Origin of the sequence: Actinomyces mediterranea, assembly GCF_900155595.1 — a bacterium.
GTDB classification, from domain to species: Bacteria; Actinomycetota; Actinomycetes; order Actinomycetales; family Actinomycetaceae; genus Pauljensenia; species Pauljensenia mediterranea.
In genome coordinates, this window is the sequence record NZ_FTPB01000004.1 from 287,202 (window position 1) to 402,544 (window position 115,343).

The 115,343-nt window shown below is 64.5% G+C and carries 97 protein-coding genes, 7 tRNA genes, 1 other RNA gene and 1 pseudogene (2 of these 106 cut by a window edge); 83 read left to right on the top strand and 23 right to left on the bottom strand.

Annotated elements, in window-relative coordinates; all coding sequences use genetic code 11:
• From BQ7471_RS05315 to BQ7471_RS05355, 9 genes and pseudogenes are all read left to right on the top strand, one after another.
• A protein-coding gene (locus BQ7471_RS05315) for a substrate-binding domain-containing protein (protein ID WP_076464776.1) crosses the window boundary here: on the top strand, positions 1-793 show its 3' portion. Its footprint begins 314 nt before the window's first position; 793 of the gene's 1,107 nt are visible here — the last part of the coding sequence; its start codon lies off the left edge, out of view; it ends in the stop codon at positions 791-793.
• Positions 762-1,109: a hypothetical protein gene (locus tag BQ7471_RS05320; protein WP_129583365.1), complete on the top strand. Its 348-nt coding sequence runs from the start codon at positions 762-764 to the stop codon at positions 1,107-1,109. The genes BQ7471_RS05315 and BQ7471_RS05320 overlap by 32 nt, the downstream gene beginning before the upstream one ends.
• Positions 1,110-1,344: 235 nt before the next feature.
• Positions 1,345-1,848 carry a DUF3145 domain-containing protein gene (locus BQ7471_RS05325; RefSeq protein ID WP_076464779.1) on the top strand — a complete coding sequence of 168 codons (504 nt, stop codon included), beginning with the start codon at positions 1,345-1,347 and terminating at the stop codon, positions 1,846-1,848.
• A gap of 4 nt (positions 1,849-1,852) precedes the next feature.
• Positions 1,853-2,209, top strand: a complete 357-nt coding sequence (locus BQ7471_RS05330) for a phosphopantetheine-binding protein (protein ID WP_076464780.1) — start codon at positions 1,853-1,855, stop codon at positions 2,207-2,209.
• Between the two features lie 80 nt (positions 2,210-2,289).
• Entirely contained in the window at positions 2,290-3,003 is a 714-nt protein-coding gene (locus tag BQ7471_RS05335; RefSeq protein WP_076464782.1) for a succinate dehydrogenase cytochrome b subunit, read from the top strand.
• Positions 3,000-4,988: a fumarate reductase/succinate dehydrogenase flavoprotein subunit gene (locus BQ7471_RS05340; RefSeq protein ID WP_076464783.1), complete on the top strand. Its 1,989-nt coding sequence runs from the start codon at positions 3,000-3,002 to the stop codon at positions 4,986-4,988. Before BQ7471_RS05335 ends, BQ7471_RS05340 begins: the two co-directional genes overlap by 4 nt.
• Positions 4,985-5,731 carry a succinate dehydrogenase/fumarate reductase iron-sulfur subunit gene (locus BQ7471_RS05345; protein WP_076464785.1) on the top strand — a complete coding sequence of 249 codons (747 nt, stop codon included), beginning with the start codon at positions 4,985-4,987 and terminating at the stop codon, positions 5,729-5,731. The genes BQ7471_RS05340 and BQ7471_RS05345 overlap by 4 nt, the downstream gene beginning before the upstream one ends.
• Positions 5,732-5,935: 204 nt before the next feature.
• Positions 5,936-6,178 (top strand): annotated as a pseudogene (locus BQ7471_RS05350) (lyase family protein); the annotation flags it as partial.
• Between the two features lie 65 nt (positions 6,179-6,243).
• Positions 6,244-6,870, top strand: a complete 627-nt coding sequence (locus BQ7471_RS05355) for a thymidine kinase (protein WP_076464786.1) — start codon at positions 6,244-6,246, stop codon at positions 6,868-6,870.
• A gap of 97 nt (positions 6,871-6,967) precedes the next feature.
• Here the strand turns inward: BQ7471_RS05355 and aceE are convergent, their stop codons facing one another.
• Positions 6,968-9,700 carry a pyruvate dehydrogenase (acetyl-transferring), homodimeric type gene (gene aceE / locus BQ7471_RS05360; RefSeq protein WP_407922692.1) on the bottom strand — a complete coding sequence of 911 codons (2,733 nt, stop codon included), beginning with the start codon at positions 9,698-9,700 and terminating at the stop codon, positions 6,968-6,970.
• A gap of 294 nt (positions 9,701-9,994) precedes the next feature.
• Here aceE and BQ7471_RS05365 point away from each other — a divergent pair, with 294 nt between their 5' ends.
• Both BQ7471_RS05365 and BQ7471_RS05370 read left to right on the top strand, forming a co-directional pair.
• Positions 9,995-10,393, top strand: coding sequence for a DUF3052 family protein (locus BQ7471_RS05365; RefSeq protein ID WP_076464788.1), 399 nt, complete (start codon positions 9,995-9,997; stop codon positions 10,391-10,393).
• 66 nt (positions 10,394-10,459) lie between these two features.
• Positions 10,460-10,533, top strand: a tRNA-Val gene (locus BQ7471_RS05370).
• A 73-nt stretch (positions 10,534-10,606) separates the two neighbouring features.
• Here BQ7471_RS05370 and ahpF read toward each other — a convergent pair.
• From ahpF to BQ7471_RS11490, 4 genes are all read right to left on the bottom strand, one after another.
• Entirely contained in the window at positions 10,607-12,166 is a 1,560-nt protein-coding gene (gene ahpF, locus BQ7471_RS05375) for an alkyl hydroperoxide reductase subunit F (protein WP_076464789.1), read from the bottom strand.
• Positions 12,167-12,175: 9 nt separating this feature from the next.
• Complete coding sequence (gene ahpC / locus BQ7471_RS05380) at positions 12,176-12,739, bottom strand: alkyl hydroperoxide reductase subunit C (protein WP_076464791.1); 564 nt, start codon at positions 12,737-12,739, stop codon at positions 12,176-12,178.
• 153 nt (positions 12,740-12,892) lie between these two features.
• Positions 12,893-14,248, bottom strand: a complete 1,356-nt coding sequence (locus tag BQ7471_RS05385; RefSeq protein ID WP_076464792.1) for an NAD(P)/FAD-dependent oxidoreductase — start codon at positions 14,246-14,248, stop codon at positions 12,893-12,895.
• A gap of 233 nt (positions 14,249-14,481) precedes the next feature.
• Positions 14,482-14,715 (bottom strand): hypothetical protein, encoded by a 234-nt coding sequence (locus BQ7471_RS11490; RefSeq protein ID WP_205408259.1) that lies wholly within the window; start codon positions 14,713-14,715, stop codon positions 14,482-14,484.
• A 172-nt stretch (positions 14,716-14,887) separates the two neighbouring features.
• Between BQ7471_RS11490 and BQ7471_RS05400 the strand changes: the two genes are divergently transcribed.
• Entirely contained in the window at positions 14,888-15,622 is a 735-nt protein-coding gene (locus tag BQ7471_RS05400; RefSeq protein ID WP_076464796.1) for a zinc ribbon domain-containing protein, read from the top strand.
• 183 nt (positions 15,623-15,805) lie between these two features.
• Positions 15,806-16,158, top strand: an RNA gene (gene rnpB / locus BQ7471_RS05405) — RNase P RNA component class A.
• Positions 16,159-16,185: 27 nt separating this feature from the next.
• Here rnpB and BQ7471_RS05410 read toward each other — a convergent pair.
• Positions 16,186-18,186, bottom strand: coding sequence for an alpha/beta hydrolase family protein (locus BQ7471_RS05410; protein ID WP_076466183.1), 2,001 nt, complete (start codon positions 18,184-18,186; stop codon positions 16,186-16,188).
• 119 nt (positions 18,187-18,305) lie between these two features.
• Between BQ7471_RS05410 and dxs the strand changes: the two genes are divergently transcribed.
• On the top strand, positions 18,306-20,183 hold the full coding sequence (dxs, locus tag BQ7471_RS05415) for a 1-deoxy-D-xylulose-5-phosphate synthase (RefSeq protein ID WP_076464797.1): 1,878 nt from the start codon (positions 18,306-18,308) through the stop codon (positions 20,181-20,183).
• 45 nt (positions 20,184-20,228) lie between these two features.
• Here dxs and BQ7471_RS05420 read toward each other — a convergent pair whose 3' ends face one another.
• Both BQ7471_RS05420 and BQ7471_RS05425 read right to left on the bottom strand, forming a co-directional pair.
• Complete coding sequence (locus BQ7471_RS05420) at positions 20,229-21,473, bottom strand: HRDC domain-containing protein (RefSeq protein WP_076464799.1); 1,245 nt, start codon at positions 21,471-21,473, stop codon at positions 20,229-20,231.
• Positions 21,474-21,476: 3 nt separating this feature from the next.
• Entirely contained in the window at positions 21,477-22,028 is a 552-nt protein-coding gene (locus BQ7471_RS05425) for a DUF3000 domain-containing protein (RefSeq protein WP_076464800.1), read from the bottom strand.
• A 277-nt stretch (positions 22,029-22,305) separates the two neighbouring features.
• Here BQ7471_RS05425 and BQ7471_RS05430 point away from each other — a divergent pair.
• The 12 genes from BQ7471_RS05430 (at position 22,306) to BQ7471_RS05485 (ending at position 30,382) form a co-directional block, all read left to right on the top strand.
• Positions 22,306-22,378 (top strand) — tRNA-Gly (locus BQ7471_RS05430).
• A gap of 1 nt (position 22,379) precedes the next feature.
• A tRNA-Val gene (locus BQ7471_RS05435) sits at positions 22,380-22,451 on the top strand.
• A gap of 58 nt (positions 22,452-22,509) precedes the next feature.
• Positions 22,510-22,582: transfer RNA gene (locus BQ7471_RS05440), tRNA-Gly, on the top strand.
• A 43-nt stretch (positions 22,583-22,625) separates the two neighbouring features.
• Positions 22,626-22,696 (top strand) — tRNA-Cys (locus tag BQ7471_RS05445).
• A 1-nt stretch (position 22,697) separates the two neighbouring features.
• Positions 22,698-22,772: transfer RNA gene (locus BQ7471_RS05450), tRNA-Val, on the top strand.
• Between the two features lie 137 nt (positions 22,773-22,909).
• On the top strand, positions 22,910-24,157 hold the full coding sequence (locus tag BQ7471_RS05455) for a carboxylate--amine ligase (RefSeq protein ID WP_076464802.1): 1,248 nt from the start codon (positions 22,910-22,912) through the stop codon (positions 24,155-24,157).
• A gap of 14 nt (positions 24,158-24,171) precedes the next feature.
• On the top strand, positions 24,172-25,215 hold the full coding sequence (locus BQ7471_RS05460) for a lipid II:glycine glycyltransferase FemX (protein ID WP_076464803.1): 1,044 nt from the start codon (positions 24,172-24,174) through the stop codon (positions 25,213-25,215).
• A 72-nt stretch (positions 25,216-25,287) separates the two neighbouring features.
• Positions 25,288-27,285 (top strand): threonine--tRNA ligase, encoded by a 1,998-nt coding sequence (gene thrS / locus BQ7471_RS05465; RefSeq protein ID WP_076464805.1) that lies wholly within the window; start codon positions 25,288-25,290, stop codon positions 27,283-27,285.
• Positions 27,286-27,290: 5 nt separating this feature from the next.
• On the top strand, positions 27,291-27,884 hold the full coding sequence (locus tag BQ7471_RS05470) for an HIT family protein (RefSeq protein ID WP_076464806.1): 594 nt from the start codon (positions 27,291-27,293) through the stop codon (positions 27,882-27,884).
• A complete protein-coding gene (gene pgsA / locus BQ7471_RS05475) occupies positions 27,885-28,508 on the top strand; it encodes a phosphatidylinositol phosphate synthase (RefSeq protein WP_076464808.1) in 624 nt (207 codons plus the stop codon). It begins immediately after the preceding gene.
• Between the two features lie 51 nt (positions 28,509-28,559).
• Positions 28,560-29,831: a PrsW family intramembrane metalloprotease gene (locus BQ7471_RS05480; protein ID WP_076464809.1), complete on the top strand. Its 1,272-nt coding sequence runs from the start codon at positions 28,560-28,562 to the stop codon at positions 29,829-29,831.
• The gene (locus tag BQ7471_RS05485) at positions 29,828-30,382 is read left to right on the top strand and encodes an NUDIX hydrolase (RefSeq protein WP_076464811.1); all 555 of its coding nucleotides are present in this window, start codon (positions 29,828-29,830) and stop codon (positions 30,380-30,382) included. The genes BQ7471_RS05480 and BQ7471_RS05485 overlap by 4 nt, the downstream gene beginning before the upstream one ends.
• Here the strand turns inward: BQ7471_RS05485 and serB are convergent.
• Both serB and glgC read right to left on the bottom strand, forming a co-directional pair.
• Entirely contained in the window at positions 30,342-31,019 is a 678-nt protein-coding gene (gene serB / locus BQ7471_RS05490; protein ID WP_076466184.1) for a phosphoserine phosphatase SerB, read from the bottom strand. The genes BQ7471_RS05485 and serB overlap by 41 nt on opposite strands.
• Positions 31,020-31,048: 29 nt before the next feature.
• Positions 31,049-32,287, bottom strand: coding sequence for a glucose-1-phosphate adenylyltransferase (gene glgC / locus BQ7471_RS05495; protein WP_076464812.1), 1,239 nt, complete (start codon positions 32,285-32,287; stop codon positions 31,049-31,051).
• Positions 32,288-32,460: 173 nt separating this feature from the next.
• On the opposite strand from glgC, the gene glgA reads away from it, so the two are divergent.
• The 7 genes from glgA (at position 32,461) to BQ7471_RS05530 (ending at position 40,984) form a co-directional block, all read left to right on the top strand.
• A complete protein-coding gene (gene glgA, locus BQ7471_RS05500) occupies positions 32,461-33,684 on the top strand; it encodes a glycogen synthase (protein WP_076466186.1) in 1,224 nt (407 codons plus the stop codon).
• Positions 33,685-33,729: 45 nt separating this feature from the next.
• A complete protein-coding gene (locus BQ7471_RS05505; RefSeq protein ID WP_076464814.1) occupies positions 33,730-34,521 on the top strand; it encodes an ABC transporter ATP-binding protein in 792 nt (263 codons plus the stop codon).
• A 22-nt stretch (positions 34,522-34,543) separates the two neighbouring features.
• A complete protein-coding gene (locus tag BQ7471_RS05510; RefSeq protein ID WP_076466187.1) occupies positions 34,544-34,972 on the top strand; it encodes an NfeD family protein in 429 nt (142 codons plus the stop codon).
• Between the two features lie 34 nt (positions 34,973-35,006).
• Entirely contained in the window at positions 35,007-35,900 is an 894-nt protein-coding gene (locus BQ7471_RS05515; RefSeq protein ID WP_076464815.1) for an SPFH domain-containing protein, read from the top strand.
• 84 nt (positions 35,901-35,984) lie between these two features.
• Positions 35,985-37,319: a glutamine synthetase family protein gene (locus BQ7471_RS05520; RefSeq protein ID WP_076464817.1), complete on the top strand. Its 1,335-nt coding sequence runs from the start codon at positions 35,985-35,987 to the stop codon at positions 37,317-37,319.
• Positions 37,319-40,261 (top strand): bifunctional [glutamine synthetase] adenylyltransferase/[glutamine synthetase]-adenylyl-L-tyrosine phosphorylase, encoded by a 2,943-nt coding sequence (locus tag BQ7471_RS05525; protein ID WP_235821244.1) that lies wholly within the window; start codon positions 37,319-37,321, stop codon positions 40,259-40,261. The genes BQ7471_RS05520 and BQ7471_RS05525 overlap by 1 nt, the downstream gene beginning before the upstream one ends.
• 12 nt (positions 40,262-40,273) lie before the next feature.
• Positions 40,274-40,984 carry a histidine phosphatase family protein gene (locus BQ7471_RS05530; protein ID WP_076464818.1) on the top strand — a complete coding sequence of 237 codons (711 nt, stop codon included), beginning with the start codon at positions 40,274-40,276 and terminating at the stop codon, positions 40,982-40,984.
• Here the strand turns inward: BQ7471_RS05530 and BQ7471_RS05535 are convergent.
• The gene (locus BQ7471_RS05535; protein WP_076464820.1) at positions 40,968-41,180 is read right to left on the bottom strand and encodes a hypothetical protein; all 213 of its coding nucleotides are present in this window, start codon (positions 41,178-41,180) and stop codon (positions 40,968-40,970) included. The two genes, BQ7471_RS05530 and BQ7471_RS05535, sit on opposite strands and share 17 nt — an antisense overlap.
• A 34-nt stretch (positions 41,181-41,214) precedes the next feature.
• On the opposite strand from BQ7471_RS05535, the gene BQ7471_RS05540 reads away from it, so the two are divergent.
• From BQ7471_RS05540 to BQ7471_RS05615, 16 genes are all read left to right on the top strand, one after another.
• Entirely contained in the window at positions 41,215-41,709 is a 495-nt protein-coding gene (locus BQ7471_RS05540) for a SixA phosphatase family protein (RefSeq protein ID WP_076464821.1), read from the top strand.
• A 92-nt stretch (positions 41,710-41,801) separates the two neighbouring features.
• On the top strand, positions 41,802-42,563 hold the full coding sequence (locus BQ7471_RS05545; RefSeq protein ID WP_076464823.1) for a YebC/PmpR family DNA-binding transcriptional regulator: 762 nt from the start codon (positions 41,802-41,804) through the stop codon (positions 42,561-42,563).
• A gap of 57 nt (positions 42,564-42,620) precedes the next feature.
• Positions 42,621-43,250, top strand: coding sequence for a crossover junction endodeoxyribonuclease RuvC (gene ruvC, locus BQ7471_RS05550; RefSeq protein WP_076464824.1), 630 nt, complete (start codon positions 42,621-42,623; stop codon positions 43,248-43,250).
• A 42-nt stretch (positions 43,251-43,292) separates the two neighbouring features.
• The gene (gene ruvA / locus BQ7471_RS05555; RefSeq protein WP_076464826.1) at positions 43,293-43,883 is read left to right on the top strand and encodes a Holliday junction branch migration protein RuvA; all 591 of its coding nucleotides are present in this window, start codon (positions 43,293-43,295) and stop codon (positions 43,881-43,883) included.
• Positions 43,876-44,913 (top strand): Holliday junction branch migration DNA helicase RuvB, encoded by a 1,038-nt coding sequence (gene ruvB, locus BQ7471_RS05560; protein ID WP_076464827.1) that lies wholly within the window; start codon positions 43,876-43,878, stop codon positions 44,911-44,913. The genes ruvA and ruvB overlap by 8 nt, the downstream gene beginning before the upstream one ends.
• A gap of 122 nt (positions 44,914-45,035) precedes the next feature.
• On the top strand, positions 45,036-45,404 hold the full coding sequence (locus tag BQ7471_RS05565; RefSeq protein WP_076466190.1) for a preprotein translocase subunit YajC: 369 nt from the start codon (positions 45,036-45,038) through the stop codon (positions 45,402-45,404).
• Between the two features lie 29 nt (positions 45,405-45,433).
• Entirely contained in the window at positions 45,434-47,311 is a 1,878-nt protein-coding gene (gene secD / locus BQ7471_RS05570) for a protein translocase subunit SecD (protein WP_076464829.1), read from the top strand.
• Entirely contained in the window at positions 47,308-48,387 is a 1,080-nt protein-coding gene (gene secF, locus BQ7471_RS05575; protein ID WP_076464830.1) for a protein translocase subunit SecF, read from the top strand. Before secD ends, secF begins: the two co-directional genes overlap by 4 nt.
• The gene (locus BQ7471_RS05580) at positions 48,384-48,929 is read left to right on the top strand and encodes an adenine phosphoribosyltransferase (RefSeq protein WP_076464832.1); all 546 of its coding nucleotides are present in this window, start codon (positions 48,384-48,386) and stop codon (positions 48,927-48,929) included. The genes secF and BQ7471_RS05580 overlap by 4 nt, the downstream gene beginning before the upstream one ends.
• A gap of 47 nt (positions 48,930-48,976) precedes the next feature.
• Positions 48,977-51,283, top strand: a complete 2,307-nt coding sequence (locus BQ7471_RS05585) for a RelA/SpoT family protein (protein WP_205408260.1) — start codon at positions 48,977-48,979, stop codon at positions 51,281-51,283.
• A gap of 164 nt (positions 51,284-51,447) precedes the next feature.
• Positions 51,448-52,794 carry a DUF349 domain-containing protein gene (locus BQ7471_RS05590; RefSeq protein ID WP_076464834.1) on the top strand — a complete coding sequence of 449 codons (1,347 nt, stop codon included), beginning with the start codon at positions 51,448-51,450 and terminating at the stop codon, positions 52,792-52,794.
• 1 nt (position 52,795) lies between these two features.
• Positions 52,796-53,512: an MBL fold metallo-hydrolase gene (locus BQ7471_RS05595; protein WP_076464835.1), complete on the top strand. Its 717-nt coding sequence runs from the start codon at positions 52,796-52,798 to the stop codon at positions 53,510-53,512.
• 68 nt (positions 53,513-53,580) lie between these two features.
• A complete protein-coding gene (gene hisS, locus BQ7471_RS05600; protein WP_076464837.1) occupies positions 53,581-54,930 on the top strand; it encodes a histidine--tRNA ligase in 1,350 nt (449 codons plus the stop codon).
• Position 54,931: 1 nt separating this feature from the next.
• Complete coding sequence (locus BQ7471_RS05605) at positions 54,932-56,602, top strand: dynamin family protein (protein ID WP_076464838.1); 1,671 nt, start codon at positions 54,932-54,934, stop codon at positions 56,600-56,602.
• Complete coding sequence (locus BQ7471_RS05610; RefSeq protein ID WP_159438521.1) at positions 56,599-58,182, top strand: GTPase; 1,584 nt, start codon at positions 56,599-56,601, stop codon at positions 58,180-58,182. Before BQ7471_RS05605 ends, BQ7471_RS05610 begins: the two co-directional genes overlap by 4 nt.
• A 231-nt stretch (positions 58,183-58,413) precedes the next feature.
• Positions 58,414-60,606: a DEAD/DEAH box helicase gene (locus BQ7471_RS05615; RefSeq protein WP_407922682.1), complete on the top strand. Its 2,193-nt coding sequence runs from the start codon at positions 58,414-58,416 to the stop codon at positions 60,604-60,606.
• Here the strand turns inward: BQ7471_RS05615 and BQ7471_RS11345 are convergent.
• Positions 60,597-60,743 (bottom strand): hypothetical protein, encoded by a 147-nt coding sequence (locus BQ7471_RS11345; protein WP_159438522.1) that lies wholly within the window; start codon positions 60,741-60,743, stop codon positions 60,597-60,599. The genes BQ7471_RS05615 and BQ7471_RS11345 overlap by 10 nt on opposite strands.
• A complete protein-coding gene (locus BQ7471_RS05620; RefSeq protein ID WP_076464841.1) occupies positions 60,727-62,094 on the bottom strand; it encodes an MFS transporter in 1,368 nt (455 codons plus the stop codon). The genes BQ7471_RS11345 and BQ7471_RS05620 overlap by 17 nt, the downstream gene beginning before the upstream one ends.
• Positions 62,095-62,195: 101 nt before the next feature.
• On the opposite strand from BQ7471_RS05620, the gene aspS reads away from it, so the two are divergent.
• From aspS to BQ7471_RS05645, 5 genes are all read left to right on the top strand, one after another.
• Positions 62,196-64,004, top strand: coding sequence for an aspartate--tRNA ligase (gene aspS, locus BQ7471_RS05625; protein WP_205408261.1), 1,809 nt, complete (start codon positions 62,196-62,198; stop codon positions 64,002-64,004).
• Positions 64,005-64,157: 153 nt separating this feature from the next.
• Complete coding sequence (locus tag BQ7471_RS05630; RefSeq protein WP_076464843.1) at positions 64,158-64,583, top strand: PadR family transcriptional regulator; 426 nt, start codon at positions 64,158-64,160, stop codon at positions 64,581-64,583.
• Positions 64,580-66,067 carry a hypothetical protein gene (locus BQ7471_RS05635; protein WP_076464844.1) on the top strand — a complete coding sequence of 496 codons (1,488 nt, stop codon included), beginning with the start codon at positions 64,580-64,582 and terminating at the stop codon, positions 66,065-66,067. The genes BQ7471_RS05630 and BQ7471_RS05635 overlap by 4 nt, the downstream gene beginning before the upstream one ends.
• 19 nt (positions 66,068-66,086) lie before the next feature.
• On the top strand, positions 66,087-66,704 hold the full coding sequence (locus tag BQ7471_RS05640) for an L-threonylcarbamoyladenylate synthase (protein ID WP_076464846.1): 618 nt from the start codon (positions 66,087-66,089) through the stop codon (positions 66,702-66,704).
• Between the two features lie 100 nt (positions 66,705-66,804).
• Entirely contained in the window at positions 66,805-67,536 is a 732-nt protein-coding gene (locus BQ7471_RS05645) for a hypothetical protein (protein ID WP_076464848.1), read from the top strand.
• 136 nt (positions 67,537-67,672) lie between these two features.
• On the opposite strand, the gene BQ7471_RS05650 is transcribed toward BQ7471_RS05645, so the two are convergent.
• Entirely contained in the window at positions 67,673-67,954 is a 282-nt protein-coding gene (locus BQ7471_RS05650) for a hypothetical protein (protein ID WP_076464849.1), read from the bottom strand.
• 38 nt (positions 67,955-67,992) lie between these two features.
• On the opposite strand from BQ7471_RS05650, the gene BQ7471_RS05655 reads away from it, so the two are divergent.
• From BQ7471_RS05655 to BQ7471_RS05710, 12 genes are all read left to right on the top strand, one after another.
• On the top strand, positions 67,993-69,336 hold the full coding sequence (locus tag BQ7471_RS05655; RefSeq protein WP_076464851.1) for a replication-associated recombination protein A: 1,344 nt from the start codon (positions 67,993-67,995) through the stop codon (positions 69,334-69,336).
• Positions 69,337-69,458: 122 nt separating this feature from the next.
• A complete protein-coding gene (rpsD, locus tag BQ7471_RS05660) occupies positions 69,459-70,082 on the top strand; it encodes a 30S ribosomal protein S4 (RefSeq protein WP_076464852.1) in 624 nt (207 codons plus the stop codon).
• A gap of 115 nt (positions 70,083-70,197) precedes the next feature.
• The gene (alaS, locus tag BQ7471_RS05665) at positions 70,198-72,900 is read left to right on the top strand and encodes an alanine--tRNA ligase (RefSeq protein WP_076464854.1); all 2,703 of its coding nucleotides are present in this window, start codon (positions 70,198-70,200) and stop codon (positions 72,898-72,900) included.
• The gene (ruvX, locus tag BQ7471_RS05670; RefSeq protein ID WP_083663279.1) at positions 72,897-73,379 is read left to right on the top strand and encodes a Holliday junction resolvase RuvX; all 483 of its coding nucleotides are present in this window, start codon (positions 72,897-72,899) and stop codon (positions 73,377-73,379) included. Before alaS ends, ruvX begins: the two co-directional genes overlap by 4 nt.
• 206 nt (positions 73,380-73,585) lie before the next feature.
• Complete coding sequence (gene mltG / locus BQ7471_RS05675; RefSeq protein WP_328586646.1) at positions 73,586-74,716, top strand: endolytic transglycosylase MltG; 1,131 nt, start codon at positions 73,586-73,588, stop codon at positions 74,714-74,716.
• 3 nt (positions 74,717-74,719) lie between these two features.
• Positions 74,720-75,544, top strand: a complete 825-nt coding sequence (locus BQ7471_RS05680; protein WP_076464856.1) for a shikimate dehydrogenase — start codon at positions 74,720-74,722, stop codon at positions 75,542-75,544.
• Positions 75,541-76,251, top strand: coding sequence for a prepilin peptidase (locus tag BQ7471_RS05685; protein WP_076464857.1), 711 nt, complete (start codon positions 75,541-75,543; stop codon positions 76,249-76,251). The genes BQ7471_RS05680 and BQ7471_RS05685 overlap by 4 nt, the downstream gene beginning before the upstream one ends.
• A 43-nt stretch (positions 76,252-76,294) precedes the next feature.
• The gene (hisI, locus tag BQ7471_RS05690; RefSeq protein WP_205408263.1) at positions 76,295-76,669 is read left to right on the top strand and encodes a phosphoribosyl-AMP cyclohydrolase; all 375 of its coding nucleotides are present in this window, start codon (positions 76,295-76,297) and stop codon (positions 76,667-76,669) included.
• Positions 76,670-76,781: 112 nt separating this feature from the next.
• A complete protein-coding gene (gene trpC / locus BQ7471_RS05695; protein ID WP_076464860.1) occupies positions 76,782-77,627 on the top strand; it encodes an indole-3-glycerol phosphate synthase TrpC in 846 nt (281 codons plus the stop codon).
• Positions 77,628-77,769: 142 nt separating this feature from the next.
• A complete protein-coding gene (gene lgt, locus BQ7471_RS05700) occupies positions 77,770-78,747 on the top strand; it encodes a prolipoprotein diacylglyceryl transferase (RefSeq protein WP_083663280.1) in 978 nt (325 codons plus the stop codon).
• Between the two features lie 30 nt (positions 78,748-78,777).
• Entirely contained in the window at positions 78,778-80,223 is a 1,446-nt protein-coding gene (pyk, locus tag BQ7471_RS05705; protein WP_076464863.1) for a pyruvate kinase, read from the top strand.
• A gap of 249 nt (positions 80,224-80,472) precedes the next feature.
• Positions 80,473-80,688: a hypothetical protein gene (locus tag BQ7471_RS05710; RefSeq protein WP_076464865.1), complete on the top strand. Its 216-nt coding sequence runs from the start codon at positions 80,473-80,475 to the stop codon at positions 80,686-80,688.
• A 63-nt stretch (positions 80,689-80,751) separates the two neighbouring features.
• Here BQ7471_RS05710 and BQ7471_RS05715 read toward each other — a convergent pair whose 3' ends face one another.
• Positions 80,752-81,345 carry an ANTAR domain-containing response regulator gene (locus tag BQ7471_RS05715; protein ID WP_076464866.1) on the bottom strand — a complete coding sequence of 198 codons (594 nt, stop codon included), beginning with the start codon at positions 81,343-81,345 and terminating at the stop codon, positions 80,752-80,754.
• A gap of 65 nt (positions 81,346-81,410) precedes the next feature.
• On the opposite strand from BQ7471_RS05715, the gene BQ7471_RS05720 reads away from it, so the two are divergent.
• Positions 81,411-81,484 (top strand) — tRNA-Leu (locus BQ7471_RS05720).
• Positions 81,485-81,540: 56 nt separating this feature from the next.
• Here BQ7471_RS05720 and BQ7471_RS05725 read toward each other — a convergent pair.
• Complete coding sequence (locus BQ7471_RS05725) at positions 81,541-82,035, bottom strand: PaaI family thioesterase (protein ID WP_328586647.1); 495 nt, start codon at positions 82,033-82,035, stop codon at positions 81,541-81,543.
• On the opposite strand from BQ7471_RS05725, the gene polA reads away from it, so the two are divergent.
• The 3 genes from polA to coaE all read left to right on the top strand — a co-directional run bounded on the left by polA (position 82,034) and on the right by coaE (position 87,173).
• Positions 82,034-84,745, top strand: a complete 2,712-nt coding sequence (polA, locus tag BQ7471_RS05730) for a DNA polymerase I (protein ID WP_205408264.1) — start codon at positions 82,034-82,036, stop codon at positions 84,743-84,745. The genes BQ7471_RS05725 and polA overlap by 2 nt on opposite strands.
• Before the next feature lie 182 nt (positions 84,746-84,927).
• Complete coding sequence (rpsA, locus tag BQ7471_RS05735) at positions 84,928-86,367, top strand: 30S ribosomal protein S1 (RefSeq protein ID WP_076464871.1); 1,440 nt, start codon at positions 84,928-84,930, stop codon at positions 86,365-86,367.
• A 92-nt stretch (positions 86,368-86,459) separates the two neighbouring features.
• Positions 86,460-87,173 (top strand): dephospho-CoA kinase, encoded by a 714-nt coding sequence (gene coaE / locus BQ7471_RS05740; protein ID WP_235821245.1) that lies wholly within the window; start codon positions 86,460-86,462, stop codon positions 87,171-87,173.
• Positions 87,174-87,385: 212 nt separating this feature from the next.
• Here the strand turns inward: coaE and BQ7471_RS11110 are convergent, their stop codons facing one another.
• Positions 87,386-88,270, bottom strand: coding sequence for an endonuclease domain-containing protein (locus BQ7471_RS11110; protein ID WP_129583367.1), 885 nt, complete (start codon positions 88,268-88,270; stop codon positions 87,386-87,388).
• Between the two features lie 343 nt (positions 88,271-88,613).
• Here BQ7471_RS11110 and uvrB point away from each other — a divergent pair, with 343 nt between their 5' ends.
• The 3 genes from uvrB to BQ7471_RS05765 all read left to right on the top strand — a co-directional run bounded on the left by uvrB (position 88,614) and on the right by BQ7471_RS05765 (position 94,332).
• Positions 88,614-90,689: an excinuclease ABC subunit UvrB gene (uvrB, locus tag BQ7471_RS05755; protein ID WP_076464877.1), complete on the top strand. Its 2,076-nt coding sequence runs from the start codon at positions 88,614-88,616 to the stop codon at positions 90,687-90,689.
• A gap of 208 nt (positions 90,690-90,897) precedes the next feature.
• Positions 90,898-91,914, top strand: a complete 1,017-nt coding sequence (locus BQ7471_RS05760; RefSeq protein WP_076464878.1) for a TerC family protein — start codon at positions 90,898-90,900, stop codon at positions 91,912-91,914.
• A 48-nt stretch (positions 91,915-91,962) separates the two neighbouring features.
• Positions 91,963-94,332 (top strand): HAD-IC family P-type ATPase, encoded by a 2,370-nt coding sequence (locus tag BQ7471_RS05765; RefSeq protein ID WP_076466199.1) that lies wholly within the window; start codon positions 91,963-91,965, stop codon positions 94,330-94,332.
• A 23-nt stretch (positions 94,333-94,355) separates the two neighbouring features.
• On the opposite strand, the gene BQ7471_RS05770 is transcribed toward BQ7471_RS05765, so the two are convergent.
• Entirely contained in the window at positions 94,356-94,631 is a 276-nt protein-coding gene (locus BQ7471_RS05770; RefSeq protein WP_076464880.1) for a YciI family protein, read from the bottom strand.
• Between the two features lie 144 nt (positions 94,632-94,775).
• Between BQ7471_RS05770 and uvrA the strand changes: the two genes are divergently transcribed.
• Positions 94,776-97,637, top strand: coding sequence for an excinuclease ABC subunit UvrA (uvrA, locus tag BQ7471_RS05775; RefSeq protein ID WP_076464881.1), 2,862 nt, complete (start codon positions 94,776-94,778; stop codon positions 97,635-97,637).
• Between the two features lie 69 nt (positions 97,638-97,706).
• On the opposite strand, the gene BQ7471_RS05780 is transcribed toward uvrA, so the two are convergent.
• From BQ7471_RS05780 to glnA, 4 genes are all read right to left on the bottom strand, one after another.
• A complete protein-coding gene (locus BQ7471_RS05780; protein ID WP_076464883.1) occupies positions 97,707-98,414 on the bottom strand; it encodes an SDR family oxidoreductase in 708 nt (235 codons plus the stop codon).
• On the bottom strand, positions 98,411-100,333 hold the full coding sequence (locus tag BQ7471_RS05785; protein WP_076464885.1) for an AMP-dependent synthetase/ligase: 1,923 nt from the start codon (positions 100,331-100,333) through the stop codon (positions 98,411-98,413). The genes BQ7471_RS05780 and BQ7471_RS05785 overlap by 4 nt, the downstream gene beginning before the upstream one ends.
• Positions 100,330-102,150: an AMP-dependent synthetase/ligase gene (locus tag BQ7471_RS05790; protein ID WP_076464886.1), complete on the bottom strand. Its 1,821-nt coding sequence runs from the start codon at positions 102,148-102,150 to the stop codon at positions 100,330-100,332. The genes BQ7471_RS05785 and BQ7471_RS05790 overlap by 4 nt, the downstream gene beginning before the upstream one ends.
• Before the next feature lie 151 nt (positions 102,151-102,301).
• Positions 102,302-103,726 (bottom strand): type I glutamate--ammonia ligase, encoded by a 1,425-nt coding sequence (gene glnA, locus BQ7471_RS05795; RefSeq protein ID WP_076464888.1) that lies wholly within the window; start codon positions 103,724-103,726, stop codon positions 102,302-102,304.
• A 237-nt stretch (positions 103,727-103,963) separates the two neighbouring features.
• Here glnA and uvrC point away from each other — a divergent pair, with 237 nt between their 5' ends.
• The 9 genes from uvrC (at position 103,964) to secG (ending at position 113,943) form a co-directional block, all read left to right on the top strand.
• Positions 103,964-106,018, top strand: coding sequence for an excinuclease ABC subunit UvrC (gene uvrC, locus BQ7471_RS05800; RefSeq protein WP_076464889.1), 2,055 nt, complete (start codon positions 103,964-103,966; stop codon positions 106,016-106,018).
• A 39-nt stretch (positions 106,019-106,057) separates the two neighbouring features.
• Positions 106,058-107,284 (top strand): formate-dependent phosphoribosylglycinamide formyltransferase, encoded by a 1,227-nt coding sequence (gene purT, locus BQ7471_RS05805; protein WP_076464890.1) that lies wholly within the window; start codon positions 106,058-106,060, stop codon positions 107,282-107,284.
• 30 nt (positions 107,285-107,314) lie between these two features.
• On the top strand, positions 107,315-108,265 hold the full coding sequence (rapZ, locus tag BQ7471_RS05810; protein WP_076464892.1) for an RNase adapter RapZ: 951 nt from the start codon (positions 107,315-107,317) through the stop codon (positions 108,263-108,265).
• Positions 108,265-109,266 carry a gluconeogenesis factor YvcK family protein gene (locus BQ7471_RS05815; protein ID WP_076464893.1) on the top strand — a complete coding sequence of 334 codons (1,002 nt, stop codon included), beginning with the start codon at positions 108,265-108,267 and terminating at the stop codon, positions 109,264-109,266. Before rapZ ends, BQ7471_RS05815 begins: the two co-directional genes overlap by 1 nt.
• Before the next feature lie 24 nt (positions 109,267-109,290).
• Positions 109,291-110,274 (top strand): DNA-binding protein WhiA, encoded by a 984-nt coding sequence (gene whiA / locus BQ7471_RS05820; RefSeq protein ID WP_076464895.1) that lies wholly within the window; start codon positions 109,291-109,293, stop codon positions 110,272-110,274.
• A gap of 191 nt (positions 110,275-110,465) precedes the next feature.
• Positions 110,466-111,473 (top strand): type I glyceraldehyde-3-phosphate dehydrogenase, encoded by a 1,008-nt coding sequence (gene gap / locus BQ7471_RS05825; protein ID WP_076464896.1) that lies wholly within the window; start codon positions 110,466-110,468, stop codon positions 111,471-111,473.
• A gap of 123 nt (positions 111,474-111,596) precedes the next feature.
• Positions 111,597-112,787: a phosphoglycerate kinase gene (locus BQ7471_RS05830; RefSeq protein ID WP_076464898.1), complete on the top strand. Its 1,191-nt coding sequence runs from the start codon at positions 111,597-111,599 to the stop codon at positions 112,785-112,787.
• A 2-nt stretch (positions 112,788-112,789) separates the two neighbouring features.
• Positions 112,790-113,566 carry a triose-phosphate isomerase gene (gene tpiA / locus BQ7471_RS05835; protein WP_076464899.1) on the top strand — a complete coding sequence of 259 codons (777 nt, stop codon included), beginning with the start codon at positions 112,790-112,792 and terminating at the stop codon, positions 113,564-113,566.
• Positions 113,567-113,697: 131 nt separating this feature from the next.
• Positions 113,698-113,943 carry a preprotein translocase subunit SecG gene (gene secG / locus BQ7471_RS05840; RefSeq protein ID WP_076464901.1) on the top strand — a complete coding sequence of 82 codons (246 nt, stop codon included), beginning with the start codon at positions 113,698-113,700 and terminating at the stop codon, positions 113,941-113,943.
• A gap of 125 nt (positions 113,944-114,068) precedes the next feature.
• Here secG and tkt read toward each other — a convergent pair whose 3' ends face one another.
• On the bottom strand, positions 114,069-115,343 hold the 3' portion of the coding sequence (gene tkt / locus BQ7471_RS05845) for a transketolase (protein ID WP_076464902.1). The gene runs 810 nt beyond the window's last position; only the last 1,275 of its 2,085 coding nucleotides appear in the window; its start codon lies off the right edge, out of view; it ends in the stop codon at positions 114,069-114,071.

Consider the following 115,343-nt stretch of genomic DNA (forward strand, 5'->3'; position numbering starts at 1 on the left):
CGACGCGGTCCAAGATGCCCTCGCCAAGGCGAAGAAGTCGGGCATCCCTATCATCGGCTTCGACTCGGGCGTCCCCGGAGACGCATCCGGCGCTGTCGTCGCAACGGCGACGACCGACAACCACGCGGCCGGGGCGAATGTCGCCAAGAACCTCATCGCCAACGATGATGTGAAGAAGGCCCTCGCTGCGGGAACCGCCGAGAAGCCCGCCGTTATCGGCGTCCTCGCCCAGGACTCGACCTCGGGCTCCATCGTGCAGCGCGTCGACGGATTCGTCGAGGAGGCCGTCGCACAGGTTGAGGCCATTGATGGCATGGCTGGAACAGTCGATGTCTCCGGTCAACAGAATTGGACGAACCCCTCCGCCAATCCGGCGAAGGTGAAGATCGTCGTGACCGTGCCCCCGACCACGTCGCAGGCCGACATCCAGAGCGCGGCGAATTCGATCTTCGCCACCGATGGCCTCGTCGCTCTCTTCGCCGCGAACCAGGACGCGGTTAATGGCGTCATCTCCGCGACCAATGATGCGACAGACCTTGACCGCATCAGCGGCAAGTACAAGAACATCTTCGTCGTCGGCTTCGATGCCGGCTCATCCCAGAAGGCAGCCGTGAAGTCCGGTGCGTTCCTCGGTTCCGTGTCCCAGGATCCGTACCAGATGGGCTACCAGGCGGTCGTCCTCGCTGTCGCCGCTTCCAAGGGCGAGCCCGTCGCCGATGTCGACACCGGTTCGGTGTGGTACGACTCGTCGAATATCGACGATGAAGACGTCGCTGTGCTCCTCTACGACTGAGTCGATCATGGATGCTTCCACCCGGCAGGTGCGCATGGACCATGTGGCTCTTGTCGTAGAGTCGCTCGACAGGGTCGGCATGGGCGATCACCGGATTCAATACCTCGGTTCCGGCACCGCCTCAGACTCGAACTCATCGAGTATCTGCCGAGGCGGGAGCCTCGGCAGATGGTCGACGCATCGGGATGGCCACACCGTCTGGGACGTGGCGGACCTCTCGCCGGTCGCCGCCAGAGTCGAATCCCTCGAGGGCCCGATCATGGCGGGAACCGACGCGGGCGCTGAGGCTCGGATTCCATTCGGCCCCCATCCGTGACCCAGATGGAATCCAAGTCGAACTCATCCAACGAGTCTGAAAGGCAAATGCGCATTGCGGGGCGTCCGGCTGGTCCGAGCGCCCCGCACCCGTGTATCGCCTGCGACTCGCATCGCACCCCGCGTGGAAAAACACATCGAAATGAGGCACACTAGGAGTGTGACACCGTGATTCACTGTGCCGTGGTTGAGAGGACGTAGGGGAAGACGCTCCTCACCAGCAACCGGAGGTCACATTGAGAGGGACATACACCCGCGGTGTACTTTTCGTGCACTCGACAACACCCGCACTGTGCCCGCATATTGAATGGGCGGTCGGCACCGCCCTCGGGCAAGAGGTCCACCTGCAGTGGACCAGCCAGGATGCGGCGCCCGGGACCGTGCGCTGCGAATTCTCGTGGGTCGGCCCGACCGACTCGGGCGCGCGCCTCGCCTCCGCATTGCGCGGCTGGGAGCACCTGCGTTACGAGGTCACGGAAGAGGCGACCGCCTCCACTGACGGCGGGCGCTGGTCGCACACCCCCTCCCTCGGAATCTTCCACTCGCAGATGGACACCATTGGCAATGTCGTCGTTCCCGAAGACAGGATCCGAGGCGCCCTTGAACGCTCCGCGACGCTCGAAGAACTGCGAGACGCCCTCGACCTCGCGCTCGGACAGGCGTGGGACGACGAACTCGAGCCCTTCCGCCACGCGGGTGCGGGAGCTCCCGTGCGCTGGCTCAACAACCGCGTGGGCTGAACTCATGGGAACCATCGCCGAACTCCTCGGGTATTCGCTCAGCGAATCCGATGCCTCCCCCGAACCCTCGAGCGAGCCCGGCGGCGCAGCAGGGTCCGAAGGGGAGGCGCCTTCGGATCCGCAGAGCAGGGATGGTCGGGAGACGGCGATGAGCGCCGTCTTGGAGGAAACTGATCTCGATCCCGACCGGGCGCGGGCGGAGCTCCTGCTCACCGATGACTTGGATCTCGACACGCTGAGCCTGTATGCGATCGTCGCGAGGATCGAACACGATCTGTCGATCTCCATCCCGGATGAGACGATCGGTGCGTGGCGCTCACTCGGAGATCTCCTCGACGGAGTCGACGCAGCAGCGCGATAACGGTTCCACAGTCCGATCTGTCCGCTCGAATGTGACGCAGAGCATTCCCTCACCCCATAGCCTGGAGGGGGAGGTGAAGCATGGCGGATAATGTTCTCGCTCAGGTTCCACGGCACCGAGTCCTGGTCCCCACGTGGGTGGCGAAAGCCATCATGGCGGCAACGGGACTCATCATGATGCTCTTCGCGCTCGTCCACATGATCGGCAATCTCAAGATCTTCACCGATCCCGAGGCGATGGATGCCTACGCCGCGTGGCTCCGACAGATCCTCGTTCCCCTCGTTCCCTACGAGGGCGTCCTGTGGATCATCCGCATCATCCTGTTGCTCACCGTCATGCTCCACGTGGCCTGCGCCCTGATCCTGTGGCGGAGGAACCGCGCAACGCGCACCCCCGGAATGCGCCGCAGTGGGAGGCGGATGTGGACGGCGACCCTCATGATGCCGACTGGAATCGTCATCGTCATCTGGCTCATCATCCACCTCCTCGACCTCACCATCGGCGCGCTCGTCGCATCATCGACATTCGCCCATCCCGATCCCGCGTTCCACGCGGTCGCCAATGTCCTCGCTTCGCTGTCGCGCCCGTCGATGGCCACTGCCTATCTCTTCGCGCTGACGGCGCTCGGCGTCCATCTCGCTCACGGGATCCCCGTCGCCATTAAAGATCTCGGCGCCTCATCACCGGCATCCGCGACTTGGGCGAGGCTCATCGGGTTTATCATCGCCGTCGTCATCGTCGCAGGAGATGGCGCCGTTGTCATCTATTCGCTCATCACCGGGGGTGCACCATGATCGGAGAAGCTCATCCGGTGGGAGCCGGACAGTCGAATGGACGGATCTGCGAGGGCGAGGCGCTCCTTGCCGGGCAGCCCGAGGTTGGGGCGCCGGACATGTGGAACCACTATATTGCCAATGCGCGGCTCGTGTCGCCCGCGAACCGGCGCAAACTGAAGGTTCTCATCGTCGGCTGCGGACTGGCGGGAGCGGGCGCAGCGGTATCGCTGGCGGAACTCGGTTACGACGTCGAGGTCCTCAGTTACCACGACACCCCCCGGCGCGCCCACTCCGTCGCAGCCCAAGGAGGTATCAATGCCGCCAGGGCCAAGGGCGTCGACTCGGACGCGCTCGCCCGATTCGTACGCGACACCGTCAAGGGCGGCGATTTCAGGGCCAGGGAATCCGAGGCGTGGAGACTCGGTCAGGAATCGGCCCGCGTCATCGACCATATGAATGCCCTCGGCGTCCCCTTCGCCCGTGAATACGGGGGAGCCCTGTCAACCCGCTCATTCGGTGGCGTCCAGGTGTCGCGCACCTACTACTCGCGCGGACAAACCGGCCAACAACTCCAAGTCGCCGCCTCGTCTGCGCTCATGCGCTACGTTGCCCAGGGGCGCATCCGATTGACGATCCGCCACGATATGCTCGACCTTGTCGTCACCGACGGACGGGCCTCGGCAGTCATCGCGCGCAACCAGGTCACCGGGGCATTGAGCGTCCACCGCGCTCACGCGATCGTCCTGGCCACCGGCGGCTACGGGAACATCTTCTTCCACTCGACGCTTGCGAAGAACTCCAACGCCTCTGCCATATGGCGCGCACACCGCCGCGGCGCCGCCTTCGCCTCGCCGTCGCTCATCCAATTCCATCCAACCGCTCTGCCGGTCTCGTCTTCCTGGCAGTCGAAGACGACCCTCATGTCGGAGTCCCTGCGTAATGATGGAAGAATCTGGGTTCCCCTCACGCCCGGCGATCCTCGCCCCGCCAATGACATCCCGGAGGAGGATCGCGACTACTACCTCGAGCGCCGCTACCCGGCATTTGGGAATCTCACCCCCCGCGATATCGCCTCGCGCGCCGCATTCGACCAGATCACCCGTGGCAACGGCGTGGGGCCCGGTTCCAATTCGGTGTATCTGGACTTCCGCGATGCCCTCGCCAGACTCGGACGGCCCGCCATTGCCGAACGTTATGGGAACCTATTCGAGATGTACCGGGATGCGACGGGGGAGGACCCCTACGCCGAGCCGATGAGGATCGCACCGGGAGCCCATTTCACCATGGGCGGTCTGTGGGTCGACTATGGACTCCAATCGACCATCCCGGGGCTCTTCGTCGCCGGCGAGGCGAATGCCGCCTATCACGGGGCCAATCGCCTCGGTGCGAACTCCCTGCTCGCCGCATGCGTCGACGGCAATTTCACGATCCCCGTCACCGTGTCCGACTACCTTGCCACCCGGCTCGGCTCCGCCCTCGTCGACGACTCCGATGCGACGGTGCAGGGCGGCATGACGGATGTGCGCGAGCGGATCGACGGATTGATCAGCGGTGTCGGCTCACTGCCCGCCCGCTCCGTCCACCGCGAACTCGGCCGCATCATGTACGCCGGATGCGGTGTCGTCAGGAACTCCGATTCCCTCATTCGCGCGATGACGGACATCGCCACGCTGAGGCGCACATTCCACGACGAGGTCGGTGTCACCGGCGGGGTCGGCGAATTCAACCCCGACCTCGTGGAGGCGCTGAGAATCGCAGACTACCTCGAGCTCGCCGAACTCATGTGCAACGACGCCCTCAACCGGCGTGAATCCTGCGGCGCGCACTTCAGGAGCGAATACGCCACTGACGAGGGCGAAGCCCAGCGCCGCGACGACGAATGGCAGTGTGTGTCGGCGTGGACCACCACCGGCTGGGACGATGAGACAGGCCCGTCGTTCACACATCACAGAGAAGACCTCGAGTATCGAAGCGTCGATGTCGCGACGAGGAGCTACCGATGAATCTCACCGTGAAAGTCTGGCGGCAGGAGAACGCGCAGGCTCAAGGCCGATTCGAATCCTACGAGCTGGCGGGCTGCGATCCGCGGATGAGTGTCCTGGAGCTCCTCGACCACCTCAATGGCGTCCTCGTCGCCGGTGCCCGCCCGCCAGTCGCCTTCGAATCGGATTGCAGGGAGGGGATCTGCGGCGCCTGCGGCCTCATGGTCGACGGTCGCCCCCACGGGTGGCGCGACAATCTCCCGGCGTGTCACCAGCGGATCGGGGAGCGCGATGGTGCGACCATCACGCTCGAACCCCTCAGATCCGGCCTCTATCCCATTGTCAAGGACCTCGTCGTTGACCGCTCTGTGCTCGACGAGATCACCTTGGCGGGCGGTTTCGCCTCCATTGCGACGGGGCGCGCCCCCGACGCCGATGCCCTTCCCGTCGCCCATGATGATGCGGAACTTGCCCTCGACTGGGCGTCCTGCATCGGCTGCGGCGCATGTGTCGCAGCCTGTCCCAATGGGTCGGCCGCTCTCTACGCGGGTGCCCGGATCGCCCACCTCGCCGCGCTGCCCACGACATCTTTGGAGAGGGGCAGGCGCGCGCGCTCCATCGCCGCAGTCCTCGATGAATTCTTCGGATCATGCACCGGGTACGGCGCCTGTGTCGACGTGTGCCCCGCGGGCCTCGATATCGGTCTCACCGGCTATGTGGCGCGCGAACGCTGGGGCGCGCTCATGCATCCCCGGCGCCGCTGAGGCGACCGACTCGCACGCGGATTACGGGGACGGCATGCGAGTCCAGTGATCCTTGCATTGCGGGCGTATCCACCTCGACACAGGAGGAAGCGTCATGACGACGGCCTACCGAATCGAAGAAGACCTCCGGGCCCCAGGTCCGTTCCGCTCGAGGCCCAGTGGGGGAGCCACGCGTTGCGCGCTTCGGAGAACTATCGGATCTTCTGCAATGACCTGCGCCTCCTCGCATCGGGGCCGAGGGCGGGGCCGGGCGAGATTCGCCTGCCCGAACGCGCGGCGGGCTCATTGAACATGCCGACGAAGGTGAATCCCGTGATCCCCGAGGTCGTCAACCGGGTGTGTTTCAAAGTGATCGACAATGACGTCGCACTGACATTCGCCGCAAAGGCGGGTCAATTGCAGTTCAATGTCATGGAGCCGGTCATTGGTCAGACCATGTTCGAGTCGTGCGCGCATCGGATCTTCCCGATTGCATCCACCGATACAATGAGTGCGCATGAGAGGAGCCGTAAGTGGCGAAACTGTACTTCCGCTACGGGGCGATGAACTCCGGGAAATCCACTGCACTGCTGCAGGCGGCCTATAACTACGAGGAGCGCGGCCAAAGGGTTCTCGTCGCCAAGCCCATGATCGACGCCAAGGGGGACTCGCTCGTCGTGTCGCGCTTGGGAGTATCGCGGGAGGCGGATGTCAGGATCGGGCCCGACACGGACGTCTATGCGCTCATGGAATCCCTTGTCGATAGCGCGGACGCTGCGGCGCCGATCGCATGTCTGCTCGTCGATGAGGCCCAGTTCCTCAGCGAGGCTCAAATCGACGACCTCCTCCACGTGACGGTGGCATTGTCGATCCCGGTCATCGCCTATGGCATCCGAACCGACTTCCAGACCCTGTCATTCCCGGGCTCTCGCCGTCTGCTGGAAATCGCGCATTCTCTGGAGGAACTCAAGACGATTTGCAGATGCGGGCGCAAGGCGATGTTCAACGGGCGCAAAACGGGCGGAAAATTCGTCTTCGACGGGGAGCAGGTCGCCATCGACGGGATCGAGGTCACCTACGAATCCATGTGTCCTGCATGCTATCTCGCAGCCGGGGGCAGCCTGCCGTACCGCGGGGCGCGAGACACCCGAGTCGTCTGATTCGCGTTGGCGCTCCACCAGTCGCAGTGAGCGCTGAGACGCGAGAACCGTCCTCCTCGGCGCGGTCGACACGGGCGGTTGCCCGGCAGGGCAGGCATCAGTGCTGCGCGTGTTGCTCGGCTGCGCCGATCGTGGCGTTGAACAGGTCGTACTTCGCGATCGCCTGGGCGACGGCGCTGCGGTCCACCTGACCATGGTCGGCGAGTGCCGCGAGCGTCTTGACGACGAGCGACTCGGCGTCGATGTGGAAGTAGCGGCGAGCCGCACGGCGGGTGTCGGAGATGCCGAAACCATCGGCGCCGAGGACGCGGTAGTCCCCGGGCACCCACTGGCGCACGAGATCCTGGGTGAGGGTGTCGAAGTCCGAGGTCGCGATGAAGGGGCCCTGAGAACCGGCGAGCTTGCTCGTCAAGTACGCGGTGCGCGACTCCTCGTCAGGGTGGAGGAGGTTGTGCTCGTCGGCTTCGAGGCCGTCGCGGCGCAGCTCGTTCCACGAGGTGACCGACCAGACGGCGGCGTCGACTCCCCAATCCTCAGCGAGGAGGCGCTTGGCCTCCATAGCCCACGGAACCCCCACGCCAGACGCCATGAGCTGGGCCCTTGGCCCCTCGCCCCGGTGATCGGCGACCTTGTAAATGCCCTTGAGCAGTCCTTCGACGTCGAGGTTCTCCGGTTCGGCGGGCTGGTGGATCGGCTCGTTGTACACGGTGAGGTAGTACATGACATTCGGGTCGCGGCCGTCGCCCTCTCCGTACATGCGCGTGAGGCCGTCCTCCATGATGTAGCGGATCTCGTAGGCGTATGCGGGATCGTAGATGACGAAGGCGCGGTTGGTGGAGGCGAGAACGGGGGAGTTGCCGTCCATGTGCTGGAGCCCCTCACCCGCGAGGGTTGTGCGGCCCGCAGTCGCACCGATGACGAATCCGCGCGCGAGTTGATCACCGGCCGCCCAGAACTGATCGCCCGTGCGTTGGAATCCGAACATCGAGTAGAAGATGTAGATCGGAACCATCGGAAGATCATGTGTCGAATAGGCGGTGCCGACGACCTGGAAGGCTGCGGCCGACCCCGCCTCGGTGATGCCGGTATGCAGGACCTGGCCCTGCTCAGACTCCTTGTAGGACAGCATCATGTCCGCATCCACAGCCGTATAGTTCTGGCCGTGGGTGTTGAAGATCTTTGAGGAGGGGAAGATCGCATCTAGGCCGAATGTGCGCGCCTCATCCGGAATGATCGGCACGAAGTAGCGTCCCACCTGCTTATCCTTGAACAGGTCCTTGAGAAGGCGCACGAGAGCCATGGTCGTCGCCACTTCGAGCGGTCCCGACCCCTTCGACAGACCCTCGAAGGGCTTCGAGGGCAGGGGCGGCAGGGTCGGGTTGCGATCCGCGCGCCGCTCGGGCACCCAGCCTCCGAGCTTCTCGCGGCGCTCCTTCATGTACAGCAGCGCGGGATCGTCGTCCGCGGGCTTGTAGTAGGGCGGCATATATGGGTCGCGCTCGAGTTCCTCATCCGTGATGGGGATCTGAAGACGATCGCGCAACTGCTTGGCGTCCTCGAGGGTGAGCTTCTTCATCTGGTGGGTCGCATTGCGTCCGGCGAAGTGCGATCCCAGGATGTACCCCTTGATGGTGTGGGCGAGGATGACGGTCGGCTGGCCCGTGTGCTCCATCGCGGCCTTGTAGGCGGCGTAGACTTTGCGGTAGTCGTGCCCGCCGCGCTGAAGCGCCCAGATCTGCTCATCGGTCCAATTCTCGACCATCGCCTTCGTACGCGGATCGCGGCCGAAGAAGTGCTCGCGCACATAGGCGCCGTCATTGGCTTTGAAGGTCTGGTAGTCGCCATCGAGGGTGTCATTCATCAGGTGAACGAGGGCGTTATCCTTGTCGGATGCGAGGAGCTGATCCCAGCCCCTGCCCCAGATGACTTTGATGACGTTCCAGCCCGCGCCCTTGAAGAAGGCCTCGAGCTCCTGGATGATCTTGCCATTGCCCCGCACGGGGCCGTCGAGGCGCTGCAGATTGCAGTTGATGACGAAGGTTAGATTGTCGAGCCCCTGCTGTGCGGCGAGCTGGAGCATGCCGCGCGATTCGGGCTCGTCCATCTCACCATCGCCGATGAACGCCCAGGTGTGCTGCTCAGAGGTGTCCTTGATGCCGCGCAGGTGGAGGTAGCGGTCGAACCAGGCCTGGTAGATAGCCTCTGCCGGACCGAGCCCCAAAGACACCGTCGGGTACTCCCAGAAGTCGGGGAGCTGACGCGGGTGGGGGTAGGAGGGTAGTCCGTATTCAGTGGAGGCCTGCTGGCGGAACCCGTCCATCTGCTCTTCGCTCAGGCGCCCCTCGAGGAAGGCACGGGCGTAGGGGCCGGGGGAGGCATGTCCCTGGAAGAAAACGTGGTCGCCGCCGCCGGGGTGGTCCTTACCTCGGAAGAAGTGGTTGAGGCCGACCTCGTAGAGGGTGGCGACGGAGGCGTAGGAGGAGATATGGCCGCCGACTTTGACCTCGGAGCGCTGCGCCCTGGTGACCTGGACGGCGGCGTTCCAGCGGATCCAGCGGCGGTACTGCCGCTCCATCGCCTCGTCGCCGGGGAAGTAGGGCTCCTTGTCGACGGGGATGGTGTTGATGTACGGAGTCGTGTATTCCTGGGGGAGTTGGACGCCCTCGTGGCGGGCTTTATCGAGCATATGGAGGAGAATGTAGCGGGCGCGCGGTCCGCCCTTCTCATTGATGAGACCGGACAGGGACTCGACCCATTCGGCGGTCTCCTCGGGATCGTTGTCGGGGACCTGGCTGAGCAGGCCGTTGACGACGGGATGGCTGTCGTTCATGTGACTCACGGATACCCTCTTGTTCTTGATGGAGCTGCGCTGGCACAGCATCGTGCGGATGAAGACTATTCTTCCCCGTTTTTGTCGACCACGCGACTGGATGTAGGACTTCTGGCCCATGAGAAGCGCCTCATTTGTCTGTCAGGTCGCAGTGGACATGATGTCGGCACGTGTTCTCACGAGAGTGCACATAGTGCGGACCGATGGTGACGAGAGCGTCGAGTGCCCTACGATGAACGCTGTGTTGATTCAAATAGTGCACCGTGCACTGACCACGGAAGGCGGTTGTGCGTCGTGGCGGTGAGCCTCGGATTCAAGCCGGGACAGATTGTCCAAGAGTTCTATGTCGACGACGATGCCGATCGGGATCTTCGCCGCACAGTAGAAGAGGAGACGGGAGAGGCGATCGTTGACGTCGACTACGGCGATGTCGTTGACGGTGCCATCGTGTGGTGGCGCAGTGATGATGCCGACGACGGGGATCTCGCGGATCTCCTCGTTGACGCCCTGTCGAATCTCGATGATGGTGGCCTCATCTGGGTCCTCATCCCTAAACCGAATCGTCCGGGCGCAGTGGATGTCGCCGATGTCGAGGATGCGGCGCGCGTCGCAGGCCTGCATTCGACCTCTGCCGCTTCAGTCGGCGCCGAATGGGCGGGCATTCGCTTGACTGCGAGGCCGAGGGGCCGCTGAGCGTCCTGCGGATGTGCGCGAACACATCACGGTCACTTATGCTGTCCCACGTGCCGCCGCCGCTTGGGGCCCGTAGCTCAGCTGGTTAGAGCACTGCGTTTACACCGCAGGTGTCATCGGTTCGAATCCGGTCGGGCCCACAGATTGGTTCCGGGGGCTGAGCGCATGATCGCTCAGCCCCCGGAACCATGTGTGTATCAGATGCTGGAAGCCTTACTGCTCCGAGTCGGAGCCGTGGACCATGAGGTAGTCGAATGCTGATAGTGCAGCCGTCGCACCCGAGCCCATAGCGATGAGGATCTGCTTATAGGGTGTCGAAGCGCAGTCGCCGGCGGCGAAGAGCCCATCGATCGAGGTAGCCCCCTCGCTATCGGTGACGATTTCGCCGCTCGGATTGCAGATGCCGTGCTCGGCCAGCCAGTGCGTATTCGGCACGAGGCCGATCTGAACGAAGACCCCGGACAGGGGGAGCACCGAGCGGACGCCCGTGTTCCGATCCTCGATGGCGAGTCCATTGACGCGTTTGCCGTCCCCTTCGACCGCGACGACTCGAGTCGAAGTCATGATGGAGACATTCGCCAGCCGCTTGGCAGATTCGACAAGAATTTCGTCGGCTTTGAGGGAGTCGAGGAACTCTACGACGGTGACGCGAGAGGCGACGGCGGCAAGGTCGATCGCCGCCTCGATGCCCGAGTTCCCACCGCCGACGACTGCGACATCGCGACCCGCGAAGAGCGGGCCGTCGCAGTGCGGGCAGAAGGTCACGCCCTTATTGAGGTACTCCTGCTCTCCGGGCACATTCATCCGTCGATACTGCGCGCCGGAAGCGATGATGACGCTGCGCGATTGCAGGCTCCCGCCGTCCACCTGCACGGTGAACAGGCCTCGGGGACTTGTCGGTGGCGCGAGGGAGAGGGCTGTGCGCCCGGTTATGAGATCGACCTCGTGGCGGCGCACGTGATCCTCGAGCTTCGCGGCGAGCTCGGATCCGCCGACGGCGGGTAGGGAGGTGACGTTCTCAATGCTCGCCGAATCGAGGACTTGTCCGCCGACGCGATCGGCGACGATCCCCGTGCGCAGCGCCTTGCGCGCGGAATAGATCGCCGAGGTGGCCCCGGCGGGTCCCGCACCGATGATGAGGACATCGAAGGGGGCTGTGTCCTCCAGGGGCGCAGTGGTGTCCCCATTATGCGACGCGAGGAGGGAGAGGATATCGACGATGTCCATCCTGCCGTGTCCGAATTCTTCACCGTCCTTGTAGACCGCGGGGACTGCGAGGATCTGACGGTCGAGGATCTCGGATTCGAAGGCCCCGCCTTCGACGGCCGTGTGGCGGATGAGCGGGTTGATGATGCTCATCGTATTGAGGGCCTGGACGACCGTCGGGCAGTTCTGGCAGGTCATGGACATGTAGGTGACGAAGTCGCCGCCATCGAGCGCCTTGATGGCGGCAATGGTGGCAGCATCGACCTTGGGTTCGTGCCCCCCGACTTGGACGAGTGCGAGGACGAGGGAGGAGAACTCGTGGCCCATCGGCAGCCCCGCGAAGCGAACGCTGATATCGGTGCCGGGTCTACGGATCGCGAATGACGGCGTCCTCTCGTCCACTTCTTCGACGACGGTGATGCGATCGGACTGCGCGGCGATCTCATCGAGGAGTTCGCCCACGCGGTGCGACAGGGGAGCGTCGTCGAGTGATGCGGCGAGTTCGATCGGCTCACGGACGAGGACGAGATAGTGGGCGAGTTGCTCCGTTGCTGCAGTATCGAGCATGGGAAGTCCTCAAATCTTCCCGACGAGGTCGAATGACGGGGTCAGGGTGTCCTCGCCCTCCTCCCACTTCGCGGGGCACACTTCGCCGGGGTGGGAACGCACGTACTGCGCGGCCTTCACCTTGCGGATGAGTTCGACGGCGTTCCTGCCGATCCCCTCGGGGGTCGTTTCGATGTACTGGATGATCCCGTCGGGATCAATGAGGAAGGTGGAGCGGTCGGCGAGCCCGGAGGCGGGGCGCATGGTGTCGAAGTTCGAGGTGATGACTCCATTGACGTCGCCGAGCATAGGGTAGGTGATGGTCCCTACTTCGGGGGAGGCGTCGTGCCATGCCTTGTGGACGAAATGGGAGTCGCGGGACACGGAGTAGACCTCGACGCCGAGGGAACGCAATTCGGGGTAGATCTTCTCAAGGTCGGCGAGTTCTGTCGGGCAGACGAAGGAGAAGTCTGCGGGGTAGAAGAAGACGATGCTCCAGCGCCCCAGGAGGTCGTGCTCGCTGACCTCGACGAATGCGCCGTTGTGGAAGGCGGTCGTTGTGAAGGGGAGGATCTGGGTACTGATGAGTGACATATCAACAACCTTTCAATCTCTGAAGTAGCGAGGTGGTTCGTACGCTATAACAGAGACGGATGTGCTGCAATATTTGAGCGATCAGGCTGATCGGCCGGGAAGGCGCCGACAGTATTCGACGCGATCTGCGCGGATCGGCACCGCTCGGACAAGTCAGTCGTTCTGTGCGGTGGTGGGATCTTCACCGGCGACGAGACGGCCCGACGAACCGGAGCCGAGGGTCTCAAGGGCGAGGCGCCCCACGAGCTGCTGATTCGTCGATGTCCGCTGCGATCGGGCCCCGGAGATGAAACTGAAGAACCAGTGGACGAGAGTACCAATCTGGCTCTTGAAACCGACGATGTACAACAAATGGAGGAAGCACCACGCCGCCCAGGCCGCAAAACCGGTGAATCGGAGCCGCCCCATTGCAACAACCGCTTTGAATCGGGCGATCGTCGCCATGGACCCTTTGTCGACGTAGGAGAACGAGGGGTTCTTCGGCGTGCGCCCCGCGAGTCGGTCCTTGATCACCCGGGCGGCGAAGCGCGCCGACTGGATGGCCCCCTGGGCGACTCCGGGAACGCCGGGCACGCTCATCATGTCACCGAGGACGAAGATCTCGGGATGACCCGGCACGGTGAGATCGTCATCGACGATGACACGGCCCGCGCGATCGAGTTCGGCTCCCGCTGTGTCGCGCAGTACCGTACCGAGTTCACTCGCCTGGACACCCGCGGCCCAGACTTTGCACGTCGACACGATCGTCTCGGTAGAGCCGTCTGCATAGGTGAGCGTGACCGTATCGTGGTCGAGATCGGTGACGACGGCATTCATCCTCATCTCGACGCCGAGACCTTCGAGTTCTGTGCGAGTCTTGCGCCCCAACTCTTCGCCGAATGTGGGAAGGGGGTGTGCCGCACCATCGACGAGGATCACTCGCGCCGCCGTGGGGTCGATGGATCGGAACTCGTCGCGCAGCGTATGCGAGGCGAGTTCTCTGATCTGGCCCGCCATTTCAACACCGGTGGGGCCCGCACCGACGACGACGAATGTGAGGAGGCGCTCGACCTTACCGGGCTCCGTCGCGATCTCGGCCTTCTCGAAGGAGTCGAAGATGCGCGCGCGCAATTCGAGGGCGTCGTCAATGGTCTTCATGCCGGGCGCGAAAACTGCGAAATGGTCATTGCCGAAGTACGACTGACCCGCCCCGGCTGCGAGGATCAGTGTGTCGTAAGGGGTTTGCTTCGTCTCGTTGTGATTGCGCCAGCGGACGATCCTCTGCTCGACGTCAATGTCCTCGACGAGCGCCTGAAGGACGCGGATATTCCGCTGCTTCTTGAGGATCTCCCGAGTTGTCGGTGCGATGTCGCCTTCGGAGAGGATGCCGGTTGCGACCTGGTAGAGGAGGGGTTGGAAGAGGTGATGACTGGTCCTCGCCAGGAGCGTGATATCGGCGTCCTCGCCCTTGAGCTCCTTCGCGGCTGTGAGCCCGGCAAAACCTGAACCGATGATAACGACGCGGTGCACTGTGAAACCCCTTCTTCAATTACGGCACGCACACATTATCAAAATCGCGTCGATAGTGGGAGATCCCGTCACTTATTCAATCGTGCGGTCCTTCGCTCACGGCGCTCGCATCCCCTTTTCGCCCATGGCAGTCCGGCACGATACGAGGAGCGCGCCTGGCGACCGGATGATGCAAGGGGGAAGGTCGCAGATACTGTGTGATTGTCACGAGGCCGAATCCGGCGCTCATCAGGTCATGCAATGCGCGGATCACTCCATTCTCGACACTGCGGATCCAGGTGCAGGTCAATGGGCTGTTTGAGCACAACGACGGGGTAGACGACTACTTGACCGGGTCCGTGCCAGGTTGCCGAACCCGCGCGATCAACGTGGATTGTCTCGTCGTAGAGGCGGCGCTGAAGCGCATCCGCCTCCATGTAGTCCGTTGGATCAGAGCCAATGAGATTGACGACCTGCATCCGGATCATGAGGACGAATGTGCGCTGCGGCCGACAACAGGCAGATGAAGCCGTCTGAACGGATATGCTGAACACCGGTGTCGGCATCCGGGCACCGTGCGAAGTGGGAACCGGGCGTCGAAGTCTCTACCATTGCGACACAGCAGCGGAATCATCACTGGCCGACTCAGGAGGGTTCGTCATGAAAGCGTCGTATCTCGATCAGCTCAATCTGCTCACGCTCCAGGGACTCGACAAGAAGGAGTCCTCCCTGCTCCACCGGCGCAACACACACCCGGCGCATACGAGGGTCAATGAACTTGCGGGTCGCGCGGACGACCTGCAGCGGGCTTCCATCACGCAGTCAGCGGTGATCGCGGATATCGAACGCGAAATCGCGAGGATCTCCCACGAGATCGAACTCGTCGAGGCGCGCCGCAAGCGACAGCAGGACCGTCTCGACCAGAACCAGGTGCCATTGCGCGACATTTCGCCGATGGAGCACGAGATCGCACAAATGGAGCAGCGCATCCGCAAGCTTGAAGAGGATCAACTCTCCGCCGAGGAACAGCACGAGGCCGCCTCTCATGCCCGCACCGCCATGGTGACCGAGGCGAAGGCGATCGCCGCCGACGTCGAGGCGACGAAAGCGGCGTTCGCCGAGGACGTTAAAGAGCTCGACGAGCAACTCAGAGCGGTCATCGCCCAGCGCAAGGAATTGGTGTCCGCCCTGCCCGACGACCTCGTCGCCGAATATGAGAGGGCGAAGAAGAACATGGGCGCCCTCGCAGTCGTCGAAGTGCGCAATGGCGTCGGCATGGGGGGCGCGGCTGACCTGTCGCCCCTCGAACTCGACCAGATTCGGCGCACGCCTGACGATGAGCTCTATTGGACGGAGGACACCGGGCAGATCGTCGTGCGCACGACCGGTGCCTGATCGCCGAGCACCGGCCGAACGTCGGTACAACCCGTCTGCGAAGAGCGTGCTTCAGCGGGTCACGATGGTGAGGGCGGACTGCGACCCCCGGCGTCAGTCGGCTTCTTCCCGCAGTCTTCGACTCGGAGGGAGGCAAATGAACAGAGGGGCACTGCAGCGGTCCGCTATAATCGTTCGCGCGGATGAGTCGGTCGGGCGGCCGCGCGGGCTTCGGCTCTCGAGGAACGTCCGGGCTCCACAGGGCAGGGTGATGGCTAACGGCCACCCGGGGCGACCCGAGGGACAGTGCCACAGAAAACAAACCGCCGTGCAAGCGGTAAGGGTGAAAAGGCGGGGTAAGAGCCCACCAGTGGTGCGGGTGACCGCATCAGCTAGGTAAACCCCACCCGGAGCAAGATCGAGCAGCAGGCAGTGGATGGCCCGTCCCATGCCTGCGGGTAGGTCGCTTGAGGCCAGCGGTAACGCTGGTCCTAGATGGATGGCCGCCACTGCGCGCATGCGCAGGACAGAACCCGGCGTACAGACCGACTCATCCGCGTCCGCCATCGCGGGCGCGCTCCGTCTCACAGATTCGCGATCTCGAGGTCGGCCTCGACATCGGTATCCATGTCCCAGATCCGAGAGTAGAAGGCGAGCTCGGACTGCCAGGCGTCGCGAATCGTCTCAGCCCTGCGGAATCCGTGCCCCTCGCCCTCGTACATCTTCATTGCCACGACGCTGCCGCCGCCCTTAAGGGCATCGAACATGACGTGCGCCTGCGAGGGCGGCACGACCTTATCGTCCGTGCCCTGAAGGATCAGCAGAGGCGCGTGAATCCGATCGATGTGGGTGATCGGCGAGCGCTCGACCCACACCTCATCGTCGGGGTTGGAGGAGCCGAGCAGTCGGAAGGGATAGCGCGACTCGAACTTGTGCGTCTCGGCTGCGAGCATTCGAAGATCGGCGATTCCATAGAACGAGGCGCCCGCGGTGAACACATCGGAGCTGACGAGGGCGGCGAGCACCGTGAACCCGCCGGAGGAGCCGCCGCGGATCGAAATGCGCTTCGGATCGACTAGGCCCCGCTCAATAAGGCTGAGCGCACCATCGGCGCAGTCGTTGACGTCCATGATGCCCCAGTTGCCGTTGAGACGCTCGCGATAGGCGCGCCCGAATCCCGTCGACCCGCGGTAGTTGACGTCGAGCACTGCAAAACCCCTACTGGTCCAGTACTGCAGCGGGATCTTCAGCCCCGGACGTGCAGCAGATGTCGGTCCGCCGTGGACATTGACGATGAGCGGCGGCAGCGAGCCCTCGGGCGCCTGATAGTCGGGGTTCTTCGGCGGATAGTAGAAGCCGTAGGACTTCTCGCCGTCGTGTGTCGGCCAGGAAATGATCTGAGCGGGGGAGAGCAGCGCCGGATCCATCTGAGCCTCGGAGGAGGGGCGAACGACCGACGTCGAGCCGTTCCTGACTTCGACGATCGCGGGCGTATGGGTCGCAGAATCGGCGAGAAAGACGACGCGCTCGTCGCTGGACGCGACATTGCCGATCGGCCACCATCCGGTCGCCCACTCCTCGGTCAAGCCGTTGTCGAGGCGGACCGTGCCGATATGCCACGTCAGATCATCGACCCACGAACAGATGAGGTGCTCGTGATTGAAGTTGTCGAAGGAATGGAGGCCCAGCTGCCAATGCGGGTGGGAGAACGCCTGGGTGCCCGGGTGCAGGGCGCGGGTGCGCAGGCGAGTCGTCCACGCGTCCGCATCTTCGCCCTCGCGCCACGCGAAGCCCTCGGTGCGGAAAAGATTCGCCCAACCGTTGGAGTCATCAACGTGAACGAGGTCGCCCGTGAGGGTCCAGCGCGGCTCATAGACGCAGACGTCCTCTTCGTCAACGACGATCTTCGACACGGAGATATTGCCCTCGAAGTCGAGGGCTCCGACGTGCAGAGCTGAGCGGGTCCACGGCATTTCCGGATGGTTCCAGGTGATCCACGCGAGTTTCGTCCCATCGGGGGACAGACACGGGTCGACGACGAAGTCCGTCCCCTCGAAGAGGGTGATGATCGCGGCGTCATTGCGCGCGGCCGAGCCGTCGAGGGGGATTGCGACAAGGGTGTTGATGGGCTCGCCCTCGCCCGAATGATCCTCGCGGACGGCGTAGACCAGTTGGCGGACCTCGTCGATCTCAAAGTCCCCGAAGCGCGACTTCGATAGCGTCGTCAACGGGGTGACGGTTTTCGTCGAGTCATTGAGGTCGAAGCGGTAGACGCGCGAGTCGAATCCATCGGAGAACACGATGAATCCGTCCGCCACGGCGTATGCGCGGCCGCCGTATTCGTGGACGCGGGTGCGGACATCGGGCAGGCGCGCGCCGTCGATGAGGGGGAGGACTTCGGAGGTGACGCCCGAGCCCGAGCGGCGCAGCAGCGTGCCGCGCCCATTCTCCTTGGGGTGGCCCTCCACCCAGTAGGTGTCCGGACCGTCGATGCGCACCTGTGAGAGTGTGACCGATCGTGCAGTGAAGGACTCACCAGTGATTGAGGATTTCCACTCGCCATACGGTGCAACGGTCACAGACATCAGTGCCTCCTGAGTACAACGCGCCGTGTGGCGCACGACGCCCATCCTAGTCCGATGCGGTTGCCAGGATGGGCTCCTCGTCCACCACTTCGAGTACTCGAGCAACTAGAATCGGCCTCATGCATCAATCTGATGACGGTTCCTCGCTCCTCGGGCGAGTGCACGATCCATCGGATCTTCGCGGCTTCACCCCGGCGGAACTGGTCGACCTTGCCCGCGAGGTCCGAGGCTTCCTCATCTCCTCGGTGTCCAAGACCGGCGGACACCTGGGCCCCAATCTCGGCGTCGTCGAATTGACGATCGCTGTCCACAGGGTCTTCTCCTCCCCGGAGGACACGGTCCTCTTCGACACCGGTCACCAGTCCTATGTCCACAAACTCCTCACGGGTCGTCAGGACTTCTCCCGGCTACGCCAAGCGGGCGGATTATCCGGATACCCCAGCCGGGCCGAATCGATCCACGACGTCATCGAGAGCTCCCACGCCTCCTCATCGCTTGCCTGGGCCGACGGCATATCCCGTATCAAGCGCCGCAATGGCGACGACACGTGGACTATCGCCATCATCGGCGACGGGGCACTCACAGGGGGCATGGCCTGGGAGGCGCTCAACAGGATCGCCGCGTCGAAGGACCGACGGGTCCTCATCATCGTCAACGACAACGGCCGCTCCTATGCGCCGACCATCGGCGGCCTCGCCCATCACCTCGACGCACTGAGGACCTCTGAGGGCTATGAGCGAGCCCTCGCCTGGGGCAAGCGAAGACTCCTCGCCCTCGGCGAACCGGGCCGTACCGCATATGACGCCCTGCACGGGCTCAAGACGGGACTCAAGGATGCCCTCGTCCCACAGGCGATGTTCGAAGAGCTCGGCTTCAAGTACCTCGGCCCCGTCGACGGGCACGACATCATCGCCCTGGAGACTGCACTGTCCAGAGCGGCCTGCCTCCATGAGCCCGTCCTCATTCACGCCATCACCGAGAAAGGCCGCGGATACACCCCCGCTGAGGAGGACCTCGCGGATCGTTTCCACGCTGTCGGTCAGATCCACCCCGAAACGGGTCTTCCCGTTGCACCCGCGCGCTTCGGATGGACCAGCGTCTTCGCCGACGAGATCGTCTCGCTCGCACGGCACGACGAGTCGATCATCGGCGTGACCGCAGCGATGATGGCCCCGGTGGGACTGGGGCCGATGAAGAAGGAATTCCCCGACCGAGTCGTCGATGTCGGCATCGCTGAACAAGAGGCCCTCGCATCGGCCGCCGGAATGGCCTACCAGGGCGCCCACCCGGTCGTCGCCCTCTATGCGACATTCCTCAACAGGGCTTTCGATCAGCTCCTTATGGATGTTGCCCTCCACAAGGCCGGTGTCACCGTGGTCCTCGACCGTGCCGGTATTACCGGCGCCGACGGGGCGTCGCACAATGGAGTGTGGGATATTGCGATGTGCTCCATCATCCCGGGTCTGTACATGGCGGCGCCCCGCGACGAACAGACCCTGCGCACACAGCTGCGCGAAGCGATTGCGATGCATGACCGCCCGACGGTGCTGCGCTATCGGAAGGGATCGATGCCCGATCCGATACCGGCACTGAGGACCGAGGCGGGGATCGACATCCTCACTGAACCCGATCGCGACCCCGATGCCCTGATCGTGGCGGCGGGGGCCCTCGTGCCGCAGGCGCTGGCAGCGGCCGAGATCCTCACCGACAAGGGGATTGCGACGATGGTCGTCGACCCGGGGTGGATCCTGCCCGCCCCTTCCGGACTCGTCTCATTCGCCGACGGGGTGCCTCTCGTCGTCACCGTCGAAGACGGAATCGTCAATGGCGGCTTCGGATGGGCTGTTCGCGACCTTCTCTCCGAAGTGGATACGAGGGTCGTCACCCTTGGCATCCCGAGGCGATTCCTCGAGCATGATGAGCGCGAACCGATTCTGTCCGAATGCGGGCTCGATGCCGAGAGCATCGCTCAATCCATCGCAGAGCGGCTTTCCTGAACATTCCCGGCGGGGCTTCGACCCCGGGCCGACAGGTGCTCGTCCCTAGACGCCGAGGGCGTCGCAGATCGGATCGAGACACAGATCCATCTGCCAATCCCTCGCCCCCTGAGTGAACATCCTTTCCTCGACCTCGTCGCCCGAGGGGCGCGTCGGATCGAGCGGCGCCCAGGCGATGTAGCGCTGGATTCGGGGTTCGAGGACGACCTCGGGGGCGATGGAGAGTCTCTGACCGATACCCGCGACCGCAGAGCGGACGAGGGCGAGGCGCCCGGCGGCGTCCTCGTCGATCCGCGACCAGTTGCGAGCATCGGGAACGGCACCGGGGGCGAGACGCCTGCGAGTGGGCGGCAGCTCATCCTCGGACGCGGTCAGGGCGCGCGACAATGCGCGCATCCACTCATCGGTGAATTGGCGCGCGACGGGGGAGCGGAATTCCCCGATGGCGAGGAGCGCCCGCCGATTGCGGGGAGGCTGAAGGGCTGCGCGGATGAGCGCCGAGTTGCGCACGAGCCGCCCGGGGGCGAGGTCGATGCGCTGGGCAATCGACTCGCGGGCCTCCCACAGCGCCTTGAGGACCCCTAATTCCCTGTGAGTCTTCAGCTTGCCGACGCCGGGCAGGCTCCTCCACCGGTCCTCCTTAGGGGCGGGGTCGGGGTGGGCGAGGACATAGGCGCACTCTTCGACCATCCATTCCCAGCGGCCGAGGTCGTAGAGCCGGGTGGACAAGCGCCGGTAGAGCTCGGTGAGCAACTCCACGTCGAGCGCCGCATAGCGCAGCCAATCGCCAGGAAGCGGCCTGACCGACCAGTCGGATGCCTGATGGTCCTTCACGAGGCCGAGCCCGAGGACCTGCTCGCACACGGCGGCGAGGCCGAACTTGTCCATTCCCACGAGGCGGGCCGCGATCTCAGTGTCGAAAAGAGTCGTCGGCGTCAGGCCGACGAAGCGGAGGTTGGGCAGATCCTGTGCGGCGTCGTGGAGCAGCCAGACATCCGACACACCGGGATTGAGGGGGCTCAGATCCGGAAGGGCGATCGGGTCGAAGAGGAAGGTGCCCGCGCCCTCTTTACGGATCTGAATGAGGTAGGGGTCATTCCCATAGCGGAAGCCCTGCGCGCGCTCGACATCGAGCGCCACGGGAGTATTCGCGGACTCGAGCGCACGCGCAGCAGACTCGAGCAGCCCGGGCGTGTCAATGATCGAGGGGACGCCCTCGCGCGGCTCGGCCATGAGTTCGGGTGACTCGGTGTCTCCCACGGGCAGGCCGTCTCTATTCGCGATGCGCACGCCTCAGACTCCCTCAAGGAAACGGGCCGTGTGAATCCCGCAGGTTCGGCACATGAGTTCCGACCAGGCCGATAGGTGGTCGGACAGGTACTCATCGGAGGGCGTCCATGAGGCGCGCAACTCCACATTGAGCGTCGACCCCCTGAGGATGAGCCCGCCGAAGGATTGTGACAGTTCCCGCGTCACCGTGCCGGTGAGGTCGTGGAATGAGGCCCCCTGGTCGATGAGGCAATCATGCGCCCACGCCCATAGTGCCTCAGACAGGAGGGGATCGTTCCCCATATCCGCGTCGATCTGAGAGCGCAGCTGTGCGACGAGTCTAAAGGCGCCATTCCATCCGGCTTGTCCATCGGGGTCGTGGAGAACGACGAATCGGCCCGTTGCCAGCGGCTGATCGAAATCCTCTTGGAATGTTCTCATGGCGAGTGCGGCCGTGAACGGCGCCAGCCTGCGCGGGGGCGGAACCTCTTCATACTCGATATGCGGGTGGTTCGCTCCGTCTCGCAGGCTGAGCAGTGCCGTGACGAAGGCTTTGGGAGGTGCTTGCTCATCCACGACTGCAAGACTAAGCGGCGATAGAATGGGGAACCGGTTGCCGCGCCGCTGAGCGGGAGATCCTTTTACCCCCGGTTCACACCGGACGCGTCCGTGTGCGCCGCGAATGACCGATTCAATGCAGATATACGACAAAAACTGCAGCTCATCGAGCAATCGCAGATGAATCACGAATGGCCTGTGTGATACGACTTACGGCGACACCGATTTCCCATTTCGTCTCAAAGCCTGTTAAAGTTCTTCTCGTTCACAGCGTCCCCCGGGATGTTGGCGACACGCGGATGTGGCTCAGTTGGTAGAGCATCACCTTGCCAAGGTGAGGGTCGCGGGTTCGAGTCCCGTCATCCGCTCGGGCGATTGGCGCAGCGGTAGCGCGCTTCCCTGACACGGAAGAGGTCACTGGTTCGAACCCAGTATCGCCCACGGTCGTTCCGAGAATCTCGGATGCGATGGGCAGCACCTGATCGCAGATGCGATCTTCGCGGATGTGGCTCAGTTGGTAGAGCATCACCTTGCCAAGGTGAGGGTCGCGGGTTCGAGTCCCGTCATCCGCTCGGTTGCCTCTCAATATAACCCACTCGATTTCGGTGGGGACATGGTGGGTTGGCCGAGAGGCGAGGCAGCGGCCTGCAAAGCCGTATACACGGGTTCGAATCCCGTACCCACCTCGGGCGATTGGCGCAGGGGTAGCGCGCTTCCTTCACACGGAAGAGGTCACTGGTTCGATCCCAGTATCGCCCACCATCAACCCGAGTCGTTAGACTCGGGTTTTGTGTCATCTCCATCAGGTTCCACCGTATCGGGGGGATATGGACGGTCCGCCGACTCTTTCAGGCTAGGGTCGATCCCGGATCCCTCCTCACTACGACAGGCGGTCAGCGATGCATCAGAACCACCCCACGATCCTCCCCGTCATCCTCGGAGGGGATTTCGGCGCCTATGGCATCGGCAGATCGTTCAGCGAGGCATTCGGGTGCCGCTGTCTGTGCGTATCGAATCGGCCAACAGTATCGATCACGCGATCGAACTTCTTCGACGTCCACCGCATTGAGCCCTCCGCCTCGGACGAGTCCCTCCTTGCGGCGCTTCTCGGCATCGGAGCCTCCCACCCGGACCATCGCCTTATCCTCATGGCGAATCACGACCTCCACTCCTCCTTCGTCGCGCGCAATATCAGCGCATTGCGCGAGTATTATGCAGTGCCCTTTCCCTCGATCGAGGTCATCGAACGCCTCACCGACAAGGCCTCATTCGGCGCAGCATGCCAAAGCCTCGGCATCGACACGCCCCGCTCGGTCCTCGTCGACATGTCCGGTGTAGACGATGCGGCATGGAGCGCCCCCGACATCCCCTTCGACTTCCCCGTCGTCGCGAAGGCAGCGCGAGGCGACGCTTATGACCTTTTGACCTTCGAGGGCAAGCGCAAGATCTGGTTCATCGAGACACCTGCCGAACTCGAGGGCATGTGGAGGACCCTCACCGATGCCGGATTCCGCGACACCTTCCTTGTCCAGGAACTCATTCCCGGCGACAACACGCATATGCGCTCCATCACCGCCTATGTGGACTCCCATGGAGAGGTGACCCTCATCGGATCGGCGCGCGTCCTCCTCGAAGACCACGCTCCGACAATGATCGGCAACCCCGTTTCCATGATCACCGAAGAGTTCCCTTCTCTGTGGGACAAGGCAGAGGCCCTTCTCACGAGCGCGCAGTACCGAGGATTTGCGAACTTCGATGTGAAGATCGATCCGCGCGATGGACGCGCCGTCTTCTTCGAGGTGAACCCGAGGATCGGGCGGAACAACTGGTACATGACTGCGGCGGGGGCGAACCCGATGATCGCCATGGTCGCCGATCTCATCGACTCCGAGCGCATTGAACAGATGAGGATGACTGACGAAATCCTGTATTCAATGGTTCCCGATCCGCTTCTCCTCCGCTATGTTCGAGATGACACCCTCAAGAGCCACGTTCGTGAACTCATCTCGGACGGCAAGCGCTTCGATCCCCTCCTCAATCCCGCAGAGAAGGACCTGCGGCGCAACCTGATCGTCCGCCTGCAAAAGCTCAATCACTATCGCAAGTTCGCACGCTTCTACCCCGAACCGACCGATCGTTCGTTCTGAGAGGACTCCTACTGATGCCGACCACGTCGTTGAAGGACATGACGCCCGATGAGATGCGACGGGCGACATCGGGATGCGGGGGCCTCCCGATCGAACAGAGCGAGGCATGGCAGGCTTTCGCGGCCTCGCAGGGCAACGAGTGCTGGGGGCGCTTCGGGTGGTACGAGGGCGACAAATGCGTGGCGGTGATCGCCCTCTACGAACATCGAATCCGCGCCTGGAAATATCTGTGGGCCAAGTCGGGTCCCGTGTGGATCCGAGAGGTCACCCCCGACCGTGAGGCCGCGTTCAGGAAGGACCTCGTTAAGGTTGTCCGCACCCGGGACTCGGCTGTTTCATTCGTTCGTCTCCATGCGTGGTATTCCGCGTCCGATCTGTGCGATGTCTTGCAGACCATCACCTATGACCGCACCGTCGTCATCGACTGTGCCAAGGGCAGGCGCGACGCGATCCTCGAGTCGATGCCGACCAATGGCAGGCGCGCGGTGCGCCGAGCGGTGAAGAAGTGCGGCGAGAGCGGCGTTGAGATCGCCGAAGAAACGGGTCTGAGCACTGACGACTTCGCCGAGCACTACGCGGTCATGTGCGAGACCGCTGAGCGTGACGGCTTCCGCCCCCACCCGAGATACGTGTACACGGATCTGCTGGACAAACTCGGCCCCGATCATGCCAGGCTCTTCACCGCCCGCGACTGCGAGGGTGAACTGTTGTGCTGGGACCTCGTCCTCGTCAACGGAAAAGTGTCTCAGGCCGAATACGGGGCATCATCGGCGCGCGCCCGCTCCCTGGGCGCCCCAGTACTTCTCGATTTTGAGACCGCAGCGATCCTCGGAGCCGAGGGGATCGGGGGGATGGACCTTCGCGGAGCCCATTCGCCGCGCGTGCCGGAGCTGTTCTCCGTCGGCAAGTACAAGCTCTCCTTCGCCCAGCGCTACACGGATATCGCCGGAGCCTGGGATCTGCCGATCAAGCGCTCGCAGTACTCTCTCATGCGCAGGCTCATGCGGATCAAGCGCTCCATGAGGGGCCGCGACGCCGGGCCGTCCGAGCAGAACTGACCGCGAGTCACAACCCTGGGGCTGACACGGGTAGACTCGTTGAGTCCGCTCATCAACGAATAAGGAGTAGCCGTGTCCAGCATCGACCTCGTCATCGACGGAGCGCATCAGACCGTAGAGGTCGGCACTACGGGCACGACCTGGTACGAGGATCGCCGCGATGTCATCGCGATCCTTGTCGACGGTACCGCGCGTGACCTGTCGAGCGAATTGAGCGCCGACACCGAGGTCGAGGCGATCACGCTGGAATCACAGGAGGGGCTCGAGATCCTGCGCCATTCGACGACGCACGTCCTCGCCCAGGCCGTCCAGGACATGTTCCCCGATGTGAACCTCGGCATCGGCCCGTTCATCACCGATGGCTTCTACTACGATTTCGGCAATATTGACGCGGTTACCCCCGAGCTGCTGCGCGAGCTCGAGAAGCGCATGAGGCGCATCATCAAGGAGGGCCAGCGCTTCGTCCGCCGCGAGGTCGGCGAGGACGAGGCCCACGCCGAGCTGGCCGACCAGCCCTACAAACTTGAGCTGGTCACCACGAAAGGCAAAGGCGCCGAGGGCGCGTCCGTGGAGGTCGGGGGCGCGACCCTCACCATGTACGACAACGTGCGCCGCGACGGCTCCGTCGCCTGGAAGGACCTGTGCCGCGGGCCGCATCTGCCCTCCACGCGCCTCATCGGCAACGGCTTCGCCCTCACCAAGTCGTCGGCCGCCTACTGGAAGGGTGATCAGAACGGCGACCAGCTCCAGCGCGTCTACGGGACCGCGTGGGCCTCGAAGGACGACCTTGCCGCCTACCAGGAGCGCATCAAAGAGGCGGAGCGGCGCGACCATCGCCGTCTCGGCGCCGAGCTCGACCTGTTCAGCTTCCCCGAGGAAATCGGCCCGGGCCTGCCCGTCTTTCACCCCAAGGGCGGCGTCCTCAAACGCGTCATGGAGGACTACGTGCGCGAGGCGCACATCGCCAACGGCTTCCAGTACGTGGGCACGCCCCACATCTCCAAGGAGGAGCTGTTCCACACCTCCGGCCACCTGCCTTACTACGCGGACGGCATGTTCCCCCCGATGGACGACGAGGGCCAGGCCTACTACCTCAAGGCCATGAATTGCCCGATGCACAACCTCATCTACCGCGCCCGCGGGAGGTCCTACAGGGAACTGCCCCTGCGCCTCTTCGAATTCGGCACGGTCTACCGCAACGAGAAGTCCGGCGTGCTCCAGGGCCTCACCCGCGTGCGCTCCATCACCCAGGACGACTCGCACAGCTACGTCATGCCCGAGCAGGCCGAGGACGAGATCAAGCACCTGCTCACCTTCGTGCTGCGCCTGCTGAAGGACTTCGGGCTCACCGATTTCTACTTGGAGCTGTCCACGCGCGACACCGACGGCAAGAAGAAGGACAAGTTTATCGGCACCGACGAGCAGTGGGAGGAGGCCACCGCGATTCTGGAGCGCTGCGCCGCCGACACTGGGCTCCGGTGCACGGCCGACCCGGGGGGCGCTGCGTTCTACGGGCCGAAGATCTCTATCCAGGCAAAGGACGCCATCGGGCGCACGTGGCAGATGTCCACCATCCAGTACGACTTCAACCAGCCGCACCGCTTCGGCCTGGAGTTCACCGCCCCCGACGGCACGCGCCGCGAACCCGTCATGATCCACTCGGCGAAGTTCGGATCCATCGAGCGCTTCATCGGCGTGCTCACCGAGCACTACGCGGGCGCTTTCCCCGCGTGGCTCGCCCCCGTCCAGGTGCGATTGATCCCCGTTGCTGAGGCATTCGACGGCTACGTGAAAGACGTTGCCGCGAAGCTGCGCGAACGCGGGGTACGGGTTGAAACCGATCTCTCCGATGACCGTTTCGGTAAGAAGATTCGCAACGCCTCCAAGGACAAGGTTCCCTTCACGCTTATCGCGGGCGGCGAGGACGTGGAGGCCGGAGCCGTGTCCTTCCGTCTGCGCGACGGGTCGCAACACAATGGAATCGTCGTTGATCGTGCGGTCGAGCTGATTGACGCCCACATCAGGGGGCGCCACAACGGCGACCACATCGACGGCCTCGACCAGGCGTGAGACACATGAACAGCGACGCTAACACCGACAGTGGCGGAACGTCAGGTATCCCCTTTCCGACCGAGGACGCCCGCGGCCTCGCGGGTGTCCCCGACGCTTTCGGAAGATTCTGGACCCCCTATCGGATGGCGTACATCAACGGAGAGGGCAAGCCGGACGAGTCGAACGGTGCCGACTGCCCCTTCTGCGCCGCACCGTCGCGCAGTGACGAAGATGCCCTCATCGTCTACCGTGGGAGCACCTGCTACGTCCTGATGAATCTGTTCCCCTACAACTCCGGGCACCTTCTCGTGTGCCCGTACCGGCATGTTTCGGACTACACCGATCTCACCGATGCCGAACGCATCGAACTCGGTGAACTCACTGCGACCGCGATGCGGGTGGAACGCGGGGTCTCGGGGCCACAGGGATTCAATCTCGGAATGAACCAGGGCGAAGTCTCCGGAGCGGGGATCGCGGCCCACCTCCACCAGCACATCGTTCCCCGGTGGCTCGGGGACGCGAATTTCCTGCCCATCATCGCCCGTACGAAGGCGGTACCGCAGCTGCTCTCCGAGGGGCGCCGTCTGCTCGCCGATGCATGGCCGAAGGAGGCGTGAATGCTCGGAAATCACGGTCGTTCCATTACGAAGGCGATTTTCACCCCGCCGGCGAGGCTCCTCGCGCGCATGGGGGTCACCCCGAATATGGTGACGGTCGTAGGGACCGTCGTCTCCATCGCGATCGCTGTGATTGCGCTGCCGCTCGGCTACGTATGGCAGGGAGCAATCGCTCTGGGAGTCGTGCTCTTCTGCGACTCGGTGGACGGGACCCTTGCGCGGATGACGACCGGGGGCACGCCATTCGGGGCGTTCCTCGATTCGACTCTGGACAGGCTCGCCGATGGTGCGGTATTCGCCGCCCTGACCGCGTGGGTGATTACCGGTTTGCCTTTCTCGCCGTGGCGCACGGTCGCCATGACGGCCGGACTCGCCGCCATCGTCGGCGCCGGAGCCGTCCCCTATGCGAGAGCGCGCGCCGAGTCGATCGGGGTAGTGGCGAAACTCGGGATCGCGGAGAGGACGGATCGTCTACTCATCGGCCTCGTCGCGGCGGCCGTCACCGACTTCGGGTGGGGGGACTGGTGGGTGGCGATCGGCCTCAGCTGGGTCGCTCTCGCCTCCTTCATCACCGTCGTTCAGCGGATCTGGTTCACCGCACGGGAATTGAAAGCGCGCAATTGACTATTCGCGCCGCCCGCCGGGCGCGCGTCGGCACATGAGGAGGGATGACCAATGGGGGAGAGGACACTCGACTGGGGAGGACCCGGTGAGCAGTACCGCCTCGATAGAATCCGCCGAACAGGGGAGGTCGCTCACCAGGTGGAGCCGCCAGCACCCGGTCGCGGAGCACCGGTGTGGAATGTTCCCCCCGCTTTGAGGACCCTCCCGTGGTTCGAAGTCGTCGCCACAGGAATCGGCGTCATCTGTATCGTCGCCGCCGTTGGTGCCTATATCGTCTCCGAGGGCGTGTACTCGACGACCCTCGTCGGCCTACTTGCATCCCTGCCGCTCCTGCTCGTCCTCATCGTCCTGGCGTATATCGACCGCTGGGAGCCCGAACCGTGGTGGACGAAGGCCATCGCCTTCGTGTGGGGCGGGGGAGTGGCGATCCTCGTCGCCTCCATCATCAATTCGGCGCTACTGCTCAACGCCTCTCTCGTTCTCGGAGACGAGACGGAGGCCACGCGCTTTACCGCGGTCGTCATCGCACCACTGGCGGAGGAGACTTTCAAGGCAGCGGGCGTGCTGCTCATCGTTGCGGTGCGCCGCACCACCATTCACTCGCTACTCGACGGCATCATCTACGCGGGCTACTCGGGAGCGGGCTTCGCCTTCATCGAGAACATGCAGTACTTTCTTGAGGCGAATGCGCAGGGCACATCGGTGCTGACGGTGACGGTGGTTCTGCGTGGAATCTTTTCGCCCTTCGTCCACCCGATGGCGACTTCCTTCACCGGCCTCGCCCTCGCGTGGGCGGTCGTGCGCACGAACTCGCAGGTGCGCCGGGTCGTTGTGATCCTCGCGGGATGGGTGGCGGCTGTTGCGTGCCACTCCCTGTGGAACTACTTCGGCTCGCTGGGGAACGCCCTCGCGTGGCTGTCCAGCTATATCCTCTACGAGGTGCCCCTCTTCGCGATCTGGATGTTCGTGCTGTTGAGGATGGCGTCAAAGGAGGCGCTGTCGATCCGAGAAGGCCTCGTCCCCTATGTGCGCACCGGATGGATCTTGCCCGCCGAGGTCGCGATGGTGACGGAGAAGGGCAGGAGGAAGGCGGCTCTCAAGTGGGCACGTGCGGGAGGCAAGGACGCGACGCGGGCGATGCGTTCCTTCTTGCGCGCCCTCGCCGCCCTCGGCCTCGATCAGCTCACCCAGGAGAAGATCGGCGCCCATCCGGCGCGCGTCGCCGAGGACCGTCGCCTCCTCCTCGAATCCGCCGAACACCGTACAACCTTCCTCACCCGGACGTCGCTCGCGCAGTCGTCGGAGAGGAGAGCCGGGCGATGAGCGCCCCGGACCTGGACTGGCCGCTCGACGAGGACGGTTTCCCTCATCGCGAGGCTGCCCGAGTCGTCCTCTTCGACGAGAAGGGCCGTATCTTGCTTGCACGCGGTCACGACCGTGATGAGCCGGATCGTCACTGGTGGTTCACGATCGGCGGCGGCATGATAACGGGGGAGAGCCCCAGAGAAGCGGCTGTTCGAGAGCTCTGGGAGGAGACCGCGATCCGCGTGGATGCGCTCGACCTCATCGGCCCGGTGCTCCACCGCAGCGCCACCTTCGACTTCTTGAGAGTGACAGCCAAGCAGGACGAGTGGTTCTTCATCGGGCACACGACTGTTCACGCGACCAATGACGAGGGGTGGACGGACCTCGAAAGGGACGTCATCGATGAGCAGCGGTGGTGGGGCCTCGACGATCTGGCCGCCTTGGCGCCCCGTGTCGAACTCTACCCGCGCGGTCTCGCCGACTTTGCGAGATCGTGGTGGAGCGGCTGGGATGGGACGATGCTGAGAATCACCGAGACGTCGGGGAAGCGAGCCCGAGTGGCTCGATGAGCAGATCGAGCCGGGGGGTGTCGAGTCTGAACTCGACTTGTTCGCGCACGGCCGGTTTCGCGCAGAATGCGATGCCAATCCCTGCGGTCTTGAGCATAGGGATGTCATTCGCACCGTCGCCGACGGCAGCCGTCTCAGCGAGGGAGATTCCACATTCTGCCGCCCAGGAGCGAAGTTTCGCGACTTTCGCCTCGGCGGTGACTATCTTGCCGAGGACCCTGCCGGTGAGGATTCCATCGGCCACTTCGAGCCGATTGGCGAACCAGAAGTCGATTCCCATTCGCTCGCACAGCGGTGCGACGACTTCTTCGAATCCTCCGGAGACGACTCCGAAGCGCCCGCCGACGGCGTGAACCGCATCGATGAACGTCTGAGCGCCAGGAGTCGGGTGGATCTGGCTGAGTACTTCGGCGAAAACCGAGTCGGCGACACCTGCGAGGGTCGCCACGCGTTCACGCAGCGACTGGGCGAAGTCGATCTCGCCGTTCATGGCGCGCGCAGTAATCGCAGCGACTTCATCGCGGGCACCGGCGTGCTCGGCGAGTTCTTCGATGACCTCTTCGCGAATGAGCGTCGAATCGACATCCGTGACGATGAGCCGCGGCGCAAGACGATCGCCGGGGCGACCGAAGTCGATGACTCCGCCGCCGCCGGTGGACCCTCGTCTCACTTGGTGACGACCGTGCCCTTGGATACGACGGTGATGCCGGACTCGGTCACCGTGTAGCCGCGTTCCCGGTCGCGTTCGAGGTCGACGCCCACGCTGGCGCCCTCTTCGATGACGACACCCTTATCGAGGATCGCCTTTGAGACGACGGCGTGCCGCCCGATGCGGCAGTCGTGCATGAGCACAGAGTCGTTGACCTCCGCCCAGGAGTGGACGTAGCTATTAGGGGACACGATCGAGTGCGTGACCTTTCCGCCGGAGATGATGACGCCGGGGGAGACGAAGGAGTCAACGGCGTGGCCAAAACGCGAATTCGGAGCACCGTAGACGAACTTCGCGGGCGGAAGCGCCCCGTCGATCATGGTCATTGTCGGCCACTCGCGGTTGTACAAGTTGAACACCGGGTGAACGGAGATGAGATCCATATTCGCGTCGTAGTAGGCGTCGAGCGTGCCGACGTCGCGCCAGTAGTTGCGATCGCGGTCGGTCGACCCCGGGACGTCATTGTCTTGGAAGTCATAGACGCCGCATTCGCCCCGCTCGACGAACCACGGGATGATATTGCCGCCCATGTCGTGTTTGGAGTCGGGATTCTCGGCGTCCTCGCGCAGCGCGGCCACTAGGTCCTTCGTCGTGAAGACGTAGTTGCCCATCGACGCGAGCACCTTCGTCGGATCATTCGCCAGACCTTTGGCATTAGCGGGCTTCTCGAGGAACTCCTTGATGACGCCGCCATCGGAGTCAATGACGCCGAGGGCGGACGCGAGTTCGATCGGCTGGCGGATTCCTGCGACTGTTGCGGGGAGCCCAGAGTCGATGTGATGCTGGACCATCTGAGAGAAGTCCATGCGGTAAATGTTGTCCGCGCCGATGATGACGATGTAGTCGGGGCGCTCATCGTCAACGATGTTGAGCGACTGGTAGATCGCGTCAGCGCTGCCGAGGTACCAGTGCGGGCCGCGGCGCTGCTGCGCGGGCACGGGAGCGATGAAGTTGCCGAGCAGTGGCGACGTGTACCACGTCTTCGTCACGTGACGGTCGAGGGAATGCGACTTGTACTGGGTGAGGACGACGATCTTGAGGTAGCCGGAGTTCACGATATTCGACAGCGCGAAGTCGATGAGGCGGAAGTGACCGCCGAAGGGAACAGCCGGTTTTGCGCGGTCCGTTGTCAGCGGCATGAGCCGCTTGCCTTCGCCGCCTGCAAGAACGATCGCAAGAACGTGATTTTTCGCCATGAACACAGCGTATGTTCAACGTACGTCATTGCGCAGGAATATCTCACGGTGTGTCGCCCATCACACGCGAGGTGCAAAGTATGCGATGATAGAGAATCGGTATGCGCCGTGATGCCGATCATGGCGCGACAGTCTTATCCCGACCATCCCACACTCGTTCGAAAGGGCCGACGATGCGTGTCGATCTGCTTACCCGTGAATATCCGCCCCACGTCTACGGAGGCGCCGGGGTACACGTCCTCGAACTGGCGAAAGTCCTTCGCCCGCGCATCGACGACCTGCGCGTTCAAGCATTCGACGGTCCGCGCCTTCCCGGCGAGCCCGGCGCCGACCCCGGGGTCGTGGGGCACGCGGAGTTGAGCGAACTCGCTGACGCCAACGCCGCATTGCGCACGCTCGGAGTCGACCTGCTCATCGCCGACGCCACGGAGGGGACGGACCTCGTCCACTCCCACACCTGGTACGCGAACTTCGCCGGACACCTGTCCTCACTGCTTCACGATGTTCCTCATGTCATCTCCGCCCACTCCCTCGAACCCCTGCGCCCCTGGAAAGCAGAGCAGCTCGGCGGCGGGTACCGCCTCTCCTCCTATGTCGAGAAGACCGCTTATGAGAATGCTGCAGCGATCGTCGCCGTATCGAATGGCATGCGCGAGGACATCCTGCGCTGCTATCCGGCAGTCGACCCCAATCGCGTGAAGGTCATCCATAACGGCATCGACCTCGCCAAGTGGCGCTGCCCCGAGGGCGATGCGGAGCGCGAGCGCCAGGTCCGTGTTCTCGCCGATCATGGGATCGACCCGGACAAGAGGACCGTTGTCTTCGTCGGACGCATCACCCGTCAGAAGGGCCTTCCGCACTTCCTGCGCGCCGCGCGACTCCTGCCCGATGACGTTCAGATCGTGCTATGCGCAGGAGCCCCCGACACCCCGCAGATCGCCGCCGAAGTGGACTCCCTCGTTGCCGACCTCAAGGCGACGCGCGAGGGCGTCGTCCTCATCACGGAGATGCTTCCCCAGCCCGAGGTCGCGGCCATCCTCGACGCAGCGGACGTGTTCATCACGCCGTCGGTGTACGAACCACTCGGCATCGTCAACCTCGAAGCGATGGCTCTCGGGCTACCCGTCGTCGGCACCGCAACCGGCGGCATCCCCGATGTCATTGTCGACGGCGAGACGGGCTACCTCATCCCGATCGAGCAGAAGCAGGACGGAACGGGCACCCCCCTCGATCCGGCGGCGTTCCAGGAGGCGATGGCCGATAGGCTTATCCGCGTCCTCGACGACCCCGCCAAAGCGAAGGAGATGGGGCGCGCCGGCCTCGCCCGTGCACGCGATCACTTCTCGTGGGACGCCATCGGTGAGAAGACCGCGCAGCTGTATCGCACCCTCGTGTGACGCGTTGGCGGGCGTGTGGTCGGGGTCATGGGTACTCTTGACCCCATGACCTCCGTCCTCGCTCTCACCGATGCCTCAGTCGTCCGCCGCGGTCGGCGGATCCTCGACGATGTGTCCTGGCAGACTCGGCGCGCAGAACACTGGGTGATCCTCGGTCCCAATGGAGCGGGGAAGACGACACTGGTGCGCGCAGCGGCGGGCCGCATCGGCCTCGTCTCCGGCACCGCCCTCTTGGACGGTGAGGACCTCGGGCAGTGCGATCCGGCCGAGTCGCGGACCCGCATCGGTTTCGTCTCCCACTCCGTGCGCCCGTTCATCCGCGGGCGCGTCAGCGCGCGCGAACTCGTCCTCGCTGGAGCATGGGGCGTCAACATGCGCACTTCTGAGAAGATCGACGAAGTCGACGAACAGCGCGCATCAGATCTGCTGACCGCCTTCGGAGTCGATTCCGTCGCCGAACAGGAGTTCTCGACCCTGTCCGAGGGCGAGGAGCAGCGCGTCCTCTTGGCCCGTGCCCTCATGACGGATCCCGAAGTCCTCATCCTCGACGAGCCGACCGCAGGACTCGACCTGGGCGCGAGGGAGATGCTCGTCGGCGCTCTCGAGGAGATCATCACGGGCGCCAGGGCGCCCCAGTTCATCCTCGTCACGCATCAGATCGAAGAGATCCCCTCGGGAATGACGCACGCAGCACTCATGGCCTCCGGGCGTATCAGGGCCGCGGGCCCCATTGACGAGGTAATCACCGGCGCGAATCTGTCGGACGCCTATGGGCTCGAACTCGAGGCCGAATGCTCCGACGGGCGCTGGCGGGCACATGGGGCGCCCCCTCGATAGAACTCCGGAACAGGACAATGACATGAATGCACTCTGGTGGCTCGCCGCAGCCGTCGTTTTCGGCATCATCGAGGTCGCGACCGTCGACCTTGTCTTCCTCATGTTTGCACTCGGGGCCCTCAGTGCCAGTGCGGTGAGCCTCCTCCATCCGGGGCTACCCATCGAAGTCGGCGTCTTTGCGATCGCCTCGTGCCTGCTGCTGCTCCTGCTCCGCCCGTGGCTCAAGACCCACCTGCGGCGCTCGACCCCCGGCATTGCGACCAATGCGCAGGGGCTCGTCGGCAAACACGCAGAAGTCGTTGAAACGGTAACCTCCGCGGATGGCAGGGTCCGCCTCGATGGCGAGATCTGGTCGGCTCGGACCGCCGGCTCGATCATCGCGCCGGGCGGGCGCGTCGTCGTCGAGAAGATCGAGGGCGCTACCGCCATCGTCGCGCCATTCACACCGTGACGCCCCATACAGTTCACACAGATTGGATCACACGATGCTTATCGATGTCTCAGGTGCGATCGGACTCATCGTCCTCGTACTCTTCGTTCTATTTATTGTCATCACCCTGGCGAGGGCGGTTCAGATTGTCCCTCAGCCGCGTGCACTCGTCATCGAGCGCCTCGGCAAGTTCCACTCGGTCATGTACGGCGGCCTCCACTTCATCGTCCCCTTCATCGATCGCATTGCCAGCCGCGTCGACCTGCGCGAACAGGTGACGAGCTTCCCTCCCCAGCCCGTCATCACCGCCGACAACGTCGTCGTCTCCATCGACTCCGTCATCTACTACCAGGTGACCGACCCGATGCATGCGACATACGAGATCGCCAACTTCATCCAGGCCATCGAGCAGCTCACAGTGACGACCCTGCGGAACGTCATCGGCTCCCTCGACCTCGAGCAGACCCTGACGAGTCGCGACTCCATTAACACTCAGCTGCGCGGCGTCCTCGACGAGGCGACCGGCAGGTGGGGGATCCGCGTCAACCGCGTCGAACTCAAGGCCATCGACCCGCCGCCCTCGATCCAGCAGGCGATGGAGCAGCAGCTGCGCGCCGAGCGCGACAAGCGCGCCGCGATCCTCAACGCCGAAGGCGTTCGCCAATCGCAGATCCTCCAGGCGGAGGGCGAGAAACAGTCGGCGATCCTACGGGCCGAGGGACAGGCGCAGGCGGCGATCACCCGCGCCAGGGGCGAGGCCGAAGCAATCCAAACGGTCTTCACCTCCATCCACGAGGGGGATCCCACCCCCGACCTCTTGAGCTACCAGTACCTGCAGATGCTCCCGCAGATCGCGCAGGGCAACGCATCGAAGGTGTGGGTCGTCCCCACCGAGCTCACGGCGGCGCTCGACGCCGTCGCCAAGGGGTTCGCCCCACGATCCGAATAGTTCGCAGACTCGGGCGCCCGCCCGCCGGTACGGCGGCGGGCATCCGGCGCGCATGCGGTGACGACTGACGAGGATGGTTACGACATGGATGTCCAACAGGAGAAAGTACTCAGGGAAGTCGCACAGCGTGACATCCGTTTCATTCGGCTGTGGTTCACCGATGTAGCGGGAGTCCTCAAATCCGTCGCCATCGATCCTGGTGAACTCGAAGACGCCTTCAACGAGGGCATCGGCTTCGACGGCTCCGCCATTGAAGGGCTGACCCGCGTTTTCGAATCCGATATGCTGCTGCGCCCCGACGCCTCCACATTCCAGCTCCTGCCGTGGAGGGGCAGCGGCGAGGCGGTCGGCAGAATGTTCTGCGACGTCCTCACCCCCGATGGCCAGCAAGCGCACTCGGATCCTCGCGGCGTCCTCGAAAGGGTCGTCGAGAAGGCCCGATCAATGGGCTTCACCGTCATGGTGCACCCCGAGATCGAGTTCTACATCCTCAAACAACCCGTCGGCATCGACCGCATGATCCCCGTCGACAACGCCGGGTATTTCGACCACGTCGCCCGCGGTCACTCCAACGACTTTCGGCGCAAAGCCGTGCAGATGCTCGAAGACATGGGCATCGCCGTCGAATTCTCCCACCACGAGGGCGGCCCCGGGCAGAACGAGATCGACCTGCGCGCCGTCGACGCGGTCAGCGCAGCGGACAATATCATGACGACGCGCACCGTCATCGAAGAGGTCGCCCTACGCGAGGACCTCGCGGCGATCTTCATGCCCAAGCCCTTCATCGACCACCCCGGTTCGGGCATGCACACGCATATCTCCCTCTTCGAGGGCGACGAGAACGCCTTCTACGATCCCTCGGGCGAATACCAGCTCTCCGCCACCGGGCGGCACTTCATCGCAGGAGTCCTCGAACACGCCTGCGAGATCACTGCAGTCACCAACCAGCACGTCAACTCCTACAAGCGCCTGTGGGGAGGGGGAGAGGCCCCCTCATTCGTGTGCTGGGGCCACAACAACCGCTCTGCGCTCATCCGCGTCCCCTTGTATAAGCCGGATAAGCAGCGCGCCGCGAGGATCGAGTACCGCGCCCTCGACCCTGCCGCGAACCCCTATCTCGCACTTGCCGTCCTCATCGCCGCGGGCCTCGACGGCATCGACAGGCGCATGGAGTTGATGCCCGAGGCGGAGGACAATGTCTGGGACCTCACCGACCGCGAGCGCCAGGTCTTGGGAATCCACGCCCTTCCGAGTTCACTGTCGATGGCCGTGCGCCTCATGAGGGAATCGGAGTTGGTCGCCGAGGCACTCGGCGAGGAGGTCTTCGACTACGTGGTGCGCAACAAGGAGAACGAGTGGCATGAGTACCGTCGCCAGATCACTCCACAGGAGATCCGTCAGTTCCTCAAGGTCTACTGATGGAGATCAGCTCTAAAGACCTGCGCGGACGGGGTTTCATGGATGGAGCGCGCAGCGCACAGCTCCTCGCCGCACTGCCGGGGGAGGCCGCGCAATGGCTGCCCGTCCTGGAGCGCAGTGCGAATCCCGATCAGGCGACGCTCCAAGCGAGTCGGCTCTACGAAGCAGACCCTTCCATCATCGACGAGGCGGTGCGGCGCGGCGGTGACAGGCTGACGCGTCTCATCGCCGTTTTCGGCGCTTCCGCATGGTGGGGCGACTACCTCGTCGCGCGTCCCGAATGCGCTCGGGACGTGTGGGAAGAACCGGGGCGGGCGCGCGATGAACTGCTCGCATCCGTCGGCGCGGATCCCGATTCTGCGCTGCCCTGTGCTAGCGATAGGGCCAATGGCGACGACCTGCGCCTCGCCTATCGGCGTATTCTCCTCGATATCATCGCCGACGATGCGACCTGTGACGATCCGGTTGCCGTTGTGCCCGATGTGGCGCGCCGACTCGCCGACCTTGCCGATGCGGCCCTCGAAGCGGCGCTTGCGCTCGCCAGGCGTGATGTCGACCCGACGGGCCGGGTGAGGTTCGCCGTCATCGCCATGGGAAAGGCGGGGGGAAGGGAGCTCAACTACATCTCCGACGTTGACGTCGTGTACGTCGTCGAACCCACTGAGAGCGTCGATGAGAGGGACGCCGTCGAAATCGGGTCGCGCTTGGGGGCCATGCTCGCGCAGGCGTGCTCGGGGGCGGGAGCCGAGCAGCCGCTGTGGGCCGTGGATGCGAATCTTCGCCCCGAGGGACGCAATGGCGTGCTTGTGCGTACCCTCGACTCCTTCGTCGCCTACTGGGACAAATGGGCGCAGACTTGGGAGTTCCAGGCTCTCCTCAAAGCGCGCCACTGTGCGGGCGACGCAGCGTTGGGCTCCTCATTCGAACATGTCGCAAGCCGCTACGTGTGGAGCGCCGCAGGCCGCGAGGGCTTCGTCGACAATGCGAGGGCGATGCGCCGCCGCGTCGAAGAGGCGATCCCCCATAAGGAGGCGGACCGCGAGATCAAGCTCGGACGCGGGGGCCTGAGGGACGTCGAGTTCACCGTCCAACTCCTCCAGCTCGTACACGGCAGGACGGACGAGTCCCTCCGCCTCACCTCCACCGTCGACGCGATCGGGGCTCTCAGTGCGGGCGGATACGTGGCGCGCGCCGATGCCGCCGAACTCACCGACTGCTACTGCTTCTTGCGCACGGTGGAGCACCGCGCTCAGATGACGCGGATGCGGCGCACTCACCTCGTGCCGACCTCCGACGACGAATTGCGCGTCATGGGCAGGTCGATCGCCCCGGGGCACTTCTCAACCGCAGACGACCTCGTGACGGAATTGACGAGGGTGAGGGGGCGGGTGCGCGAACTCCACGAGGACATGTTCTACCGGCCGATCGTCGCTGCGACAGCGGGCCTGTCCGCGCACGCCGCGGCCCTCGACGACGAGGGCGCCCGGGCGCGCCTGCGCGCCATCGGCTATATCGACCCCAATGGGGCGCTCGCACATATCGCATCTCTCACGCAGGGGACCTCGCGCAGAGCGAAGATCCAGCGCCACCTGCTCCCCGTGTTCATCTCATGGCTGGCGGACGGCGCCGACCCGGATATGGGCCTGCTCAACTTCCGCGCGCTGTCGGAGCAGATCGGAGATTCCCACTGGTATCTCGCCCTGCTGAGGGACTCCGGTGTGGCCGCCTCCAGGCTGTGCTCGATGCTCCCGAACTCACGGTGGGTGGTAGACGCCCTATCGAATCGGCCCGAGGCTATTGCTTGGCTCGACTCCGATGCCGAACTCGAACAGAGGAGCCGCGAGCGGCTCCGCACAGAGGTCGCCTCCCTCGTCGGGCGGCACACGGACTCCGACGGCGCCGCCAGCCGCGTGAGGGCGGTGCGCTCGCGCGAAATGCTCCGCAGCGCTCTATCCGACCTGCTCTGTCACGTCGGCGCCACCGCGACCGCACTGTCCGACGCATGCGATGCCGCACTCGAGGGCGCCCTGCTCATCGCTGCGCGGGAGGACCGCTTGACATGGGGCGCCGACCGGGCCGAGGTCGGCCTCATCGCAATGGGGCGATACGGGGGGCGCGAAACCTCCTACGCCTCCGATGCGGATGTCATGGCCGTCCACCGCGCCTGCAATGGGGCGAGCGAGGCCGAGGCACAAGAGTCGGCGACGACGATCATCAACCGCGTCAGGGCACTCATGGGCTCGATGACGACACAGATGAGTCTCGCCGTCGACCTCGGCCTGCGCCCGGAGGGGCGATCGGGCCCGATTTCGAGGACGGTCGTCTCCTACGAGGACTATTACACGAAGTGGGCATCCGCCTGGGAACGCCAGGCACTCCTACGAGCACGCCCCGCAGCCGGCCCTGCGGACTTGACCGATGCCCTCATGGGGGTCATCGAGGCGAAATGCTACGCAACAGAGCTGAGCGGCGACGAACTCAAAGACATACGCCTGCTCAAGGCCCGCATGGAAACCGAGCGCCTTCCCAGGGGCGCCGAACCCGCGCGTCACGTCAAACTCGGCCCCGGCGGACTCACTGACGTCGAATGGGTCGTGCAACTGCTGCAACTCGCACATGGGCGCGAGAATCCGTCACTGCGCACCCCCTCAACCTCTATTGCGTGCGAGCGCCTCGTCGGCGCGGGCATCCTCTCTGAGGATGACGCCCGCATCCTCATGGACTCATGGACTCTCGCATCGAGGATCCGCGCGGCGAATGTCCTGGCGACGGGGCGGACATCGGGTGCCAAACTGGACTCAGTGCCACGAGTCGGCCGCGACCTCATCCCCCTCGCCCGTATCCTCGGCTACCCCGCAGGTGGTGAGGTGCAGCTGGAAGAGGACTGGATGAGGGCCGCCCGCAAGTCGAGGGCCGTCATGGATCGCCTGTTCTGGCAGTAGGAGGGGAATGGCATGAGGATCGTGCTCGTCAGACACGGACAGACTGTGTCGAATGTACTCGGTGCCCTCGATACGGTGCGCCCGGGCGCACCACTGAGCGCCGTGGGGTTCTCACAGGCCGAACACCTGGCCAGGAGATGGGAGGACGAGGTCGCGCCCCCGCCCAGCGTCCTGGCAGTGTCCCCGCTGACGAGGACGAAGCAGACCTGCCGGCCGCTATGCGACAGGTACTCGCTGACGCCTCTGGTCCGCCGGGGGATCCGGGAGCTTCGATGCGGCGATATCGAGATGAACTTCGACGCCGTAGCGGAGCGCCGATACGTGGAGGTGACGGGCGCCTGGTCCCACGGCCGCCTCGAGCGGCGCATGGAGGGAGCGGAGAATGGGAGGGAGGCGCTGGCCCGCGCTCTGCCGGTGGTCGCCGAGGTCGCTGCCCTCACGCGCGTGCACGATGATGACGCTGTGGGGGTGCTCGTCATTCACGGGGCGCTCACAAGGCTCCTCGCCGCGACCCTCGCGGACAATATTTCAGGCTCCCTCGTTATGACCCACTTCATGAGGAACACGGGCACCGTCGTACTCGACTGGCCCACCGATCTGGACGTTGAAGGAGTGGATGGCCTCGTCGGTGCCCTTCACGCGCTGACCTGGAACGATCGGCCCGTGGACTCATGGCCTATGCCCCGCGACTCCGGACGAGGCGCGGCTACGATCGCCCGTTGATCGGGTGCACCTCGTAGGGGAAACCCCGGTACTCCATGTACTTCACGAGGGCGTTCTCGTGCTCGCCGCACGCCAGCCACGTCTTCGAATCGCTCCACGGGATCTTCGGATTCGACCACGTGATGATCAGGCGTGCCGGGCGGCGGCAGTCGCGCGCCTGACAGACGCCTTCTTCACGCCCCGGTGACAATGCCATGGTTCTCCTCCAAACCGGGAGTAGTCTCAGCGCTATGACTGTACGCACTCTCGTCCTCGTCCGCCACGGCGACGCCTCCTCCTTCTCGCTGCGCGATGAACAGCGCCGCCTGTCCGCCGCCGGACGCGCTCAAGCGAACCGCCTCGGAGCCTTGATCGCACAAGAGGCCGCGCACTTCTCCTGCGCCGTCGTCTCATCGGCCATGCGCGCGCGTCAGACCTTTAATGAGATCAACGCATCGGTGTCCGTGAAGAAGGGATGGGTCGACGAGGCTCTGTACTACGCCGATGTCGACGAAGTCCTCGACATCGTGCGGACAATGAGCGGGGACGCCGTCCTCATCGTCGGACACGAGCCGACGATCTCGCACACGGGGCGGGAACTGGCCTGCGAGGAGGATGCGAAGGAGCTGCACGGCGGAGTGGCTACGGGGACCGCCCTCGTGTGCCGTTTCGATGGCGAGTGGGAGGAGATCCCCTCCAAGGGGTGCCGAATGAGCGTCATCCACGCGCCCGTGTCCTACGCGTAATGGGCGTCACTGCGCCCCATGCCGAATGAGGCATCGGACCCGTCGGCCGCTACACTGGGTCCGTATTCAGAACCACTGTTGAAGGAGAACTGATGTCGGGACACTCCAAGTGGGCGACCACCAAGCATAAGAAGGCCGCCATCGACGCCAAGCGCGGCAAGCTGTTCGCGCGCCTCATCAAGAACATCGAGGTCGCGGCGCGCACAGGAGGCGGCGACCCCGCCGGCAACCCGACACTGTTCGACGCCATCCAGAAGGCGAAGAAGAATTCCGTCCCCGCCGACAACATCACGCGCGCCGTCAAGCGCGGCTCCGGCGCTGAAGCCGGGGGTGCGAACTACGAGACCATCATGTATGAGGGTTACGGCCCTGCGGGCGTCGCCTTCTATGTCGAATGCCTCACCGATAACCGCAACCGCGCGGCCTCGGATGTGCGGCTCGCTTTCACCCGTTCCGGCGGCTCCATGGCCGATCCCGGGTCGGTCGCCTTCCTCTTCTCGCGCCGCGGCATCATCGAAGTGCCCGCAGCAGACGGTGTCGACGAGGACTCGATCATGGAGGCGGTGCTCGAGGCGGGCGCCGAAGAGGTCATCGACACCGGAGACGGCTTCATCATCGAATCGGACCCCTCGGATCTCATCGAGGTCCGCAAGGCACTCCAAGAAGCAGGCATCGACTACGACTCTGCGGAAGTGCAGTTCGTCGCCTCCACGGATGTCGAACTCGAACTCGATAGCGTCCTCAAGGTCAATAAGCTCATTGATGCGCTCGACGAGTCCGACGACGTGCAGAACATCTTCCACAATATGACGATGTCCGACGAGGTCCGCGTGCAGCTCGAAGAAGAAGAGTGAGACTCGGCCCTGCCTGCGCGGGCGCTGCTCTCACTGGTGCCTGAGGAGGACTGACGCATGCGCGTCATGGGGATCGACCCCGGTATCACGAGGTGCGGTCTTGGCGTCGTTGATGTGGATGCCACCCGCAAGGCGACGCTCGTCCACGTGAGCGTCGCCCGTTCGAATAAGGATCTCGCGACGCATTTCCGCCTGCGGGCCATCGCCGACGCCATCGACGATGTGATTGCGGCCTATCAGCCCGACGTCGTCGCCATCGAAAGGGTCTTTGCCCAGGAGAACCTCCAATCGGTCACGACGACGATGCAGGTGATGGGCGCGGCGATGACCTGCGTCGCGAGAGCGGGGCTGCCGATGGCGGTCCACACCCCCTCGGAGGTGAAATCGGCGGTATCGGGGAATGGCACTGCGGGTAAGGCCCAGGTCCAGGCGATGGTCGCGAGGATCCTCGGCCTCGCGCATGCCCCCACGCCGGCGGATGCTGCCGACGCCCTTGCGATTGCGATCTGCCATGCGTGGCGAGGGACCGGCCTGCTCGGTGCGGGCGACGACTCCCGGGTCACCGTGTCACTGTCCGGGCGCTTGACGTCGCGCGGGGAGATGACGAGCGCGCAGAGGGCATGGGCTGAAGCCGCTGCCGCGCAACGCCGTACCGGCGCAGTCGATCCGCGCCTGCGAGACGGTTAGGATCGTACAGGTGTTCGCCTGCGGGCGTGTGAAAGGGAGACAATGATCGCACAACTCACCGGACGGGTCGTCTCACGCGGGCTCGACTCGATCGTCCTGTCAGTCCACGGCCTCGGCTTCGCCGTGCGAGTCACCCCCGTATTCGCCCAATCGATCGACGTCTCCGACGACGTCACCGTTCACACGTCTCTCATTGTCAGAGAGGACTCCCTCACACTCATGGGATTCGCCCACCCGGACGAGCGCGACACCTTTGAAACGCTCCAGACGGTGTCGGGAATCGGGCCGAGGATCGCCCTCGCGGCACTAGCGGTCCTCACCCCGGACGATCTTCGGCGCGCCATCCGTGACCAGGACCTCGCCGCACTGCAGCGCATCCCCGGAGTAGGCAAGAAGTCTGCCCAGAGGATGGCGCTCGAGATCGGGGATAAGCTCGGACAACCCGCAAGCCTCGACCCCGTCGCGCCGCCCATCACCGGTGAAGTCGAAACCGAGGTGAAGGCGGCTCTCATCTCCCTGGGCTGGAGCGAATCACAGGCATCCGATGCAATCGAGACGCTGGGCGGACAGGGACTGGGTGCCTCCGACCTACTGCGTGCCGCCCTCGTGAAGCTGGGGGGACACCGTGGTTGACGGATCAAACGCAAACGAGACCCGCATCGTGGCGCCCGACGCGGGCGAACTCGAGCGTGCCGCCGAAGCGGCTTTGCGGCCCAAGCGCCTCGCGGAGTTCGTCGGCCAGCACGTCGTGCGCAATCAGCTGCAACTCGTCCTCGACGCTGCCAGGGGCAGAGGAGTCCCCTCGGATCATGTGCTGCTCGCAGGCCCGCCGGGACTCGGCAAGACGACTCTCGCCATGATCATCGCCCAAGAAATGGGCTCGTCCCTGCGGCTCACCTCGGGACCCGCGATCCAGCATGCCGGCGACCTCGCCGCGATCCTGTCCGGCCTTCAAGAGGGCGACATCCTCTTCATTGATGAGATTCACCGCCTTGCGCGCACCGCCGAGGAAATGCTCTACCTGGCGATGGAGGACTTCCGCGTCGATGTCGTCGTCGGAAAGGGGCCCGGTGCGACATCGATTCCTCTCACCCTGCCGCCTTTCACCGTTGTCGGGGCGACGACTCGTTCGGGGCTCCTTCCCGCCCCGCTGCGCGACCGCTTCGGTTTCACCGCGCACCTCGACTTCTACACGACCGAGGAACTCGAATCCGTCGTCACACGATCTGCGGACCTTCTGGGGGCACCGCTGGACGCTCGTGCCGCCCGCGAGATCGCTTCACGCTCGCGCGGCACACCCCGTATTGCGAATCGTCTGCTCAGGCGTGTCGTCGACTATGCCCAGGTGCGGGGGGATGGGCGGCTCACCCTTGATGCCGCGCGCAGTGCTCTCGAACTCTTCGAAGTGGATCGCGTCGGGCTCGACAGGCTCGACCGTGCAGTCCTCGAAGCGGTCTGTCTGCGCTTCGCCGGAGGCCCCGTCGGTCTGACGACCCTGTCCGTAACTGTCGGAGAAGAGGCCGAGACCGTGGAGACCGTGGCCGAGCCTTTCCTCGTGCGCGAGGGATTCCTAATGAGGACGAACCGGGGCAGGGCCGCGACGTCGAAGGCCTGGAAACACCTCGGCCTCACTCCGCCCGCAGAGTCAACGCTGTTTTCGTGATTCGCAACGGCGATAATCGCCAATTGCCGTTCGCGGCATTACACTAGCCCGGGGTGCGCCATCCGCGCGCTTGACTATCTAAGAAAGAGGCATCTGTGGCCGACTTCCTCTCCAAGTACAGTATGTACATACTCCTTGCGCTGCTTCTCATCGCAATGATGGTGTTCTCGAGCCGCAACCGTCGGCGCATGGTCGAACAGCAGGCTCAGCGCGAACGCGATATGGCGGAGCAGATGGTTCCGGGTGCATGGGTGAAGACTGCGGTCGGCTTCTGGGGTCGTTTCGTCGATCAGGACGGGGATGTCATTGTCCTCCAGACCCAGGACGGTACCGAGATGTACTGGGACCGCGCGATGATCCGCGAGGTCGGAGTCGAACCGCCCTTCGCCGCTGACGAGCCGGAGGCGCTTGACGACGCTGTCGCAGATGAGCCAGTCCTCGGACTCGATTCAGCCACTTCGCCGGTCCAAACCGACGACGACAAGAACTGACCCCGCAACGCGGGCCTGGGAGTACTACCGTGTCTACTCGTAAGCGCCGACCAGTGCGCTCACTCGTCACCCTCATCGTTGCGATGATCGCGGGCGCGTTCGCCCTCGTCATCGGGAACGCGGCGAGGGGCGTTCCGCTCGTCCCCTCACTCGCCCTCGATCTTCAGGGCGGCACCCAGCTGATCCTCACGCCGACGTCCACCGAAGAAGGTGACCGCGCGATTACCGAGGACGATATCGATGAGGCGATTTCGATCATCCGCAATCGTATTGACGCTTCCGGTGTTGCCGAGTCTGAGATCACATCAATGGGGTCTGAGAATATCGTCGTATCGATCCCGGGGACTCCTTCCCAGGAGACCCTTGACCTCATCCGATCATCGTCCCAGATGAACTTCCGACCCGTCCTGCGGATCGGAGCGGCCGTCAAAACGGCGAAGGCTGCCGATTCCACCGCTGCGACATCCCCCGATGCGCAGTCGGGTGATGCGGCGCAGTCCTCGGCCGATGAATCGCAGTCCGGGAAGGTCGTGTCGACTGCAGTCGACACAGCGACGGCGACGAGTCTCGCCGACGTCAACCGGGATGGCACCATCTCCGATGAGCCCGCTTCGACGCCGGAAAACGCCTCGGACCTCGCGTGGGTGACCGAGAAGGCGCTCGTCGACTTCTACACCCTTGACTGCACTACCGGGACGAGTCGCCAAGAGGGAGCCCCCGATAAGCCATACGCCGCGTGCGACCAGTCCGGTCAGATCAAGTACCTCCTCGGCCCGGTCACCGTTCCCGGTTCGAATCTCGACTCGGCAGTCGGCGCGCAGGTCACAAATTCGACGGGGCAGACAACGGGACAGTGGGGCGTCGATCTGCAGTTCGACGCGGAGGGCACGACGGCCTTCGCGGAATCGTCCACCATCCTCTTCGGCTTCCAGAAAAAGGATGCGCAGGGCTCCTCCTTCTACAACACTCCCGACCGCAACCACTTCGCTGTGGTCCTCGACGGAACCGTGATCACCGCTCCTGCGATGAATGCCATCATTTCCAATGGCAGAGCACAGATCACCGGGAACTTCACCGCCACATCGGCGACGGCGCTCGCCAACCAGTTGAACTTCGGCTCCCTGCCCCTCAACTTCGAGGTCGAGTCGGAGCAGCAGATCTCCGCAACCCTCGGCTCTGACCACCTCGAGAAGGGCCTGTGGGCGGGCATCATCGGCCTCATCCTGGTGATTTTCTACCTCATCTGGCAGTACAGGGGCCTTGCGATCATCTCCGCCGGTTCACTGGTCATCGCCTCCGCCCTCACCTATCTCGTCATCGCGCTCTTATCGTGGGGCGTCGGATATCGACTCTCCCTCGCAGGCGTGGCGGGCCTCATCATGGCAGTCGGCGTCACGACGGACTCCTTCATCGTGTACTTCGAGAGGATCCGCGATGAAGTCCGTGACGGGCGTCCGCTGCAGGCCGCCGTCGATGAGGGGTGGGATCGAGCCAAGCGCACGATCGTCGTCTCCGATGCCGTCAATCTCGTTGCAGCGGTCGTGCTCTACCTGCTTGCCGTCGGTGGAGTCCAGGGCTTCGCCTTCACTCTCGGTGTGACCACCGTGATCGACCTCGTCGTCATCTTCCTCTTCACCCATCCGATGATGGAGCTGCTCATTCGCACCCGGTTCTTCGGCGACGGCCACAGGCTCTCTGGCCTCGACGCCGAGCACCTCGGTGCCCGCTCCGGTCTGGTCTACGCCGGTCGCGGACGAGTCACCACCCCGACTCAGCGCACAGCGCGGATGTCTGATGATCAGCCCATGTCCATCGCACAGCGGCGGCGCGCCGAACGCCTCGCCGTACAAGATGCTGACTCGAATGTCGACGCATCCGTGTCCGAGCAGGAAGGGGAGGAGCGATGATGAGCTTCGCCCAGTGGGGCAACGCCCTGTACTCCGGTGATAAATCCTATCCGGTCGTTCCCAAGCGCCGACTCTTCGTCGGTATCGCCGCCGGGGTCATCGCCCTGGGATTCCTTCTCGTCGCCGTCATCGGGCTTAACCGATCAATCGAGTTCACCGGCGGCGCACAATTCGATGTGACGAACGTGTCCGATCAGTCCGAGTCGCTCGCTAGTGACATAGTGACGGGTACCGGAGTCGTCTCGTCTGCGAAGGTCACGAAGGTCGGCACGAACGGCGTCCGCATTCAGACCGAGTCCGTGGACTCGGCCCAAGCCGGTCAGATCCGCGGCGCCCTGGCGAGCGGCTATGGCGTCGACTCTGCGGATGTGCAGTCCTCGTCGATCGGCCCGTCGTGGGGCGCCGCAGTCACGTCGAAGGCCGCGCAGTCGCTGGTGATCTTCATGGTCCTCGTCGCACTCCTCATGACGATCTACTTCCGATCGTGGACAATGGCGGCTGCGGCGTTGCTGTCACTCCTTCACGACATCGCCGTGACCATCGGCGTCTTCGCGATTACCCAGGTGGAAGTCTCTCCGGCAACCGTTATCGGCTTCCTGACGATCCTCGGTTACTCGCTCTACGACACGGTCGTCGTTTTCGATAAGGTGCGTGAGCTGACCGCCGATGTGTACGACCAAAAGCACTACACCTTCGCCGAATACGTGAATCTCGCCGTGAATCAGACGATGGTCCGTTCGATCAATACCTCCGTCGTCGCCCTCCTGCCGGTCGGCTCGATTCTCATTATCGGCTCAGTGCTGCTCGGAACGGGCACCCTCACCGATATCTCACTCGCCCTCTTCATCGGCATGATCGCGGGCACCTACTCGTCGATCTTCATCGCCTCGCCGCTTCTCGTCATGTTTCAAGAGCGCATGCGCCGCACGAGGGAGCACGATGAGATCGTCATGAAGTCGCGCACGGTGACTGATGGCGAAGCCGTGGTCGTCCAACCGGTGAAGGTCGCTCCGGTGACGCCGGGGCGCAGACTCGACAACTCCATGCAGCCCAAGAGGAAGAAGGCTCAACGATGAGCGGTGAACTCGGCGCCGACGTTGCCGAACTCGTATCGGAAAACCTCGGACTCATCCCGGATTTCCCCGAACCCGGGGTGCTGTTCCGCGATATCACCCCGCTGATCGCAAATGGCCCAGTCTTCAAGAAACTCATTGAGATCCTCGCGGAGCGATACCGCGGAACGGTCGACGCCGTCGCGGGCCTCGAATCGCGCGGCTTCATCCTCGGAGCGCCCCTGGCCACAGAGCTCGGCATCGGGATGCTGACGATCCGCAAGGCGGGCAAGCTGCCCGGGCATGTCATCGGCGTCGACTATGCGCTCGAATACGGCACCGCCCGTATGGAGATCCGCCCCGAGTCCGTCGCCCCGGGATCACGAATCCTCGTCATCGATGATGTTCTCGCCACCGGGGGCACGGCATCGGCATCCGTCGAACTGTTGTCGCGCTGTGGAGCCGAAGTCACCGCCGTTTCCGTCCTCCTCGAGCTCGAGGGGCTCAATGGTCGCGCAGTGCTCGCTGACAGGGGTATTAAGGTCGAGTCCGCGCTTCTCGTCTGACGGGGCATCCTCATGTATCGCCTCTCACAGATGCGTATCATGGAGGAATGACAGACCAACCGAATTCCAAGGCTTCGAAGCCCGCGGCGAGTTCCTTCGTGCGCTCCGGCCTCGTGTGGTTCGGCGCGCGCTCACGACCGACGATCCCCGAGATCGAGCCGCTCGTGCGGGCGCTGCGCGCTAACCATCCCAAAGCGGATGTCTCTGTCATCGAACGCGCCTACAGGACCGCTGAACTGCACCACCGTGGACAGATCCGCAAGTCCGGGGAGCCCTATATCACCCACCCCGTTGCAGTCGCGACGATCCTCGCCGAAATGGGCATGACGACCCCGACCCTCGTCGCAGCGCTCCTCCATGACACCGTCGAGGACACCGACTACACGGTCGGACAACTTACAAGCGACTACGGCGACGCGATCGCCCAGCTGGTTGACGGCGTGACCAAACTCGACAAGGTCCACTACGGCGCCGCAGCGCAGTCGGAGACTCTGCGTAAGATGCTCGTCGCCATGAGCCGCGACATCCGAGTCCTGCTCATCAAACTCGCCGACCGGCTCCATAACGCGCGGACCTGGCGCTTCGTCTCCGCCGCTTCGGCGAAGAACAAGGCCCAAGAGACCCTCGAGATCTATGCGCCCCTCGCTCACCGCCTCGGGATGAATATGGTGAAATGGGAGCTCGAAGAACTGGCCTTCAAAACGCTCTACCCTGATATCTACGACGAGATCGACCGCCTCGTCGCCGAGCGCGCCCCTCAAAGGGACCTCTATCTGCGCGATGTTATCGGGCAGATCGAAGAGGATCTGCGCCGCTCGGGCACCAAGGGCACGGTGAGCGGGCGCCCGAAGAACCACTACTCGATCTATCAGAAGATGATCGTGCGGGGCAAGGCATTCGATGAGATCTTCGATCTGGTCGCGGTGCGCGTCCTCGTCGAGTCGGTGAAGGACTGCTATGCGGTGCTGGGGGCGCTGCACGGACGGTGGAATCCGATTCCGGGCCGCTTCAAGGACTATATCGCGATGCCGAAGTTCAACTTCTACCAGTCGCTGCACACCACTGTCGTCGGCCCGGGCGGTAAGCCGGTCGAGATCCAGATCCGCACCTACGACATGCACGAGCGCGCTGAGCACGGCGTCGCCGCCCACTGGAAGTACAAGCAGAACCCGAATGCGACAAGCATCGAAGCGGATCGGATGAGCTCCGACGAGCAGGCGAACTGGCTGCGCGCCCTCGTCGAGATGGAGCGAGAGACGGGCGACCCCGAGGAATTCCTCGACTCCCTGCGGTACGAGATCGCCGGCGACGAGGTCTACGTCTTCACCCCCAAGGGCGAGGTCGTCGTCCTCCCGGCGCGCGCCACCCCCGTGGACTTCGCCTACGCGGTCCACACCGAGGTCGGACACCACACCGTCGGCGCGAAGATCAATGGTCGTCTCGTCTCCCTCGATACGAGGCTCGAATCCGGTGAAACAGTCGAAGTCGTCACCTCCAAATCCGACAAGGCGGGGCCGTCGCGCGACTGGCTCGCATTCGTCGCCTCACCGCGCGCACGCTCGAAGATCAAGGCGTGGTTCTCCAAGGAAAGGCGCGAAGAGGCGGTCGAAGACGGCAAAGAGGCCCTCGCCAAAGCGATGCGCAAGCAGAACCTGCCCCTGCAACGACTCATGAACCACGAGACGATCCTGTCGGTGGCGACATCCCTCGGCTACTCGGATGTCACCTCCCTATACGCGGCAGTGGGGGAGAACCACGTCTCCGCGCTCAATGTGGTGTCCAAGCTCGTTGAGAATCTCGGGGGCGGCGACGGTACTGAGGAGACACTCTCCGAGGGCGTCACCCCCGGTTCGGTGCGCCATCGCACCCACGTCGGTGCGGAGGCTAGCATCACGGTGTCCGGCATGGATTCGAACGACATCTGGATCAAACTCGCGAAGTGTTGCACTCCCGTGCCGGGCGATGATGTTGTCGGCTTCATCACCCGCGGTCAATGGGTCTCCGTTCACCTCGCAACCTGCCACAATGCGGTGCGCCTCAAGGAACTGCAACCGGAGCGCTTCATCGGAGTCGCATGGACCGAGGGCGCTGCCGGACAGGTCTTCCGAGTACAGATCCAGGTGAAGGCGCTCGACCGTGCGGGGCTGCTCTCCGACCTCACGCGCGTCATCTCCGACTACCGCGTCAATATCTTGTCCGCTTCAACGAATATTGCGAATGATCAAGTGTCGATCTCCCGCTTCAGCTTCGAAATGGCGGATATGGGGCATCTCAATGCGATTCTGTCCGCCCTTCGGCGCGTTGACGGCGTGTTCGAGGCGGTCCGCTTGTCGGGACAGAAGACGAAGACGTGACGTGACACAGTCTCAATTCACAGTCAATGTGCGAACCGGGTTTATCGGAACGCCCCGCACCCCGTAGACTGGCGGAGGTGCGCCACGGCGGCCACCAGCGCCACAACTGCGTGGAGCACTTCCATGCACGGGCCCAGTGCCCTCGTCCCCTGTAAAGGAATACCGTGACCACGACTCCCACTGCCCAGGTCAACACGCCCGAACCCGAAGAGACGGCCGTCAAGGAGTCGACTCTCGCTGAGGAGTCGACCACGGAGGCGCCAGCCTCTCAGATGATCCCCGCGCACCCCTTCGCCCGCATTGATGAGGCGGGAACGGTGTATGTTCGTGACGGAGATGAGGAGCGGATCATCGGCGGATACCCGGAAGGAATCCCCGCGGATCCCTTCGCCCTGTACGAGCGTCGTTTCGCCGATCTTGAGGCGACGATCAAGCTCTTCGAGGACCGGCTCGCCCAACTCGCCCCCAAGGACATCGATCAGACGCTCACCACCATCCGCGAAGCCCTCGTCGAGCCGAGTGCCATTGGCGATCTCGTCGCGCTGCGCGCCCGCGTCGATGCGGTGAGCGTTCGCGCAGAGGAACGCAAGGAACAGGCCCGGCAAGAGCGTCAGGCCGCCCGGGCCCAGGCGCTCGTCGACCGCACCAGCGTCGTGGAACGCGCTGAGGAGATCGTCGCCCAGCCCGTGGAGCAGACCCACTGGAAGCATTCGGGCCAAATGTTGCGCGACCTCCTTGACGAGTGGAAGGCACTTCAGCGCAAGGGGCCGCGTCTCGACAAAACGACGGAAGACGAACTGTGGAAGCGCTTTTCCACGGCCCGCACCCAATTCGACCGTCATCGCCGCCAGTACTTCTCCGCGCTCGACCAGGCCCAGTCCGAGGCTAAGCGCATCAAAGAGGCTCTCATCGCCGAGGCCGAGGCGCTGCAGACCTCCACGGAATGGGGGCAGACCTCGGCGGCGTACCGCGAACTCATGAACCGCTGGAAGGTCGCTCCGCGTGCCTCCCGCAAGGAGGACGATGCCCTGTGGGCGCGCTTCCGCGCCGCCCAACAGGTCTTCTTCGATGCGCGCCGCGCCAAGGACGAGGCCACCGACTCTCAATACCGTGAGAATCTCGCCGCCAAGGAGAAGCTCCTCATGGAAGCGGAAGCGATTCTGCCGATCAAGAATCTCGATGCCGCCAAGACGGCGTTGCGCTCCATCCAGGACCGTTGGGATGAGATCGGGCGGGTTCCCTCTTCCGACCTTCGCCGCATCGACTCGCGCCTGAGCGCCGTAGAGTCCGCGATCCGCGACGCCGAGGAGAAGGAGTGGCGCAGGACCAACCCTGAGACGCGGGCACGCGCCGAGGGGATGCTCGGCCAGCTCGAGAGCCAGGTCGACGCCCTTGAAGCGGATCTTGCGGCTGCTCAGGCGGCGGGCGACGCGAAGAAGGCATCGAGCATCGCAGAGGTGCTGGAGACGAAGAAGACCTGGCTCGACCAGATCCGATCCACTATCGAGTGATATGCGGATCCACGTCATCCCTTCGTCGTTCTACGCGGCGAACTGTGTCGTCATCATCGCCCAGGACTCCGAGCGCGCCCTCGTCGTCGACCCCTCGGCCGGGATCAATGATCGAATCCGGTCGATCCTCGACGACGAGGGGGCGAACGTGGCCGGTGTCCTTGCGACGCACGGACACCCCGACCACGTGTGGGAGTGCGCCGAAGTCGCGTCCTGGGCGCTCGATGCTCCGGCGCCGACGTGGATCCCCGGCCCCGACCGCTACCGCATGGACGACCCGGCGGCTCATCTGCCGATCCCCATGCCCCCCGGACTGCCCGCGTGGCGCAGGCCAGACGACCTTCGGAACTTCCCGACGGGCTCGGTCGAAATCGTCGACGGAGTGTGGCTCAAGATGATCCCCGCTCCCGGCCACACCGAGGGCTCCGCAGTGTTCATCGGACACTGCGACATCAACGTCATCTCCGGCACCGAGGTCCTCGTGCACTCGAAGATCCCCGTCCCGTGGGCTCTGAGCGCGGATGTCCTCTTCGCGGGCTCCGTTGGGCGCACCGATCTGCCCGGCGGCGATGAGGTGCAGATGCGTCACTCCCTGCGCACCCTGTCCCACGCCCTCGACCCCGCCACGCTGCTCATCCCCGGCCACGGTCCGCTGACGACTCTCACCCAGGAGATCGAGACGAATCCCTATCTCACACGCGCACGCGCCCTGGGCTGAGGCCCCAAGCAGGGGCATTGGAGCGAGCCGGAGTCGAATGAGGCCACCGGGCGTGGAACAATAGGCCCATGCCACGCACTTCTCTTTCCGGATTCCCCGAATGGCTCCCCGACGGTCGCATCATCGAGCAGGCCGTCCTCGATCATCTGCGTCGAGTATTCGAGCTCCACGGGTTCTGCGGAATCGAAACGCGGGCCGTGGAGACCCTCGAACAGCTCGAAGCGAAGGGGGAGACCTCCAAAGAGGTGTACGTCCTCGACCGCCTCCAAGCGATGAGGGATGCGCAGGCGGGGCGCCGCACCGGAAAAGAGCGCGCAATGGGCCTGCATTTCGATCTCACCGTCCCCTTCGCGCGCTATGTCGTCGAGAACTCCAATGACCTCGACTTCCCGTTCAAGCGCTACCAGATGCAGAAGGTGTGGCGAGGGGAGCGTCCGCAAGAGGGGCGATTCCGCGAGTTCTGCCAGGCTGATATCGACGTCGTCGGCAATGGAGAACTGCCTTTCCACTACGAGGTTGACCTCCCCCTCATCATGGCGGAGGCACTCAACACCCTGCCGATCCCGCCCGTCCGTATCCTCGTCAACAACCGCAAAGTCGTCCAAGGGGTGTGTGAGTCCCTCGGCGTTCACGACGTGGAGGCGGCGTTGCGCGGCCTCGACAAGCTCGACAAGATCGGCCCCGACGGTGTCGTCGACGAACTGGCCGCCTCCGGGATCATGGGGGAGCAGATCGCCACGCTGCTCGACATGGCGCAGATCCGTTCCAGTGACCCTGCCGTCATCCGAAGCGGTATCGCTTCCCTCGGCGTCAGTGGCGACCTGCTCGACTCGGGTGTCGATGAGCTGTGCGCGCTCATCGAGATCGCGAATCGGCGGATGCCCGGCGCTGTTATCGCCGACCTCAAGATTGCCCGCGGACTCGACTACTACACGGGCTCCGTCTACGAGTCCGTCATCGAGGGGCACGAGGATCTCGGCTCGATCTGCTCGGGCGGCAGATATGACTCTCTCGCGAAGGACGGCAAGCGCACCTATCCGGGAGTCGGCCTGTCCATCGGGGTGTCCCGCCTCGTGTCCCGCATGATTTCCGCCCCCATGGTGCGCGCCACCCGCAAGGTCCCCACTGCCGTCCTCGTCGCCGTCGTCGACGAAGCCGAGCGTGAACGCTCCGAACAGATCGCTTCTGAGCTGCGCTCGCGCGGCATTTGCACCGATGTCGCACCCAGCGCCGCGAAATTCGGCAAGCAGATCAAATACGCGGATAAGCGCGGCATTCCCTTCGTCTGGTTCCCCGGAACGGGCGAAGAAACGGACACCGTCAAGGACATCCGATCCGGAGAACAGGTCGAGGCCGATGCGTCCGCGTGGGAGCCCCCCGCCGATGATCGCGCGCCCCGAGTCGAAGCGGTGAGCTGATATGGGTCGCGGGGGATTGGACGAACTGCGCCGCACGGTCGGCGACGCCTCCTTCACCCTGCCCACCTCCTCGGCGTCGCGCGCGCTCGCGCAGCGCGACCGGATCCTTCGCCGTCTCGACGACTTCATCCGCCCCCGGGTCGACTCCATTGATGCGCCCCTCGTGGGCGTGGTGGGCGGCTCGACCGGTTCGGGAAAATCGACGATCATCAATTCCCTCGTCGGCTCCACCGTGTCCGCCTCGTCTGCGGTGCGCCCCACGACCCGGCGTCCGCTGCTCGTCCACCACCCAGACGAGGGCGAATGGTTCTCCTCCGACCGCATCATGCCCCGTCTGACGCGGATCGACGCCGCATCCGGCATCGTCGAGTCGAGCACCCAGATCGCGCTGTTGGCCTGCGAGCGGCTTCCCCGCGGCCTCGCCCTCGTCGATTCGCCCGATATCGATTCGGTGTCGGATGCGAACCGCCTGATGTCGCGCGAACTGCTCGATGCGGCGGACCTGTGGGTCTTCGTGACGACCGCCGCCCGATACGCCGACGCCGTCGCCTGGGATCTGCTCGAACAGGCCGCAGAATCGGGGATCACCGTCGCAGTGGTCCTCAATAGGATCCCCCCAGGGGCTACTCCGACCGTTGAGGGGGATTTGAGGAGACTCCTCAATGACAGGGGATTGCAATCGGCGCAGGTGTTCAGCGTCGACGAGCAGGAACTGTCGGAGGGCCTCCTGCCGCCCGCCGCACTCGCCGGGCTCACCGGCTGGTACGAGGCCATTGTCGCCGACGCGAACAGCCGACACGAGGTCGCTCGCAGGGCCCTGACGGGGGCCATCGCGGATGTCGCCGCGAGCGCCCTCGACTGCGCAGACGCCCTCGACGAGGCGGGAGCCGCCCGCATGTGGGCGCTCGACGCAGCCCGCGCACAGATCGACCACTCCGTGCAGCGTTTCGAGGAGGCCACCGGAGACGGATCACTGCTGCGCGGCGAGGTCCTCGCCCGTTGGCAGGAGGTCGTCGGCGCCGCGGACTTCACGCGGAGCCTATCGCGCGGATTCGCTTCGCTGAGGGACAGGTTCTCCGCGTGGATCCGGGGCAGGCCCGCGCCGATCGCCCCCGTGGAGGATGCGATCGAAGCGGGCGTGGCGACTCTTATCCACGTTGAACTTGTGTCTGTGCGGCGCGGTGTGGAGGAGCAGTGGGCGACGGCGGTCCCAACGCGCGACCTCATCGGCGGCGTTGAACGCCTCAGCGAGGAGGAGGCGCGAACAACGAGCCTCATCCTGACCCGCGAGTGGCAGCGCGCCCTCCTCGAATTGGTGAGGACGCAGGGCTCGTCGCGCCGCTCAATGGCGAGGATTGCCGCGATCGGCGTGAATGTCATTGCGGTTGCGCTCATCATCGTCCTCTTCGCGTCCACCGGAGGGCTCACCGGCGGCGAAGTCGGCGTCGCCGGAGCGTCCGCCGTCGTCGCTCAGAAACTCTTGGAGACTATCTTCGGAGACCAAGCGGTGAGGACCATGACCAAGGCGGCGCACGACGATCTCATCCATCGTCTCGTCCATGCCGAGGAGGAGGCGCTGGAGCCGCTGCGCCATGCGCTGCCCGAGGCCCCCTCCTCCGATGCTCTGCGCGTCGCCGTCGAGGAGGTGAGGAGTCAATGGCTCAACCGATGAGCGTGACACACAGGGTCGACGCCATCGCCGAGGCGATGGACCTGCTCGGCGATGAGGCACCGGAAGAACTCAGCGACGATGTCGCCCGTTGCCTGGCCATCGCCTCCGAGAGGAACATCATCGACCCGGACGCCGTCCTCGTCGCGCTTGTGGGGGCTACAGGGTCGGGCAAATCCTCACTTTTCAACGCCCTCATCGGCGAGGACGCCGCTGCGGTGTCCGTCGTCCGGCCGACGACATCGGCCCCCATGGCGGCGACGTCGGCCTCCCACGATGCTTCGGCATTGCTCGAATGGCTCAGCATTACCGAGTGTGTCCGCATTGGCGATGATCGTTTCCTCTCCGACGGGGTCGTCCTCATCGACGTCCCCGATATCGACTCCTATGCGCACGACAATCATGAGGAGGCGCGCCGCCTCACTGAGCGCGTCGACCTCGTCATCTGGGTCGTCGACCCGCAGAAGTACGCCGACGACGTCATCCACTCGCAGTGGATCCGCTCCTCGGGCAACGCCCGCGGCGCCAGCGTCGTCGTCCTCAACCAGACGGACCTGCTCGACGACGCCGCCCGCGAATCGGTGACCAGGCATCTCGGTCAGCTCGTGCGAGACGACGGGCTCGCCGAGGCGCCGATCGTCATGGCGTCGACCGTCACCGGTGAGGGCATCGCCTCCTTGGCGGACCTCGTGTCGGTGGTCTCCCGGCAGGTCAAGGCGCAATACCTTCGCATCCACGCCGCCCTCGACAGCGCCTGCCACTCGATCCGCAGCTCCATCGGCCTCGACTCACATCTGCCGTCCTTCCAATCGGAGGGGCTGACGGGGGCTTTGACTGCGGCAGTGTCGGATGCAGCGGGCATCGATGCAATCGGGGCCGACGTCGCCGCATCGTATCGCCACCGGTGCCACCGGGCAACGGGGTGGAAGCCAGTCGCATGGGCCTCCACATTGAGGGCGGATCCCCTGTCCATACGGCATCTGGGACGTGGGGCGACACGTGATGGCGCCTCCGTGCCCACACATTCCGCCCTTGACGCTGCGGGCAGAGCGCGGGTGATGACGGCGATGCGCCGCGTATCGGATGAGATCTGCCGGGGCAGGCCCGCCCCATGGTCGCGCTCGTTGAATGCGCTCGCCTCTCAGTCGGCGGCGCTCCTTCCCGACGCCGTCGACCATCTCATTGCGAGGGCGCCGATCACCGTGGAAAAGGAACCCGGGTGGTGGCGGTGGGCGTCGCACGCGCAGTGGATCGCCTGGCTCGTTACAGCCGCGAGCGCCCTGTGGCTCACTGCAGTGTGGGCGTTGAAGGAGTTCCTCCTCATCGTGGTCGATCTTCCCCTGTGGCGCGGCATTCCCATCCCGTCGTTTCTGCTCCTGGGAGGCGTCCTCGCGACGGTACTCATCGCCGGGACGAGCGCCCTCGCCTCCAGGGCGGGTGCGCGGCGCGCCAAGAGGCGCGCTTTGAATGCGATCAGAAAGAGGCTCGCTGAGGAGATCCACCACGAGGCGACGGAGCCGTTGGAGGCGGAGGACGATCGTCAGCGCCGGATCGTCGCCGCGCTGGAGCGGGCGTCCCGCTGAGGGACGGCACCCTCGTCCGGGGCGCCCGGGTGAGGGATTTCACCGGGGGCGCCGCGTTCGAACGGATCGGATGCTTGTAGGCTTATTGGGCGATGAGGCGCGCCTTCCGATTGTGATGGGCACCGGTAGCGGTGAGTGTTGTGGAAAGTGGAGCCGCGCCGAAGGCCCCCGAGCGGCCCGGCCAGGTGACCACCAGGCTTCGAGATGATCCTCTGCCCGATAAGGATGATTGTGCCCGACAACCCGGACTTCATGCCCGACAATTTTGATGACTCTTTCCCCGTGGACGCTCAGATCCACGACGATCCTGTGAACGCCGACTCGGATCCGGCGGTCGAGGACGCCACCGCAGTCGATGCCCCCGATGTGTTCGAGGATGACGACTCTAAAATCGATAACGCAGACGCCGACGACATCGATTCGCAGGACGACGCAGACGAGGACGACTCCGTGACCTTCGAGGACCTCGGACTCCCCGAGGAGATCCTCCAGGCCGTCACCCTCATGGGGTTCGTCACCCCCACTCCGATCCAGGCCGAGGCCATCCCGGCTCTGCTCGAGCTGCGCGACGTCGTCGGCATCGCGCAGACGGGCACCGGCAAGACAGCAGCATTCGGCTTGCCGATGCTGTCGATCGTGGATGCCGATGAGAAGGAGGTGCAGGCCCTCGTCCTCGCTCCGACGCGCGAACTCGCCATGCAATCCGCTCAGGCGATCGAGGACTTCGCCTCGAGGACCCGGGGCCTCGACGTCGTCCCGGTGTACGGCGGCTCGCCCTACGGGCCCCAGATCTCCGCACTCAAGCGGGGAGCACAGGTCGTCGTCGGCACTCCGGGACGCATCATCGACCTCATCGACAGGGGGGCGCTGGATCTGTCCCAGGTGCGCATGCTCGTCCTCGACGAGGCGGATGAGATGCTGCGCATGGGATTCGCCGAAGCGGTGGAGACCATCACCGAGTCGGTCCCTGACGAGCGCCTTACCGCGCTCTTTTCCGCGACCATGCCCGCTCCCATTGAGCGCATCGCGAACACCCATTTGACGAACCCTGTGAAGATCGCCGTCTCCGAGGAGTCTTCGACGGTCGACACGATTCACCAGACCTACGCTGTCGTCCCCTATAAGCATAAGATCGGCGCACTCTCCCGAGTCCTCGCGACCCGCGCGCAGCACATCGCGCAGGGCCAGGAGGATGCAGATGCCGCGATCGTCTTCGTGAGGACCCGAGCCGACGTCGAAGAGATCTCCTTGGAAATGTCTGCGCGCGGTTTCCGCGCCGCCGGCATCTCCGGAGACGTCGCCCAGTCCGAGCGCGAGCGAATGGTGGAGCGGATGCGCACCGGCACGCTCGACGTCCTCGTCGCCACCGATGTCGCCGCTCGCGGCCTCGACGTCGAGAGGATCTCACTGGTCGTCAACTTCGACGTTCCCAGGGAGCCCGAAGCCTATGTCCATCGCATCGGACGTACCGGCCGAGCGGGACGCGAGGGCCGCTCCCTCACCTTCTTCACTCCGCGCGAGCAGGGGCGCCTGCGTCGCATTGAGCGGCTCACCGGCACGCCGATGGAAGAGATCCAGATCCCCTCTCCCGCAGCCGTCTCCGAGTTCCGGGCGTGCCGTATTCTCGAGGGATTGGGAGAAAGGATCGAACGGGGCAGACTCGACTTGTACAAGGGCCTCCTCGAGGAGGCGCAGAACAAGGGTACAGTCGACATCGTCGACATTGCGGCTGCTCTCATGGCGAATGCCGTCGGCGATGAGGGGCCCTCACCCCGCGTCGAGAAGAATCGTCGCGGTTCGGGCAAGATCCGCCGCGAGGAGGAGGTCGACGAGGCCGGCGAGTTCGTGAGCGCCTCCTTCGAGGGCGGACGCGACAAGGACCGACCGCTCAAGGGTGGTAGGGACGGCTCGCGGCGCCGCGGAAGCGGGCGCCCCATGGGGGCCGGGACCCGCTACCGCATCGAGGTCGGCAAGAAGGACCGTGTCAGGCCCGGTTCCATCGTTGGCGCCATTGCGGGCGAAGGCGGGATCAATGGCCGCGATATCGGCAATATCGAGATCTACCCGACCTTCTCGCTCGTCGACATCACGGCGGATCTGTCGGATGCGCAGCTGTCGAAGATCGCCAAGGGGTACGTGTCGGGGCGGGCCATGCGGATCAGGGTCGATGAGGGGCCCGGCAAGGGCCGCAGCGATGGCTTCGATCGGGCTGAGCGCTTCGACCGTTCCGACAGGCCCTCGAGTGATCGGCAGGAGCGCGAGTACGCGTGGCGATACGAGGACCGGGACCGTTTCGATCGGGATGACCGCCGAGAGCGCGGCTTCAAGGGGCGCGATTCGCGCAGCCTGAGAGGTCAGCGCTTCGAACGCGATGATCGCGGTCAGCGCGGGGGCCGTTCCTTCGGGAAGCACCACTACCGCTGAACGATGAGGGCGCGGCCGCCGGGGAGTCCCCGGCGGCCGCGCTTCGTCGTCAGTGCGGGTCTCGCAAGGCCGATCCTCATGGCGGCGACGAGGGGTGTCGAATCCTCGATTCCGTTTTCATCAGGAGGACGCGGCATCCGCGATCCGCATCGCGGAAATGATCGAGAGGACTGAAACGAGCAACGCGATGAGCGGGGCGGGGGCGTAGGACAGGTCGCCCGTGACGCCGATGAAGGTCCATGCGGACAGCGCGATGGAGACGACGGCGAGTTCGACGGCACTCCCTGCGGAGTCTGCGACTTGGAGCCAGCTCGACACCTTCCCGTGCTCTTCGGGCCTTGACAGTCCGAGGGTGAGGACCGACAGGGTGGAGTGCATCATCCCGGTTCCCGCTCCGCAGCAGAACCATCCGACGAGTGCGGGCCATACGGGCCAGTCGGCGTTGACGAGGCCGACAACGGGGATGAGTCCCGCAGTGAGCAGGATGACACCGATGACGGGCAGGCGCATCCGCGCGTTCCCGTCGCGGACTCGGGATTGCAGTGTTGCGCCGAATGCCCACGACACGGTCCCCACCGTGACGGCCAGGGACGCCGAGTCGGCATGCCAGTGGTGGACGCGCTGAAGGACGAGGGGGATGAAGGCGCTGGCCCCCGCCTGGGCTCCCATGGCGAAGAGGCGAGTCATGATCGCGGAGGGGACGCCGCGGCGCAGGGTGAAGGCCCCCTTGGGCATCAGTCGGGGCAGCGCCCAGCCGGTCAGAACAAGGCCCGCGAGGGTAAGCGCGATGAGCCGCCATTGGCCGAGGGCGCCTGCAAGTTGAAGGAGCAGGACACCCGATCCGCAGACGAGGGCGAGTATTGCCAGGCGCGACAGCTGCGCGGGCTGTCGAGCCCGATCCGATGCGAGTCTCCTCAACACTGAGACGAGGGGGAGCGTCGCGATCGCGGCGAGGAGGGGGACGGCCCAGAACACGGGGCGCCACCCCACATGTGTCGCAGCGTATCCGGCGATGGCGGGACCGATGAGTGAGGGGAGCACCCAGGCCAGTGAGAAGGCGGCGAAGAAGGAGGGTCGGTGCTCGGGCGGGGCGACTGATCCGATGAAGACATAGAGGGGAACGATGATGAGGCCGCCGCCGATCCCTTGGATGAGGCGTCCCACGACGAATATCCAGATCTGTGGGGCGAAGCCGGAGACGAGCAGCCCGACGGTGAAGAAGGACAGGCCCACGAGGAGGACCTTCGCGGGGCCCCGCGAGTCGGCGAGGGCGCCCGCGATGACTGTCGCCGCGAGTTGGGCCGCCATGGAGGAGCCGGAGGCGACGGAGAACCACTGTTCGGCGTCGAGATCCTCCACCACATTCGGCATGATCGTCGTTGTCGCTAGGCCCTCGAAAGCGGCGAGGGTGATGAGCATGACGGAGCCGATGAGCAGTGAAATCTCCAGTGGTTTCCACGGTGGGGAAGCGGGGCGGGAGTCTGTCACCGGGGAATCTTCTCACCCCGATTGCGAAGAGACCAACAAGTGGGCGTAAACTCACCATGCCGCCGCCCGTCTCGCGGATGGTACTGATGAAAGGAATAGACGTGCTTCGCACCCACCACATCGCCGAGCTCGGCGTCGAGGTTATCGGACAGACCGTGACACTGACCGGATGGGTCGATCGACGGCGCGATCACGGGGGAGTCGCCTTCGTCGACCTGCGCGACGCCTCGGGCATCGCCCAGATCGTCGTCCGCGATGAGTCCGTTGCCCACGAACTGCGCTCCGAATTCGTCCTCAAGGTGACCGGCGAGGTCTGCGCCCGCCCCGAGGGCAATGAGAATCCGAATCTGCCGACCGGCGCGATCGAGGTGATGGGGGACGATATCGAGATCCTCAACCCCTGCGCGCCTCTTCCTTTCCAGGTGTCGTCCCACGCTGAGGATTCGGGGAATGTCGGCGAGGAGACGAGGCTCAAGTACCGCTACCTCGATCTTCGCCGCGAGCCCGAACAGTACGCCCTGCGCTTGCGCTCCAAGGTGTCGCGGGCAGCGCGAGACACCCTCTACGAGCACGATTTCGTCGAGATCGAGACTCCGACGCTGACCCGCTCGACCCCCGAGGGCGCCCGCGACTTCATCGTCCCGGCGCGACTGTCGCCAGGATCGTGGTACGCGCTTCCCCAGTCCCCGCAGCTGTTCAAGCAGATGCTCATGGTCGCGGGCATGGAGCGCTACTTCCAGATCGCGCGCTGTTACCGCGATGAGGACTTCCGTGCGGACCGCCAGCCCGAGTTCACCCAGCTCGACATTGAGATGAGCTTCGTCGACCAGGATGACGTCATCAAGGTCGCCGAGGATGTCATGACGGCCGTGTGGAAGCTCATCGGTTACGATCTGCCGACGCCCCTGCCGCGTATGACGTACAAGGACGCGATGGAGCGCTACGGCTCGGATAAGCCGGATCTGCGTTTCGGCCTCGAGCTGACCGACCTCACCGAGTACTTCGCCAATACGACGTTCCGCGTCTTTCAGGCGCCCTATGTCGGCGCCGTCGTCATGCCCGGGGGAGGCTCCCAGCCCAGGCGCACCTTCGACAAGTGGCAGGAGTGGGCCAGGGCCCGCGGAGCCAAGGGGCTGGCTTATGTGACGATCAGTGAGGACGGGACCCTGGGCGGTCCCGTCGCGAAGAACATCACCGAAGCGGAGCGCGAGGGTCTTGCCGCTGCGACCGGGGCCAACCCCGGCGACTGCATCTTCTTCGGAGCGGGGGAGGCGACCGCCGTCCGCGAACTCCTGGGTGCTGCGCGCCTCGAGATCGGCAAGCGCTGTGATCTCATTGACCCTGATGCGTGGGCATTCACGTGGGTCGTTGACGCGCCCCTGTTCAAGCCGACGGGAATCGCGGAGGCGGAGGGCGATGTCGCTCTCGGGCACAGCGCCTGGACCGCCGTGCACCACGCCTTCACATCGCCCAAGCCCGAATGGTTGGACTCCTTCGACAAGGATCCCGCGAACGCCCTCGCCTACGCCTATGACATCGTCTGCAACGGCAATGAGATCGGCGGCGGATCGATTCGTATCCACCGCCGCGATGTGCAGAACCGGGTTTTCAATGTCATGGGCATTGGCGATGAGGAGGCGCGGGAGCAGTTCGGCTTCCTCCTCGACGCCTTCCAATTCGGTGCGCCGCCCCACGGCGGTATTGCTTTCGGCTGGGACCGCATTGTGGCGCTGTTGACGAAGGCGGAGTCGATCCGCGATGTCATCGCGTTCCCGAAGTCGGGCGGCGGCTACGATCCGCTCACCGATGCTCCCGCTCCGATTACGCCGCTGCAGCGCAAGGAGGCGGGTGTCGACGCGACCCCGAAGAAGCGGGGCGAAGAGGCATCCGCCGACGAGAGCGCATCATGATCGATCGGGGGTGTCACTGTCATCAGTGATGACCGTGGTCCTCAAGGGGCGGTGGAAGGGATTCCGCCGCCCCTCGGTGCGTCTTCTGGAGACATCTGCGCGAGAGTTTGGAATATGCCTAATATTGGACTATTCCATTGTTATGATGCCTCTATGGCATCGTCGATGACGCGGAACTCCTTCTGGATACTCACCGTCCTCGCCCAGGGGCGCAGGCACGGCTACGACATCATGCGCGACGTTGAAGCTCTGTCGAAGGGACGCGCCGTCATGAAGACAACGACTCTGTACGCAGCCCTCGAACGCCTCGAGAAGACCGGCCTCATCGCCGCCGATGGGGAGGAGATCGTCGCCGGGCGCGCCCGGCGCTACTACCGACTCACCGACGAGGGCGGGGCCACCCTTGAAGAGGCGGTGGAAGAACTCGACGAACTCACCAGTGCAGCGCGCGACTCCCTCGCAGCGTTGAAGAGGACGATCCGACCGGTCCTCAGCCCCCGGCCATGGACTGCTGATCGCGTCAATCGGACGCTGTGCGTCGCATGGATCGCGGCAGACGTGAAAGGAGAACTCGCATGATCGACGAGAAGGCCTTCGAACGCCTGCTCCGCTACTACCCGAAGCAGTGGCGCGATGACTTCGCGGAGGTCTTCATCGCCACGGCTCTCGACGATGCGCGCGCACGGGGACTCAAGCGGCCCGACGGGCGCTTGCGACTGTCGGCCGTGGCCAACGGCCTGGGCATGAGGTTGACGCTCAGGGCGGCGATGATCCTCTCCGGCCTCGCCATCCCGCTGGCCTACCTCTATCAGGGGATGTACACCTCCTTCTTGTTCTACACCCTGGGGATACGGGACATGATGGAGACCGCCCCGTACAAGGCGATCGTGGATGGCGCCGAATTATTCGTCGGCAACTTCCTCCTGCCTGTGCTCGTGATGATCGCAGCGGTGTGTCTCATTGCCGGAAAGTCCGCTATTACTCCGCCCCGCGCATTGGCAGTAGCGGCAACCTTCAGTGTCGCGGCGCTCATCAGTTCGATCATGAGAGCGATGTGGATCATCGCAGCAAGAAACGGTGAGGAGCCCCCTGCTCCGGCATTGAAGGAGGCCGCCGACGCACTGTGGTGGGTGTTCATCCTCATCGCCGTGTGTGCCGTCGTGCTCGTCGTCGATCAACTCCTCGAAGCGAGAGTCCCGATCACTCCTGTGCGATGGGCCCTTGCACTCCTCATCGGACTGCCATTCGGATTCATGGCTGCGGCCCTGTCCGAAATACCCTTCGCATCGCTCGTCTTCGCCATCCCCATTTTTCTCGTCTCGGTGATGCTTCGGCTACGCCAATGGGCGGGCGCATCCGCGCCGGACAGCGCTGTGAGCATCACGGGCGTGCGCAGAGTCCGCGTCCCGATGAACGCACGGATCGCGGTCACGCTCCTCGCCCTCATTGGCCTGGTCATGGCCTCGTTGGAGATGTCCTTCGGATTCTTGCCGGGGATCGTCGACCTCGTCGCCGAGGTGACGGGGAAAGACTCGCATCCGGGGGCTCTGCTCTCCATCTCCTACAACGACTGGGCCGTGATCTCCGTGTTCCCCATGCTCATCGCGTGGGGGATCTGCGAATCGGCTCATCGGAAGGGGGCGCGCCTGCACATCTGGGGCCCCATCGTCTTGCTCATGCTCTCTTGGGCGATGGTCACCGCGATGATGGTCTCCGCCTTCAACTCGAGCCAGTGGGTCCAGTGGCTCTACGATGTGCTCCGCCCGGTGACGGGGGATCCGAAGGGATTCGGGGCGATCATGCTGTGTTTCGTCCCCGCCTCAACGGCGGCCGTCGTGTGGCTCGTCGACCGCCACGTTCCCGCGATCGCGTGGATGCGCCTGCTCGCTGCGATCGCGGTCGCGACGGGCTGGTACTTCCTGTCGTTCTTCGTCGTGATGGGGACGCCCTTCTTCTTCAGCCCGGCGCTGTGCATCATCGTGGTCATCAGAGTGTGGACCACGCGCAGGCGCATTCGTGTGAGCGAGGGGACGGAGCACCATTCGCCCGCGTCGGGTCAGTGAACTACGGCACAATGGAGCCATGTCGTATGTAGAGATGCACCCCGTGAACCCGCAGACCCGATTCGTGACGAGGGCCGTCGACACGCTCAAGAGCGGTGGGGTCATCGCCCTGCCCACCGACTCCGGTTACGCCATCGCCTGCACCCTAGGGAACAAGCAGGGGATGGACATCATCCGTCAGGTGCGCAGGCTCGATGACAAGCACAATTTCTCCCTCCTGTGCCACTCCTTTGCTCAACTCGGAGAGCTCGTCATCGTCGACAATTCGCAATTCCGGACGATCAAGGCCCTCACACCCGGCCCCTATACTTTCATCCTGCCCGGCACGAAGGAAGTGCCGCGCATGACCCTCAACAAGAAGAAGCACACCGTCGGAGTGCGGATCCCCGACCACGTCATCACGCAGGCGATCGTCGCGAGTCTCGCAGAACCACTGCTGTGCTCGACCCTGATTCTTCCGGGCGAAGAGGATCCCCTCATTGACGGTTTCGAGGTCGACGATCGGATAGGTGCGCTCATCGACCTCGTCGTCGTCGGCCCCGTCGGAGTCGCCGGTGCGACAACCGTCATCGACTTCACCGAGCGCCCCGCAGTCGTTGCGCGAAAGGGCGCGGGAGACACCTCCCTCTTCGAATGAGAGTGCCCGCAGGGCGCGGCCCCTTGAGAAACTGTTAGTCTGTGTGACGTCAGCAATTCAACGATCCACATGGGGTCTCACACGCGGGGGGAGGAAACCAGTGCGTACTCGGCTAGCGCAGCGCCATCGGAACCGGGGCGCCGTCCTCTTAAGGCGCACTCTTGTCGCGCTCATCGCCGGTGCCGCTTCGCTGACATGCATCGCCCCCGCCCATGCCGAGGCCACGACGGGTGGAACGCCCGACGATCCGCGCATTATCGGTTCGGATCGGACGATGCTCACCGCCCACGGCCCCTGCACGGGAGCAGGGGAGGGGGCGCATGTGATCGTCATCCTCGACGAGGGCGATGCCGAGCCGCGCAACCGGGAAACTCCACCCGTCAATGTCGACGGATACCAGGTGTCTCAATGGACGAGCGATGTCGTTGAGGCGGACGCCTATGAAGTCGCGATTGACATTCCCAATGGCAAGAACACCCGCAATGGCGCATCCTGGGAGCCCGGGACCGACCACAGCCTCACCATTGTCGGCATCGATGCATTCGGTCAAGTCATCGCCAACTGCAAGACGACCTGGTACATCCGGATCGAGGGGCTATTCGATACCGATTCCGCCCAATCGGCGCCGCCAGTCGAACCGGTCCAACCCATCGAGCCCATTGAATCCGAAGCGGAAAAGACGATGTCGGTGCAGACGGGCTCGAGCCCCGCCCCTCCCCCCGTGCCGAACAGCGGACCCGCAGCCAATGGCGACAGGGGTGCAGCTGCCGCCCCCCTCCCGGTCCAAGACGGAGACAGTCGACGCCATGAGGCGCACGGGATAGGTAGTTAGGCAGTTGCAATTCCTTTCAATAATTTGCCGGACAAGCCCCCGCCACGGTTTCCGCCTCTCTTTTCTCCGGCAGCATCAGATGTGTTAAAGGGCCGGGGCGCCCCTGATCGAGCAAGTCATAGGTCCCCGCGCGCGATCATCGTCCCAGGCCCCGCCAGCACCGACCGAGCCCACGAATGAGCCGACGGCCGCGGACCCGGCCGATATCGGGGAAAAAGAGGAGGAAGAGTCCGCAGCGACGTCGCCCCCGGCATCGTCGCCCCCTCTTCAGGCCTCGGAGTCCGGTTCGAAGCTCCTGTCCGTTCACAGCCTTGAAGAGGCGTCCGTCGGCGGGCAGGGAACCGTATCTGCCGTCAATTCCGTCCTCATCGGGACCGCCGGCCTGCTCATGGTCGTCGGCCTCGGCGTCATTGCGCACGTCCTGTCCTTCCTGCCCGGTTCCAGACCGTAACCCTCATGGATCTCTTCGATTCGTCATCGCTCGACGACGACGGCTCCATCGCCTACAGCGCAGACGCTCCACTCGCCGTGCGGATGCGGCCGCGCGCTCTCGACGAGGTCGTCGGCCAGGACCATCTGCTGTCCGAGGGATCCCCCCTGCGCCGCCTCCTCGAACCATCGGCGCCCCGCGCCCCTAAGGTCGCCTCCGTCATCTTGTGGGGGCCGCCGGGAACCGGGAAGACCACACTCGCCTACCTGGTCGCCAGAGCATCGGGCAGGCACTTCGAAGAACTATCCGCAGTATCCTCCGGAGTCAACGACATCCGTGATGTCGTGGCGAGCGCGAAGCGGCGGACTGCGGCCTCGGGAGAGGACACCATCCTCTTCGTCGACGAGGTGCACCGATTCTCGAAGTCTCAGCAGGACGCCTTGCTGCCCGCAGTGGAGAACCAGTGGGTGACTCTCGTCGCCGCGACGACGGAGAACCCGTCCTTCTCCGTCATCTCGCCGCTGCTGTCCCGCTCGCTGCTGGTGACCCTCGCCCCCCTGAACCCCGAGGCGATCTCGCAATTACTGACGCGCGCACTCGAGGACGAGCGCGGACTGGGCGGGCGATTCGGCCTCGACGACGATGCGCGAGAGGGGATCCTCCGGCTGGCGGGCTCCGACGCCAGGAAGTCCCTCACGCTTCTCGAGGCGGCCGCAGGCGCCGCCCTCGACACCTCCTCGGAGGAGATCACAGCCTCCCACGTGGAATCGGCGGCGAACCGCGCGCTGGTCAGATGGGACCGCGATCAGCACTACGACATCGCATCCGCCTTCATCAAATCCATGAGGGGCTCCGATGTCGACGCCTCACTGCACTACCTCGCGCGGATGATCGAAGCGGGGGAGGACCCGCGTTTCATCGCCCGGCGCGTCATGATTGCCGCCGCAGAAGAAATCGGCATGGCTGCGCCGGAAATCCTCGGAGTCACTGTCTCCGCCGCCCAAGCAGTCGCCCTCATCGGGATGCCGGAGGCGCGGATCATCCTCGCCGAGGCGGTCGTCGCCGTCGCCACCGCACCCAAGTCGAATGCCGTCTACGCGGGCATCGACGCGGCCATCGCGGATCTGCGGGCGGGAAAAGGGGGGCCCGTCCCCGCGCACCTGCGCGACTCGCACTATGCGGGAGCAGAGCGCCTCGGTCACGGCACCGACTACATCTACGCCCACGACGAACCCCACCATGTCGCGGCGCAACAATACCTGCCCGACGACCTCGTGTCGACGGCCTACTACCAGCCGACTGAGAACGGGCATGAGGCGCTCATCACGAAGAGGCTCGCCGCGATCAGAGAACTGCTCCGCGTGCGCTAAACTTGCAGGGTTGCCCCAACGGCATCTGGGGGTCTTAGCCGAAGGAACATCCGTTCTGGGAGTCGACCCCGTGGCTGTGCGCCCGCGCAGCTCACGACACGAGAAACTAGAAAGAAGAGGAAATGGCTCAGAACCGTTCCCGCAAGCAGGTGCGCGAGTCCCGCGCCCTTGGCATCGCCCTCACCCCGAAGGCCGTCCGTTACTTCGAGAAGCGCCCCTACGGCCCCGGTGAGCACGGACGCTCGCGTCGTCGCCAGGAATCCGACTACGCCGTGCGTCTCAAGGAGAAGCAGCGTCTGCGCGCCCAGTACGGCATCCGCGAATCGCAGTTGCGCCGCACCTTCGAAGAGGCGCGCCGCACCGTCGGCCTGACCGGTGAGAATCTCGTCGAGCTCCTCGAGATGCGTCTCGACGCCCTCGTCCTGCGCGCAGGCTTCGCCCGCACCATCCAGCAGGCCCGCCAGGTCGTGGTCCACCGTCACATCCTCGTCGACGGCAAGATCGTCGACCGCCCGTCCTTCCGCGTCAAGCCCGGCCAGACCATCCAAGTCAAGCCGAAGTCGCAGACCACTGTTCCCTTCGAGATCGCCGCGCAGGGCATCCACCGCGATGTTCTGCCCGCCGTGCCCGATTACCTCGATGTCGAGCTCGAGCGCCTCAAGGCGACGCTCGTGCGCCGTCCCAAGCGCGCTGAGGTCCCCGTGACCTGTGACGTCCAGATGGTCGTCGAGCACTACTCGCGCTGATCGCGTCATCGCGGACCCCGGGAATCACGTTATTCCCGGGGTCCAGCTGTTTCTCCTCCCTATGGCGCGGACTCGATGTGCTTAGCGCCCCAGATGCCTACTACCATGAGGACCCATGCGCACTTCTGAGATTCGTCAACGCTGGTTGGACTACTTCGAGTCCAAGGACCATCATATTGCCCCGTCGGTGTCTCTCATCTCCCCAGACCCGTCGATCCTGTTCACCGTCGCGGGAATGGTGCCCTTCATCCCCTACATCCTCGGCGCCGAGCCCGCACCGTGGCCGCGCGCGGCATCCGTTCAGAAGTGCATTCGCACCAACGATATCGACAATGTTGGCAAGACGACCCGCCACGGCACGTTCTTCCAAATGAACGGTAACTTCTCCTTCGGCGATTACTTCAAAGAGGGTGCCATCGACTACGCCTGGGAACTGCTGACGACGCCCCAGAAGGACGGCGGCTACGGTCTGGACGGCGATCGCCTGTGGATGACCATCTGGGAGAAGGACGAGGTCGCCTGGAATCACCTCACCCGCGTGATCGGCGTCGATGAAAGTCACGTTCAGCAGCTCCCCTTCGAGGAGATCTCCTGGTCGACGGGCCAGCCCGGCCCCGCCGGCGCATGCTGCGAAATCCACTACGACCGCGGTCCGCTCTACGGCCCCGACGGGGGGCCGATCATCGATGTCGCGGGCGACCGCTTTCTCGAGATCTGGAATCTCGTCTTCGACGAATTCGTGCGCGGAGAAGGAGAGGGCCACGACTTCGAACTCGTCGGTACCCTCGACCAGACCGCAATCGACACCGGAGCCGGCTTGGAGCGCCTCGCGTTCATCATGCAGGACAAGCCGAATATGTACGAAATCGACGAGGTCTTCCCCGTCATCGCCGCAGCACAGGAACTCTCCACAAAGACCTACGGGCTCGGCGCCGCGGGGCCTTCGGCGGGCGCCGCGTGGGAGAACGACGTGCGCATGAGGGTCATCGCTGACCATGTCCGCTCCTCCCTCATGCTCATCGGTGACGGAGTGCGCCCCGGGAACGACGGCCGTGGCTACGTGCTGCGCCGCCTCATCCGACGCGCGGTGCGCTCCATGCGCCTGCTCGGAGTCGATGAGGCGACGATGCCGGTCCTGCTGACGGCGTCGAAGGACTCGATGAAACTGTCCTACCCCGAACTTGAGGAGAACTGGGCGACCATCTCCGAGGTCGCCTACGCCGAAGAAGAGGCATTCAGGCGCACCCTGACTGCGGGCACGACGATCCTCGACACCGCTGTCGCCGAGGCGAAGTCCCTCGGCACTCCGCTTCTGTCCGGAGACTCGGCCTTCGCCCTGCACGACACCTACGGATTCCCGATCGACCTCACCCTCGAGATGGCGGCCGAACTGGGTGTCGCCGTGGACGAGGAGCGCTTCCGCGCGCTCATGAATGAGCAGAAGGAGCGCGCCCGCGCCGATGCACGCGCCAAGAAGACCGGTCACACCGATGTCCGCATCTTCCACGACATCGAGAAGTCGATGGGCGGTCCCTCCGCCTTCCTCGGATACACGGAGAGCGCCGCCGAGGCGACCGTGACGGGCATCCTCGTTGATAGCGACTCAGTCCCCGCCGTCAGCGCTCCCGCAGAGGTGGAGATCATCCTCGATCGCACTCCCTTCTACGCGGAGATGGGCGGTCAGCTCGCCGACCACGGCACCATCCGCATGGCCGACGGCGGCGTCGTCGAAGTCCACGACGTCCAAGCCCCCATCAAGGGGCTGTTCGTCCACAGGGGGACTCTCACCGAAGGCGCTGTGACCCTCGGATCGAAGGCGTGGGCACAGATCGACACGGCGCGCCGCCACGCTATCGCTCGCGCCCACACAGCAACCCACATGGTGTATGCGGGCCTGAGGCGCGTCGTCTCCGAGAACGCGGACCAGGCGGGCAGTGAGAACTCGCCCTCACGTCTGCGCTTCGACTTCCGCCACTCGTCGGCGCTCGCGCCGACACAGATCGGCGACATCGAAGAACTCGTCAATACAACGCTCGCAGAGGATCTCCCGGTCCGCACAGACATCATGCCCCTGGACGAGGCGCGCGCCGCAGGCGCGATCGCCCTCTTCGGTGAGAAGTACGGGGCCGACGTGCGGGTCGTCACCATCGGCGACGACTTCGATAAGGAACTGTGCGGCGGCACCCACGTGCCCTCCACCGGACACATCGGCCGCATCGCCGTTCTCGGCGAGGGGTCGATCGGTTCCGGCATCCGGCGCATCGATGCACTCGTCGCCGACAGCGCCTACGAGTTCCAGGCCAAGGAGCACGCCCTCGTCTCCCAGTTGTCCACGATGCTGGGCGGCCGGGCGGACGAACTCCCCTCGCGCGTCGAGTCCCTCATGACGCGCTTGCGCGAGTCGGAAAAGGAACTGGAGAAGATCCGCATGAACCAGGCACTCGCCCAGGCGGGTGAGCTTGCCGCTGGTGCGCACCGCATAGGCCCCGCTCTCCTCGTCCACGCAGCGGTCGGCGTCATGCCCTCAGCGGACGCACTTCGGGCTCTCGCTATTGAAGTGCGCGACCGTCTCGGCGATGAGCAGCCCGCAGCGGTCGCTCTCATCGGTCTCGTCAACTCCAAGCCGCAGGTCGTCGCGGTGACGAATGAATCGGGACGGGCCCATGCCCTCAAGGCGGGAGCACTCGTCAGGATCCTCGCCCAACGCCTCGGAGGAGGCGGCGGCGGTCGCGATGACATCGCCCAGGGTGGCGGCACGAAGCCCGAGAACATCGACGAGGCCCTCGAAGCGATTCGCGAGGAGATCCAGAACCTGTGACGCTGCGTAAAGGTGTGCGTCTCGGCGTCGACGTCGGGACCGTCAGAGTCGGCGTCGCCCGCTGCGACCCGGACGGGATCCTCACCATACCGGTGGAGACGCTCAGGCGCGCCGACGACGGGTCCGACGTTGATCGGCTCGCACAGATCATCGACGAGCATCAGGCGATCGAAGTGATCGTCGGACTGCCCCGTCATCTGCGCGGGGGAGAAGGCATCTCTGCGAAGGGCGCGCGCCGTTATGCCCGCAGAATCAAGAACTTGCGGCCCAGTGTACGCGTCGCCCTCGTCGATGAGCGGCTAAGCTCGAACCAGGCGCATCAGCGCCTGCGCGAATCCGGTGTTCCGGAGTGGGAACACCGCCGGGTCATCGATCAGGTCGCCGCACAGATCATTCTCGAACAAGCGCTTGAAGAGGAACGCGTGAGCGGTCGGGGACCGGGCGTCGAACTCACCAACGACGGGAAAGGACAGTCGTGACAACTCCTCCAACGCCGCGACCTCCCTTCAAGTCTCGCCGTGAAATCCACGGATCCGGGGCGAGGCGACAAGCGAAGGCGTCCAAGCAAACATCTTCCCGCACACCCGAGCCTGCGCCGAGCCGTACCCCCGAGGCGACTCCGAGCCGCCCTAGGCCAACGCCTGCACGTGCTGTCGCGCAGGCCCCCGCCCGTCCGCACGGGCGGATGCCCGAGACCACCGGCGTGCGGTCGCGCCGACTCGAACACGAAAGGCGCCTCGCGAAGCGGCGCAGGCGCAACCGCCGCATCCGCTCCTTCATCATCCTCGTCCTCGTCCTAGCGCTTCTGGGGGGCGCGGGGTGGTTCGCCGTCCGACAACTCACCGGCTCCCAGACGGCCATGTCGCAGGCCGACGACTACTCGGGCCCGGGCTCCGGCGTCGTGGAGGTTACCATTGATGTCGGCGAGTCAGGAATATCGATGGGCGAGAAACTCGTCGATGCGGGCGTCGTCAAGTCCGTCGATGCCTTCGCACGGGCCTTCAATGCGAATAAGGCCGCGATGTCGATTCGCCCGGGCACCTACACCCTCAAGAAGGAGATGAGCGCGTCGGAGGCCGTCGCCGCACTCCTCGACGAGGCAAATAGGTCGGATAACACCGTCACGGTCACCCCCGGGCAGACGGTCGCGCAGATCGTCAAGCGCATCACCTCAGTCACCGAGTTCTCCACTGCTGAAGTCGAGGCCGCCCTCGCCGACACGGCATCGATCGGATTGCCCGACGAGGCCGGGGGCAATGCCGAGGGATGGCTGTATCCGGGCGCCTACGAAGTGTCCTCCACCGACACGCCGACTACGCTGTTCGCGCGGATGATCGCCGGGACCATCGACGAATTCGAGAGGCTCGGCGTCGCCGAGGGCGCCAGGCAGACGGTCCTCATCAAGGCGTCGATCCTTGAGCGGGAAGTCAATATCGACCGGTATCTGCCGATGGTCGCCCGCGTCATTGAGAACCGTCTCGCAAATGACCAGGCGGAGACGCGCGGCCTGCTCCAAATGGATTCGACCGTCCTGTACGGAGTGGGCAAGACCGGCGGCATCCCGACGGAAGCCGAACTCCTCGACGAGAACCCGTACAACACGTACCTGCACAAGGGGCTCCCGCCGACTCCGATCGCTCAGCCCGCCATCGAAGCGGTTCAAGCGGTCCTCGCCCCGTCGGACGGCCCGTGGCTCTACTACGTGACCGTCAATCTGGATACGGGTGAAACCGTGTTCGCGACGACATTGGCCGAGCATGAGGCGAATGTGGCGACCTTCAAGCACTACTGCGACGCGAACCCGGGGAAGTGCTGATCGATGCCGTGGGCGGCGGTCATCGGCTCACCCATCGACCATTCCCTCTCACCGATCCTCCACGAGGCGGCATGGAGGTCGCTCGGGCTCGACTCCACGTGGACCTATTCGCGCATCGAGGTCGATGAATCCTCCCTTGCCGGATTCGTTGGCGGCCTCGACGCGCACTGCGTCGGACTGTCGGTGACGATGCCCTGCAAACGGGCGATCATCGGTCTGCTCGACACGGTCGATCCCCTTGCCGGGGCGGTCGGAGCCGTCAATACGGTGATCCCCGGCGCCGGAGTGCTCTCCGGGTTCAATACGGATGTCCACGGGATCGTTACGGCCATTGCGAACGCCAGGTCGGCCCGGGGGCTCTCAGAGCCCCACTCCGCCCTCATCCTCGGATCGGGTGCCACCACATCATCATCCCTCGCCGCCCTGGCGACCCTCGGCATCACGAGGACGACTGTCGCCGCCCGCCGCTTCGCAGTCGTCGTCTCCGCCGCGGCCCGTCTCGGCACAATGATCGACCAGATCATGTGGTCCGATCAGGATACGGTGGTCCGCGCCGCGGGCGCGGCGGATATCGTCATCTCGACGCTGCCGCGCGGAGTCGCCGACGAACTCGCCGACCGTCTGACGGTGCGCGAGGACCAGACCCTCCTCGACGTCGTCTACTCCCCGCGACTCACGGGCCTCGTGCGCGCCTGGAGCGAGGGCGGGGGCTGTGTGGCGAACGGCCTCGACATGCTCGTCTACCAGGCTGCTCAGCAGGTGCTCCTCATGACGGGGCGCACCCCGAGCGTTGAGGCGATGAGCCGCGCGGTTGAGGACTTGCGATGATCAACGACCAACGGCTCCTCGTGATCGTGTCGAATGACCTGTCGCTCATCGTGAGCCTCGTGACATGGTTCTCTATCATGGTGTGGCTGAGGCGCTCCGGATGGAGGATGCAGCGGCGCTACTTCGTCGACGCGACTCTGACGCCGTTGCGACGTACTCCGATCGTCTGGGCAGCGGGCCTCATCGGGTTGCTCACTCTTGTCGTGTCCATCCAGCGCCCGGCGTCCCCGGCGATCGTCGCCGTCGCGATGATCGGCTGCATCAGCGCCTATATCGATGCGCGCACGCACCGCCTCCCGAATGCCTACACTGCGGCGATGGCCGTCGGCGTGGGGGTCGGGGTGGCGACAGCTGCCCTGACCGCCGAGTCCCTCATCGATCTGGGGGCGTCGGTGCTGGCGGGGATCGCAGTGTGGTTCATCCCCATGTGGCTGTTGTCGCGAGTGCCGGGCGGCGTGGGCTACGGGGATGTGAAGATCTCGCCCGTTCTCGGCGCCATGCTCGGCTGCGTCAGCATCGAGGCCGCAGTCTTCGGTTTCATCGTCTCCTTCATTGCGGCGGGCCTGGGCGCCCTCGCGCAGGTCGTTGTCGGTTCGGCCGGAACTCGGACTCGTATGCCGATGGGCCCCTGGCTCATCAGTGGGGCGCTCGCCGCGCACATCTTGTGGGGCATCATCCCTGATTGGACGGGCGCGCCCGCTGTGTGAACGCATTTTGCCCAGGTGAGCCATCTTTGGCACGATTCGTGCTGTGACTCTTGATCCATTGATCGCCGCTCGCCTCAAGCGCGACGCGTCCGGTCTCGTCGCCGCCGTCATCCAGCAGTTCGACACGCGGGAAGTCCTCATGGTCGGTTGGATGGATGACGAGGCGCTTCACCGCACTCTTACCACGGGGCGCGTCACTTTCTGGTCGCGTTCGCGAGGGGAGTACTGGCGTAAGGGTGATACATCGGGTCATGCGCAGTACGTCAAGGCTGTGTCCCTCGATTGCGACGGGGACGCGCTCCTGGTTGAGGTCGACCAGGTGGGCGCCGCATGCCACACCGGTAAGCGCACCTGCTTCGACGAGGGCGGCCCCCTCGAAGCGGTCGTGGGATCGCGGCAGGCGGATACCACGCGCTAGTTACCGAGTAATGCTTCAGTATTCTTACGATTGGAATATGATGAGGCACTCACCGGAAAAGTGATCGGACTAACATTTAGAGCGTGAAGCTCTCGACAGCAAGGAGGCATCGATGAGCGTTCTCGACGACATCATCGCGGGCGTCCTTGAGGATGTGAGGGCAAGGGAGTGCGACATCCCCCTCGCGGACATGAAAATGATGGCGCTCGCAGCCCCCGATTCTCGCGATTTCATCGCCGCCATGAAATCCCGCCAGGGCGCCGTGTCCATCATCCCCGAGATCAAGCGAGCCGCTCCGATGAGGGGACGCCTCGCTCAGATCGACGACCCCGCCGGACTCGCGTCCATCTACGAGGCCGGGGGAGCGAGTGCTATCTCGGTGTTCACCGAGCGCCGCTACTTCGGAGGGTCCCTCGCGGACCTCGACGCGGTGCGGACGGCTGTCGAGGTGCCGCTGCTGCAAAAGGACTTCATCGTCACGCCCTATCAGATCCACGAGGCCCGAGCGCACGGCGCAGACGTCGTGCTTCTCATCGTCGCTGCGCTGGAACAGCCCGCCCTCGTCTCACTCCTTGAGCGCGTCCATTCGCTCGGCATGGACGCCCTCGTCGAAGTGCATTCGCGCTACGAGGCGCTGCTCGCCCTCGAAGCCGGCGCCCACATGATCGGCGTCAACGCTTGGAACCTCAAGACGATGGAACTCAACCGCGACACCGTCGACCAAGTCATCGACATCATCCCCGACGACGTCGTCGCCGTCGCGGAATCGGGGGTGCGCACCGCCCACGACGTCTTCGAGTATGCGAAGGCGGGCGCCGATGCCGTCGTCTCCGGCGAGGCTCTGGTCACTTCAACCTCTCCTGCGGATTGCCTGGCGGATATGGTGGCGGCGGGCTCCCATCCGGCGCTGCTCACGGACCGCAGGGCGCGGGTGCGCCAAGCGCATCACGATCACTAGGGATGCGCCTGCTCATGCGGCTCGTGGGCTCGCTGCGTATGCTGTGCCTGACCCTGTCAGTCCGCATGGCGTCGCAATCATGCCGCACATGCCGATCCACAACCAGTAATGGCTCCGCATGCAGAGCCGATGGAGTTCTTACATGATCGCTGCCTCGCTTCCATCCCCCTCCCAAGGCGTGTGGTACATCGGCCCTGTTCCACTGCGCGCGTACGGGATCGTCATCGTCATCGGCATGATCATCGCCGTGTGGTGGACGTCGAAGCGTTACGGACGCAGGGGCGGCAATCCCGAGCTCCTCTACGACGTGGCCCTGTGGGCGATCCCCTTCGGCATCATCGGGGCACGCATCTACCACGTCGTCACCTCCCCGGACTCGTATTTCGGTGAGGGGGGGGACCCTCTGCTCGCCCTTCAGATCTGGAAGGGAGGCCTGGGCATCTGGGGCGGTGTCGCGATGGGAGCGGTCGGCGCATGGATCGCCGTTCAACGCGCCGGAATGCGCATGGGGCCGGTCGCCGACTCCCTCGCCCCCGCGCTGCTCGTCGCCCAGGCGATCGGCAGGTGGGGCAATTGGTTCAACCAGGAGCTCTTCGGCTCGCCGACGACTCTGCCCTGGGGTCTTCAAATCGACGACGCCCACCTTCCGGCGGGCTACGCGTCGGGAACGCTCTTCCATCCGACATTCCTCTACGAGTGCCTGTGGAATCTCGCCATGGCGGCCCTCATCGTGTGGGCGGATCGTTCCTTTTGCTTCAAGTCGGGGCAGGTGTTCTCCCTCTACCTCATGGCCTACCCCCTGGGGCGCTGCTGGATCGAGATGATGCGCATCGACACTGCCCACAGTTTCTTCGGCATCCGCCTCAATGTGTGGACGTCACTGGCGGTCTTTATCGTCGGCCTCATCGCGTTCATCGTCGCGGGGCGCCTGGGACGCTCGACGGCGCTGGAGGGGGCGGAGAGGCTCACGCTCTCCTCGGAATCCGACGAGGCCGGAGGCGCAACGGCGGCGTCTTCACCCACCGACGAGGGTGGGGGCGTACACGCTGACGGCGCCCGGGAAGCCGGTGACGGCGCAGCAGGGGTCGATCATGTCACTCCTGCGGAGCGAATGGGTTGAACGGCCCGGTCGACACGGTAGACTGGGCGCATGCGCCGAGCGAAAATCGTCTGCACCATTGGTCCCGCAACTGATTCTTCCGAGCAGATCCAAGCACTGGTCGATGCCGGAATGGATGTTGCCCGTATCAACCGTTCCCACGGCACGGCTGAAGAACACGAGGCGGTCATTGAAAAGGTCCGCAAGGCTTCGGCGACCTCTGGTCGCGCGGTGGCGATCCTCGTCGACCTGCAGGGTCCGAAGATCCGCCTCGAGAGCTTCGCCGACGGACCCCAGCCCCTCGAAGTGGGCGACACCTTCACCATCACGACGCGCGACGTCCCCGGCACGAGGGAACTCGTCGGCACCACTTTCAAGGGCCTGCCCGGCGACTGCGCCCCCGGCGACCGCCTTCTCATCGATGATGGGAATGTCGCGGTCCGCGTCGTCGAGGTCAGCGACACGGATGTCGTGACCCGCGTTGAGGTCCCGGGCGTCGTTTCCGATCACAAGGGCCTCAACCTTCCGGGTGTCGCCGTGTCGGTGCCCGCACTATCCGAGAAGGACAAGGACGACCTGCGCTGGGCGTTGGCTCAGAATGCCGACTTCATTGCCCTGTCCTTCGTCCGCTCCGCCGACGACGTCCACGACGTCCACGACATCATGGACGACTTCGGACACCGGATCCCCGTCATCGCGAAGATCGAGAAGCCGCAGGCGGTTGAAGCTCTCACCGAGATCGTCGATGCATTCGACGGGATCATGGTGGCGCGCGGCGACCTCGGCGTCGAGATGCCCCTCGAGTCGGTGCCCCTCGTTCAAAAGCGTGCCATCGAACTCGCGCGCCGCGCCTCCAAACCGGTCATCGTGGCGACCCAGGTCATGGATTCGATGATCAAGAATCCGCGTCCGACTCGCGCCGAGGCATCCGACTGCGCGAATGCGATCCTCGACGGCGCCGACGCGGTCATGCTTTCGGGAGAGACCTCCGTGGGGGCCTTCCCGATTGAAGCGGTCCGCACCATGGCCCGCATCATCGAGTCCACCGAGGAGAACGGCGGCGAGATGATCGCCTCCCTCACCGGTTTCTACGTCAACGATCGCGGCGCTGTCATCTGCGAGGCCGCCGCTTCCATGGCGGAGCACCTCGATGCGCGCTACCTGGTCACCTTCACGCAGTCCGGCCAGTCCGCGCAGAAGATGTCGCGCCTTCGCAGGCCCATCCCCATGCTCGCCTTCACCCCGTTGGAATCGACGCGCCGCAGGCTCGCCCTCACCTGGGGTATCCAGACCTACCGCGTGCCCGAGGTGCGCCACACGGACGACATGGTGTGGCAAGTCGATCAGGTCATGCAGTCGTCGAACCTGGCTGAGATCGGCGACCAGCTCGTCATCATCGCCGGCATGCCGCCGGGGACGACCGGCTCGTCGAATATGCTCCGGATCCACGAAGTCGGCGACGAGGTCGACTACACCATCGGAGGAAGCGAGCGCTGATCCCCTGCATTCGGGTGCCGGTCCCACATGGGGGCGGCACCCGCTCTATGTGACGAGTGTGTGCCACTGCATGCGTCTTCGACGTGCGCAATCGTGGATCGCGAGTAAACTCTTCACGGTACGACGGTAGTTTTATCGTTGACGACTGCGCAGTGATGCCGCAGTACACAGACATACGCATCTCGAACGGTTGCCTGCACGACCAGCGTGCATACCGGACGGCAGTGGAAGAGAATGATGGAGTGAGAAATGAATACGAATACTCGGACCGTGTCGGTCCATTCGACGCTGTTCGACCGCCAGGCGAACAATCTGGACGTTGATCAGCTGTCCGCAGCAGTCAGGCCGTGGTTCGACGATCTGTCGGACACCTCGATCGCAGAAGCGATCGACCGCCTCGCGGTCCCCGAATGCAGGGGAGCGGCAGCCGATTACCTCGGGCTCGAACTGATCCCCGTCGCATGACGGACGGATGATACAAGAGTGGCGCTGAGATCATCTCAGCGCCACTCTTCTTCGTCTTCTGTCTCAGGCCTCGACCTGATTGATGACAGCGTCGGCGACTTCGCGCATCGACAGGCGCCGGTCCATCGACGTCTTCTGAATCCAGCGGAAGGCCTCGGGCTCAGTCATCCCCATGTTCTTCATGAGCAGCCCCTTGGCGCGATCCACTCGCTTGCGCGTGTCGAAACGATCACTGAGGTCAGCGATCTCCTCTTCGAGGGACTCGATCTCTTGATGGCGCGACAGGGCGATCTCAACAGCGGGGATGAGGTCGGCGGAGGAGAAGGGCTTGACGACATACGCCATGGCGCCCGCATCGCGCGCCCGTTCGACGAGCTCCGTCTGGCTGAACGCGGTAAGCATGACGATCGCGCAGGACAGTTCGTGAAGGATCTTCTCCGCTGCGGTGATGCCATCCATCTTCGGCATCTTGACATCCATGACGCACAGATCGGGTTCCAACTCGAGGGCGAGTTGGACCGCCTCTTCCCCGTCGGCGGCTTCGCCGACGACGTTGAAGCCTGCAGCGGTTAGCGTTTCAACGATATCCAGGCGAATGAGTCCCTCGTCCTCGGCGACGAGCACTCGGCGGGGCTCATTCTGATTCTCAGACGTCATTTCCTTCATCCTCAGTTTGGCGGGTGCAGCGTCACTATCATAAGGTTGTCGTGCCTAATGGCGTAGCCCCGATAGCCCAACTGGCAGAGGCGGTCGGCTCAAACCCGGCTTGTTGTGGGTTCGAATCCCACTCGGGGTACTGTATCAATGTGGCGCCCGCATGTGCGGCTCTTCGCTGCACATGTTAAAAAATGTTCAGGCGGACGTGGGAATGCACCCCGCCCCCGATGCGTTATCGCCGCTCGGTGTTGCAAGGATCGCATTCGTGACCCTGGCGCTCGCCACCAGGCGCCCCTCATCGGTGCGAACTTCCACGATGTGCACAGTCGACGACCTGCCCAAATGCACAGCCTGCGCCCTCGCCCGCACCGTGCCGCCCGACACCGCGGACAGGTGGGAGATCGACAGTTCAGTCCCGACGGCGACGCATGAGTCTGCGCGTCTGCGGGCGTGAAGAAGGGCCGCGAATGAGGCGGCCGTCTCCACGAGTGCGGCGCTCGCGCCCCCGTGGAGGAGCCTGGCGGTCTGCCCATTGCCCTCGACGGGCATCTCGATGACGGTCAGCTCGGCGGTGTGTTCGACGACCCTCATGTGCATTCGCTCCATGAGGGTGCCCGACCAGTCGGCGGGGAATCGGTCGGAGTCGGCTGGCCGATTGGGAGTGGTATTCGGTAGGACGGAGTGGCTCATGGGCTCTAGGGTGTCATGTGTGACCGATACTTTGCTGATCATCGACGGACATTCCATGGCTTTCCGCGCCTTCTACGCCCTGCCCGCGGACAAGTTCGTGACGAGTACCGGACAGTGCACGAACGCCGTCTACGGCTTCGTCTCGATGCTGGTCCGCCTCCTCGACAAGGAACAGCCGACCCATATCGCAGTGGCCTTCGACGTGTCCCGCCATTCCTTCCGCACCGAGGAATACCCCGAATACAAGGGAACGAGGGATGAAACCCCCGCCGAGTTCATCGGTCAAGTTGAACTCATCAGCCAAGTCCTCGATGCGATGGGCATCGTGTCGCTGCGCAAAGAAGGGTACGAGGCCGATGACATCCTCGCGACTCTGGCGCATCGCGGCGCGGATGCGGGGATGCGCGTCCTCGTTGTGTCTGGGGACCGCGACACCTTCCAAACGGTGACTGATGACGTCACAGTCCTCTACCCCGGGCAGGGGCCGGGGGATCTGCGGGAGATGACTCCCGCATCGGTCGAGGACAAGTACGGGGTTCCCCCGCACCGTTACCCAGAGATCGCGGCACTCGTAGGGGAGACGTCGGATAACCTGCCGGGAGTGCCGGGCGTGGGCCCGAAGACCGCCGCCCAGTGGATCAACCGCTTCGATGGCTTGGAGAACCTCCTCGAGCATGCGGACGAAATCGGCGGCAAGCGCGGCGAGGCGCTGCGCGAGCACATCGAGGATGTCCGCCGCAATCGACGCCTCAACCACCTGCTCACCGACCTCGACGTTGAGGTCGCCCTCTCCGACCTGTTACGCGGGGCGACCGACACCGAAGTCCTCTACTCGCTCTTCGATGTCCTCGAATTTGGGGGCCTTCGGCAACGAGTCATGGCCGTCGCCGAAGCGGTCGACACGAACAGCGCGGCCGACGCCGTCGAGATGGGCGACCTCGACGTCACCGTCGCCGATGGGAGCACCGACATCGCCGCCTGGGCCGCGGGCCATGAGGGGCGGTGGAGCCTGTGGGCCGATGGATCGGGTGCACCCGCGCGGGGCAGGATCGACCTGCTCGCCCTCGCACGGGGAGCGGCGGTACTCGTCGTGGATCCGGTGGCGCTCAGCGTCGACCAGGAGCACCAGGTGCGCGCATTGCTCGCCTCACTCTCCGATCATGTCGTCCACGACGCGAAGGCCCTCACCCACGCCTGCATCGGACAGGGATGGGAATTGGCGGCGCCCTCCTACGACGTGCAGCTCGCCGCTTACCTCGTCCGCCCCGACGCGAAGGGGTTCACCGCTGCGGACCTGCTCAGCCGCTACCTCGGCGTCGCCGTTGACGACTCCGACGACTCCGGTGATGCTCTCTTCGAGATGGGCGCCGACGGGCCGACGAAAATAGTCCTGCGCGCCGCTGCGATCGCGCGGGCGCTCCCCGAATTGGCGCGCGTCCTCGACGAGCAGCTCACCGCATCATCCGCGAAGAACCTGCTCACCGATGTCGAACTGCCGGTGTCGCGGCTGCTCGCCCGAATGGAGGACATCGGCATTGCGATCGACCGCGCCGACCTCGAAGCGCAGTCGGCGAACTTCGGCAAAGAGGTCGACGCCGCCCGACAGGCCGCTTTCGAGGTCCTGGGGCATGAGGTGAATTTGTCGAGCCCGAAGCAACTCCAGCAGGTCCTCTTCGATGAACTAGGGCTTCCCAAGACGAAGCGCACGAAGACCGGGTACACGACGAATGCGGAGGCGCTGCTCGACCTGCGCTCACGGCTCGTGCGAGATGCGGGCCCCGGGTTCTTCTTCCTCGATCACCTGCTCAACCACCGCGATCGCATCAAGCTCAAGCAAATGGTCGACACGCTCATCTCGGCGATCAGCCCCGATGGGCGGATCCACTCCACCTTCTCCCAAGTCGTCGCCGCGACCGGTCGACTCGCCTCCTTTGACCCGAATCTGCAGAACATCCCCGCTCGCACTCCCGACGGGCTGCGAATCCGTCAGGCCTTCATCCCGGGTCCCGGGTACGAGTCCCTCATGAGCGCAGACTATTCGCAGATCGAGATGCGCATCATGGCGCACCTGTCCAAAGACGAGGGTCTCATCGCTGCCTTCGCAGGCGGGGAGGACCTGCACAAGACGATGGCGTCAATGGTCTTCGACACCCCCGTGTCACAGGTCAGTGCCGAGCAGCGCTCCCGCATCAAGGCGACCTCATACGGGCTCGCCTACGGGCTGTCCTCCTATGGGCTGGCCCAGCAGCTGCGCATCGGGGTCCCCGAGGCGTCGGCATTGAGGGAACGCTATTTCGAGCGCTTCGCCGGAGTGCGCGACTACCTCGCCTCGCTCGTCGAGCAGGCCAGGCGAGACGGCTTCACCCAGACGATGTTCCACCGGCGCCGCTACCTGCCCGATCTCAACTCCGACAACCGCCAGCGCCGGGAGATGGCCGAGCGTGCGGCCCTCAACGCCCCGATTCAGGGCAGCGCCGCCGACATCATCAAGATCGCGATGGTCGACGTGGCCCGCGCATTGGACGAGGAGGGCCTGGCGTCGCGGATCCTCCTTCAGATCCACGACGAACTCCTGCTCGAAATAGCGCCGGGGGAGCGCGACGCGGTGGAGGAGATCGTGAGGACGCAGATGGCGTCGCCCGTGGATATGGCGATCGACTTGGAGGTCGCCGTCGGAGTGGGGGAGAACTGGATGGCCGCCGCGCACTGACCCGCGCACCGTCCTCGTCCAAGCGACGGACACCACGTTTTAGGGCGCGGACCGTGTTTTCCCAGACGTGCCGGGGCTGATAGGCTTAACGGCGGATTGTGCGGGATCAGTGCGCTTTGGCGCCTCCGCCCACTCCGACAACTGTCAACCTACTATCCAGTCCGTCTCGGAGACACAACTACATGACCACCAACACGCCGCAGGTCGCGGTCAACGACATCGGTTCCACCGAGGACCTGCTTGCCGCCATCGACGAAACCATCAAGTACTTCAACGATGGCGACATCGTCGAGGGCACTGTCGTCAAGGTCGACCACGATGAGGTCCTCCTCGACATCGGCTACAAGACTGAGGGCGTGATCCTCTCTCGCGAGCTCTCCATCAAGCACGACGTCAACCCTGACGATGTCGTCGCAGTGGGCGACAAGATTGAGGCCCTGGTTCTTCAGAAGGAGGACAAGGAAGGCCGTCTGCTCCTGTCGAAGAAGCGCGCCCAGTACGAGCGCGCCTGGGGCCAGATCGAAAAGGTCAAGGAAGAAGAGGGCGTCGTCACCGGCACTGTCATCGAGGTCGTCAAGGGCGGCCTCATCATCGACATCGGCCTGCGCGGCTTCCTGCCCGCATCCCTCGTCGAGATGCGCCGCGTCCGCGACCTCCAGCCCTATATCGGCCGCGAACTCGAGGCGAAGATCATCGAGCTCGACAAGAACCGCAACAACGTGGTCCTGTCGCGCCGCGCATGGCTCGAGCAGACCCAGTCCGAGGTTCGCACGAACTTCCTGCACACCCTGGGCAAGGGTCAGGTCCGCACCGGCAATGTCTCCTCGATCGTCAACTTCGGCGCATTCGTCGACCTGGGCGGCGTGGATGGCCTCGTGCACGTCTCCGAACTGTCCTGGAAGCACATCGATCACCCCTCCGAGGTTGTCGAGGTCGGTCAGGAAGTCACCGTCGAGGTTCTCGACGTCGACATGGATCGTGAGCGCGTCTCCCTGTCCCTCAAGGCCACCCAGGAAGATCCGTGGCAGGCATTCGCCCGCACCCACGCCATCGGCCAGGTTGTGCCCGGCAAGGTCACCAAGCTCGTCCCCTTCGGCGCATTCGTGCGCGTCGAGGATGGCATCGAGGGCCTCGTCCACATCTCCGAGCTGGCTCAGCGCCACGTCGAGCTGCCCGACCAGGTCGTCAAGGTCGGCGATGACGCCTTCGTGAAGGTCATCGACATCGACCTCGAGCGCCGCCGCATCTCCTTGTCGCTCAAGCAGGCGAACGAGGGCGTCGACCCGTCGTCCGAAGAGTTCGATCCGTCGCTGTATGGCATGGCCGCGGAGTACGACGAGGACGGCAACTACAAGTACCCCGAGGGCTTCGATCCGGAGACTCAGGAGTGGATGGAGGGCTTCGAAGCTCAGCGCGAAGCGTGGGAGGCCCAGTACGCAGAGGCTCAGGCCCGCTGGGAGGCCCACAAGGCGCAGGTCGTCAAGGCCGCCGAAGAGGACGCCGAGGCCGCCCCGACTGTCGAGGAGCAGGCTTCCTACTCCACCCCGGTCGACAGCGCCGGTACCCTCGCCTCCGACGAGGCCCTCGCCGCACTGCGCGAGAAGCTGACGAATAGCAACTGAAGCTGACAGTGGTTCGCCGCTGAAGGTTGGGGCGCCCTGCAGACATCTGCAGGGCGCCCCGCTGTGTACTCCGGTGCATTACCCTCGTCAGGGTGAATGGTGATGAAATCGTGAGCGCAACCGAGCGGATCGAATGCGGAGGCGCATCGGCTGAACTCGTGCGGCCGATCGGTCGGATTGAGGGGCGTGCGCTTCGCGTCGGCCTGACCGGGGGGATCGGCTCGGGCAAATCGACGGTGGCACAGGCGCTGCGTGATGCGGGAGCGATCCTCGCCGATGCGGATGTCATTGCCCGTGAGGTCGTCGAGCCTGGCGGCGTGGGGCTGACGGCCCTCGTCGACGCATTCGGAGATTCGATTCTGACTGCTTCGGGCGACGTCGACCGGGGTCGCCTCGCCGCTCTGGTTTTCGCCGATGATGATGCGAGGCGCACGCTTGAGTCGATCGCCCACCCGCTCATCGCCGCCAAAGCGGAGGAGATCCTCGCGAGTGCTCCTGCGGACGGCCTGGCCGTCTACGATGTTCCGCTCCTCGTCGAGGCGGGGCTCGCAGACCAATTCGATGCAGTCATCATTGTGGATGCGCCCATTGACGTGCGGCTCGAGCGCCTCAAGGGTCGCGGCATGAGCCGACAGGACGCATTGGCGAGAATCAACGCGCAGGCCAGCAATGAGCAGCGGCGAGCCGTTTGCACTATCTGGATCATGAACACCGGAAGCATCGACGAGTGTCGACGCCTCGTCGCGATGCTTGTTACTACGTGGTTGACACCGGCGTCTGCGCAGCATCAGGCGCATGGTGAATGAGCTCCCGGGCCCTCATGTGCAGATTGCTGCTGATCTTGCGGAACGCATGCGCTCCACTTACAACGGAGACACTGCGTTGCCCCGAGTCGTCGTTCTCGAGGGTGCCTCGGGCGTTGGAAAGACGCGGATGATTCAAGAGGTGTACGAACGAGTCCGTCGCGGCGATTCGCAGTGGCCGCCAATACGGGACCCCGCTCGGATCGCGAGCGGGGTCAGCGCACACTGGTGCGAACCCAGGATCTGAAATCTCCCCGTAGAGGACGCGGATGGTCCGGGTAACGGTCTAACAGTTCACGAACCAGCGGTGCGGTGCGCTCCTGCAGGGCGTGGTCGTAGGTGACTCGGACAACGACATACCCGCGTTCCATCAAGCGCAGATCCCGTTCCCTGTCGGTGTGCCACTGGGAGAGGTCCGCATGCTGTTGCCCATCCGTCTCCACAACCAGCCACCCGGCCACGAGCATATCCACCTCGCCGACGCTGTCGATGAGGACGGCAGTCTCAACCTCTATGCCCGCATCTTCAAGTTGCAGTCGGACCACGGTCTCCAACGGTGAGCGAACCCCGGTTCGGGATCTGCGAAGTGCTTCACGAACCTTCGGCAGAAACGGCCCGCCGCCGGGAATGACGATGCCGTCGAGTGGCATCAGATTCTTGTGACGGACATGGTCCAGAGCTGCGACGGCTCCCAGACGCGACTCGTGGCGTACGAGGTGATTGACAGTCGTGCGCACAGACGCCAGCCACGGGCAGTCCGGATCTGCGAACAGTGGGAAGCGCTCGCGATGGACGACTACTCCGGAGGAGCGCGCCGCGGTGGGAGGGCGACCGTGTGTATGAGGTACCGCGAGGTCAATGGCGGCAGGGGCATCGATGAGCGGGAGGTTGTGACGCGCGGCGGCATATCGACCGGTGAGCAGGGCACCGGACAATGCCGCGATCCTGTCCGGTCCCTCGGCAAGAGGAGAGACGAGCAATCCCTGCTTTTGGTGAACTCCACGCTTTCGGCAGTACGACCGGACATTGGGGAAGAGCGCTTCCAACTCCGACAGGCGTGCGATGCCGTGATGGTGGTGCAGGTATTCCTCGAGGTCCATGGATTCTGAGATAGTCGATTGCCTCCGGGGTTTCAATCACGAAAAACGAACCTGTGGATTGGCGCATACGGCAGCCGCTCGGCTGTGGATGGTGCTTGACGGTCATCTGGCGCGAAGGGTACTCGGGCACAACGTCGAGACTGCACACACTCACGTACATCTGCATTATGCGCGACTCGTGCCGATTCCATCGTTCTCGCACGTCAAGTCATGTTGCCGCCCGTACCCTTCGTCGCGAACGATGACAGCGGAGGAGTAGTGTGTGTGCAGTTGAGACGGACGCCTCGAACACCTGTGCGGTTCCGCGCTGTCGGAGCGGACATGGTCGACTACCGTTGAGAGCGTGAGTGAGCGACCAGTCCTGCGTCAAGAGAACCCCTTCGAGGTCATCTCCGAATACACGCCATCTGGCGACCAGCCCACCGCCATCAAGGAACTGGCGGAGAGACTGCGCAATGGCGAACAGGACATCGTCCTCCTGGGCGCCACCGGCACCGGCAAGTCCGCGACGACCGCGTGGCTCATTGAAGAAGTTCAGCGCCCCGCGCTCGTCATCGAGCCGAATAAGACGCTCGCCGCACAGCTCGCTGCAGAGTTCCGCGAACTGCTGCCCAATAACGCAGTCGAGTACTTCGTGTCCTACTACGACTACTACCAGCCCGAGGCGTACATTCCCCAGACGGACACCTACATCGAGAAAGACTCATCTATCAACGACGAAGTCGAGCGCCTGCGCCACAGCGCGACGAACAACCTGCTCACCCGCCGCGATACAGTCGTCGTCGCCTCCGTTTCCTGCATCTACGGCCTGGGCACTCCGGAGGAATACGTCGCGCGGATGGTGGAACTTGAACGCGGCATGATGATCGACCGGGACACCCTGCTGCGCTCGTTTATCAACATGCAATACGTCCGAAACGACCTCGCCTTCACCCGGGGTACCTTCCGCGTACGCGGGGACACTATCGAAATCATCCCCGTCTATGAGGAACTCGCGATCCGCATCGAGATGTTCGGCGACGAGATCGAATCCCTCTCCGTGCTCCACCCCCTCACCGGAGACGTCATCAACGACGTCGACCACGTCTACCTCTTCCCTGCCTCCCACTACGTCGCGGGGGAGGAGCGCATGAAACGCGCACTCGCATCAATCGAAGAGGAACTCGCCGAAAGGCTCGCCTGGTTCGAATCCCAGGGCAAACTCCTCGAAGCCCAGCGACTGCGCATGCGCACCACTTACGACCTCGAAATGCTCCGCGAGATCGGCTCATGCGCGGGCGTGGAGAACTACTCGCGCCACATCGACGGACGAGGCCCGGGCACGCCCCCGCACACCCTCCTCGACTACTTCGCCGACGACTTCCTGCTCATCATCGACGAATCCCATGTGACGGTCCCGCAGATCGGCGCCATGTTCGAGGGCGACATGTCGCGCAAGCGGACCCTCGTCGACCATGGCTTCCGCCTCCCCTCGGCGATGGACAACCGTCCCCTCAAGTGGGACGAATTCATTGAGAGGATCGGGCAGACCGTGTACCTGTCCGCCACTCCCGGCGACTACGAGCTTTCCCGCTCCGACGGGGTCGTCGAACAGATCATCCGCCCCACCGGCCTCGTCGACCCGAAGATCGTCGTCAAACCGACCCTCGGTCAAGTCGATGACCTCCTCGAACAGATACAGACACGGGTCGCAGCCAGCGAGAGGGTCCTCGTGACGACCCTGACGAAGAAGATGGCGGAAGACCTCACGACCTACCTCGCAGAAAGGGGAGTGCGCGTCGAATACCTGCACTCCGATGTTGACACGCTGCGGCGCGTGGAGTTGCTGCGCGAACTGCGCCAGGGGGCATTCGATGTCCTCGTCGGCATCAATCTACTGCGCGAGGGCCTCGACTTGCCCGAAGTGTCCCTCGTGTCCATCCTCGACGCCGACAAAGAAGGGTTCTTGCGCTCGACCCGCTCCCTCATCCAGACGATTGGGCGCGCAGCGCGCAATGTGTCGGGAGAGGTTCACATGTACGCCGACACGATCACCGACTCCATGCAGGCGGCGATCAGCGAAACCCAGCGGCGTAGGGAACTGCAGATCGCCTTCAACACCGAGCACGGCATCGACCCGACGCCGTTGCGCAAGAAGATCGCAGACGTCACCGACATGCTGGCGCGCGAACAGATCGACACACAGTCCCTCCTCGAGGGCGGATACCGCCGTGAGGCGTCCTGCTCCTCCAGGCAGGCGGCTCGAAGCGGGCGCGAACTCGGAGCACAGGCCGAGGCCGACCTCGCCATCCTCATCGAGGACCTCTCTGCGCAGATGACGGCGGCGGCCGCCGATCTGCAATTTGAACTTGCGGCGCGTCTGAGAGACGAGATCTCCGACCTCAAAAAAGAGCTGCGGCAGATGAGGGCGGCCCATTGACGGAGTGCCGAGGCGGAGAATCCGCCTTCTCAGAAGGCGGTGTCATGGGACATCGCAGTGCATTGCCGTCTAGAATGGGTGTCGAGGGGAGTAATCCCGCAAAGCGCTGATTCGTCACCACGGCGTTGAGAACCATCGCTCGGATCAGCCGCCCTACGGGTGGGAAGAGACCTCGCTTTGTTGCGCTACCTCAGAGAGGCTCCCTTCCGTGCATGTTCACGCCCTCGGCTGGTTCGGTCTGGCCGTCGCAATCCTCGCGCTCATCACCATCGACATCGTCGGCCACGTCCGCAAACCCCATGCGCCGAGTCTCAAAGAGGCGATGAAATGGTCGATCGGTTACATCCTCCTCGGCCTCGCATTCGGCCTCATCATTTGGATCGTGTACGGCGGCCAGTACGCCGGTGAATACTATGCCGGATTCTTGACGGAGAAGGCCCTGTCCCTCGACAACCTTTTCGTCTTCATCATCATCATGACCTCGTTCAGGGTCCCCAGGAGCTTCCAGCAGAAGGCGCTGCTGTCGGGCATCATTATCGCCCTCGTCCTGCGCCTCGTGTTCATCCTCGTCGGCGCCGCACTCATCGAGCGCTTCAGCGCGGTATTCTTCATCTTCGGCGCATGGCTGTTGTGGACCGCATTTTCCCAGGCGAGAGAGGGAATGGCGGATGATGAGCCCGACGATGGGGAGTACCACGAGAACGCCTTCGTGCGGATGGTGCGCCGCGCCTTCCCCGTCACCGATGGCTTCATGGGGCAGAAGTTCTTGCACCGCCACGGCGGCCGCACCTACCTCACGCCGATGCTTCTCGTGGTCTTCGCCCTGGGGACGGCGGACCTTATGTTCGCCTTCGACTCGATCCCCGCGATCTTCGGCCTCACCCGCGAGCCCTACCTGGTGTTCGCGTCGAACGCCTTCGCGCTGCTGGGGCTTCGCCAGCTCTACTTCCTCATCGACGGGCTTCTCGAAAGGCTCGTCTACCTGCACTACGGTCTCGCGGCGATCCTGGCGTTCATTGGCGCCAAACTCATCTTCCATGCGATGCACGAGAATACCCTGCCCTTCCTCAACGGCGGTGAGGGGTATCACTGGGCTCCTGAGATCGGGATCGCTCCATCGCTTGCGTTCATTCTCATTACCATTACGCTGACGGTGGTGGCTTCGCTGCTCAAGTCGCGTTCGCTTCAAGCAGGTGAGACGGGGACAGACACTGCCGCCTCATAATCCGACCGGAAGCCGCTTTGGAGTGATGTGACAACGACGACCACCGACATGATGACGGGTCTGAGCAAACGCGAGGTTGCTGAGCGAGTCGCGAAAGGGCAGACGAACGAAATCGCGCAACGGACATCTCGGTCTTTGGCCTCGATCATCCGGACGAATGTCTTCACCCTCTTCAATGGGATCCTCATCAGTGCCGCCCTCATCGTTCTCGTCGTCGGGCACATTCAGGATGTGGTCTTCGGCGGTGTCATGATCATCAATGCCATCATCGGCATTGTCTCGGAGATCCGCGCCAAGCGGACCCTCGATGCACTTGCGATCGTCGACGCACCGACCGCTACCGTCATACGCGACGGACTGGCGGACGAGATCCCCACCGACGGCGTTGTCCTTGACGACGTCCTCCGTCTCACGCTGGGAACGCAGATCTGCGTCGACGGCATCATCCTCGACAGCTTGGGCCTCGAAGTTGACGAGTCCCTGCTCACGGGCGAATCGAAGCCCGTGAAGAAGAAGGAAGGCGACCAGGTTCTCGCGGGGACCTCCGTCGTCGCGGGGAGCGCACTCATCCGCGCGACTCGAGTCGGAGGGGACTCCTACGCGCAGGACATCGCGCACCGGGCGCGCCAATTCATCCGCACGACCTCCCAGATCCAGCAGAGCATCAACTCCGTGCTCCGGGTCGTGTCCTTCCTGCTCGTGCCCGTCGTCATCGTCACCTTCTGGTCCCAGACGAGGATCGTCGCCGACGGCTCCGACGCCTCCTGGCAATCCGCCATCGTCGTGTCCGTCGCCAGCGTCGTCGGAATGATCCCGCAGGGCCTCGTCCTGCTCACCTCGATGAACTTCGCGATCGGATCGGCGACCCTGGCGCGCCGCGGAGTCCTCATCCAAGAACTGCCCGCAGTCGAGGTGCTCGCCCGCGTCGACTGCCTCTGCGTCGACAAGACGGGCACGCTCACCACCGGCGGCATCCGCGTGCGCACCATCCTCGTCGAGGATGAGGCGGATCGCGGGCGCATTCTCGCGGCGCTCGGCGCGCTGAGCGAGGACAGGACGAATGCGACCGCCCAGGCGATCTGGGACCACTGCGAAGAGCGCGCGGTTGCGCCGGAGCCGACGTGGACGATTCCCTTCTCCTCGGCCCGCAAGTGGTCGGCCTGCGGAACGGGCACGAGTGCGTGGATCCTCGGCGCCCCCGAGATCGTGCGCCAGAACTCGGAGGAGTCGCCCCTCATGAGCAGTGTCGACGAATACGCATCCCTGGGAAACAGGGTCGTCGCCCTCGCCATGGCCTCAATGGACGAGGACGCGCAGGAACTGCCGGAGGAGCGCTCACTCGCCGCCCTCGTCGTCCTCGAAGAGGACCTGCGCTCCGACGCCGCTGAAACCCTCCAATACTTCCGCGCGCAGGGCGTTCACGTGCGCGTCATCTCCGGCGACAACCCAGTCACGGTGAGGGCCCTCGCCGCGCAGGTCGGTTTGCGCGCTCCCGACGGGGGAACACCCAGGGTCTGCGATGCGAGGACGCTGCCCGCAGACACCCTCTCCGACGAATTCCAAGCGATGGTTGAGGACAGCGACGTATTCGGGCGCGTCACACCCGAGCAGAAGCGCGCAATGGTGGAGGCCCTCCAAGCCAAGGGGCATTGCGTCGCAATGACCGGAGACGGCGTCAATGACGCGCTCGCTCTCAAAGACGCTGACCTGGGTATCGCCATGGGCAATGGGGCTCAGGCGACGAAGGCCGTGGCGCAGGTCGTCCTCGTCGATTCGCGCTTCTCCGTTCTACCCGGCGTCGTCGCCGAAGGGCGCCGCATCATTGCGAATATGGAACGGGTGTCCGCGCTCTTCCTCGCGAAGACGACCTATGCGGCGATCCTCGTCATCGCGTGCGCCATCATGGCGTGGAAGTATCCGTTCCTGCCGCGCCACTTCACCTACATCGACGTCTTCACCATCGGCGTCCCCGCGTTCTTCCTGGCGCTCGCCCCGAATGCGCGCCGCTACGTGCCCGGATTCTTACGCCGGACCCTCTCCCTGGCGGTGCCCTCGGGTGCGATTCTCGCCTTCTCCGCGATCCTGTCGTACCGGCTCGTCGGCGGGGAGTCGACGATCGGGAGTACGGCGGCGACGCTCACACTGATGATCGGCGCCGTGTGGCTGCTGTCGATTACCGCGAGGCCCTTCAAAGCGTGGAAGCTCGCATTGCTGGTGACCATGGTCGCCCTCGCGATCGCAGGGATCGCGTTTGGCGTCACGCGCACCTTCTTCGCGCTGGAGTGGCCGTCGAATGGCCAGTGGCTCATCGTTGTCGCCATCGGCGCGACGGCAGGGATGCTCATCGAGTTCTCGCATCGCATCTACTATGCGCGGATGCACGCCAAAGCGCAGAGCGTGGGCGAATCCGCAGACTGAGCGGGGCAACCGCCCTGCCGGGCTCAGAAGCTCCTGATGACGGGGTTCCAGGCGCGGATCGTCCGCTTGAGGATGACACCCGCCTCGAAGAACGGATCCTTGTCGAGGGCGGCCGCCGCCGAGGCCCCATTCGCCGCCTCAACGAGGAGGAGAGCGCCGTCGCCCTCGAGCGGACCGGAGGCGATGATAACGCCCTGGTCCTTCAATGAGGCGAGGAACTCCCGGTGCACCGGGCGCACCTCGGCGATCGTGTCGCTCTGAGCGGTGTCGTAGTCGTAATTCACTGCGAAGTAAGCCATGCATCCACACTATTCCTTCGGCGGCGCCGCCGAAGCGGAACCGATCAAGCGGCTCATCAGGTGGGAGCGATGCGAGTACTCACACTTGCTCCGAAATGGAACACCTGTACGACGAATAGTCGACGACGCGGGTAGGATCGAGGGGTGCACGACTCATTGATCATCTCAGGCGCCCGCGAGCACAATCTCAAGGATGTCCGTCTCGAACTGCCGCGCGACTCCATGATCGTCTTCACCGGCCTCTCCGGCTCCGGGAAGTCCTCACTCGCCTTCGACACGATCTTCGCCGAAGGACAGCGCCGCTACGTCGAATCCCTGTCGTCATACGCGCGCCAATTCCTTGGACAGATGGATAAGCCCGACGTCGACTTCATCGAGGGCCTGTCGCCGGCCGTGTCCATCGACCAGAAATCGACGTCGCGCAACCCCCGATCGACCGTCGGCACCATCACCGAGATCCACGACTACCTGCGACTGCTCTACGCGCGCGCCGGGACCGCCCACTGCCCGCAGTGCGGCGCTCAGATCCAAGCCCAAACGGCGCAGCAGATCGTCGACCGCATCCGCTCCATGCCCGAGGGTACGAGGTTCCAGATCCTGTCCCCGGTGATCCGCGGGCGCAAGGGCGAGTATCAGGATCTCATCGAAGAGCTCAAGACCTCCGGCTATACGAGGGCCGTCATCGATGGGGAACTCGTCCGCCTCGATTCTGCACCGAAGCTGGAAAAGAAACTGCGGCACACGATCGAAGTGGTCATCGACCGCCTCGTCGTGCGCGCCGGAATGCGCCAACGACTCGCCGACTCCGTCGAAACCGCTTTGCGACTATCCGATGGTCTCATCATCGTCGACAATGTTGATCTGCCCGATGATGACTCGGAGCGCCGCAGGCGCTACTCGGAGAAGCGCTCCTGTCCCAATGACCACGTCCTCGCACTCGAAGAGATCGAACCTCGGACCTTCTCCTTCAACGCCCCCTACGGCGCCTGCCCCGAATGCACGGGCCTCGGCTCCAAGCTCGAAGTCGACCCCGAACTGCTCGTCCCCGACGAGGAACTGAGCCTGTCCGAGGGCGCAGTAATCCCGTGGAACTCGAACTTCAAGTACCACTCCCGGTTGCTCGCCTCACTGGGCAAAGAACTCGGCTTTGCGATGAATACGCCGTGGAAGGACCTTCCTGAAGAGGCGCGCCACGCGATTCTCTTCGGTAAGGACTACAAGGTCGAGGTCAAGTTCCGCAACCGCTGGGGCAGGGAGCGCTCCTATACGACCGGCTTCGAGGGGGTCGTCGCCTACATCGAGCGCAAGAGGGAGGAGACCGAGTCGGAGTGGGTGACCGACAAGATGACCTCCTATATGCGTGAGATCCCGTGTCCCGCATGCCGCGGCGCCCGACTGCGCCCGGAAGTCCTCGCCGTAACGATCGGGGGACTGTCCATCGCAGAGTTCTCCGACCTGGCGATCACAGACGCGCGCAGCCGACTGCGCGGCATCGATCTCGATGTGCGGGCGAAGGCCATTGCGGCGCCGATCCTCCAAGAGATCCATGCACGCCTCGACTTCCTCGTCGACGTCGGACTCGGATACCTCACCCTGTCGCGCGGTGCGGGAACCCTGTCGGGCGGGGAGGCTCAGCGCATCCGCCTGGCCACGCAGATCGGCTCCGGCCTCGTCGGCGTCCTCTACGTCCTCGACGAGCCCTCCATAGGCCTTCACCAGCGGGATAACCGCAAACTCATTGAGACCCTCAAGAGGCTGCGAGACCTCGGCAATACCCTCATCGTCGTCGAACATGACGAGGAGACGATGGAGGCGGCCGACTGGATCGTCGACATCGGACCGGGAGCGGGGGAGACCGGCGGCTGGGTCGTCCACTCGGGCCCCCTCGCCGATCTGCTGAAGAACACGAAGTCCATCACCGGCGACTACCTGTCGGGTCGCAGGTCGATCCAGATCCCCACAACCCGTCGACCCGTCGACCCCGACAGGCGCCTGACCGTCAAGGGTGCGCGCGAACACAATCTGCGCGATGTGACGGTCGACTTCCCCCTCGGCTGCTTCGTGGCCGTCACCGGTGTCTCGGGTTCAGGCAAGTCGACCCTCGTCAACTCGATCCTCTACCGGACCCTCGCCTCCCGGCTTAACGGCGCCAGGCTTGTGCCCGGGCGCCACCGCTCGGTTTCCGGCCTCGACACCCTCGACAAGGTCGTCCACGTCGACCAGTCGCCGATCGGGCGAACACCGCGCTCGAATCCCGCGACCTACACCGGCGTGTGGGACGCGATCCGCCAGCTCTTCTCCCAAACGCCCGAGGCGAAGATGCGCGGCTATGGGCCCGGCCGCTTCTCCTTCAATGTGAAGGGCGGCAGGTGCGAGTCCTGCCGCGGCGACGGCACCTTGAAGATCGAGATGAACTTCCTGCCCGACGTGTACGTGCCCTGCGAAGTGTGCCATGGCGCTCGCTACAACCGCGAGACCCTGGAGATCCTGTACAAGGGCAAGTCCGTCGCCGACATTCTCGACATGCCGGTCGTCGAGGCCGCCGAGTTCTTCGCGTCGATTTCAAGGATCGCCCGCCACCTCAACACCCTTGTTGAAGTCGGGCTCGGATACGTGAGACTCGGGCAGGCAGCGACAACCTTGTCGGGCGGCGAGGCGCAGCGCGTCAAACTCGCCTCAGAACTGCAGCGCAGGTCGAAGGGCAAGACCGTCTACGTCCTCGACGAGCCGACGACGGGTCTGCATTCGGAGGACATCCGCAAGCTCCTCATGGTGCTCCAATCCCTCGTCGACAAGGGAAACTCCGTCATCGTCATCGAGCACAACCTCGACGTCATCAAGTCCGCGGATTGGATCATCGACATGGGGCCCGAGGGCGGTGCGAGAGGTGGCCTCGTTGTCGCCGAGGGCACCCCCGAGCAGGTCGCCGAGGCCGAGGGCTCCTACACCGGGCAGTTCCTCAAAAGCGTCCTCGCCAAGAGGCAGAAGGCCGCGAACAGCAGGTAGTGTCCGTAATGGACGATCAGGGAGGTCGATTCCCCATATTCGCAGGTAGAGGATGCCTTCGGGATGTGCCTAGGCCTTCTTCTCCGTCGTCCGCAGGTGGATTTCGTCGACATTCATCGAGGCGGGCATGTCGAGGGCGAGGCGAATACTGCGCGCCACGTCGGCCGGGGCCATGTGCAGGCTCGGGTCATAGGCCGCGCCCGTGGCGGCGGTGAGTTCGCGCTGCATATCCGTGTCGATGCGCCCCGGGTGGACGGACACGACGCGCACGTCGCCCCGTTCGGATTCGCGCAGACAATCGGTCAATGCCTTGAGCGCCCATTTCGACACGGTGTAGGCCGCGTCCTGCGGATAGATGCGCACTCCCGCCCCGGAATTGATCATCACGACCGTCCCGTTGTTCGCCCGCAGACGGGGCAGGAGTCGTGTCGTCAGGTCGGCGACCGCGATGACATTCGTCGACAGCATCGTCTCCCAGTGGGTACGACTCGTCGCCGCCAGTGGCAGGCGCTTGGACATGCCCGCGTTGTTGACGAGGACGCTGAGGCGCCTCAGATGAGGCTCCGCCTCCTTGATGGCGCGGCCAACAGCCGCAGGATCGGTCAGATCCGCGACGAAGGGAGAGGCCGAGGGGAGTTCGGCGACGCGCCGGGCCACAGCCCCGGCATCACGGCCCCCGATGAGCACATGATGATCGTGCGCGAGGGCGTCGGCGATCGCAGAGCCCAGACCGCGAGTGGCTCCGGTGACGAGGGCGACAGGCAGTTCCCCGCTCATGCGCCTTCGCCCTGCGTCGTCCCGTCGGCGTAGAGGGCGTCAACCTCGTGCGCGTAGTCCCGCAGCACCGCGCGCCGCTTGAGCTTGAGCGACGGCGTCAAATACCCGTTCTCCACGGTGAACTCCGCATTGACAATGCGGTAGCGGCGGATCGACTCCGCCCTCGACACCGTGCGGTTCGCCTTCGCGATCGCCCTCTCAAGGGACTGGCGGACGATGGGCAACTCCGCCGCAGCAGCGGGGTCGACCCGCTCCACTCCTTTGGAGGCGAGCCAGATCGGAAGCATCTCCGCATCGAGGGTGATGAGCGCACCGATGTAGGGGCGCTGATCGCCGACGACGATGACGGTTGAAATGAGCGGGTGGGTCTGCAGCGAGTCCTCGAGAACCTCCGGGGAGACGTTCTTACCGCCTGCGGTGACGATGAGTTCCTTCTTGCGGCCGGTGATCCTCAGATGCCCGGTCTCATCAACGGCGCCGAGGTCCCCGGAGTGGAACCAGCCGTCGGCGAAAGCAGCGGCGGTTTCTTCGGGCAGATTGTGGTACCCCTTCGTCACGCACACACCTTTGAGCAGGATCTCCCCGTCGTCTCCGATGCGAACGGTATTACCGGGCCAGGGGAAGCCGACGGAGTCCGGCGGGAAGTCGCTGGGCCATTCGACGGTGATCGGGCCGGTCGTCTCCGACAGGCCGTAGCCCTGCAGGAGGGTCAGTCCGAGCCCCCGGTAGAAGTGCGCAAGATCCGCCGCGAGCGGCGCGCCGCCGCAGATGATCGTGTGAAGGTTCGGGCCGAGCGCAGCCTTCACCTTGCGCAGGGCGATCACGTCGGCGACGCGCATCCTCATGTTCAGCGCGAGGGACGGCCCGGGGGAGCCGGTCTGCGAGGGATCGGGAATGGCGGAAGTGTCCATCGCAGGAGTGCCGACCCGCGAGGAGCGCTCGATCGGGGGCGGAGCGGCGTATGCGGTCGCACGGGACATGTCGCGCGCCTGCGCGGTCGCCCAGGAGAACACGGTCCCCTTGAATCCGCGCCCGGCCTTCGTCGTCGCCGCGTTGTAGACCTTCTCGAGGACGCGGGGCACGACGAGCAGCATCGTCGGCTTGAAAGTTGCGATATCGGAGAGGAGGTTGCGGGTATCGGGGGCGAAAGCGACGCGTCCCTGGCCCGACAGCAGCGCGTACATGACGAAGCGCGCGAGGGAGTGGGCGACGGGTAGGAACAGTAGTGACCGCGACTTAGGGCTGTTGATGAGGCCGGGCAGGAAGTCGAATGCCTGGATGAGGGATTCGATGAAGTTCCCGTGCGTGAGTTCGATGCCCTTCGGCATGCCGGTTGTGCCGGAGGTGTAGATGATGGTGGCGACGTCGTCGAGTGCTCGAAGGTCGCGACGGGCCTCGACTTCGCTGGGGTCGATGGAACGCGCGGCTGCGGCGATCTCTCTTTCCGCACCCTTGTCGAGGGAGAGGATGCGCCGGACGCGGTCGGTGGCGACCGACTTGACGAGGTCGGCCTGCTGGGATGTTGCGGTGATGACGATCGTCACATCGGAGTCGGTGAGGATGTGAGCGATCTGAGCTGCTGAGTCGGTCTCGTAGATGGGGATGGTGACGGCGCCGCAGGTGAGGGCGGCGAGGTCGATGAGCGCCCACTCGTAGGACGTCGGAGCGAGGATCGCGATGTGGTCCCCGGCTTTGACGCCGAGGCCGATGAGGCCGCGCGCCGTGTCATCAATGTGGGCGGCGAAGGCGTTGATCGTCATGGGCGTCCACTCGCCGACGGCATTGCGCCGTTCAATGGCGATCTGTCCGGGGTACTCGCGCGCACGGCGGTGGATCATCTTCGGCAGATTCCACGAGGGATCGGCCTCGCGCGTCGCGGTGTTTTCCCAGGTGCGCGAATCGAGTTGGACCAGGCTCATTTCTTCTTCCCGCCTTCGGCGTACAGGGCGTCGATCTCGTGCGCGTAGTCGCGGATGACTGCCGATCTGCGCAGTTTCATCGACGGCGTCAGGTAACCATTCTCCACCGTGAAGGTTGCATCGATGATGCGGAAGCGCCGAATGGACTCGGCCCTCGACACGGCCTTATTCGCCTTCGCAATCGCCCGCTCGAGGGATTCGCGCACTTGGGGCATCTGTGCCGCGCGGTGAACATCGACCACGGGCAGGCCATGCTTCGCCAGCCACGTCGGCAGCATATCGGAGTCGAGGGTGAAAAGGGCGCCGATGTAGGGGCGAGCCTCTCCGACGACGATGACATTGGCGAGGAGGGGATGCGTGACGAGCGCGTCTTCGAGGACCTCCGGGGAGACGTTCTTGCCGCCTGCGGTGACGATGAGTTCCTTTTTGCGGCCGGTGATGGTAATGCCGTGGCGGCGGTCAACCCGTCCGAGGTCGCCGGTGTGGAACCATTCCGAGGTGAGTACTCGCGCCGTCTCGTCGGGAAGGTTGTGGTAGCCCTTCATCACGGACACGCCCTTGATGAGGATCTCTCCGTCTTTCGCGATTTTCACGCGGTTGCCGGGAAGGACCGGTCCGACGTATCCGCTCGTTCGATCCGACGGCAGCTGGACGGCGATGGGGCCGGTCGTCTCCGACAGGCCGTAGCCCTGGAGCAGGGTGATTCCCGCGCCGGAATAGAACTGGGCGAGGTCGGTGGCCAGGGGCGCGCCGCCGGAGACGATGTATTGAAGATTCGGCCCGAGGATTTGGCGGATCTTCTTCAATACGAGGGTGTCGGCGATCGAGTGGCGCAGCCGCAGGAAGGGCGACGGCCCGAGGAGCCCCTCACCGGCGGCGGAATAGCGTCTGGCCTGCTTGGCCGACCAGGAGAACATCTTCCCCCTGACGCCGGTGCCCGCCTTCGCCGAGGCCGCGTTGTAGACCTTCTCCAGGACGCGCGGTACGACGAGCAGGATGGAGGGTTTGAAGGCTTGGATATCGGGCAGGAGGTTCTTGATATCGGGGGAGAAGCCGACGACCCCGTGCCCCGACAGCACCAGGTGCATGACGAAGCGCGCGAGGACGTGGGCGACGGGCAGGAACAGCAGCAGGCGCGTCGAGTCAGAATCAATGACGTCTCCGAGCACCTGGCGCAGTGCCTTCGCCGTCCCCACGAAGTTCTCATGGGTGAGCATGACGCCCTTGGGGATTCCCGTCGTGCCGGAGGTGTAGATGATGGTGGCAACGTCGTGGGGGCTGAGGACGCTGCGGCGGGCGTCGACCTTATCGATGGTGATGGAACGCGCGGCGGCGGCCACGTGCCTCATCGCGCCACGGTCGAAGGAATCGATCGCTCTGACCGACGGCGTGCGCACGGTGTCAACGAGGTCGGCCTGCTGGCTCGTCTGCGTGAACACAAAGGTAACATTCGCATCGGTGAGGATGTGGCGGATCTGCGCTGCAGAATCGGATTCATAGATGGGGACGGTGATCGCTCCGATCGATAGGAGGCCGAGGTCGAGGAGCATCCACTCATACGAGGTCGATGCGAGGATCGCGACGCAGTCGCCCGGCCGGATGCCGAGGCCGATGAGGCCGCGAGCCGTATCGTCTACCTGGGTCTGCAATGCACCCGCTGTGACGGGAATGGTGGCGCCGACGGGGGAGCGTTGTTCAACGGCAACTTGGTCGGGGCGGTCGAGTGCCCTGTCGCGCAGGAGTGAAGGGATGATGTCGGCGTCCGTGAGAGCGAAGCGCGCCTTCACCGTATATGAGCCGTCACGAAGCTTTTTCATGGGTCCTCCGCTTCACAAGAATCCGCAGTAGTTCAAGACTTTGAGCACTGGTGCTGAGTCTAGCGACTCGGCGCCGTCCGCGAGGCGATGGCGGCGCTGAGGAGCCGACTGCGCGCAGTATCACTTCCCATTGTGCACCGCGCAGCATCACTTACAAGTCGTAGTACATCTGGAATTCGTACGGGTGCGGATACATGCGCATGGGAGCGACCTCGTTCGTCTCCTTGTAGTCGATCCACGTGTCGATGAGATCCTGGGTGAAGACATCGCCCTCGGTGAGGAACTCATGGTCGTCGCGCAGTGCATCGAGTGCCGCCTCCAACGACGAGGGGAGTTTCGCAATGTCGAGGTACTCTGCGGGCGGCAACTCGTAGAGGTCCTTGTCGATCGGCGCGGCGGGCTCGATGCGGCGCTTAATGCCGTCGAGGCCGGCCATGAGGCACGCGGAGAAAGACAAGTAGGGATTCGCCGAGGGATCGGGGACCCGGTATTCGATGCGCTTGGCCTTCGGGGATGTGCCCGTAACGGGAATGCGGATGCAGGCCGAACGGTTGCGCGCCGAATAGACGAGGTTGATCGGGGCTTCGAAGCCGGGGACGAGGCGCCGGAAGGAGTTCACGGACGGGTTCGTGAACGCCAAGAGGGCGGGGGCGTGCTCGAGAAGGCCTCCGATGAACCAGCGCGCCAGATCGGACAGGGAGCCGTAGCCGCGTTCGTCGTAGAAGAGAGGTTCTCCGTTCTTCCACAGCGACAGGTGCGTGTGCATGCCCGATCCGTTGTCCCCGAAGAGGGGTTTGGGCATGAATGTTGCCGAATGGTCGAATTCGAGGGCAGTGTTTTTGATGACGTACTTGAACTTCATCATGTCGTCCGCTGCTCTTTGCAGGGATGCGAAGCGGTAGTTGATCTCCTGCTGGCCGCCGGAGCCAACCTCGTGATGGGCGCGCTCGATCTGCAATCCGACGGCGATGCACTTGCGGACCATCTCGTCGCGGACATCCGCGTACTGGTCAGCGGGGGAGACGGGGAAGTAGCCGCCTTTGAGGGGCACCTTGTAACCGGGGTTGCCGCCGTCCTCGGTGCGCCCCGTGTTCCAGTAGGCCTCGGGGGAGTCGACGGCGTAGAAGGTCGACTGCGGGGTCACCTGGTAGCGGATGTCGTTGAAGAGATAGAACTCGGCTTCGGCACCGATGAAGCAGTCGTCGGCGATGCCGGTGGAGCGCAGATAGGCCTCTGCCTTCGCTGCGACCTGGCGGGGGTCTCGGGAGAAAGGCTCATCCGTGAAGGGATCGACGATTGAGAAGTTGACGACGAGGGTCTTGGCGGCGCGGAAGGGGTCGACGAATGCGGAGCCGATATCCGGGATGAGCTTCATATCGGATTCGTGGATCGCTGTGAAGCCCCGGATCGATGAGCCATCGAACATCAGTCCATTGTCGAGGGCGTCGCGGACGAACTCTGCGGCAGGAATCGTGAAATGCTGTTGAACACCGGGAACGTCGCAGAAGCGGACATCGATGAAGTCGATGTTCTCCTTGTCGATGAATTCAGCGACTTCGGTGGGACAGGTGAACATGGGCGTCCTTCCATCACGCGCGGTGACTTGCTGATACTCAGCAAAGACTTCATCAAATGAATGTCAAATAAATGGTAAAGCACTAGGGGGATCGACGAGCGACGCGTCCGAATTACGGCTCCTTCGATGCAACCATAGCGGGACTAGCGTCTGATCTCGTGGTTATCACCGACCGTTCTGAGCGCGCCCCACACCCGTTGATACGACCGGCGTGGCAATGCCCCGTAGACTGGCCGCGTGGCAGATCCGGCGACGTATAGACCCCCGACGAGCGACATTCCGACCTCGCCGGGCGTGTACCGCTTCATGGACGACCGCGACCGCGTCATCTACGTCGGCAAGGCGAAGAATCTGCGCAATCGTCTCACCAACTACTTCCAAGACCTCGCGAATCTGCACCCGCGCACGCAGCAGATGGTGACGACCGCCTGTCGCGTCCAATGGACCGTCGTCAACACCGAAGTCGAGGCGCTCGCCCTCGAATTCACATGGATCAAAGAGTTCAACCCGCGATTCAATGTTATGTTCAAGGACGACAAGTCCTACCCCTATCTCGCGGTGACGATGAACGAGCGTGTCCCCCGCGTGCAGATGACACGCCGCGCCAGACGCTCCGGAGTGCGCTACTTCGGCCCCTACACGCAGGTCTGGGCTATTAAAGAGACCATTGATCTGCTGTCGCGCGTCTACCCCGTGCGCACCTGCGCGCCAGCCGTGTTCAACCGAGCCCAGGCACAGCATCGCCCCTGCCTACTCGCCCACATCGACAAGTGTTCCGCCCCCTGCGTGGGTCGTATCAGCGAGGAGGCGCACTTCGCCCTCGCCCAGTCGCTCTGCGACTTCATGGAGGGAAAGACCGGGCCGATCATCCGCGATCTCAAAGCGCAGATGAAGCAGGCTGCCCTCGACCTCGACTTCGAAACCGCAGCCGAATTGCGCGACGATATCCGTGCCCTCGAAACGGTCCTCGAACGCAATGTCGTCGTCCTCGACGACGGTACCGACGCGGATGTCTTCGCTCTCGTCGCCGATGAACTCGACGCAGCCGTTCACGTATTCCATGTGCGCGGAGGGCGCATCCGTGGAACCAGGGGCTGGGTTATCGACCGGGCGGATGATGCCGATGAGCAGACCCTCATGGCGCGCCTGCTCGAACAGGTCTACTCGATGATCCCCCGCACCCCAGAGGGCGCAGTCGGGACCCCTCGCGCCGAAGCGCGCTCCGTCGACGATGTCACCCACACGCCGACCTCTGCCGTACCCCGCGACATCCTCGTCTCCGTGCTCCCCACGGACCATTCGACCTTCGAAGCATGGTTGTCGGGACTGCGGGGCGCCTCCGTCACCATCCGCGTCCCCCAGCGCGGCGCGAAAGCCCACCTGCTCGACACGGTCCGCGAGAACGCGAGTCAGGCGCTCACCCTTCATCAGACGAAACGGGCGGGCGACCTCACGCAACGATCCGCAGCGCTGGAGGAACTCGCCGAATACCTCGGCCTTGACTCGGCGCCGCTGCGCATCGAATGCTTCGACATCTCGCACACCATGGGCACCGACCAAGTCGCCTCCATGGTCGTTTTCGAGGACGGGGCGCCACGCAAGAGCGCCTACCGCACATTCACCATCCGCGGCGCTGACGGCAATGGAGCTGCCGATGACACCGCCGCAATGGATGAGGTCCTCACGCGCCGCTTCACCCGCCTCCTCGCCGAGGAGAGGGGAATCGAGGGCGAGGACGAGGAGGGGATCGCCTACGAGGCTGGCCCCACGGACTCGACCGGTCGGCCCCGGCGATTCTCTTATCGGCCCGACCTTGTGGTCGTTGACGGGGGACTCGCTCAAGTCGGTGCCGCTCGGCGCGCCCTCGATGAAGTCGGCGTCGACATCCCCGTCATCGGACTCGCCAAACGGCTCGAAGAAGTGTGGGTCCCCGGAGACGAGTTCCCCCTCATCCTGCCGCGCACATCCGCAGCTCTCTACCTCCTGCAGTATCTGCGTGATGAGTCGCACCGATTCGCCATTACGAAGCACCGCTCGAAGCGGGGGAAGCGTCACACGCGCTCCGTCCTCGATGGGATCCCGGGGCTGGGCCCCGCGCGCCAAAAGGCGCTGCTGCGCCGCTTCGGCTCCGTCAAGCGCATCCGGGAGGCGACATGGGAGCGGATCTGCGAGGTCGATGGCATCGGCCCGACCCTCGCCCGCACCATCGCCGCAGCCCTGGGGGACTTGGGGGAGCACCAGAGCAGCGCCGATGCGCCCCGCGATCCTCATGAGAGTGCCCCTACGCGCTAGGCTGATCCGTAGTTGTGGAGAACGAAACTGGAGACCGCCATGAGTGATCCCTCGACTTTCAAGATCCCGACCCGCGTCCTCATGCTGGGCTCGGGCGAACTCGGCAAAGAGGTCGTGATCAGCCTTCAGCGCCTCGGCTGCCACGTCATCGCAGTCGACTCCTACTGTGGGGCGCCGGCAATGCAGGTCGCCGACGACTACCGGTTCATCGACATGACGGATGGGCCCGCTCTCGCGGCTCTCCTCGAGTCCGTCGACGTCGACCTCGTGGTCCCCGAGATCGAGGCGATCGCCACCGATGAACTCCTGCGCTTCGAGGGGCGGGGCGGGGCGCGTATCGTGCCCAATGCATTCGCCGTGAAGTCGACGATGGATCGCCAAGCGATCCGCGCCCTTGCCGCCGGACTGGACGGGGTCGCGACATCGAAGTTCCGCTTCGCTTCCAGTGCCGAGGAGCTGCGCGAGGCTTTCGAGCACACGGGTCTGCCCGCATTCATCAAGCCGACAATGTCCTCGTCGGGACATGGCCAGTCCCGCGTCTGCACCGTTGACGAGGCCGACGAGGCGTGGCGAGTGGCCGGCGAGGGCGCGCGCTCACACACGGGGCGGGTCATCGTTGAAGAAGAGATCCGCTTCGACTGCGAGATCACCCTGCTGACGATCCGCTCCTGGGACGAGGACCTCAACACGGCGGTGACCTCCTTCTGCGCACCTATCGGCCACCGGCAGGTGGACGGTGACTATGTGGAATCCTGGCAGCCCGCTGCTATCTCCCCCCGCGCGCTTGAGCGGTGTCAGGAGATGGCGCTCCTCGTCACCGATGCCCTCGCCGATGGGGGAGCATCCCCGGCTCTGGGCATCTTCGGGGTGGAGTTCTTCATCCGTGGGGATGACGCTTGGTTCTCCGAGTTATCGCCCCGCCCCCATGACACGGGCATGGTGACGATGGTGACGCAGCACCAGTCGGAATTCGAGCTGCATGCGCGAGCGATCCTCGGACTCCCGATCGATCCCGCGCTCTCGTCGCCGGGCGCCTCTGCGGTCATCACGTCGACCGGTGTGTGCGCCGATCCCCGCTATGAGGGGGTGGGCCGCGCGCTGCGAGTGGCCGATGACGTGCGTATCTTCGGCAAACCGGTGACGAGGGCGGGGCGTCGGCTCGGCGTCGTCCTGGCGCGCGGGGCGGTCGCGGATGAGGCGCGCGAGCGTGCGAGCGCCGGGGCGGCGTGCGTGACGATCCGCGATGTGCAATCCGTCTGCGGGTGAGGACGCCGAGTTAATGGCATCCTTAGATGCATGACCGACGAAGAACCCAGCGATCCGTCCACCAGAACCGTTCCCGAGGGGATACCGCTTCTGGACGCCCAGCACACCGAGCCGTCTCCGCAGGCGAATGAAGTCCTCATCATCACCGGAGCCTCGGGGGCGGGGCGCACGGGTGCTGCGCGCGCCCTCGAAGATCTCGACTGGTACGTCGTCGATAATCTGCCGCCGTCGATGATCCCCGCCCTCGTGGGCATGATGACGCCCGACGGCGGGGGAGTGCACCGCCTCGCCGTCGTCGTCGACGTCCGTGCGAGGACCTTCTTCCAGGACCTGTCGCAGACCCTCGAACAGCTCAAGGCGATGGGCGCCCTGTTCCGGGTGATCTTCCTCGAAGCAGACACTCAGACCCTCGTGCGCCGCTACGAGTCGAATCGGCGCCCCCACCCGATGCAGGGGAGCGGAACGCTGCTCGACGGGATCGAAGCCGAGGAGAGGCTCCTCGCACCCGTGCGCCGCGTGGCCGACGAGATCATCGATACGACGACGATGAGCGTCCACGATCTTACGCGTCATATTCGCGATGTCATCGCCGGCGAGGGCGACCGCCCCCTGCAGATCACCGTCGAATCCTTCGGCTTCAAATACGGGTTGCCCCTCGACGCGGACCATGTCCTCGATGTCCGCTTCCTCAAGAACCCGTATTGGGTGGATGAACTGCGTCACTTGACGGGACGGGACAAGCCGGTTGCGGACTATGTGCTTGATCAGTCGGGGGCGCGCGAATTCGCGCTCGGCTATGCTGACCTCCTCGCCCCAATGCTTAAGGGCTACCTCGTCGAGCTCAAGCCGTTCGCAACGATCGCCATCGGGTGTACGGGGGGGAAGCACCGATCGGTGGCGTGCACCGAACTCATCGCAGAGCGTCTGCGAGACAGGGGCTACTCGGTTCGAGTGGTCCACCGCGACCTGGGGAGGGAATGATGACATACCTCGATGCTGCCGGTTGGGCGCAGCGAGGAGAATCCGGTCAGACGGTTGTCGCACTCGGCGGCGGCCACGGTCTGTCCGCCACTCTCAGAGCACTCAGACACATCACGCGTTCTCTCACCGCAGTGGTCACCGTTGCCGATGACGGCGGCTCGTCGGGGCGTTTGCGCTCCGAAATGGACATCCTTCCCCCCGGCGATCTTCGGATGGCGCTCGCGAGCCTGTGTGAGGAAAGCGAATGGGGTTTGACGTGGCGCGATCTGCTGCAACACCGCTTCACGACAACGGGCACGATGAATGGCCACGCCCTGGGCAACCTCCTCATCTCCGGCCTGTGGCAGTTGCTCGACGACCCCGTGGAGGGGCTCGACTGGGTGGCCAGGCTCCTCGGGGCGACCGGCCGGGTCCTGCCCATGGCGTCCGTGCCACTCGAAATCGAGGCGGACCTCAACGACGAGGGACGCGAGTACACGGTCGTCGGCCAGTCGAAGGTCGCCGTCGCGCCGGGCACCGTTACCGATGTGCGCTTGCATCCCGAGGCGCCCGCCGTGCCCCGTCAAGTGCCCGAGGCCATTTCCGAGGCCGAATGGGTGGTGCTCGGCCCGGGCTCGTGGTTCACGTCGGTGATCCCGCACCTGCTGGTCCCCGATATTCACCGGGCCCTCGTCACCACTGACGCGCACCGCGCCCTTATCCTCAACTTGTCGCGCCAACGCGGCGAGACCGACAAGATGACGACTGCCGACCACGTGAGAGTGCTCCACCAGTACGCTCCGGACTTCAAACTCGACGTCGTCATCGCCGACCCGACGGCCACCGACGATATCGACGACCTCATCGTCGCTAGTGAGGCCGTCGGCGCGCGCGTCCTGCTGCGCCAGGTGAGGACGGGGGACGGACAGCCCCACCACGACCCGCTGCGACTCGCGGCCGCCCTGCGCGACGCCTTCGACGGCTTCCTCGGAGAAGTCGGCAAGACCGAAGCCTGGTTGTGACCGGGCAGTAAAGGACGTTTCTTCGTGTCACTGACGTCAGATCTGAAGGATGAACTCGCCCGCACGCCGGTGACGAGCCAATCGGCGACCGCCGCAGAAGTTGCCGCGATCCTGCGCTTCGCAGGCGGACTGCACCTCGTCTCGGGCCGCATTCTCATCGAGGCCGAACTCGACTCGCCCGTGGCGGCCAGACGACTCAGAGCCTTCCTCAAGGCCTTGTACAACGCCGACTCCACGGTTGTCGTCGTGTCAGGCGGATCCTTGCGCCGCGGCAAGCGCTTCGTCGTCCGCGTCGTCCACCGCGCCGACGAACTCGCGCGCCTCACCGGCCTCGTCGATTCTCTGCGCCGCCCCGTCAGGGGCCTTCCTGCGACCCTCGTCGCCTCCGGCGTTGAGGAGGCCGCTGCGATCTGGCGAGGGGCCTTTCTCGCGAGGGGCTCCCTCATGGAGCCGGGGCGCTCCGCGTCCCTCGAGGTGACCTGCCCGGGTCCGGAGGTCGCCCTCGCCATGGTCGGATGTGCACGAAAACTCGGTTCGTCTGCACGTTCAAAGGAGGTGCGTGGGGCCGACCGCGTGTCCGTGCGCGACTCGGAGGCGATCGGCATCCTCATCGGCGCCATGGGGGCGACGCGCACTCACGAGACGTGGCAGGAGCGGCGAGTGCGCCGCGAGGCCAGGGGAAGCGCCAATCGCCTCGCGAACTTCGACGATGCGAATCTGCGCCGCTCCGCACGCGCCGCTGTCGCCGCGGGGGCACGAGTCGAACGGGCTTTCGAGATCCTCGGCGACGACGTGCCCGCCCACCTCTACGAGGCGGGACAACTGCGCCTCACCTATAAGCAGGCGTCGCTGGAGGAGCTCGGCAAGCACACGGATCCGCCGCTGACGAAGGATGCCGTCGCAGGGCGGATCCGCCGCCTGCTCGCAATGGCGGATAAGGCGGCGCATGAGCGGGGGATCGCGGACACTGAGGCTGCGCTCACCCTCGACATGCTCGATGAGGACTAAAGTCCGCCCCTTGTGTCAAACGAGAGACTCCCCACCGGGGGTTGTGTAACTTGGCTAGTGCTCAAGCGCCCACTGGGTGTAAATTGGGCAGTGCTGGAAACCGCAGAGACCTGCGGGCCGGGTTCGCAGTCCGCGAGCACGGTTGCAAAGTGAATCCGTGCCCGCGACTGGGCACGAGCAGGAGGACAATAGTGACCACCCGCGTTGGCATCAACGGCTTCGGCCGCATCGGCCGTAACTTCTTCCGCGCTGCACTCGAGCAGGGTGCGGACATCGAGATCGTCGCAGTGAACGACCTCACCGACACCAAGACCCTCGCCCACCTTTTCAAGTACGACTCGATCCTGGGCCGTTTCTCCGGAGAGGTCGCCTACGACGAGGAGTCCATCATCGTTAACGGCAAGGCGATTAAGGTCCTCGCTCAGCGCAACCCTGCCGATCTTCCGTGGGGCGAGCTCGGCGTCGAGGTCGTCGTCGAGTCCACCGGCTTCTTCACCGATGGCGAGAAGGCGAAGGCCCACCTCGATGCCGGCGCCAAGAAGGTCGTCATCTCCGCTCCCGCGAAGAATGTCGACGGCACTTTCGTCATGGGCGTCAACGAGGCCGACTACGACAGCGAGACCATGAACATCGTGTCGAACGCCTCCTGCACCACCAACTGCCTCGCGCCGCTCGCCAAGGTCCTCCACGAGAACTTCGGCATCGTCAACGGCATCATGACGACCATCCACTCCTACACCGGCGACCAGCGCGTCCTCGACGCCCCGCACAAGGACCTCCGCCGCGCCCGCGCCGCCGCTCTCAACATGATCCCGACCAAGACCGGCGCCGCGCAGGCCGTCGCCCTGGTCCTCCCCGAGCTCAAGGGTAAGTTCGACGGCCTCGCCGTCCGCGTTCCCACCCCGACCGGCTCCCTCACCGACCTCACCTTCAAGGCTGAGAAGGAGGTCTCCGTCGAGGCCGTCAACGCCGCCGTCAAGGCTGCTGCTGAGGGGGAGCTCAAAGGAATCCTCGCGTACACCGAGGACCCGATCGTGTCGACTGACATCGTGTCCGATCCGCACTCCTCGATCTTCGATTCCTCCGAGACCAAGGTCATCGGCGACCTCGTGAAGGTCCTGTCCTGGTACGACAACGAGTGGGGCTACTCCAACCGTCTCGTCCAACTGACCGCGCTCGTCGGCTCCAAGCTCGCCTGAACCGAGCTTCACCAGCTGTGAACAGCTAGACGCAAGCACCCGTGCACCCATGAGGGTGCACGGGTGCTTGCCGTTAACCCGCTTATCAGGGATGGCGTATCCCCCCACTGAAAGGTTGGTTCCATGAGGACCATCGACACTCTCGGCGACCTGCGCTCCAAGCGCGTCCTCGTCCGCTCCGACTTCAACGTTCCGCTCAAGGACGGCCAGATCACCGACGACGGCCGCATCCGCGCGGCACTGCCGACCCTCACCGCGCTCGTCGAGGCCGGAGCGAGGGTCGTCGTCATGGCACACCTCGGACGGCCCAAGGGCGCCGTCGACCCCGCATTCTCCCTCGCCCCCGTCGCGAAGCGACTCGGCGAACTCATCAACGCCCCCGTCACCCTGGCGGGAGACGTCGTCGGCGAATCAGCGAAGGCGACCGTCGCAGCCCTCGAAGACGGTCAGATCGCCCTCCTCGAGAACGTCCGCTTCGACGCGCGCGAAACCTCGAAGGTCGACGCGGAGCGTGAAGAGCTCGCGAAGGCATACGCCGAACTGGGCGATGCATTCGTCTCCGACGGTTTCGGCGTCGTCCACCGCAAGCAGGCCTCCGTCTATGACATCGCCTCGCTCGTGCCCTCAGCCGCGGGATTCCTCGTCCTCAAGGAGATCGAATCGCTGCGCAAGGCGACCGACAACCCCGAGCGCCCCTACGGCGTCGTCCTCGGCGGTTCGAAGGTCTCCGACAAGCTCGGCGTCATCGCGAACCTGCTGAAGAAGGCCGACCGTCTCTTCATCGGCGGCGGCATGGCCTTCACCTTCCTCGCCGCTCAGGGTCACTCGGTCGGCAAGTCCCTCCTCGAAGAGGACCAGATCGAGACTGTCAAGGGCTACATCGCCGAAGCTGCTGAGCGCGGCGTTGAGCTGATCCTCCCGGTCGACGTCGTCGTCGCCCCCGAGTTCGCCGCTGACGCGCCCGCAACGGTCGTCTCCGTCCGCGACATCCCGGACGATCAGATGGGTCTCGACATCGGCCCCGCCTCCGGCGCACTGTTCGCTGAAAAGATCTCCTCCGCGAAGACTGTCGCGTGGAACGGTCCGATGGGCGTCTTCGAGTTCCCGGCATTCGCCGCCGGTACGAAGGCCGTTGCGACAGCCCTGTCCGAGGGTGACATGTTCTCGGTGATCGGCGGCGGCGACTCCGCGGCCGCTGTTCGCCTCCTCGGATTCGACGAGTCCACCTTCTCCCACATTTCCACTGGCGGCGGCGCCTCCCTCGAGCTCCTCGAGGGCAAGGTCCTGCCCGGTATCGCAGTTCTGGAGGACTGAAAATGGCACGTCTACCCCTGATGGCCGGCAACTGGAAGATGAACCTCGACCACCTCGAGGCGAATCATCTCATGCAGGGCCTCGCAATGGAGCTCAAGGACCACGACCACGACTACGCCCGGTGCGAGGTCGTCGTGATCCCCCCGTTCACCGACATCCGCACGGTCCAGACCATCGTTGACGCCGATGACCTCGGCATCAAGTACGGTGCGCAGGATGTGTCGATCCACGACAACGGCGCCTACACGGGCGAAATCTCCACCGCCATGCTCGATAAGCTCGGCTGCACCTACATCCTCATGGGACACTCCGAGCGCCGGGAATACCACAACGAATCCGATGAGCTCGTCGGCGCCAAGGCCCGCAAGGTCCTCGACGCCGGTATGACACCGCTCCTGTGCTGCGGCGAGGCCCTCGAGGTCCGCAAAGCCGGAACGCATGTCGAGTTCGTCCTCGGTCAGATCCGCGCGGCTCTCGCCGGATGGACCGCGGAAGAGGTCGCGAAGATCGTCATCGCCTACGAGCCCATTTGGGCGATCGGCACCGGCGAAACGGCGACCGCCGCCGATGCGCAGGAGGTGTGCGGAGCGATCCGTGCGGCCCTCGCCGCCGACTTCGGCACTGAGACCGCCGAGACGACCCGCGTCCTCTACGGTGGTTCCGCGAACCCGGGCAATATCAAGGAACTCATGGCCCAAGCCGACATCGATGGCGCTCTCATCGGTGGAGCCTCTCTCAAGGCCGCGTCCTTCTCGGAGATGGCGCGCTTCTACGCCTGATCCGTCCTCTTCCGGGGGCCGGTCGGTACGCCGACTGGCCCCCGGTCCGCTTGAACCGCTAGACTCGTGGCTGTTCGACTGCTGCAGTACATGCTGAAGCGCCAATCTCTCCCCTATGAATCGGAAACACAGTGACCGCACTCAAGATCACCCTGCTCGTACTCATTGTCGTAACCAGCCTCCTGCTCACTCTCACCGTCCTCATGCACAAGGGGCGCGGCGGCGGCGTGTCGGACATGTTCGGCGGCGGTATCTCGTCGGTTGCCGGATCCTCCGGCGTCGCTGAGCGCAACCTCAACAGGATCACCCTGGGCATCCTCGTCATCTGGGTGGTCTGCATTGTCAGCTTCGGCCTCCTGCAGAAGTGGGTCTTTTGACCGGCGCGCCTATTCTTCAATAGCGGCCCTGGAACCGACAACGGTTCCAGGGCCGCACTGGTCTGGGAAACGCGAGGGGCCGCGGGAATCATTCCCCGCGGCCCCTCGCGTGCACGCCCTCGGCGTCAGGCGTTGACCTCGGCCAGCGACTCCTTCGCAGCGGCGGCGACATGCGCGGCGTCGAAGCCGTAATCGGCGAAGAGCTTGTCCCCGGAAGCGGACTCGCCGTAGTGCTCCAGTGAAATACTCCGCCCCGCGTCGCCGACCAGGCCGCGCCACGGCATCGCGATGCCCGCCTCAACGGAGACGCGCGCCTTGACGGCCGCAGGGAGTACCGACTCCTTGTAGGACGCATCCTCTGCGTCGAACCACTCCATACAGGGCACGGAGACGACACGGGCCCTGACGCCCTCGGAGGCGAGCAGTTCCTTCGCATCGAGGGCGTACTGGACTTCCGAGCCCGATGCCATGAGGATCACGTCGGGAGTGCCCTCACAGTCGGATAGGACGTAGGCGCCGCGGGAGACTCCATCGACCGGCGCATTGCCAGACTTTTCATCGCGGGCGATGACCGGCAGGTTCTGACGGGACAGGATCAGAGCAGCGGGCTTCGCGTTCTCAAGAGCCGCCTTCCATGCGGCTACCGTCTCGTTCGCATCCGCAGGGCGGATGACGGCGAGGTTCGGGATCGCACGATACGCGGCGAGGTGCTCAATCGGCTGGTGCGTCGGGCCGTCTTCACCCACGCCGATGGAGTCATGCGTCCACACGTAAGTGACGGGCAGATCCATGAGAGCGGCGAGACGGACCGCTCCGCGCATGAAGTCGGAGAACACGAAGAACGTGCCGCCGTAGGGACGGGTGAGGCCATCGGCTGCGATTCCATTCATGATCGCGCCCATCGCGAATTCGCGGATGCCGAAGTGCAGATTGCGTCCGAAGATGTTACCTGTGAAGGCGCCTGTCGAATTCTCCGCGGGGATGAAGGAGGGCTGGCCCGGCATGATCGTATTATTCGACCCGGCGAGGTCGGCCGAACCGCCCCACACCTCGGGGAGGGCATCGGCGAGTGAGGCGATGACCTTGCCTGATGCGGAGCGAGTCGCAACCGATGTGCCCGCTTCGAAGGTCGGTAGGGAGGTGTCCCAGCCGTCGGGGAGCTTGTGGGCGACGATGCGGTCGAGGAGGGCCGCCTGATCCGGGTTGGCGGCGCGCCACTGCTCGAAGCGCGCATCCCAGTCGGCCCTGGCCGCTGCGGCGCGCTCCGCCGCATTCGCGCGCGCATGCGCCACGGCCTCTTCGTCGACGTCGAACATCGCGTCGGGGTTCGCGCCGAGCGCTTCTTTGAGGCCGCGCAGCGCGTCGGTTCCGAGTTTCGAACCGTGGATACCACCGGTGTT

Excerpts from the sequence above, each read along its gene's own strand:
- BQ7471_RS05655 (WP_076464851.1), top strand. The coding sequence starts at position 67,993 with ATGGATCTCTTCGATTCGTCATCGCTCGACGACGACGGCTCCATCGCC.
- pgsA (WP_076464808.1), top strand. The coding sequence starts at position 27,885 with ATGCTCGGAAATCACGGTCGTTCCATTACGAAGGCGATTTTCACCCCG.
- ahpF (WP_076464789.1), bottom strand. The coding sequence starts at position 12,166 with ATGCTCGATACTGCAGCAACGGAGCAACTCGCCCACTATCTCGTCCTC.
- BQ7471_RS05320 (WP_129583365.1), top strand. The coding sequence starts at position 762 with ATGAAGACGTCGCTGTGCTCCTCTACGACTGAGTCGATCATGGATGCT.
- BQ7471_RS05710 (WP_076464865.1), top strand. The coding sequence starts at position 80,473 with ATGAATACGAATACTCGGACCGTGTCGGTCCATTCGACGCTGTTCGAC.
- mltG (WP_328586646.1), top strand. The coding sequence starts at position 73,586 with ATGCCCGAGACCACCGGCGTGCGGTCGCGCCGACTCGAACACGAAAGG.
- trpC (WP_076464860.1), top strand. The coding sequence starts at position 76,782 with ATGAGCGTTCTCGACGACATCATCGCGGGCGTCCTTGAGGATGTGAGG.
- ruvA (WP_076464826.1), top strand. The coding sequence starts at position 43,293 with ATGATCGCACAACTCACCGGACGGGTCGTCTCACGCGGGCTCGACTCG.
- secF (WP_076464830.1), top strand. The coding sequence starts at position 47,308 with ATGATGAGCTTCGCCCAGTGGGGCAACGCCCTGTACTCCGGTGATAAA.
- BQ7471_RS05630 (WP_076464843.1), top strand. The coding sequence starts at position 64,158 with ATGGCATCGTCGATGACGCGGAACTCCTTCTGGATACTCACCGTCCTC.
- purT (WP_076464890.1), top strand. The coding sequence starts at position 106,058 with ATGAGTGATCCCTCGACTTTCAAGATCCCGACCCGCGTCCTCATGCTG.
- BQ7471_RS05400 (WP_076464796.1), top strand. The coding sequence starts at position 14,888 with ATGAAAGCGTCGTATCTCGATCAGCTCAATCTGCTCACGCTCCAGGGA.
- BQ7471_RS11490 (WP_205408259.1), bottom strand. The coding sequence starts at position 14,715 with ATGATCCGGATGCAGGTCGTCAATCTCATTGGCTCTGATCCAACGGAC.
- BQ7471_RS05345 (WP_076464785.1), top strand. The coding sequence starts at position 4,985 with ATGAATCTCACCGTGAAAGTCTGGCGGCAGGAGAACGCGCAGGCTCAA.
- BQ7471_RS05580 (WP_076464832.1), top strand. The coding sequence starts at position 48,384 with ATGAGCGGTGAACTCGGCGCCGACGTTGCCGAACTCGTATCGGAAAAC.
- BQ7471_RS05410 (WP_076466183.1), bottom strand. The coding sequence starts at position 18,186 with ATGTCTGTGACCGTTGCACCGTATGGCGAGTGGAAATCCTCAATCACT.
- BQ7471_RS05585 (WP_205408260.1), top strand. The coding sequence starts at position 48,977 with ATGACAGACCAACCGAATTCCAAGGCTTCGAAGCCCGCGGCGAGTTCC.
- BQ7471_RS05510 (WP_076466187.1), top strand. The coding sequence starts at position 34,544 with ATGAATGCACTCTGGTGGCTCGCCGCAGCCGTCGTTTTCGGCATCATC.
- BQ7471_RS05770 (WP_076464880.1), bottom strand. The coding sequence starts at position 94,631 with ATGGCTTACTTCGCAGTGAATTACGACTACGACACCGCTCAGAGCGAC.
- BQ7471_RS05470 (WP_076464806.1), top strand. The coding sequence starts at position 27,291 with ATGAACAGCGACGCTAACACCGACAGTGGCGGAACGTCAGGTATCCCC.
- BQ7471_RS05640 (WP_076464846.1), top strand. The coding sequence starts at position 66,087 with ATGTCGTATGTAGAGATGCACCCCGTGAACCCGCAGACCCGATTCGTG.
- BQ7471_RS05330 (WP_076464780.1), top strand. The coding sequence starts at position 1,853 with ATGGGAACCATCGCCGAACTCCTCGGGTATTCGCTCAGCGAATCCGAT.
- ahpC (WP_076464791.1), bottom strand. The coding sequence starts at position 12,739 with ATGTCACTCATCAGTACCCAGATCCTCCCCTTCACAACGACCGCCTTC.
- BQ7471_RS05455 (WP_076464802.1), top strand. The coding sequence starts at position 22,910 with ATGCATCAGAACCACCCCACGATCCTCCCCGTCATCCTCGGAGGGGAT.
- BQ7471_RS05610 (WP_159438521.1), top strand. The coding sequence starts at position 56,599 with ATGAGCGTGACACACAGGGTCGACGCCATCGCCGAGGCGATGGACCTG.
- BQ7471_RS05485 (WP_076464811.1), top strand. The coding sequence starts at position 29,828 with ATGAGCGCCCCGGACCTGGACTGGCCGCTCGACGAGGACGGTTTCCCT.
- ruvC (WP_076464824.1), top strand. The coding sequence starts at position 42,621 with ATGCGCGTCATGGGGATCGACCCCGGTATCACGAGGTGCGGTCTTGGC.
- glgA (WP_076466186.1), top strand. The coding sequence starts at position 32,461 with ATGCGTGTCGATCTGCTTACCCGTGAATATCCGCCCCACGTCTACGGA.
- BQ7471_RS05785 (WP_076464885.1), bottom strand. The coding sequence starts at position 100,333 with ATGAGCCTGGTCCAACTCGATTCGCGCACCTGGGAAAACACCGCGACG.
- glnA (WP_076464888.1), bottom strand. The coding sequence starts at position 103,726 with ATGTTCACCTGTCCCACCGAAGTCGCTGAATTCATCGACAAGGAGAAC.
- hisS (WP_076464837.1), top strand. The coding sequence starts at position 53,581 with ATGCCACGCACTTCTCTTTCCGGATTCCCCGAATGGCTCCCCGACGGT.
- BQ7471_RS05715 (WP_076464866.1), bottom strand. The coding sequence starts at position 81,345 with ATGACGTCTGAGAATCAGAATGAGCCCCGCCGAGTGCTCGTCGCCGAG.
- BQ7471_RS05335 (WP_076464782.1), top strand. The coding sequence starts at position 2,290 with ATGGCGGATAATGTTCTCGCTCAGGTTCCACGGCACCGAGTCCTGGTC.
- pyk (WP_076464863.1), top strand. The coding sequence starts at position 78,778 with ATGCGCCGAGCGAAAATCGTCTGCACCATTGGTCCCGCAACTGATTCT.
- BQ7471_RS05830 (WP_076464898.1), top strand. The coding sequence starts at position 111,597 with ATGAGGACCATCGACACTCTCGGCGACCTGCGCTCCAAGCGCGTCCTC.
- BQ7471_RS05525 (WP_235821244.1), top strand. The coding sequence starts at position 37,319 with ATGGAGATCAGCTCTAAAGACCTGCGCGGACGGGGTTTCATGGATGGA.
- rpsA (WP_076464871.1), top strand. The coding sequence starts at position 84,928 with ATGACCACCAACACGCCGCAGGTCGCGGTCAACGACATCGGTTCCACC.
- BQ7471_RS05680 (WP_076464856.1), top strand. The coding sequence starts at position 74,720 with ATGCCGTGGGCGGCGGTCATCGGCTCACCCATCGACCATTCCCTCTCA.
- rpsD (WP_076464852.1), top strand. The coding sequence starts at position 69,459 with ATGGCTCAGAACCGTTCCCGCAAGCAGGTGCGCGAGTCCCGCGCCCTT.
- BQ7471_RS05685 (WP_076464857.1), top strand. The coding sequence starts at position 75,541 with ATGATCAACGACCAACGGCTCCTCGTGATCGTGTCGAATGACCTGTCG.
- BQ7471_RS05460 (WP_076464803.1), top strand. The coding sequence starts at position 24,172 with ATGCCGACCACGTCGTTGAAGGACATGACGCCCGATGAGATGCGACGG.
- BQ7471_RS05340 (WP_076464783.1), top strand. The coding sequence starts at position 3,000 with ATGATCGGAGAAGCTCATCCGGTGGGAGCCGGACAGTCGAATGGACGG.
- lgt (WP_083663280.1), top strand. The coding sequence starts at position 77,770 with ATGATCGCTGCCTCGCTTCCATCCCCCTCCCAAGGCGTGTGGTACATC.
- dxs (WP_076464797.1), top strand. The coding sequence starts at position 18,306 with ATGCATCAATCTGATGACGGTTCCTCGCTCCTCGGGCGAGTGCACGAT.
- BQ7471_RS05515 (WP_076464815.1), top strand. The coding sequence starts at position 35,007 with ATGCTTATCGATGTCTCAGGTGCGATCGGACTCATCGTCCTCGTACTC.
- BQ7471_RS05480 (WP_076464809.1), top strand. The coding sequence starts at position 28,560 with ATGGGGGAGAGGACACTCGACTGGGGAGGACCCGGTGAGCAGTACCGC.
- BQ7471_RS05815 (WP_076464893.1), top strand. The coding sequence starts at position 108,265 with ATGACATACCTCGATGCTGCCGGTTGGGCGCAGCGAGGAGAATCCGGT.
- BQ7471_RS05545 (WP_076464823.1), top strand. The coding sequence starts at position 41,802 with ATGTCGGGACACTCCAAGTGGGCGACCACCAAGCATAAGAAGGCCGCC.
- BQ7471_RS05780 (WP_076464883.1), bottom strand. The coding sequence starts at position 98,414 with ATGAGCGGGGAACTGCCTGTCGCCCTCGTCACCGGAGCCACTCGCGGT.
- tpiA (WP_076464899.1), top strand. The coding sequence starts at position 112,790 with ATGGCACGTCTACCCCTGATGGCCGGCAACTGGAAGATGAACCTCGAC.
- BQ7471_RS11345 (WP_159438522.1), bottom strand. The coding sequence starts at position 60,743 with ATGCCGCGTCCTCCTGATGAAAACGGAATCGAGGATTCGACACCCCTC.
- alaS (WP_076464854.1), top strand. The coding sequence starts at position 70,198 with ATGCGCACTTCTGAGATTCGTCAACGCTGGTTGGACTACTTCGAGTCC.
- glgC (WP_076464812.1), bottom strand. The coding sequence starts at position 32,287 with ATGGCGAAAAATCACGTTCTTGCGATCGTTCTTGCAGGCGGCGAAGGC.
- BQ7471_RS05765 (WP_076466199.1), top strand. The coding sequence starts at position 91,963 with ATGATGACGGGTCTGAGCAAACGCGAGGTTGCTGAGCGAGTCGCGAAA.
- BQ7471_RS05595 (WP_076464835.1), top strand. The coding sequence starts at position 52,796 with ATGCGGATCCACGTCATCCCTTCGTCGTTCTACGCGGCGAACTGTGTC.
- BQ7471_RS05635 (WP_076464844.1), top strand. The coding sequence starts at position 64,580 with ATGATCGACGAGAAGGCCTTCGAACGCCTGCTCCGCTACTACCCGAAG.
- BQ7471_RS05530 (WP_076464818.1), top strand. The coding sequence starts at position 40,274 with ATGAGGATCGTGCTCGTCAGACACGGACAGACTGTGTCGAATGTACTC.
- rapZ (WP_076464892.1), top strand. The coding sequence starts at position 107,315 with ATGACCGACGAAGAACCCAGCGATCCGTCCACCAGAACCGTTCCCGAG.
- BQ7471_RS05605 (WP_076464838.1), top strand. The coding sequence starts at position 54,932 with ATGGGTCGCGGGGGATTGGACGAACTGCGCCGCACGGTCGGCGACGCC.
- BQ7471_RS05535 (WP_076464820.1), bottom strand. The coding sequence starts at position 41,180 with ATGGCATTGTCACCGGGGCGTGAAGAAGGCGTCTGTCAGGCGCGCGAC.
- aceE (WP_407922692.1), bottom strand. The coding sequence starts at position 9,700 with ATGAACGACAGCCATCCCGTCGTCAACGGCCTGCTCAGCCAGGTCCCC.
- polA (WP_205408264.1), top strand. The coding sequence starts at position 82,034 with ATGGGCTCTAGGGTGTCATGTGTGACCGATACTTTGCTGATCATCGAC.
- BQ7471_RS05540 (WP_076464821.1), top strand. The coding sequence starts at position 41,215 with ATGACTGTACGCACTCTCGTCCTCGTCCGCCACGGCGACGCCTCCTCC.
- BQ7471_RS05520 (WP_076464817.1), top strand. The coding sequence starts at position 35,985 with ATGGATGTCCAACAGGAGAAAGTACTCAGGGAAGTCGCACAGCGTGAC.
- BQ7471_RS05565 (WP_076466190.1), top strand. The coding sequence starts at position 45,036 with ATGTACATACTCCTTGCGCTGCTTCTCATCGCAATGATGGTGTTCTCG.
- BQ7471_RS11110 (WP_129583367.1), bottom strand. The coding sequence starts at position 88,270 with ATGGACCTCGAGGAATACCTGCACCACCATCACGGCATCGCACGCCTG.
- BQ7471_RS05505 (WP_076464814.1), top strand. The coding sequence starts at position 33,730 with ATGACCTCCGTCCTCGCTCTCACCGATGCCTCAGTCGTCCGCCGCGGT.
- BQ7471_RS05725 (WP_328586647.1), bottom strand. The coding sequence starts at position 82,035 with ATGAGCCACTCCGTCCTACCGAATACCACTCCCAATCGGCCAGCCGAC.
- BQ7471_RS05790 (WP_076464886.1), bottom strand. The coding sequence starts at position 102,150 with ATGAAAAAGCTTCGTGACGGCTCATATACGGTGAAGGCGCGCTTCGCT.